General features: G+C 73.5%; 109 protein-coding genes, 1 pseudogene and 2 riboswitches (2 of these 112 running past the window's edge). Of the genes and pseudogenes, 46 read left to right on the top strand and 64 right to left on the bottom strand.

What is annotated here, in order from left to right; genetic code table 11:
• The 6 genes from ACFYU0_RS00550 to bioB form a co-directional block, all read right to left on the bottom strand.
• On the bottom strand, positions 1-840 hold the 5' portion of the coding sequence (locus ACFYU0_RS00550; RefSeq protein ID WP_389296767.1) for an ABC transporter permease. The gene continues 1,728 nt to the left of window position 1, outside the view; only the first 840 of its 2,568 coding nucleotides appear in the window; its start codon is at positions 838-840; its stop codon lies off the left edge, out of view.
• Positions 841-845: 5 nt separating this feature from the next.
• Positions 846-1,658, bottom strand: a complete 813-nt coding sequence (locus ACFYU0_RS00555) for an ABC transporter ATP-binding protein (RefSeq protein ID WP_351668656.1) — start codon at positions 1,656-1,658, stop codon at positions 846-848.
• Positions 1,659-1,838: 180 nt separating this feature from the next.
• A complete protein-coding gene (locus ACFYU0_RS00560) occupies positions 1,839-2,531 on the bottom strand; it encodes a class I SAM-dependent methyltransferase (protein ID WP_389296768.1) in 693 nt (230 codons plus the stop codon).
• A gap of 106 nt (positions 2,532-2,637) precedes the next feature.
• Entirely contained in the window at positions 2,638-3,354 is a 717-nt protein-coding gene (bioD, locus tag ACFYU0_RS00565; RefSeq protein ID WP_351668652.1) for a dethiobiotin synthase, read from the bottom strand.
• Between the two features lies 1 nt (position 3,355).
• Positions 3,356-4,645 carry an adenosylmethionine--8-amino-7-oxononanoate transaminase gene (locus ACFYU0_RS00570; protein ID WP_389296769.1) on the bottom strand — a complete coding sequence of 430 codons (1,290 nt, stop codon included), beginning with the start codon at positions 4,643-4,645 and terminating at the stop codon, positions 3,356-3,358.
• Positions 4,638-5,861: a biotin synthase BioB gene (gene bioB / locus ACFYU0_RS00575; RefSeq protein ID WP_351668648.1), complete on the bottom strand. Its 1,224-nt coding sequence runs from the start codon at positions 5,859-5,861 to the stop codon at positions 4,638-4,640. The genes ACFYU0_RS00570 and bioB overlap by 8 nt, the downstream gene beginning before the upstream one ends.
• Positions 5,862-6,008: 147 nt before the next feature.
• On the opposite strand from bioB, the gene ACFYU0_RS00580 reads away from it, so the two are divergent.
• Positions 6,009-7,136, top strand: coding sequence for an 8-amino-7-oxononanoate synthase (locus ACFYU0_RS00580; RefSeq protein WP_351668646.1), 1,128 nt, complete (start codon positions 6,009-6,011; stop codon positions 7,134-7,136).
• Positions 7,137-7,231: 95 nt separating this feature from the next.
• Here the strand turns inward: ACFYU0_RS00580 and ACFYU0_RS00585 are convergent, their stop codons facing one another.
• Both ACFYU0_RS00585 and ACFYU0_RS00590 read right to left on the bottom strand, forming a co-directional pair.
• On the bottom strand, positions 7,232-7,456 hold the full coding sequence (locus ACFYU0_RS00585; RefSeq protein ID WP_351668644.1) for a DUF397 domain-containing protein: 225 nt from the start codon (positions 7,454-7,456) through the stop codon (positions 7,232-7,234).
• A 9-nt stretch (positions 7,457-7,465) separates the two neighbouring features.
• Complete coding sequence (locus ACFYU0_RS00590; RefSeq protein ID WP_351668642.1) at positions 7,466-8,326, bottom strand: helix-turn-helix transcriptional regulator; 861 nt, start codon at positions 8,324-8,326, stop codon at positions 7,466-7,468.
• A gap of 211 nt (positions 8,327-8,537) precedes the next feature.
• On the opposite strand from ACFYU0_RS00590, the gene ACFYU0_RS00595 reads away from it, so the two are divergent.
• Positions 8,538-8,996 (top strand): ATP-binding protein, encoded by a 459-nt coding sequence (locus ACFYU0_RS00595; RefSeq protein WP_389296771.1) that lies wholly within the window; start codon positions 8,538-8,540, stop codon positions 8,994-8,996.
• A gap of 190 nt (positions 8,997-9,186) precedes the next feature.
• Here ACFYU0_RS00595 and ACFYU0_RS00600 read toward each other — a convergent pair whose 3' ends face one another.
• The 3 genes from ACFYU0_RS00600 to ACFYU0_RS00610 all read right to left on the bottom strand — a co-directional run bounded on the left by ACFYU0_RS00600 (position 9,187) and on the right by ACFYU0_RS00610 (position 11,182).
• The gene (locus tag ACFYU0_RS00600) at positions 9,187-9,660 is read right to left on the bottom strand and encodes a C40 family peptidase (protein ID WP_351668638.1); all 474 of its coding nucleotides are present in this window, start codon (positions 9,658-9,660) and stop codon (positions 9,187-9,189) included.
• A gap of 3 nt (positions 9,661-9,663) precedes the next feature.
• Positions 9,664-9,887, bottom strand: a riboswitch (cyclic di-AMP (ydaO/yuaA leader).
• Between the two features lie 341 nt (positions 9,888-10,228).
• The gene (locus tag ACFYU0_RS00605; RefSeq protein WP_351668636.1) at positions 10,229-10,537 is read right to left on the bottom strand and encodes a hypothetical protein; all 309 of its coding nucleotides are present in this window, start codon (positions 10,535-10,537) and stop codon (positions 10,229-10,231) included.
• A 6-nt stretch (positions 10,538-10,543) separates the two neighbouring features.
• A complete protein-coding gene (locus ACFYU0_RS00610) occupies positions 10,544-11,182 on the bottom strand; it encodes an ATP-dependent Clp protease proteolytic subunit (protein ID WP_351668634.1) in 639 nt (212 codons plus the stop codon).
• 86 nt (positions 11,183-11,268) lie between these two features.
• Between ACFYU0_RS00610 and ACFYU0_RS00615 the strand changes: the two genes are divergently transcribed.
• From ACFYU0_RS00615 to ACFYU0_RS00650, 8 genes are all read left to right on the top strand, one after another.
• Positions 11,269-11,547 (top strand): type II toxin-antitoxin system Phd/YefM family antitoxin, encoded by a 279-nt coding sequence (locus ACFYU0_RS00615; protein ID WP_389296773.1) that lies wholly within the window; start codon positions 11,269-11,271, stop codon positions 11,545-11,547.
• A 249-nt stretch (positions 11,548-11,796) separates the two neighbouring features.
• Positions 11,797-12,099 (top strand): urease subunit gamma, encoded by a 303-nt coding sequence (locus tag ACFYU0_RS00620; RefSeq protein ID WP_351668630.1) that lies wholly within the window; start codon positions 11,797-11,799, stop codon positions 12,097-12,099.
• A gap of 11 nt (positions 12,100-12,110) precedes the next feature.
• The gene (locus tag ACFYU0_RS00625; protein WP_389296775.1) at positions 12,111-12,422 is read left to right on the top strand and encodes an urease subunit beta; all 312 of its coding nucleotides are present in this window, start codon (positions 12,111-12,113) and stop codon (positions 12,420-12,422) included.
• Complete coding sequence (locus ACFYU0_RS00630; protein ID WP_389296777.1) at positions 12,415-14,136, top strand: urease subunit alpha; 1,722 nt, start codon at positions 12,415-12,417, stop codon at positions 14,134-14,136. Before ACFYU0_RS00625 ends, ACFYU0_RS00630 begins: the two co-directional genes overlap by 8 nt.
• Positions 14,136-14,810: an urease accessory UreF family protein gene (locus ACFYU0_RS00635; protein ID WP_351668625.1), complete on the top strand. Its 675-nt coding sequence runs from the start codon at positions 14,136-14,138 to the stop codon at positions 14,808-14,810. The genes ACFYU0_RS00630 and ACFYU0_RS00635 overlap by 1 nt, the downstream gene beginning before the upstream one ends.
• Before the next feature lie 156 nt (positions 14,811-14,966).
• Positions 14,967-15,644, top strand: coding sequence for an urease accessory protein UreG (ureG, locus tag ACFYU0_RS00640; RefSeq protein WP_389296778.1), 678 nt, complete (start codon positions 14,967-14,969; stop codon positions 15,642-15,644).
• Positions 15,632-16,411, top strand: a complete 780-nt coding sequence (locus ACFYU0_RS00645) for an urease accessory protein UreD (RefSeq protein WP_351668621.1) — start codon at positions 15,632-15,634, stop codon at positions 16,409-16,411. The genes ureG and ACFYU0_RS00645 overlap by 13 nt, the downstream gene beginning before the upstream one ends.
• A gap of 109 nt (positions 16,412-16,520) precedes the next feature.
• Entirely contained in the window at positions 16,521-18,128 is a 1,608-nt protein-coding gene (locus ACFYU0_RS00650) for an alpha/beta hydrolase (protein ID WP_389296779.1), read from the top strand.
• A gap of 52 nt (positions 18,129-18,180) precedes the next feature.
• Here the strand turns inward: ACFYU0_RS00650 and ACFYU0_RS00655 are convergent, their stop codons facing one another.
• The 4 genes from ACFYU0_RS00655 to ACFYU0_RS00670 all read right to left on the bottom strand — a co-directional run bounded on the left by ACFYU0_RS00655 (position 18,181) and on the right by ACFYU0_RS00670 (position 21,987).
• Entirely contained in the window at positions 18,181-19,209 is a 1,029-nt protein-coding gene (locus ACFYU0_RS00655; RefSeq protein WP_389296781.1) for an NAD-dependent epimerase/dehydratase family protein, read from the bottom strand.
• Positions 19,210-19,267: 58 nt separating this feature from the next.
• Positions 19,268-19,987: a lysophospholipid acyltransferase family protein gene (locus tag ACFYU0_RS00660; RefSeq protein ID WP_351668615.1), complete on the bottom strand. Its 720-nt coding sequence runs from the start codon at positions 19,985-19,987 to the stop codon at positions 19,268-19,270.
• Between the two features lie 246 nt (positions 19,988-20,233).
• Positions 20,234-21,337 carry a histidine kinase gene (locus ACFYU0_RS00665; protein ID WP_351668613.1) on the bottom strand — a complete coding sequence of 368 codons (1,104 nt, stop codon included), beginning with the start codon at positions 21,335-21,337 and terminating at the stop codon, positions 20,234-20,236.
• On the bottom strand, positions 21,334-21,987 hold the full coding sequence (locus ACFYU0_RS00670; protein WP_389296782.1) for a response regulator: 654 nt from the start codon (positions 21,985-21,987) through the stop codon (positions 21,334-21,336). The genes ACFYU0_RS00665 and ACFYU0_RS00670 overlap by 4 nt, the downstream gene beginning before the upstream one ends.
• A gap of 248 nt (positions 21,988-22,235) precedes the next feature.
• On the opposite strand from ACFYU0_RS00670, the gene ACFYU0_RS00675 reads away from it, so the two are divergent.
• The 3 genes from ACFYU0_RS00675 (at position 22,236) to ACFYU0_RS00685 (ending at position 24,135) form a co-directional block, all read left to right on the top strand.
• Positions 22,236-22,952 carry a histidine phosphatase family protein gene (locus ACFYU0_RS00675; RefSeq protein ID WP_389296784.1) on the top strand — a complete coding sequence of 239 codons (717 nt, stop codon included), beginning with the start codon at positions 22,236-22,238 and terminating at the stop codon, positions 22,950-22,952.
• Positions 22,953-23,036: 84 nt separating this feature from the next.
• Positions 23,037-23,432, top strand: a complete 396-nt coding sequence (locus ACFYU0_RS00680; protein ID WP_351668607.1) for a DUF6153 family protein — start codon at positions 23,037-23,039, stop codon at positions 23,430-23,432.
• A gap of 79 nt (positions 23,433-23,511) precedes the next feature.
• A complete protein-coding gene (locus ACFYU0_RS00685; RefSeq protein ID WP_389296786.1) occupies positions 23,512-24,135 on the top strand; it encodes a DUF305 domain-containing protein in 624 nt (207 codons plus the stop codon).
• A 41-nt stretch (positions 24,136-24,176) separates the two neighbouring features.
• On the opposite strand, the gene rocD is transcribed toward ACFYU0_RS00685, so the two are convergent.
• From rocD to ACFYU0_RS00725, 8 genes are all read right to left on the bottom strand, one after another.
• The gene (rocD, locus tag ACFYU0_RS00690) at positions 24,177-25,394 is read right to left on the bottom strand and encodes an ornithine--oxo-acid transaminase (protein ID WP_389296788.1); all 1,218 of its coding nucleotides are present in this window, start codon (positions 25,392-25,394) and stop codon (positions 24,177-24,179) included.
• A complete protein-coding gene (ddaH, locus tag ACFYU0_RS00695; RefSeq protein WP_351668601.1) occupies positions 25,394-26,203 on the bottom strand; it encodes a dimethylargininase in 810 nt (269 codons plus the stop codon). The genes rocD and ddaH overlap by 1 nt, the downstream gene beginning before the upstream one ends.
• A 175-nt stretch (positions 26,204-26,378) precedes the next feature.
• Positions 26,379-26,864 (bottom strand): Lrp/AsnC family transcriptional regulator, encoded by a 486-nt coding sequence (locus tag ACFYU0_RS00700; protein WP_351668599.1) that lies wholly within the window; start codon positions 26,862-26,864, stop codon positions 26,379-26,381.
• A gap of 35 nt (positions 26,865-26,899) precedes the next feature.
• A complete protein-coding gene (locus ACFYU0_RS00705) occupies positions 26,900-27,067 on the bottom strand; it encodes a hypothetical protein (RefSeq protein ID WP_351668597.1) in 168 nt (55 codons plus the stop codon).
• Between the two features lie 71 nt (positions 27,068-27,138).
• Positions 27,139-28,089 (bottom strand): cytochrome c oxidase assembly protein, encoded by a 951-nt coding sequence (locus ACFYU0_RS00710; RefSeq protein WP_389296791.1) that lies wholly within the window; start codon positions 28,087-28,089, stop codon positions 27,139-27,141.
• A gap of 105 nt (positions 28,090-28,194) precedes the next feature.
• Entirely contained in the window at positions 28,195-29,220 is a 1,026-nt protein-coding gene (locus ACFYU0_RS00715) for a 6-phosphofructokinase (protein ID WP_389296792.1), read from the bottom strand.
• Between the two features lie 201 nt (positions 29,221-29,421).
• Entirely contained in the window at positions 29,422-30,150 is a 729-nt protein-coding gene (locus ACFYU0_RS00720; RefSeq protein ID WP_351668591.1) for a glutamine amidotransferase, read from the bottom strand.
• Positions 30,151-30,171: 21 nt separating this feature from the next.
• Positions 30,172-31,410, bottom strand: coding sequence for a MurT ligase domain-containing protein (locus ACFYU0_RS00725; protein WP_351668589.1), 1,239 nt, complete (start codon positions 31,408-31,410; stop codon positions 30,172-30,174).
• A gap of 150 nt (positions 31,411-31,560) precedes the next feature.
• On the opposite strand from ACFYU0_RS00725, the gene def reads away from it, so the two are divergent.
• Positions 31,561-32,121, top strand: coding sequence for a peptide deformylase (gene def / locus ACFYU0_RS00730; protein ID WP_389296795.1), 561 nt, complete (start codon positions 31,561-31,563; stop codon positions 32,119-32,121).
• 9 nt (positions 32,122-32,130) lie between these two features.
• Here def and ACFYU0_RS00735 read toward each other — a convergent pair whose 3' ends face one another.
• Complete coding sequence (locus ACFYU0_RS00735) at positions 32,131-32,775, bottom strand: TetR family transcriptional regulator (protein WP_351660213.1); 645 nt, start codon at positions 32,773-32,775, stop codon at positions 32,131-32,133.
• A 183-nt stretch (positions 32,776-32,958) separates the two neighbouring features.
• Here ACFYU0_RS00735 and ACFYU0_RS00740 point away from each other — a divergent pair, with 183 nt between their 5' ends.
• Positions 32,959-34,185 carry an acyl-CoA dehydrogenase family protein gene (locus tag ACFYU0_RS00740; RefSeq protein ID WP_351660216.1) on the top strand — a complete coding sequence of 409 codons (1,227 nt, stop codon included), beginning with the start codon at positions 32,959-32,961 and terminating at the stop codon, positions 34,183-34,185.
• 61 nt (positions 34,186-34,246) lie between these two features.
• Here ACFYU0_RS00740 and ACFYU0_RS00745 read toward each other — a convergent pair whose 3' ends face one another.
• From ACFYU0_RS00745 to ACFYU0_RS00780, 8 genes are all read right to left on the bottom strand, one after another.
• Entirely contained in the window at positions 34,247-34,744 is a 498-nt protein-coding gene (locus ACFYU0_RS00745; protein WP_351661221.1) for a cupin domain-containing protein, read from the bottom strand.
• Between the two features lie 118 nt (positions 34,745-34,862).
• Positions 34,863-36,077: a cytochrome P450 gene (locus ACFYU0_RS00750; protein WP_389296797.1), complete on the bottom strand. Its 1,215-nt coding sequence runs from the start codon at positions 36,075-36,077 to the stop codon at positions 34,863-34,865.
• Positions 36,074-37,138, bottom strand: a complete 1,065-nt coding sequence (locus ACFYU0_RS00755; protein ID WP_389296799.1) for a type III polyketide synthase — start codon at positions 37,136-37,138, stop codon at positions 36,074-36,076. Before ACFYU0_RS00755 ends, ACFYU0_RS00750 begins: the two co-directional genes overlap by 4 nt.
• A 156-nt stretch (positions 37,139-37,294) precedes the next feature.
• Positions 37,295-37,525 carry a DUF6213 family protein gene (locus tag ACFYU0_RS00760; protein WP_199209628.1) on the bottom strand — a complete coding sequence of 77 codons (231 nt, stop codon included), beginning with the start codon at positions 37,523-37,525 and terminating at the stop codon, positions 37,295-37,297.
• 25 nt (positions 37,526-37,550) lie between these two features.
• Positions 37,551-38,936 carry an NADP-dependent succinic semialdehyde dehydrogenase gene (locus ACFYU0_RS00765; protein ID WP_351660226.1) on the bottom strand — a complete coding sequence of 462 codons (1,386 nt, stop codon included), beginning with the start codon at positions 38,934-38,936 and terminating at the stop codon, positions 37,551-37,553.
• A 75-nt stretch (positions 38,937-39,011) separates the two neighbouring features.
• Positions 39,012-39,485 carry an NUDIX domain-containing protein gene (locus ACFYU0_RS00770; RefSeq protein WP_351660229.1) on the bottom strand — a complete coding sequence of 158 codons (474 nt, stop codon included), beginning with the start codon at positions 39,483-39,485 and terminating at the stop codon, positions 39,012-39,014.
• Entirely contained in the window at positions 39,482-41,020 is a 1,539-nt protein-coding gene (locus tag ACFYU0_RS00775) for an ATP-dependent DNA ligase (protein ID WP_389296801.1), read from the bottom strand. Before ACFYU0_RS00775 ends, ACFYU0_RS00770 begins: the two co-directional genes overlap by 4 nt.
• A gap of 29 nt (positions 41,021-41,049) precedes the next feature.
• Complete coding sequence (locus ACFYU0_RS00780) at positions 41,050-41,994, bottom strand: NAD(P)/FAD-dependent oxidoreductase (RefSeq protein WP_351660235.1); 945 nt, start codon at positions 41,992-41,994, stop codon at positions 41,050-41,052.
• Positions 41,995-42,072: 78 nt separating this feature from the next.
• On the opposite strand from ACFYU0_RS00780, the gene ACFYU0_RS00785 reads away from it, so the two are divergent.
• The 5 genes from ACFYU0_RS00785 (at position 42,073) to ACFYU0_RS00805 (ending at position 46,378) form a co-directional block, all read left to right on the top strand.
• Positions 42,073-42,690 (top strand): helix-turn-helix domain-containing protein, encoded by a 618-nt coding sequence (locus ACFYU0_RS00785; RefSeq protein WP_389296803.1) that lies wholly within the window; start codon positions 42,073-42,075, stop codon positions 42,688-42,690.
• A gap of 87 nt (positions 42,691-42,777) precedes the next feature.
• Positions 42,778-43,749: an NADPH:quinone oxidoreductase family protein gene (locus ACFYU0_RS00790; protein ID WP_389296805.1), complete on the top strand. Its 972-nt coding sequence runs from the start codon at positions 42,778-42,780 to the stop codon at positions 43,747-43,749.
• A complete protein-coding gene (locus ACFYU0_RS00795) occupies positions 43,746-44,927 on the top strand; it encodes an acyl-CoA dehydrogenase family protein (RefSeq protein ID WP_389296807.1) in 1,182 nt (393 codons plus the stop codon). The genes ACFYU0_RS00790 and ACFYU0_RS00795 overlap by 4 nt, the downstream gene beginning before the upstream one ends.
• On the top strand, positions 44,924-46,006 hold the full coding sequence (locus tag ACFYU0_RS00800; RefSeq protein WP_389296810.1) for an acyl-CoA dehydrogenase family protein: 1,083 nt from the start codon (positions 44,924-44,926) through the stop codon (positions 46,004-46,006). Before ACFYU0_RS00795 ends, ACFYU0_RS00800 begins: the two co-directional genes overlap by 4 nt.
• A 177-nt stretch (positions 46,007-46,183) precedes the next feature.
• A complete protein-coding gene (locus ACFYU0_RS00805; protein WP_199209621.1) occupies positions 46,184-46,378 on the top strand; it encodes a hypothetical protein in 195 nt (64 codons plus the stop codon).
• 9 nt (positions 46,379-46,387) lie between these two features.
• Here ACFYU0_RS00805 and ACFYU0_RS00810 read toward each other — a convergent pair whose 3' ends face one another.
• The 3 genes from ACFYU0_RS00810 to ACFYU0_RS00820 form a co-directional block, all read right to left on the bottom strand.
• Positions 46,388-47,623, bottom strand: a complete 1,236-nt coding sequence (locus tag ACFYU0_RS00810) for a phosphodiester glycosidase family protein (RefSeq protein ID WP_389296812.1) — start codon at positions 47,621-47,623, stop codon at positions 46,388-46,390.
• A gap of 76 nt (positions 47,624-47,699) precedes the next feature.
• A complete protein-coding gene (locus ACFYU0_RS00815) occupies positions 47,700-48,059 on the bottom strand; it encodes a DUF779 domain-containing protein (RefSeq protein ID WP_351660253.1) in 360 nt (119 codons plus the stop codon).
• A gap of 98 nt (positions 48,060-48,157) precedes the next feature.
• Entirely contained in the window at positions 48,158-48,742 is a 585-nt protein-coding gene (locus tag ACFYU0_RS00820; protein ID WP_389296813.1) for a histidine phosphatase family protein, read from the bottom strand.
• A gap of 106 nt (positions 48,743-48,848) precedes the next feature.
• Positions 48,849-48,993: riboswitch (cobalamin riboswitch) on the top strand.
• Positions 48,994-49,028: 35 nt separating this feature from the next.
• Between ACFYU0_RS00820 and ACFYU0_RS00825 the strand changes: the two genes are divergently transcribed.
• Entirely contained in the window at positions 49,029-49,244 is a 216-nt protein-coding gene (locus ACFYU0_RS00825; protein WP_351660259.1) for a CbtB-domain containing protein, read from the top strand.
• Between the two features lie 24 nt (positions 49,245-49,268).
• On the top strand, positions 49,269-50,033 hold the full coding sequence (locus ACFYU0_RS00830; protein WP_389296814.1) for a CbtA family protein: 765 nt from the start codon (positions 49,269-49,271) through the stop codon (positions 50,031-50,033).
• Between the two features lie 104 nt (positions 50,034-50,137).
• On the opposite strand, the gene ACFYU0_RS00835 is transcribed toward ACFYU0_RS00830, so the two are convergent.
• The 3 genes from ACFYU0_RS00835 to ACFYU0_RS00845 all read right to left on the bottom strand — a co-directional run bounded on the left by ACFYU0_RS00835 (position 50,138) and on the right by ACFYU0_RS00845 (position 52,393).
• Positions 50,138-51,328, bottom strand: coding sequence for a spore photoproduct lyase family protein (locus ACFYU0_RS00835; RefSeq protein ID WP_389296815.1), 1,191 nt, complete (start codon positions 51,326-51,328; stop codon positions 50,138-50,140).
• 78 nt (positions 51,329-51,406) lie between these two features.
• Positions 51,407-51,913 (bottom strand): TspO/MBR family protein, encoded by a 507-nt coding sequence (locus ACFYU0_RS00840; RefSeq protein ID WP_389296817.1) that lies wholly within the window; start codon positions 51,911-51,913, stop codon positions 51,407-51,409.
• A gap of 42 nt (positions 51,914-51,955) precedes the next feature.
• Complete coding sequence (locus ACFYU0_RS00845) at positions 51,956-52,393, bottom strand: SsgA family sporulation/cell division regulator (protein WP_351660270.1); 438 nt, start codon at positions 52,391-52,393, stop codon at positions 51,956-51,958.
• Positions 52,394-52,640: 247 nt separating this feature from the next.
• On the opposite strand from ACFYU0_RS00845, the gene ACFYU0_RS00850 reads away from it, so the two are divergent.
• Positions 52,641-53,207: a DUF4383 domain-containing protein gene (locus ACFYU0_RS00850; RefSeq protein WP_389296819.1), complete on the top strand. Its 567-nt coding sequence runs from the start codon at positions 52,641-52,643 to the stop codon at positions 53,205-53,207.
• Positions 53,208-53,351: 144 nt separating this feature from the next.
• On the opposite strand, the gene ACFYU0_RS00855 is transcribed toward ACFYU0_RS00850, so the two are convergent.
• Entirely contained in the window at positions 53,352-53,531 is a 180-nt protein-coding gene (locus ACFYU0_RS00855) for a DUF6480 family protein (RefSeq protein ID WP_389296821.1), read from the bottom strand.
• Between the two features lie 182 nt (positions 53,532-53,713).
• Here ACFYU0_RS00855 and ACFYU0_RS00860 point away from each other — a divergent pair, with 182 nt between their 5' ends.
• Entirely contained in the window at positions 53,714-54,562 is an 849-nt protein-coding gene (locus ACFYU0_RS00860; protein WP_389296823.1) for an SDR family NAD(P)-dependent oxidoreductase, read from the top strand.
• A 49-nt stretch (positions 54,563-54,611) separates the two neighbouring features.
• On the opposite strand, the gene ACFYU0_RS00865 is transcribed toward ACFYU0_RS00860, so the two are convergent.
• The 3 genes from ACFYU0_RS00865 to ACFYU0_RS00875 all read right to left on the bottom strand — a co-directional run bounded on the left by ACFYU0_RS00865 (position 54,612) and on the right by ACFYU0_RS00875 (position 58,251).
• A complete protein-coding gene (locus ACFYU0_RS00865; protein ID WP_389296825.1) occupies positions 54,612-56,201 on the bottom strand; it encodes an FAD-dependent oxidoreductase in 1,590 nt (529 codons plus the stop codon).
• Positions 56,198-56,932 (bottom strand): methyltransferase domain-containing protein, encoded by a 735-nt coding sequence (locus ACFYU0_RS00870; RefSeq protein ID WP_351660283.1) that lies wholly within the window; start codon positions 56,930-56,932, stop codon positions 56,198-56,200. Before ACFYU0_RS00870 ends, ACFYU0_RS00865 begins: the two co-directional genes overlap by 4 nt.
• A 122-nt stretch (positions 56,933-57,054) precedes the next feature.
• Positions 57,055-58,251: a lycopene cyclase family protein gene (locus ACFYU0_RS00875; protein ID WP_389297938.1), complete on the bottom strand. Its 1,197-nt coding sequence runs from the start codon at positions 58,249-58,251 to the stop codon at positions 57,055-57,057.
• Positions 58,252-58,550: 299 nt separating this feature from the next.
• Between ACFYU0_RS00875 and ACFYU0_RS00880 the strand changes: the two genes are divergently transcribed.
• The 4 genes from ACFYU0_RS00880 to ACFYU0_RS00895 all read left to right on the top strand — a co-directional run bounded on the left by ACFYU0_RS00880 (position 58,551) and on the right by ACFYU0_RS00895 (position 63,577).
• Positions 58,551-59,822, top strand: a complete 1,272-nt coding sequence (locus ACFYU0_RS00880; RefSeq protein WP_351660288.1) for a polyprenyl synthetase family protein — start codon at positions 58,551-58,553, stop codon at positions 59,820-59,822.
• Positions 59,819-61,360, top strand: a complete 1,542-nt coding sequence (gene crtI, locus ACFYU0_RS00885) for a phytoene desaturase family protein (RefSeq protein WP_351660290.1) — start codon at positions 59,819-59,821, stop codon at positions 61,358-61,360. Before ACFYU0_RS00880 ends, crtI begins: the two co-directional genes overlap by 4 nt.
• A complete protein-coding gene (locus tag ACFYU0_RS00890) occupies positions 61,357-62,361 on the top strand; it encodes a phytoene/squalene synthase family protein (protein WP_351660293.1) in 1,005 nt (334 codons plus the stop codon). The genes crtI and ACFYU0_RS00890 overlap by 4 nt, the downstream gene beginning before the upstream one ends.
• A 208-nt stretch (positions 62,362-62,569) precedes the next feature.
• Positions 62,570-63,577 carry a DUF5914 domain-containing protein gene (locus ACFYU0_RS00895; RefSeq protein ID WP_389296827.1) on the top strand — a complete coding sequence of 336 codons (1,008 nt, stop codon included), beginning with the start codon at positions 62,570-62,572 and terminating at the stop codon, positions 63,575-63,577.
• Positions 63,578-63,911: 334 nt separating this feature from the next.
• Here the strand turns inward: ACFYU0_RS00895 and ACFYU0_RS00900 are convergent, their stop codons facing one another.
• Positions 63,912-64,952 (bottom strand): MerR family transcriptional regulator, encoded by a 1,041-nt coding sequence (locus ACFYU0_RS00900; protein ID WP_389296829.1) that lies wholly within the window; start codon positions 64,950-64,952, stop codon positions 63,912-63,914.
• Positions 64,953-65,191: 239 nt separating this feature from the next.
• Here ACFYU0_RS00900 and ACFYU0_RS00905 point away from each other — a divergent pair, with 239 nt between their 5' ends.
• Positions 65,192-65,827, top strand: coding sequence for an RNA polymerase sigma factor (locus ACFYU0_RS00905; RefSeq protein ID WP_389296831.1), 636 nt, complete (start codon positions 65,192-65,194; stop codon positions 65,825-65,827).
• Positions 65,828-65,948: 121 nt separating this feature from the next.
• Here the strand turns inward: ACFYU0_RS00905 and ACFYU0_RS00910 are convergent, their stop codons facing one another.
• The gene (locus tag ACFYU0_RS00910; protein ID WP_389296832.1) at positions 65,949-66,842 is read right to left on the bottom strand and encodes a DUF6424 family protein; all 894 of its coding nucleotides are present in this window, start codon (positions 66,840-66,842) and stop codon (positions 65,949-65,951) included.
• A gap of 461 nt (positions 66,843-67,303) precedes the next feature.
• Here ACFYU0_RS00910 and ACFYU0_RS00915 point away from each other — a divergent pair, with 461 nt between their 5' ends.
• Together ACFYU0_RS00915 and ACFYU0_RS00920 are read left to right on the top strand one after the other, a co-directional pair.
• Positions 67,304-67,927: a lasso peptide biosynthesis B2 protein gene (locus ACFYU0_RS00915; protein ID WP_389296835.1), complete on the top strand. Its 624-nt coding sequence runs from the start codon at positions 67,304-67,306 to the stop codon at positions 67,925-67,927.
• A gap of 1 nt (position 67,928) precedes the next feature.
• Positions 67,929-69,707 carry an asparagine synthase-related protein gene (locus tag ACFYU0_RS00920; RefSeq protein ID WP_389296837.1) on the top strand — a complete coding sequence of 593 codons (1,779 nt, stop codon included), beginning with the start codon at positions 67,929-67,931 and terminating at the stop codon, positions 69,705-69,707.
• Here the strand turns inward: ACFYU0_RS00920 and ACFYU0_RS00925 are convergent.
• From ACFYU0_RS00925 to xylB, 7 genes are all read right to left on the bottom strand, one after another.
• The gene (locus ACFYU0_RS00925) at positions 69,691-70,914 is read right to left on the bottom strand and encodes a hypothetical protein (protein ID WP_351660312.1); all 1,224 of its coding nucleotides are present in this window, start codon (positions 70,912-70,914) and stop codon (positions 69,691-69,693) included. The genes ACFYU0_RS00920 and ACFYU0_RS00925 overlap by 17 nt on opposite strands.
• Positions 70,915-71,255: 341 nt before the next feature.
• Positions 71,256-72,476 carry a metallophosphoesterase gene (locus ACFYU0_RS00930; protein WP_389296839.1) on the bottom strand — a complete coding sequence of 407 codons (1,221 nt, stop codon included), beginning with the start codon at positions 72,474-72,476 and terminating at the stop codon, positions 71,256-71,258.
• 111 nt (positions 72,477-72,587) lie between these two features.
• A complete protein-coding gene (adh, locus tag ACFYU0_RS00935) occupies positions 72,588-74,111 on the bottom strand; it encodes an aldehyde dehydrogenase (RefSeq protein ID WP_389296841.1) in 1,524 nt (507 codons plus the stop codon).
• Between the two features lie 56 nt (positions 74,112-74,167).
• Positions 74,168-75,487 (bottom strand): GAF domain-containing protein, encoded by a 1,320-nt coding sequence (locus ACFYU0_RS00940; protein ID WP_389296843.1) that lies wholly within the window; start codon positions 75,485-75,487, stop codon positions 74,168-74,170.
• A 78-nt stretch (positions 75,488-75,565) separates the two neighbouring features.
• Positions 75,566-76,162: an N-acetylmuramoyl-L-alanine amidase gene (locus ACFYU0_RS00945; RefSeq protein ID WP_389297940.1), complete on the bottom strand. Its 597-nt coding sequence runs from the start codon at positions 76,160-76,162 to the stop codon at positions 75,566-75,568.
• Positions 76,163-76,779: 617 nt separating this feature from the next.
• Positions 76,780-78,003 (bottom strand): ROK family protein, encoded by a 1,224-nt coding sequence (locus tag ACFYU0_RS00950; protein ID WP_389296845.1) that lies wholly within the window; start codon positions 78,001-78,003, stop codon positions 76,780-76,782.
• A gap of 85 nt (positions 78,004-78,088) precedes the next feature.
• On the bottom strand, positions 78,089-79,534 hold the full coding sequence (gene xylB / locus ACFYU0_RS00955; RefSeq protein ID WP_351660326.1) for a xylulokinase: 1,446 nt from the start codon (positions 79,532-79,534) through the stop codon (positions 78,089-78,091).
• Positions 79,535-79,719: 185 nt separating this feature from the next.
• Between xylB and xylA the strand changes: the two genes are divergently transcribed.
• Complete coding sequence (gene xylA, locus ACFYU0_RS00960; protein WP_389296848.1) at positions 79,720-80,886, top strand: xylose isomerase; 1,167 nt, start codon at positions 79,720-79,722, stop codon at positions 80,884-80,886.
• Positions 80,887-81,007: 121 nt separating this feature from the next.
• Here the strand turns inward: xylA and ACFYU0_RS00965 are convergent, their stop codons facing one another.
• Both ACFYU0_RS00965 and ACFYU0_RS00970 read right to left on the bottom strand, forming a co-directional pair.
• Positions 81,008-82,318, bottom strand: a complete 1,311-nt coding sequence (locus tag ACFYU0_RS00965; protein WP_389296850.1) for an SWF or SNF family helicase — start codon at positions 82,316-82,318, stop codon at positions 81,008-81,010.
• Complete coding sequence (locus tag ACFYU0_RS00970; RefSeq protein ID WP_389296851.1) at positions 82,315-85,077, bottom strand: DEAD/DEAH box helicase; 2,763 nt, start codon at positions 85,075-85,077, stop codon at positions 82,315-82,317. Before ACFYU0_RS00970 ends, ACFYU0_RS00965 begins: the two co-directional genes overlap by 4 nt.
• A 407-nt stretch (positions 85,078-85,484) precedes the next feature.
• Here ACFYU0_RS00970 and ACFYU0_RS00975 point away from each other — a divergent pair, with 407 nt between their 5' ends.
• Positions 85,485-85,667, top strand: coding sequence for a hypothetical protein (locus ACFYU0_RS00975; protein ID WP_389296853.1), 183 nt, complete (start codon positions 85,485-85,487; stop codon positions 85,665-85,667).
• Positions 85,668-85,812: 145 nt separating this feature from the next.
• Here the strand turns inward: ACFYU0_RS00975 and ACFYU0_RS00980 are convergent, their stop codons facing one another.
• Together ACFYU0_RS00980 and ACFYU0_RS00985 are read right to left on the bottom strand one after the other, a co-directional pair.
• Positions 85,813-86,655: a hypothetical protein gene (locus tag ACFYU0_RS00980; protein WP_351660340.1), complete on the bottom strand. Its 843-nt coding sequence runs from the start codon at positions 86,653-86,655 to the stop codon at positions 85,813-85,815.
• 159 nt (positions 86,656-86,814) lie between these two features.
• A complete protein-coding gene (locus ACFYU0_RS00985; RefSeq protein ID WP_351660341.1) occupies positions 86,815-87,111 on the bottom strand; it encodes a hypothetical protein in 297 nt (98 codons plus the stop codon).
• Positions 87,112-87,241: 130 nt separating this feature from the next.
• On the opposite strand from ACFYU0_RS00985, the gene ACFYU0_RS00990 reads away from it, so the two are divergent.
• The gene (locus ACFYU0_RS00990) at positions 87,242-88,111 is read left to right on the top strand and encodes an oxygenase MpaB family protein (RefSeq protein WP_389297942.1); all 870 of its coding nucleotides are present in this window, start codon (positions 87,242-87,244) and stop codon (positions 88,109-88,111) included.
• A gap of 9 nt (positions 88,112-88,120) precedes the next feature.
• A pseudogene (locus ACFYU0_RS00995) lies at positions 88,121-88,555 on the top strand (alpha/beta fold hydrolase); the annotation flags it as partial.
• Between the two features lie 12 nt (positions 88,556-88,567).
• On the opposite strand, the gene ACFYU0_RS01000 reads toward ACFYU0_RS00995, so the two are convergent.
• Entirely contained in the window at positions 88,568-89,167 is a 600-nt protein-coding gene (locus ACFYU0_RS01000; protein ID WP_389296856.1) for a methyltransferase domain-containing protein, read from the bottom strand.
• A 152-nt stretch (positions 89,168-89,319) separates the two neighbouring features.
• On the opposite strand from ACFYU0_RS01000, the gene ACFYU0_RS01005 reads away from it, so the two are divergent.
• From ACFYU0_RS01005 to ACFYU0_RS01025, 5 genes are read left to right on the top strand one after another with little or no spacing between them, the layout of a single operon-like run.
• Positions 89,320-90,093 (top strand): MHYT domain-containing protein, encoded by a 774-nt coding sequence (locus ACFYU0_RS01005; RefSeq protein ID WP_389296858.1) that lies wholly within the window; start codon positions 89,320-89,322, stop codon positions 90,091-90,093.
• A gap of 48 nt (positions 90,094-90,141) precedes the next feature.
• Positions 90,142-92,733: a nitrate- and nitrite sensing domain-containing protein gene (locus ACFYU0_RS01010; RefSeq protein ID WP_389296860.1), complete on the top strand. Its 2,592-nt coding sequence runs from the start codon at positions 90,142-90,144 to the stop codon at positions 92,731-92,733.
• The gene (locus ACFYU0_RS01015; RefSeq protein ID WP_389296862.1) at positions 92,730-93,167 is read left to right on the top strand and encodes a roadblock/LC7 domain-containing protein; all 438 of its coding nucleotides are present in this window, start codon (positions 92,730-92,732) and stop codon (positions 93,165-93,167) included. The genes ACFYU0_RS01010 and ACFYU0_RS01015 overlap by 4 nt, the downstream gene beginning before the upstream one ends.
• An 18-nt stretch (positions 93,168-93,185) precedes the next feature.
• Positions 93,186-93,599, top strand: coding sequence for a DUF742 domain-containing protein (locus ACFYU0_RS01020; RefSeq protein ID WP_351660353.1), 414 nt, complete (start codon positions 93,186-93,188; stop codon positions 93,597-93,599).
• A 43-nt stretch (positions 93,600-93,642) separates the two neighbouring features.
• Positions 93,643-94,245, top strand: coding sequence for an ATP/GTP-binding protein (locus ACFYU0_RS01025; RefSeq protein ID WP_351660354.1), 603 nt, complete (start codon positions 93,643-93,645; stop codon positions 94,243-94,245).
• Positions 94,246-94,255: 10 nt separating this feature from the next.
• Here the strand turns inward: ACFYU0_RS01025 and ACFYU0_RS01030 are convergent, their stop codons facing one another.
• Complete coding sequence (locus tag ACFYU0_RS01030; protein WP_389296865.1) at positions 94,256-94,684, bottom strand: PPOX class F420-dependent oxidoreductase; 429 nt, start codon at positions 94,682-94,684, stop codon at positions 94,256-94,258.
• Positions 94,685-94,776: 92 nt separating this feature from the next.
• Here ACFYU0_RS01030 and ACFYU0_RS01035 point away from each other — a divergent pair, with 92 nt between their 5' ends.
• Together ACFYU0_RS01035 and ACFYU0_RS01040 are read left to right on the top strand one after the other, a co-directional pair.
• The gene (locus ACFYU0_RS01035; protein WP_351660357.1) at positions 94,777-95,187 is read left to right on the top strand and encodes a roadblock/LC7 domain-containing protein; all 411 of its coding nucleotides are present in this window, start codon (positions 94,777-94,779) and stop codon (positions 95,185-95,187) included.
• A 126-nt stretch (positions 95,188-95,313) separates the two neighbouring features.
• Positions 95,314-96,417: a DUF6397 family protein gene (locus ACFYU0_RS01040; protein ID WP_389296866.1), complete on the top strand. Its 1,104-nt coding sequence runs from the start codon at positions 95,314-95,316 to the stop codon at positions 96,415-96,417.
• Here ACFYU0_RS01040 and ACFYU0_RS01045 read toward each other — a convergent pair.
• Both ACFYU0_RS01045 and ACFYU0_RS01050 read right to left on the bottom strand, forming a co-directional pair.
• Complete coding sequence (locus ACFYU0_RS01045) at positions 96,354-97,223, bottom strand: acyl-CoA thioesterase II (RefSeq protein WP_351660361.1); 870 nt, start codon at positions 97,221-97,223, stop codon at positions 96,354-96,356. The genes ACFYU0_RS01040 and ACFYU0_RS01045 overlap by 64 nt on opposite strands.
• Positions 97,224-97,242: 19 nt before the next feature.
• On the bottom strand, positions 97,243-99,756 hold the full coding sequence (locus tag ACFYU0_RS01050) for a DEAD/DEAH box helicase (RefSeq protein WP_389296869.1): 2,514 nt from the start codon (positions 99,754-99,756) through the stop codon (positions 97,243-97,245).
• Positions 99,757-99,901: 145 nt separating this feature from the next.
• On the opposite strand from ACFYU0_RS01050, the gene ACFYU0_RS01055 reads away from it, so the two are divergent.
• Entirely contained in the window at positions 99,902-100,696 is a 795-nt protein-coding gene (locus ACFYU0_RS01055) for a metal-dependent hydrolase (RefSeq protein WP_351660364.1), read from the top strand.
• Positions 100,697-100,710: 14 nt separating this feature from the next.
• Here ACFYU0_RS01055 and ACFYU0_RS01060 read toward each other — a convergent pair whose 3' ends face one another.
• The 4 genes from ACFYU0_RS01060 to ACFYU0_RS01075 all read right to left on the bottom strand — a co-directional run bounded on the left by ACFYU0_RS01060 (position 100,711) and on the right by ACFYU0_RS01075 (position 105,776).
• Positions 100,711-100,977 carry a type B 50S ribosomal protein L31 gene (locus ACFYU0_RS01060; RefSeq protein ID WP_389296871.1) on the bottom strand — a complete coding sequence of 89 codons (267 nt, stop codon included), beginning with the start codon at positions 100,975-100,977 and terminating at the stop codon, positions 100,711-100,713.
• 42 nt (positions 100,978-101,019) lie between these two features.
• Positions 101,020-101,490, bottom strand: a complete 471-nt coding sequence (locus ACFYU0_RS01065) for a DUF5709 domain-containing protein (RefSeq protein WP_389296873.1) — start codon at positions 101,488-101,490, stop codon at positions 101,020-101,022.
• A 687-nt stretch (positions 101,491-102,177) separates the two neighbouring features.
• Positions 102,178-103,959 carry an ABC transporter ATP-binding protein gene (locus ACFYU0_RS01070; RefSeq protein ID WP_389296875.1) on the bottom strand — a complete coding sequence of 594 codons (1,782 nt, stop codon included), beginning with the start codon at positions 103,957-103,959 and terminating at the stop codon, positions 102,178-102,180.
• A complete protein-coding gene (locus ACFYU0_RS01075) occupies positions 103,956-105,776 on the bottom strand; it encodes an ABC transporter ATP-binding protein (protein WP_389296877.1) in 1,821 nt (606 codons plus the stop codon). The genes ACFYU0_RS01070 and ACFYU0_RS01075 overlap by 4 nt, the downstream gene beginning before the upstream one ends.
• A gap of 215 nt (positions 105,777-105,991) precedes the next feature.
• Here ACFYU0_RS01075 and ACFYU0_RS01080 point away from each other — a divergent pair, with 215 nt between their 5' ends.
• The gene (locus ACFYU0_RS01080; protein ID WP_389297944.1) at positions 105,992-106,738 is read left to right on the top strand and encodes a L,D-transpeptidase family protein; all 747 of its coding nucleotides are present in this window, start codon (positions 105,992-105,994) and stop codon (positions 106,736-106,738) included.
• A 54-nt stretch (positions 106,739-106,792) separates the two neighbouring features.
• Positions 106,793-108,415: a peptide-N4-asparagine amidase gene (locus ACFYU0_RS01085; RefSeq protein ID WP_389296879.1), complete on the top strand. Its 1,623-nt coding sequence runs from the start codon at positions 106,793-106,795 to the stop codon at positions 108,413-108,415.
• Positions 108,416-108,488: 73 nt separating this feature from the next.
• On the opposite strand, the gene ACFYU0_RS01090 is transcribed toward ACFYU0_RS01085, so the two are convergent.
• The gene (locus ACFYU0_RS01090) at positions 108,489-108,938 is read right to left on the bottom strand and encodes a MarR family winged helix-turn-helix transcriptional regulator (RefSeq protein WP_389296881.1); all 450 of its coding nucleotides are present in this window, start codon (positions 108,936-108,938) and stop codon (positions 108,489-108,491) included.
• Between the two features lie 112 nt (positions 108,939-109,050).
• Between ACFYU0_RS01090 and ACFYU0_RS01095 the strand changes: the two genes are divergently transcribed.
• Positions 109,051-109,955, top strand: the 5' portion of a protein-coding gene (locus tag ACFYU0_RS01095) for an ABC transporter ATP-binding protein (protein WP_389296883.1). Its footprint extends 898 nt past the window's final position; only the first 905 of its 1,803 coding nucleotides appear in the window; its start codon is at positions 109,051-109,053; its stop codon lies off the right edge, out of view.

The raw sequence follows: 109,955 nt of genomic DNA on the forward strand, positions 1-109,955 counted from the left end.
GAAGACGCCGACGAGCACGGCGATCCCGGCGAAGCCGAGCATCACGTACTTGACGACGTCGAGAAAGCCGCCGAGGTCGGCCGCGGCCGACTTGGCCTGCTCGTCGGCGGTCCGCAGGTCGTAGGTCCCGGTGCCGACCGCCGCGCCGACCCGGTGCTTCAGCTCCGTGTCGGTCACGCCCTGCACCGCGTCCACCGAGACGCCGGTGGCCCGGTCCGCGGAGCCGAGCAGCACCCGGCCGGCCACCGCCGGGTCCAGGAACACCCGGGCGGCGCCGGGGTTGGTGGTGGTGAACGTGACGATGCCGACGACCCGGACCCGGAACGAACCCGGCTGCGCCTGCACCGTCAGCGGGTCGCCGATCCGCACGTGCCTCTTGCCGGCGGTGTCCGCGTCGAGCAGCGCCTCGTCCGCGCCGTGCGGCGCGTGACCGGAGGTCAGCCGCACCGGGCTGCGGCGGGTTGCGTACCAGGAGCCGGCGACGGTCGGGGCGCCGGTGACCGGCCCCACGGACCGGTCGTGGCGGTCGACGACCACCACGTTCCGCACCGAGACGTCCGCGTACACGGCGGCGACCCCGGCCACCTTCGCGATCCGCTCCGTCAGGCCCGCCGGGACGGTCCGGACCACGCCGCCGGGCACCGGGGACCTCAGGTCCTCCTTCGGTTCCACGGTCACGTCGGCGGCGGTGGAGGCGAAGAGCCGGTCGAAGGTGCGGCCGACGGTGTCGGAGAAGATCAGACTGCCCGCGACGAACGCCACGGACAGCACGACGGCCAGCGCGGACAGCGCCAGCCGGCCCTTGTGGGCGAGGAAACCGCGCAGGGTCGCCCGGAGCACCGGGGTCAGCCCTCCTGCGCGGTGACGTCGTCGCCGAGCCGCCCGCGCACGACGTCGAACGCCTTCATGCGCTCCAGCACGGCGTCGGCCGTCGGACGCGCCATCTCGTCCACGATCCGCCCGTCGGCGAGGAAGAGCACCAGGTCGGAGTGGGCCGCGGCGCCCGGGTCGTGGGTGACCATGACGACCGTCTGCCCGAGATCGTCGACGGCGCTGCGCAGGAAGCCCAGCACCTCGAGCCCCGCCCGCGAGTCCAGGTTGCCCGTCGGCTCGTCGGCGAAGATCAGCTCGGGCTGGGAGGCCAGCGCCCGCGCGCACGCCACCCGCTGCTGCTGACCGCCCGAGAGCTGCGCCGGCCGGTGGGACAGCCGCCCGCGCAGCCCGAGGGTGTCGATGACCTGGTCGAGCCAGGCCTGATCGGGTCTGCGGCCCGCGATGTCCATCGGCAGCGTGATGTTCTCCGCCGCGGTCAGCGTCGGGATCAGGTTGAACGACTGGAACATGAAGCCGACCCGGTCCCGCCGCAGCCGGGTCAGCTCCCGGTCCTTCATGCCGGTGATCTCGGTGTCGCCGAGCCAGACCTGACCGGCGGACACGTCGTCCAGGCCCGCGAGACAGTGCATCAGCGTGGACTTCCCCGAGCCCGAAGGGCCCATCACGGCGGTGAACCGGCCGCGGGCGATGTCCACGTCCACCGAGTCCAGGGCGAGCACCGCTGTCTCGCCCGAGCCGTACGCCTTGGTCAGCCCTCGCGCGCGGGCCGCGATCCCGCCGTCCGGCGTCAGGCCCGGTGCGTGCTCCGCTGCAGGTGTGGTCAAGACCGCCTCCCGGTCGTCGACTCCCTCGTCCCGACCGAGCCTAGTGTGACCGGCTGCACAGCCGGTATCCCTCCCGGGGCCGACGACACGCACACCGTGTAGGGGACACGGTCCCCGGTACGGCCCAGCGGGCCCGCCGCCGCGTGTGCCGGCGTCCGGTGCCGGGGCCGCCCGCGGCGGTCAGCGCCCGGCCGGTTCCCCGGGCCGCCAGGCCGTGCCCAGCGAGCAGTACGAGGTGGGCAGCCGCGGTCCCCGCTCGGGCAGCAGGATCCGCCGCTGCGGACCCAGTTCGAACCCGGCGTCCCGCAGCCCGGCGACCGGGTCGCGGGCCAGGTGACAGCCGCCGCTCAGCGCGGGCCAGACGGTGCGGTCCAGGGTGCGCTGGGTCAGCACCATCATCCGGCCGCCGCCCCGGCCGTGCTCGAAGAACCGCACCTCGCCACCCGGCCTGAGCACCCGCCGCACCTCGCCCAGCGCCCGTGCCACGTCCCGCACGCTGCACAGCACCAGTGACAGCACGGCCGCGTCGAAGGCCTCGCTCTTCACCGGCAGCGCCTCCGCGACCCCGGGCACCACGTCGACCGGCACCTGGACGCGCAGGGCCGACTCCAGGGCCAGCTTCCGCAGCAGCGGCTCGGGTTCGATCGCGACGACCTCCGCGACCGCCCCGGGATAGTGCCCGAAGTTCAGCCCGTTCCCGGCGCCGATCTCGATCACCCGCCCGGACAGTCCGGCCAGCAGCCGCTCGCGGATCGCGGCCATCCCGAGCCGGGTCTCGGCGCCCACGCTGAGCCGGGCGTAGGAACGGGCGAAGAACGGGTGGTGGACGGGGCTCCGCGCCACCGTGCCGGAACCGGCCGACGACAACCGCATGGCAACCTCCCGGGCAGGGCCTACCGGGATTCTCCCCCGGGGAGCCCCGGCACACCCCGCCGCGTCCATGGTCATGAGCGGCCGGCGAGGCGTGCGGGGCCGTCCCTCAGGGCGCCTGCCGGATGCGGAACGCCTCCGCGTCCCACGTCCCGTCCAGCCGCCCGGCCAGCCAGCCCGGCGCGGCGGCCCGGAAGGCGGCCGGCGGGAGCGCGCCCGCACCGGCCGGCAGCGCACCGAGCAGCGGGGCGCCCGCCACCTCCGGCAGGTCCGCCACGTTGCAGCGGCAGGCCAGATCCGGCTCGTCGGGCCAGCTCCCGATCACGATCCCGGCGAGATCCAGCTCGCGGGCCCGCAGTTCACGTGCCGTCAGCTCCGTGGTGTTGAGCGTGCCGAGCCCGGCCGAGGCGACGACCAGCACCGGCGCGTCCAGCAGCCGGGCCGTGTCCGCCAGGGTCCCGCCCGCCGCGTCGAACCGGACGAGCAGCCCGCCCGCCCCCTCGACCAGCACCAGATCGTGCTCGGTGGCCAGCTTCGCCGCGGCCTCGGCCACCTCGTGCGGATGCACCGGCGCCATCCCCGCCCGGCGGGCCGCCGTACCCGGCGCCAACGGTTCGGGGAAACGGGCCAGTTCGCCGGCCGTGACCGGTCCGGCCAGCCGGGCCACCTCGTCCGCGTCGCCGCGCTCGTCCGGCCGGACACCCGTCTGCGCGGCCTTCAGCACCGCCACCGAACGCCCGGCGGCGAGCGCCGTGGCGGCGACGGCCGCGGTCGTGACGGTCTTGCCGACCTCCGTGCCCGTCCCCGTGATCACCAGTACCGGCATGTCATCCCTCCCGCGCCGCGGCGCACACCGCGCGCGCGATCCGTGCCACGTCCTCGTCCGAGGTGACGTACGGCGGCATCGTGTAGACCAGGTCGCGGAACGGGCGCAGCCACACGCCCTCCCGCACGGCGGCCCGGGTGGCCGCCGCCATGTCGACCTCGTGGTCGAGCTGCACCACGCCGATGGCGCCCAGGACGCGGACGTCCTTCACGCCGGGCAGCGCGGCGGCGGGCGCCAGGCCCGCCCGCAGGCCCGCCTCGATCCGCCGGACCTCCGACCGCCAGTCCTGCCCGAGCAGCAGGCCGATCGAGGCGCAGGCCACGGCCGCCGCCAGCGGGTTGCCCATGAAGGTCGGGCCGTGGGCGAGGACGGGCACCTCGCCCCGCGAGATGCCGTCGGCCACCCGCGCGGTGCACAGCGTGGCCGCCATGGTGAGATAGCCGCCGGTCAGCGCCTTCCCCACGCACATCACGTCCGGGGTGACACCCGCGTGCTCCGCCGCGAACAGCTCGCCCGTGCGCCCGAATCCGGTGGCGATCTCGTCGAACACCAGCAGCACGCCGTGCTCGTCGCAGGCCTCGCGCAGCACCCGCAGGTACGCGGGGGAGTGGAACCGCATCCCGCCGGCCCCCTGCACCACCGGTTCCACGATCACCGCGGCCAGTTCGTCGGCGTGCCGCCCGATCAGCTCCCGCAACCGCAGCGCATACGACTCCTCGTACTCGGCCGGCGGGGCGTCCGCGAACACCTGGCGCGGCAGCACACCGGCCCACAGGCCGTGCATCCCGCCGTCGGGGTCGCACACCGACATCGGGTTCCAGGTGTCCCCGTGGTAGCCGCCGCGCCAGGTCAGCAGCCGCTGCTTGGCCGGGCGGCCGAGCGAACGCCAGTACTGCAGGCACATCTTCACCGCGACCTCGACCGACACCGAGCCGGAGTCGGCGAGGAACACGTGCTCGAGTCCCTCTGGAGACATGTCGACAAGGAGCTTCGCGAGCCGGACGGCGGGCTCGTGCGTGAGCCCGCCGAACATGACGTGGCTCATCCGCCCGAGCTGCTCACGGGCCGCCTCGTTGAGGACGGGGTGGTTGTAGCCGTGGATCGCCGACCACCAGGAGGACATGCCGTCGACCAGCTCGCCCGAACCGTCGGCCGGGCGCAGCCGGACCCCGCTCGCCGACTCCACGACGAGCGGTTCGCCGCGCCCGGGCATCGGACCGTACGGATGCCACACGTGCCGGCGGTCCAGCTCCAGCAGCTCGGGCACGCTCAGGCCGGGCAGGTCAGGCATTGGGCGCGAGATCCGTTCCGGCGCCCCGGCGGCGCACGGCGACGAGATCGGTGCGCGCCTCGTTCGCCGCCGGCTCCGGCGCGGGCGCCGTACCGCAGACGCCACCGCCCTCGTGCGAGCCGCAGCCGGCCTCCGCGTGCGAGCCGCAGCCGGCCTCCGCCCGCGATCCGCACCCGGCGCCCTCGTGGGAGCCGCAGCCGCCCGCGGCCGCCGCCCGGTGCTCGGGCAGGGTCACCTGCTCGGCGCCCTCCACCTCGAACCCGGCGTCCGCGATCATCTCCAGGTCGGCCTTGCCCGCCTGGCCCTCGCTGGTCAGGTAGTCGCCCAGGAAAATGGAGTTGGCCAGGTTCAGGGCCAGGGGCTGCATGGTGCGCAGATGGACCTCGCGGCCGCCCGCGATGCGCACCTCGGCGTCCGGGCAGACGAAGCGGACCATGGCGAGGATGCGCAGACAGCGCTGCGGGGTGAGGTTCCACTCCTTGGCGAGCGGGGTTCCCTCGAACGGGATCAGGAAGTTCACCGGAACGGAGTCGGGGTCGAGCTCGCGCAGCGAGAACACGACGTCCACCAGGTCCTCGTCGCTCTCACCCATACCGGCGATCAGCCCGGAGCAGGCGGACAGCCCGGCCGCGTGCGCCTTGTTCACCGTGTCCACCCGGTCGGCGTACGTGTGGGTGGTGGTGATGTCCCCGTACGTGGCCTCGGAGGTGTTCAGGTTGTGGTTGTAGGCGTCCGCGCCCGCCTCGCGCAGCCGCTCGGCCTGGCCGTCGGAGAGCAGGCCGAGACAGGCGCACACCTCGACGTTCTCGTGCTGGTCCTTGATGGTCCGGATGGTCTCGGAGACCCGGTCCACGTCCCGGTCCGTGGGGCCGCGCCCGGACGCCACCAGGCAGACCCGCTTGGCGCCGCCCGCCAGGCCCGCGGCGGCGGCCTCGGAGGCCTCGCCGGGCTTGAGCCAGGTGTACTTGAGGATGCCGGCGGTGGAGCCGAGCCGCTGGGAGCAGTAGGAGCAGTCCTCGGGGCACAGGCCGGACTTGAGGTTGACCAGATAGTTGAGTTTCACGCGCCGGCCGAACCAGTGCCGGCGCACCTTGCCGGCCGCGGCCACCACATCGAGCAGGTCGTCGTCGGAGGTGGCGAGCACGGCGAGAGCCTCGTCGCGGGTCGGCGTCTCGCGCCGAAGCCCCTTGTCCACCAGCGTGTTCAGCAGGTCCATGAGGCACGATCCTGTCCTACGGGACCGCCTCGGGCCAAGGAGAGTTTGCACAACGGAGACGGTTCACCGTGTGGGTATTGCCACACCATGGGCGGGCGGCCGTACGGCTAGTGTCTGTCCGCTACCTACAAAAGCCTCGGAGGACCCATGGCGTTCGGCTGGATCGACGAGCAGGCCGAGGCGCGCCGCCGCGCCGGACTCGTACGGACCCTGCGCCCGCGTCCGGCCGACTCGCCGCTGCTGGACCTGGCGAGCAACGACTACCTGGGTCTCGCCCACCATCCGGAGGTCGCCGAGGGGGCCGCCGCGGCCGCCCGCGTCTGGGGCGGCGGGGCCACCGGGTCCCGGCTGGTCACCGGCACCACCGAGCTGCACACCGAGCTGGAGCGGGAACTGGCCGACTTCTGCGGCTTCGAGGCGGCCCTGGTGTTCTCCTCCGGCTACGCCGCCAACCTGGCCGCGGTCACCGCGCTGGGCCCGCACGGGTCCCTGATCGTGTCCGACGCGGGCAACCACGCCTCGCTCATCGACGGCTGCCGGCTCGCCCGGGGCGCCACCCAGGTGGTCGGGCACGCCGATCCGCAGGCCGCGCGCAAGGCGCTCGGCACGCATCCCGGTCCGGCGATCGCCGTCTCCGACACGGTGTTCTCCGTCGACGGCGACGCGGCGCCGCTGGCCGCACTGGCCGAGGCGTGCCGCGAGCACGGCGCCGGGCTGGTCCTTGACGACGCGCACGGGCTCGGCGTGCTGGGCGACGGCGGCCGGGGCGCCCCGTACGCGGCCGGACTGGCGGGCGCCGACGACGTGGTCGTCACCGCCACGCTGTCGAAGTCGCTGGGCAGCCAGGGCGGTGTGGTCCTCGGCCCGGCCCGGGTCATCGCCCATCTGGTCAACGCGGCCCGCACCTTCATCTTCGACACGGGTCTGGCCCCCGCCGCCGTGGGCGCCGCGCTCGCGGCGCTGCGGCTGCTGCGGCGCGAGCCGGCGCGGGCGGAGCGGGCCCGCGCGGTCGCCGCCGAACTGCACGCACGGCTGACCGCCGCGGGTCTGGAGGCGGTGCGACCGGACGCCGCGGTGGTCTCCGTGCGGGCTCCGTCCCCGGAGCAGGCCGTGCGCTGGGCGGCCGACTGCCGTACGGCAGGCCTGGCCGTGGGCTGCTTCCGTCCTCCTTCCGTGCCCGACGGCATCTCACGGCTGCGGCTGACCGCCCGCGCGGACCTGTCCGGGGCCGAGATCGAACGCGCTGTACGTGTGATTCGCGAGGCGCGACCATGAGTCGGCGTGACACGGCCGCACATCTGGCGAAAGTGATCGGATCTGATCAGTAGGGGTCGGTCCGCCGGCCGGTTCTCAGGCCGGGTCCGGCCCGGTCACCGGAGCGCGGCCACGAAGCCCGCCCAGCTCCCGGGGGAGAAGAGCAGCGCGGGTCCCGCGGGGGCCTTGGAGTCGCGCACGGCGAGCAGTCCGGCGCACGGGCCGGAGTGCGGCCGGGCCGTCTCCACGCAGTTGTTCGCTCCGGTGCTGTAGCTGCTGCGCAGCCACCGCACGTCGTGCAGATCGGTACTGGCTGGGACGTTCCGAGGCAGAGCTGTCATGGTGCCTCCTTACGCGCCGTCACCTATCCCGGCGATGTAGTCCAACGATTCCTCGGGTGAAAGGGCGTGGAACTGAAGGGTGTCGAAGGCCTCGGCATAGGCCATGAGGTCTTCTTTCCGTTCCAGGTAGAGGCTACTCGTCAACTGGTCGAGAACAACTACGTCCAGATCAGAAGTGCTCGGAAATGAGAAGATAACGAAAGGCCCGGTGAGGCCGACATGCGCCCCCGCCGCGAACGGCAGTACCTGGAGCCGTACTTGGGGCAGCCGAGCGGCCTCCACCAGCCGTTCCAGTTGCCGCGCCATCACCTCGGGACCGCCCACCTCGCGCCGCAGCACCGCCTCGTCCAGCACCGCGGTCAGCTCCAGCGGCGGCTCGGACCGGAGCACGTCCTGCCTCGCCAGCCGCACCTCCACCAGCGCGTCCAGCCGCTCCTCGTCGACGCCCTCCACCGCCGCGCGGGTCACCGCGCGAGCGTATTCGGGCGTCTGCAGAAGGCCGGGAACCACCGTGGTCTCCAGGGTGCGCATCCCGCTCGCCTGCGACTCCAGGCTGATGAAGTCGCGGTAGGTGGGCGGCAGGACGCCCCGGTAGGCGTGCCACCAGCGGTTGCGGCCGCCCGCGTCCTCCGTGCCCGTCAGCATCAGCAGCATGTCGCGCAGTTGCCGGTCCCGCACCTCGTAGGCGTCGAGGAGTAACCGCACGTCGGCCGGTCTCACCCCGCTGGCGCCGGTCTCGATGCGGCTCACCTTCGACTGGTGCCAGCCCACCAGGAGGGCCGCCTCGCCACTGGTGAGCCCGGCCCCGGTGCGCAGCGCGCGCAGTTCGGCGCCCAGTTTGCGGCGGCGCACCGCGGGACCGTTCTGCATGGGAACTCCTTACTCCTTCCGGGCCGCCCGGATACGGTTGCGCGTCGCAGAGTTCACCGCTTCGGGCGACAGATATATGCATATCTTGGTGGATCGCTCCCCTGACCGGCCCGGTGGTGGCAGTCTGACGGCGAAGCACCAGTCCGGGACCGTACTCGAACCATCCGCTCCTCGTCGGACCGCGGTCCCGTGGGAAAGGGACGACGTCGCCATGGCAGACCACCTGGAAGCATCCGTCACTCTGCCGAGCGATCCCGCCTCGGTCTCCGCGGCCCGTTCCTACGTACTGAGCACCCTCGCGGAGTGGGGCCTGCCGTCGGACACCGAAGTGGCCGACACCGTGCGCCTCATCGTCTCCGAACTCGCCACCAACGCCGTGCAGCACACCTTCGGCCAGTCACCCACCTTCACGGTCGACATCGCGCTCGACCGTGACGAACGCCTGCGCATCGGCGTCACGGACAGTCATCCGCGCTTCCCCAAAAGACTGCCCGCCGCCGTCCAGCAGGACAACGGGCGGGGCATGGTCATCATCCGCTGGCTCACCGCCGAGTGCGGTGGCAGGCTCCGCGTCCGGCCCACCCGCGAGGGCGGCAAGACGGTGTCGATCGAACTGCCGTGGACCCACCAGGGGGAGCGGCTCACCGCGGCCGGACAGCAGGAACCCTGAGGAGCCTCCCTGAAAGCCGGCGAACCGGGGCCCGGTGCGCGGCCCCGGGGCCGTCCCGCGGTGCCGCACGGGCCCCGGACGCGGCTGCGCCGCCCCGGGGCCGCCCGCGTGCTTCAGGCGGACGCCGGGACGGCGCCGACGGTCAGGGGGAGCGGCCCCGCTGCTGGAGCCGTTCCGGGGCTGGGCGGGGTCAGCTGACCCGGCCGTACCAGACGCTGCGGGTCCAGATCTTCTCGAGCCGGACCACGGCCCCTGTCTTCGGGGCGTGCCAGATCTTGCCCTTCCCGGCGTAGATGCCGACGTGGTAAACGCTGGAACCGGAGTGGAAGAAGACCAGGTCGCCGGCCCGGCGGTGGCCGGCGGAGATATGGCGGGTCCTGTTGTACTGCTGGGCCGCCGTGCGCGGCAGCTTCTTGCCCGCCTTCTTGAACGAGTAGAGCGTCAGACCCGAGCAGTCGAACCGGCGCGGACCGGTTGCCCCGTACTGGTAAGGCGAGCCCTTCTTGGAGGCGGCGATGTGCAGGGCCTTCGTCGCCAGAGTGGCGGCCGAGGCCTCGTTGGCCAGGCCGGGCACTGCGATGGAGCCGCCCACCGCGGCAAGCGTAAGAGCCGAGGCCGTGCCGGCCCGGGCCATCATCGACGGGACACGATTCAGCGCAGTCATGCGCAACCCTTCGTCAGCCGCCTGTGAAGGATGACCTGTCGGATTCGGGCTGGCGAAGTGGCCCGGCCGCGTTGCCGCGGCTTCACCCCAAGGGCTGCTCGGCACGACCGTCCGTCTGCGACGAACGTCCGTCCCGGCGACCCGTCTTGCCTGGGTCCTCCACTCCTGCCGATCCACTCCTGTCGACCGGTCATCCGGGCGGCGGCAGGACTCGGCGTCCGCACGGATCGCCCCGCCGCGGTGGCGGGGGCTTGTCGTCAGACAGGGATCTTCACTCACAGGTGTCCGAAAATCCCAACGGAACCGGGGATTTGTGGCGTTACTCACCACTCACCCGTTCGGGTGGACACTGCTCTGTTCGAGTCGTCGTCAACTCCCGCGCGTAGCCCCGGACCTGGGACGAAGCACCTCCGGGCAGGTCCCCGAGCGGCCGATCGCGCAAGTCGGAGGGTCAGAAAAAAAGCCCGGAGATACTCCGGCCGGGGGTACGTCGTTCGGGCCGTTTCAACTCGACGCCGGGCGGACCGTCGACGACCGGGTCCACCCGGCGCGGGAACCGGCGTCCGGGTCAGCCCACGCCATCGGGCGGGAGCACGACGCGCGCGGTACGGCGCTCGCCGTCGAGCACCCTCAGCGCCCGTGCCAGCGTGTCCCCGTGCAGCTCCGTCTCGCCCCGCCGGTGCATCAGGGCGAGCGCGTCGCGCAGCTCGGCGGCCTTGCGCACCAGGGCCTGCGCCGCGCGCAGCCCGCTGTAGGTGTCTCCCGGTCGCGCCGGGTTGATCCGGCCGAGCAGGTCGGCCGCCTCCAGGTAACGGTCGATCAGCTCACCCTCGGCCCTGGTCAGCGCGGGCAGCGGCGGCAGCTCGGGCGGCAGCACGGCGGGTCACCTCGCCCGCTCCGCGCCGGGACCGGCCTTGCGGCTCGGCACGACGCCGTCCACCAGGCCGTACGCCAGCGCGCCCGGCGCGTCCAGCACCAGGTCGCGCTCCAGGTCCCGGCCGACCTGCTCCGGCGTGCGCCCGGTGTGCCGGACCAGCAGTTCCTCCAGCAGCGCCCGTGCCCGGGTCAGTTCCCCGGCCTGGATGAGGAGGTCGCTCGGCTGCCCGTGGGCCGGCTCGGCCAGCGCGGGCTGCTCCAGCACCACCCGCGCCCCCGGCAGGATGAAGCGCTTGCCCGGGGCGCCGGCCGCGAGCAGGACCGCGGCGACCGAGGCGGCCTGGCCCAGGCAGTAGGTCTCCACGTCGCAGTGGACGTAGCGCATCGTGTCGTAGACGGCGGTCATGGCGCCGAACGAGCCGCCCGGGCAGTTGAGGTACAGCGTGATGTCCCGGTCCGGCGCCGCGTGTTCGAGATGCATGAACTGGGTGATCACGTCGGTCGCGGCGGTGTCGTCGAGCGGGGTGCCGAGGAAGATCACCCGGCTCTCGAACAGCTTCGAGTAGGGATCGAGCGTGCGGTGCCCGCCCGTGCCGGTGCGCTCGGTGAACTCGGGCAGGACGTGGCGGGCGGACGGTCGAGCCATGGGCGTACCCCTCCTCACGACGGGACCTCCGGCGGTCCCGCGTCTGTACAGAATGTACAGGAAGTACGTGACGTTATGATGGGGGCATGGCCTATGAGATTCCGGTGACGCAAGCCAGGGCTGAGTTCGCCGACCTGATCAACCGGGTGGTGTACGGCGGTGAGCGCGTCGTCGTGACGCGGCACGGCAAGCCGCTCGTCGCGCTGGTCTCGGCCGTCGATCTGGAACGGCTGGAGGCGTCCGAGGAGCCGGCCGAGGAGGAGATCGTCAGCTCCGTGTCCAAGGTGCGCGAGGCGGCGCCCGCGGCCCGGGAGCGGCAGCGGTTCGGCATCGCGGCCGAGCACCGGGGGCCCGGCGTCTCCTAGCCCCGCGCGCCGAGGGCCGGTCACCGTCCGCGTATGGGGGAGTCCATCGAGTGGTCATGGGCCGGCCAAAGGCTGGTTAACGTCGCTGAAACTCCGGCGAACTAGCCTGCCGATCCACGCCACCAGGGGTTTTTCTGCCCGCGTTGATCACCATCGGGGCAATTTGTCTGTGTGTTACATCTGTCCCCGTCGCGGTGGCTGCGGCAACCGGACCCCGCACGGTCCGGAGCGAGGACTGTGAGGTGGGACGTGCAACTGACCCCGCACGAGCAAGAGCGGCTGCTGATCCATGTGGCCGCCGACGTGGCCGAGAGGCGCAGGGCCCGCGGACTGAAGCTCAACCACCCCGAGGCGGTCGCCCTCATCACCTCGCACATCCTCGAGGGCGCACGCGACGGCCGTACCGTCGCCGAGCTGATGGCGTCCGGCCGCAAGCTCCTCACCCGGGACGACGTCATGGACGGCATCCCGGAGATGATCCACGACGTCCAGGTCGAGGCCACCTTCCCGGACGGCACCAAGCTCGTCACCGTGCACGAGCCGATCGTCTGAGGGGGCCCGCGATGATTCCCGGAGAGATCCTGTTCGCGGGCGGCCCCGTCGTCTGCAACGAGGGCCGCGAGGTCACCCGCCTCACCGTCCTCAACGCCGCCGACCGGCCCGTCCAGGTCGGCTCCCACTACCACTTCGCCGAGGCCAACCCCGGCCTGGAGTTCGACCGCGCCGCCGCGCACGGCAAGCGGCTGAACGTCGCCGCCGGCACCGCCGTGCGCTTCGAGCCCGGCATTCCCGTCGCCGTGGAACTCGTGCCCCTGGCCGGCGCCCGGATCGTGCCCGGACTGCGCGGCGCCACCGGAGGTGCCCTCGATGCCTGAGATCTCCCGCGCCGCGTACGCCGACCTGTTCGGCCCGACCACCGGCGACCGCATCCGGCTGGCCGACACCGATCTGCTGATCGAGATCGAGGAGGACCGCTCCGGCGGGCCCGGACTCGCCGGGGACGAGGCGGTCTTCGGCGGCGGCAAGGTCATCCGCGAGTCCATGGGCCAGTCCCGGGCCACCCGCGCCGAGGGCACCCCCGACACCGTCATCACCGGAGTCGTCGTCGTCGACCACTGGGGCGTCGTCAAGGCCGACGTCGGCATCCGCGACGGCCGCGTCACCGGCATCGGCAAGGCCGGCAACCCGGACACCATGGACGGCGTCCACCCCGACCTGGTGATCGGCCCGGAGACCGAGATCATCGCGGGCAACGGGCGGATCCTCACCGCCGGCGCGATCGACGCCCATGTGCACTTCATCTGCCCGCAGGTCGCCGACGAGGCGCTGGCCGCCGGCATCACCACCCTGGTCGGCGGCGGCACCGGCCCCGCCGAGGGCTCCAAGGCGACCACCGTGACGCCCGGCCCCTGGCACCTGGCCCGGATGTTCGCCGCGATGGAGCAGTACCCGCTCAACATCGGCCTGCTGGGCAAGGGGAACACCGTCTCCCACGAGGCGATGCTCTCCCAGATCCGCGGCGGCGCCCTCGGGCTCAAACTGCACGAGGACTGGGGGTCCACCCCGGCCGTCATCGACGCCTCGCTGACCGTCGCCGACCGGACCGGCATCCAGGTCGCCATCCACACCGACACCCTCAACGAGGCCGGATTCGTGGGCGACACGCTCGCCGCGATCGCCGGGCGGGGCATCCACGCCTACCACACCGAGGGCGCGGGCGGCGGGCACGCGCCGGACATCATGACGGTCGTCTCCGAGCCGCACGTGCTGCCGAGTTCGACGAACCCGACCCGGCCCTTCACCGTCAACACCGCCGAGGAACACCTCGACATGCTGATGGTCTGCCACCACCTGAACCCGGCGGTCCCGGAGGACCTGGCCTTCGCCGAGTCCCGTATCCGGCCCTCCACCATCGGCGCCGAGGACGTCCTGCACGACCTCGGCGCGATCTCCATCATCTCCTCGGACTCGCAGGCCATGGGCCGGGTCGGCGAGGTCGTGCTGCGCACCTGGCAGACCGCCCACGTCATGAAGCGGCGGCGCGGCGCGCTGCCCGGCGACGGCCGGGCGGACAACCACCGGGTGCGGCGCTACGTCGCCAAGTACACGATCAACCCCGCGCTCGCCCAGGGACTCGCCCGGGAGATCGGGTCGGTGGAGACCGGCAAGCTCGCCGACCTGGTGCTGTGGGAGCCGGCGTTCTTCGGCGTCAAACCGCTCCTTGTCATCAAGGGCGGCCAGATCGCCTACGCGCAGATGGGCGACGCCAACGCCTCCATCCCCACCCCGCAGCCCGTCCTGCCCCGGCCGATGTACGGGGCGATCGGACGGGCGCCGGCCGGGAACTCGGTCAACTTCGTGGCGCCGCTCGCCATGGAGGACGGGCTGCCGGAGCGGCTCGGGCTCGGCAAGCGGTTCGCCGCCATCGACTCGACGCGGTCGGTCACCAAGGCCGACATGCGGGAGAACGACGCGCGGCCGCGGGTGCGGGTCGACCCGGACAGCTTCGCCGTGCACATCGACGGTGAGCTGGTCGAGGCGACTCCGGCCGCCGAACTGCCCATGGCCCAGCGTTACTTCCTCTTCTGATGTCCAGGGCAGCCCTGCTCGTCCTGGCCGACGGCCGGTTCCCCGCCGGAGGGCACGCGCACTCCGGCGGGGCGGAGGCCGCCGTGAAGGCGGGGCGGATCACCTCCGCCGCCGGCCTGGAGGACTTCTGCCGCGGACGTCTGCACACCGCCGGGCTGGTCGCGGGCGCGCTCGCGGCGGCCGCCGTCCTGGGCGTCGAGCCACGGGAACTGGACGCGGCCGCGGACGCCCGCACCCCCTCACCCGCGCTGCGGGCCGCCGCACGGCGGCTCGGACGGCAGCTGCTGCGGGCCGCCCGGGCCTGCTGGCCCTGCGACGAACTCGACGCACTGGCGGCGGAGTTCCCCAAGGGGGCGCACCAGCCGGTCGTGCTCGGCCTCGCCGCCCGCGCGGCCGGTCTCGAACCCGCGGACGCGGCGTACTGCGCGGCGTACGAGAGCGTCAGCGGCCCGGCGACGGCGACGGTCCGGCTGCTCAGCCTCGACCCGTTCGACGCGACCGGGGTGCTGGCGCGGCTGGCGCCGGAGCTGGACCGGGTCGTGGACCGGGCGGTGGCGGCGGCGCGGCGGGTCCCCGGCGGGGGAGCCGACGAGCTGCCGGCCGGGTCCGGACCGCTGCTGGAGGCCGGCGCCGAGTGGCACGCGGCCTGGCCCGTACGGCTGTTCGCGTCCTGAGGGACCGCGCCTCCCGCCACGCTCGACGCCCGTCACGCCGGGCCCCCACCACGCCCAACCTGGCCAGACCTGCCCGCCCCACGCCCGAGCCCACCACGCCCACCGCCCGCGAAGGGCGCCGCCCCTCGCCCGAGGCGTCCCAGACAGGAGCCGTACATGCACCTCGACCACTCGCCGCACGGTCCCTCCGCCGTGAGCGCCGACGCCCGACGGCCCGACGGGACCCGGCGCGCCCTGCGCATCGGGCTGGGCGGTCCGGTCGGATCCGGGAAGACCGCCACCGTCGCCGCGCTCTGCCGGGCCCTGCGGGACGAGCTCTCGCTGGCCGTCGTCACCAACGACATCTACACCCGCGAGGACGCCGAGTTCCTGCTCCGGGAGGCCGTGCTGCCGCCCGAGCGGATCACGGCCGTGGAGACCGGCGCCTGCCCGCACACCGCGATCCGCGACGACATCTCCGCCAACCTCGAGGCGGTGGAGGACCTGGAGGAGGCGGTCGGGCCGCTGGACCTGATCCTCGTGGAGTCCGGCGGGGACAACCTCACGGCCACGTTCTCCAAGGGCCTCGTCGACGCGCAGGTCTTCGTGATCGACGTGGCCGGCGGCGACGACATCCCGCGCAAGGGCGGCCCCGGCGTCACCACCGCCGACCTGCTCGTCGTCAACAAGACCGACCTGGCGCCGTACGTCGGCTCCGACCTCGCCCGGATGGCCGCCGACGCCAAGGCGCAGCGCGCCGAACTCCCCGTGGTCCTGCAGTCGTTGCGGGGCGGGGCCGGAGTGTCGGACGTGGCCGCGTGGGTGCGGGGACGGCTGGCCGCGTGGACGGCGTGACGGCGACCGGGGTCCGGGCCCGGGCGCGGATCGTCGCCCGCGGCGACGGGCGGGGCGGCACCGCGCTGCCCGTGCTGGAGGGCGCCGGCCCGCTCGCGCTGCGCCGGATCCGGGCGAGCGGTGACGAGGCGCGGGTGATGGTCGTCGGCGCGATGAGCGGCCCGCTCGGCGGCGACCGCTTCGCGCTGCGGGCGCGGGTGGCCGAGGGCGCCCGGCTGCACGTCGGCTCGGCGGCCGCCACCATCGCGCTGCCGGGCCAGCACAAGGGCGAGGCGCGGTACGACGTCCGACTCGACGTGGCCGGGGGAGCGGAGCTCGACTGGCTGCCGGAGCAGCTCATCTCGGCCGGCGGCAGCGACCTGCGCGTCACCACCCGGGCCGAACTCGGCGCCGGGGCACGGCTCGTGCTGCGCGAGGAGCAGGTGCTGGGGCGGGCCGGAGAGGAACCCGGACGGCTCACCAGTCGGCTCACCGTGCGGTATGCCGGCCGGACCCTGCTGGACCAGGAGCTGAGCTGCGGGCCCGGAGCACCGGGCGGCTGGGACGGCCCCGCCGTGCTCGGCGGCCACCGGTCCGTGGGGCAACTGGTCGTGGTGCGACCCGAGTTTGCGGACCGGCTCCCCGCGGCCCGGGCGCTGGGGGAGTGCGCGGCGCTGATGCCGCTCGCCGGTCCGGCGGTGCTCGTCAGCGCCGTGGCCCCCGACGCACTGAAACTGCGGGGGCTGCTCGACGAGGCGCTCGCCCTGCTCACCCAGGTGTCCCGCTGAGGAGACGCGTCGATCCGTTTATCGGATTGGTAAAGAAGGCTCGCCTCCCCTGTTCTCAGGTGGCTCACAGCCGCGAGGATCCCCGTCTGACCACTCGCAGCGATGTGCAATGGGAGCCCACTTGAGGGACAACAGACCGAAGAGCCGCCTCGTGGCGCTCAGTTCGGCCGGAGCGCTCGTCATGGCGACCCTGATAGCCGGCGCGATGTCGGCGCCCGCGGCCAGCGCCGACAGCCGCCACGGACGGGACCGCGAGGCCGTCGGCGCCGAGATCGCCGCAGCCCGCGCCGCCAAGGCCGGCATCGACTGGCGGGACTGCCCGGCCGACTGGGGCCTGGAGAAGCCCATCCAGTGCGGCTGGGTCTCCGTGCCGCTCGACTACAGCAAGCCCGACGGCAAGCAGATAGAGCTCGCCGTCGACCGCATCGGGAACACGGGAACCCCGAAGGAGCGCCAGGGCGCCCTCCTGTACAACCCGGGCGGTCCCGGTGGTTCCGGCCTGCGCTTCCCGCGCCGGGTCACCACCAAGAGCGCCGTGTGGGCGAACGTGGCGAAGGCCTACGACTTCGTGGGCTTCGACCCGCGCGGCGTCGGTCACTCGGCGCCCATCTCCTGCATCGACCCGCAGGAGTTCGTCAAGGCGCCCAAGGCCGACCCGGTGCCGGACACCGAGGCCGACAAGACCGCCCAGCGCAAGCTCGCCCGCGAGTACGCGGAGGGCTGCGCCGAGCGCAGCGGCACGATGCTGCCGCACATGACCACGCCGAACACCGCGCGCGACCTGGACGTCATCCGCGCCGCGCTCGGTGAGCGCAAGCTCAACTACCTCGGCGTCTCCTACGGCACCTACCTCGGCGCCGTCTACGGCACCCTCTTCCCGGGCCACCTGCGCCGCATGGTCGTGGACAGCGTGGTGAACCCGTCGAAGCGCAACATCTGGTACCAGGCCAACCTGGACCAGGACGTCGCCTTCGAGAGCCGCTGGAAGGACTGGCAGGACTGGGTCGCCGCCAACGACGCCGCCTTCCACCTGGGCACCACCCGCGCCGCCGTGCAGGCCAAGTGGCTCGAACTGCGCGCCACCGCCAAGAAGCACCCCCTCGGCGGCGTCGTCGGCCCGGCCGAGCTGATCTCCTTCTTCCAGAGCGCCCCGTACTACGACTCCTCGTGGGTTCCGGTCGCCTCGGTGTTCAGCAAGTACGTGGCCGGCGACACCCAGGCCCTGATCGACGCCGCCGCCCCCGACATGGCGGACAAGGCCGGCAACGCCGGCGCGGAGAACAGCAACGCGGTCTACACCGCGGTGGAGTGCGCCGACGCCAAGTGGCCCACCAGCTGGAGCAGGTGGGACCGGGACAACACCCGGCTCCACCGGGACCACCCGTTCATGACCTGGGCCAATGCCTGGATGAACCTTCCCTGCGCCACCTGGCCGGCCAAGCAGCGGACCCCCGTCGAGGTGGGCACCCACCGGGGTCTTCCGCAGGTGCTGATCGTCCAGTCGACGCGTGACGCGGCGACCCCCTACGCGGGCGCCGTCGAACTGCACAAGCGCTTCAAGGGCTCCCGTCTCATCACCGAGCGGGACGCCGGCTCGCACGGTGTGACGGGCCTGGTCAACCCCTGCATCAACGACCGGGTCGACGCCTATCTCCTCGGCGGCAAGCTGGACTCCGCCGACGTGACCTGCGCGCCGCACGCCACGCCCAAGCCGTAACCGGCTTCGGCACGGACCACAGGGGCGGCCGGGACTCCCGGCCGCCCCTTCGTCACACCCGCTCCCACCAGGCGTCCTCGGCCGCGTAGTCGAAGGAGCCGGGGTAGGCCCGCGCCATGACCGGGAAGCGTTCCCGCCAGTCGCCCTCGCGCAGCGCACCCGTCAGCCAGTCCACCGTCTCCGGCAGGCTGTCCGGGTACGACACCACCGGCCGGTAGCCCAGCTCCCGTTCGGCGGCGGACATGTCGACGACCACCGGCAGCGGCACCGACCACGGGCTCGCGCCCACCGTCCCGCCGGGCGGCGGGCCGTCCAGCGGCGCAGTCTCCGTCTCCACGCCCATGACCGTGTCGATCGCCGCCCCGATCTCCGCCGCCGTCGGCGCCTCGCCGTCGCAGGCGTTGAGCACCCGGGGCCCGGGCCGGGCCGCCGCCAGCCGCACCAGCTCGGCGACGTTCCGGGCGCTCGCCGGATGGAAGCGGCTCTCCCCGCGGTACGCGAGCACCCGGCGGCGCCTGCCGTCCAGGTTCCGCTTCACGAAGTACAGCTCGCGGGGGAGCGGGCTGTGCGGACCGTGCACCGCGCCCGCCCGCAGCACCGTGGTCGGCAACTCGTCGCCGGCGGACAGGAGTTCTCGCTCCAGAGCCGCCTTGCGGGTGGAGTAGGTCGCCGGGCCCGGTGCCACCGCCGGCTGGGACTCGGGCACCGGCACCGGATACACCGGGAAGCCGTCCGGCTCGCCGGCGGTGTCGAAGCCGCGCCCCGCGCCGTCCTCGTACACCGACACACTGGAGACCACGACCGCGGAGCCGATCCGTCCCGCGAGGGACGTCAACTGCCGTCCGTGCGCGGCGTCGTACGCCACCACGTCCACCACCAGGTCGCAGCCGTCGCCCACCACGGCGGCGAGCGCGCCGTCGTCGGACCGGTCCAGGCGTGCCACCCGCACGCCGCCGTCCCACGACCCGTCCCGGCCGCCGCCCCGCGAGGCGGCCGTCACCTCCCAGCCGTCCCGTGCCAGCGCCGCCACCACCGGACGGCCGATCTGCCCGCTCGCTCCGATCACCACTGCCCTCTTCATACGGCGAGCCTAGGCGCGGGACGCCGCCGGATCCGAGCCGTTCTGCCGAGGGCAGAGATCAACCGAGCTGCGTCCGGGGGGACTTGCGGTCCTTCTTCGCCTCCGCCTGCTCAGCCTTGACGTCGGCCGCGTACCGGTCGACGTACTCCTGGCCGGAGAGCGAGAGGATCGCGTACATGATCTCGTCGGTGACCGCCCGCAGCACGGCCTTCTCCTTCTCCATGCCGGCGTAGCGCGAGAAGTCCAGCGGCTCGCCGAAGCGGATCATGACGGGGCGGAGGTGCGGTACGACCCTGCCCGGCGGCTGCGCCTCGAAGGTGCCGATCATCGCGCAGGGCACGACGGGCACCCCGGCGCGCAACGCCATGACCGCGACCCCGACCTTGCCCTTGTACAGGCGGCCGTCGTGCGACCGGGTCCCCTCCGGGTAGATGCCGAGCAGCTCGCCCTTGCCGAGCACCCCGAGCCCCTCGCGGATCGCGGCCTGCCCCGCCTCCTTGCCCGAGCGGTCCACCGGGATCTGCCCGGCGCTGCGGAAGAAGAACGCCGTGAGGCGGCCCTTGACCCCCGGCCCGGTGAAGTACTCGGCCTTGGCGAGGAAGGTGATGCGCCGCTTCAGGATCGCCGGCATCAGGAAGTGGTCCGAGAAGGACAGATGGTTCCCCGCGACGATCGCCGGACCATCCGCCGGCACGTGCTCGAGCCCCTCGATCCGGGGCCGGAAGGCCAGCCTGAGCAGAGGGCCCAGAAGGACGTACTTGAGCAGGTAGTAGAACAACGGGTCGCTCCTCACTCCTGGCGGACTGGCTCAACCACCGCGTTCTTCCACGTCATTCGCCCTGTCGTGGGCTGTCAGTCTAGGTGCAGGCGCGGCCGTCCGGCACCGGTCCGGACCGTGTCGGGTCCGCTCCTCACCGGCTGCCCCGAACGGGTGCCGACCGAACTCCGGCGGCCGCCCGCGGCGCCCCGTCGCACATCGCGACCGGTGACCGATCCGGCGCCGGCCGGACTCCCCCCTGGCCGTTCAGGGCGCGCCCGTCGCCGGCAGTCGCAGGCGCAGCTCGTAGCCGCCCTCCGTGGTCGGTCCGGAGGTGATGGTGCCGCCGAGGAGCGAGGCGCGCTGGCCCAGGCTGACCAGGCCGTAGTGCGAGCTGGGCAGCGGGAGGCCGGGGCGCGTCGGCGCGGAGTTCGTGACCGTGACGAGCACGGTGCCGTCCTGGTGGCCGAGGCAGACGCTGGCCGCGGCGCCCGGGGCGTGCTTGCGGATGTTGGTCAGCGCCTCCTGGACGGTGCGGTAGACGGCGCGCTGCACGGTCGGCGGAAGGTCCTCCGGCAGGTCCATGCGCAGCTTGGTCTCGATGCCGCTGCCGGCGACGAGCTGCTGGAGGTCGGCCAGGGACGGCTGCGGGGTCAGCTCGGTCGGGCGCCCGCCGGAGGCCCGCAGGACGTTGACCATGTGCCGCAGCTCGTCCAGTGTCTGCACGCTCAGCCGCCGGATCGTGGCCGCCGCCTCCTTGGCCTCCGGGTCCCGGCTGCCCACCTGCAGGGCGCCCGCCCGTACCGCGATCAGGCTGACCTGGTGGGAGACCACGTCGTGCATCTCGCGGGCGAGCTGCGCGCGTTCCTTGGACAGCGCGGCCTGCGCGGTCAGCAGCTGCTCGTGGTCGCGCGCCTCGGAGATCTCGGCGAGCCGCAGCGACAGATCGCGCCGGGTCTGGACGAGCTGGCCGAGGAACACGGGGGCGGCGGCCATCGCCGCGGTGTAGGTCAGGGTGATCAGGGTCGAGGTGCCCAGCAGGTCTATCGCCGGGGACGGCCATCGGGTGACGTCACTGAGCGTGAACGTCAGAGCGCACAGCGCCAGCATGACCCGGCGGCGGGTGAGGGAGGCCAGGGTGTACAGCGCGGCCAGCGCGGCGAAGACGGCGTCCGAGAGCAGCACCGAGGGCAGGGTGAGCAGGAACGTCAGCAGCGGCAGGCGCCGTCGCATCAGCAGCGCGAGGGCGGCGGTCAGGGCGAAGGCCATGCGCAGCGGCTCGTCGCCGTCGAAGTGCACCCAGACGTCGAACAGCGAGCAGACGACGACGGCGGCGTCCAGCAGCGGCGCGGGCGGGCGGCGTGGTGTCATCCGTCCCCCTTCGTGAGGAGCCCGGCCCGTTGGGCGAGCAGGGCGGCCTGGACGCGGCCGCCCACCTCCAGCTTGGTCAGGATGGCGCTCACGTGGTCCTTGACCGTCCCGGTGCTCAGATGCATCCGGGTGGCGATGTCGCCGTTGGACAGCCCCTCCGCGACCAGGAGCAGCACATGGCGCTCACGCTCGGTCAACCGGTCGAGGGTGCGGGCGGCCGCCTCCTGGGAACCGGCGCCCAGGAATCCGTCCACGACCGTCCGGGTCACCTTGGACGACAGCACGGTCCCGCCCTCGGCGAGGGCCCGCACCAGGAACGGCAGCTCCTCGGGATCGGTGTCCTTGAGCAGGAAACCCGCCGCGCCCGAGCGCAGGGCCGTCTCCACGTACTCGTCCATGTCGAACGTGGTGAGCATGGCCACGACCGGCGGGCGCAGCAGCCGGCGCAGCTCCGCGAGGAGGGTCAGCCCGTCCACGTCCGGCATCCGGATGTCCAGCAGCACCACGTCCGGCTCCGTCTCCCGCACCGCGGTGAGCGCCTGGCCGCCGGGCACCGCCGCCGCGACCTCGATGTCGTCCGCCGCGTCGAGGATGTGCTGGAAGCCCGTGCGGATGAGGGCCTCGTCGTCGACCACCAAAACCCGGATCACGTGTGCTCCACTCGCTGCCGGTCTCCAGTCTGATCCGTACCGCGCCGAGCGGCGCGCCGTGCCCGCCCGCGGGCGGGTTCAGCCGGGCGGCGGGGCCGACCCAGCCGGTCGGCGGGGCGGTTCCGGACATCCGCCGGATGGTCCCGGCAGGTGGCGGCCACGGACCCTGGTACGCATGAGCGAGGAGCTCATCCGTGCCCGGACCCGCTGGTCGGGAGCCGTGCCGGTGTACCAAGGAGGTCAGTCGCATGACGATCCGCCTCACGTTCCTGAGCACGAGCGGCGGGGAACCCACCCCCGGCGCCCGCTTCGGTGACGCCCCGCCGACCGAACGCGAACTGGGCGAGGCGCGCGCGGCCCGAGCGGACCTCCCTCCCCACACCCGGGCCGTGCGCGCGCCGTCCCTGCGCTGCCGGCTGACCGCCGAGGCCCTGGGCCTGGCGGCGGCGGACGAGCCCGCGCTGCGCGATCTCGACGTCGGCGCGTGGCAGGGCCGTACCGTCGAGGAGGTCGCCGCCACGGACCCGCACGCCTTCACCGCGTGGCTGACCGACCCGGACGCCGCACCGCACGGAGGCGAGTCGGTACGCCGGTTCTGCCGGCGCACCGCCAACTGGCTCGACGCCGTCGCCGACGAGCCCGGCCACGTGCTGGCCGTCACCGGGCCGGCCGTCGTCCGGGCCGCGCTCGTGCACGCCCTGTCCGTGCCGGCGAGGGCGTTCTGGCGCCTCGACGTGCCGCCCCTGTCCCCGGTGTCCCTCACCTGGCAGCGCGGTCACTGGGACGTCAGTGTCGGCTCCGCCGCCTTCGAGGCGACCCGGCGGTTCACCGTGATCCACCGGAACCCCCGCCTGCACGCGGGCCGGGAGGCCGCCCACGCCTTCGTCCCGTCCGCCGGGACCTGCGACGGCCCCCTGCGATACCCCCGGGTGGACGGAGCCGACTACGCCACCACGCGCCCGTAGCGGCGCCTCCTGCCCGGCCACCGTCGCGGCCGTCGCGCGAGTCCTGTCGCCGCTCGCGCCGCCCGCCCCCGTACGATGTCCGCGATGCCCAGCAGACAGCAGCGCGCCCCCCGACCGCCTCGACGGCCTCGTCGTGCGCTGCTCGTGCTGGCGGTACTGGCCGGTCTGCTCGGCATGCACGCCCTGGCGCCCGGCGGCGGCACCGGGCACCCGTCGCGGGCCCACACCGGGTACCGCGCGGTCGCCGTCATGGCTCAGGACGCCTGTCCGGACGGCCACTGCGGCGGCGACCACCTGCACCACGCCGACGCGTCCTGCGCTTCCGGCGCCGTCAAGGACGGCCCCGGATCACCGGTTCCGGCCCCCGGCCCGGTGACCGCCCAGGCCGCGTCCGAAGCGTGCCCCTCCCTCGCCGGCACCGCGCCGGACGGCGCCCGCGCCCCGCCCACCCTGGCCGAACTGCAGCTCCTGCGGATCTAGAGGCACCGACGACCGCCCGCACGGCGGCCGTCCACCCACGCGTGCCCGAAGACACCCTCACGACAGCAGGAGTTCCAGCATGACCATCCGTACCCTGACGCGCCGCGCCGCCCTCCTGGCGGCCACCGCGACCGCCTCGCTGGCCCTCGCCGCCTGCGGCGGCGGCGACGGCGCGGCCCGCGCGGGACACGGCGGCCAGGCGTCGCCGTCCGCGTCCGCCACGGCCGGAGCGCACAACGCCCAGGACGTCTCCTTCGCCCAGGGCATGATCCCGCACCACCAGCAGGCCCTGGAGATGGCGAAGCTCGCCGACGGCCGGGCCTCCTCGGCCCGGGTGAAGGACCTCGCCGCCCGGATCGAGAAGGCGCAGGACCCGGAGATCCGCACCATGACCGGCTGGCTGACCGCCTGGGGCGAGCAGGTGCCCATGGCGGGCATGGACCACTCGGGCCACTCCGGCATGACCGGCATGGCCGGGATGATGAGCGACGACGACATGGCGGCCCTGAAGAAGGCCACCGGCGCGGACTTCGACAGCAGGTTCCTGTCCCTGATGGTGGAGCACCACCGGGGCGCCGTCGAGATGGCCGGCACCGAGAGGACCAAGGGCGCCTACGGCCCCGCCAGGACCATGGCTGGTGACATCGTCCGGGCGCAGAACGCCGAGATCCGGGAGATGGAGCGGCTCCTCGGCGGGAGCTGACGACGAGCGGGGGGCCGGCACCGCTCCGGCCCCCCGTCCGCTCAGCCCAGCACCTTCTCCAGGGAGCCCAGCGCCGAGCGCAGCTCCTCGGCCGTGACGGTCAGCGGGGGCGCCAGCCGGATCGTGGAGCCGTGGGTGTCCTTGACCAGGACACCCTCCCGCATGAGCCGCTCGCTGATCTCACGGCCGGTGCCGATCGCCGGGTCGACGTCGACGCCCGCCCACAGCCCGCGCGCCCGGAACCCGGTCACGCCCCTGCCGACCAGCTCGGTCAGGCCGTCGCGCAGGACCAGGCCCAGCTCGGCCGCCCGGCGCTGGTACTCGCCCGTCTCCAGCAGCCCGACGACCGCCGAGCCGACCGCCGCGGCCAGCGGGTTGCCGCCGAACGTGGACCCGTGCTCGCCCGGGTGCAGCACGCCCAGCACCTCGCGCCGGGCCACCACCGCCGACACCGGCACGATGCCGCCGCCCAGCGCCTTGCCCAGCAGCAGCACGTCGGGGACGACGTCCTCGTGCTCGACGGCGAGGGTGCGGCCGGTGCGGCCGAGGCCCGACTGGATCTCGTCCGCCACGAACAGGCAGCCCTTGCGGCGGGTCAGCTCACGGACACCGGCGAGATAGCGGTCGTCGGGGATGACGACCCCTGCCTCGCCCTGGATCGGCTCGATCAGCACCGCGGCCGTCGTCTCGTCGACGGCCGCCTCCAGCGCGGCCAGGTCGTTGTACGGAACGACCTTGAAGCCGGGCGTGAACGGGCCGAAACCCGCCCGGGCCGACTCGTCCGTGGAGAAGCTGACGATCGTCGTGGTGCGGCCGTGGAAGTTCTCGGCCGCGACCACGATCGTCGCCCGGTCGGCGGGGACGCCCTTCACGTCGTACGCCCACTTGCGGGCCACCTTGATGCCGCTCTCCACCGCCTCGGCGCCGGTGTTCATGGGCAGCACCATGTCGAGCCCGGTCAGCGCGGCGAGCCGCTCCGCGAACTCGGCGAGCCGGTCGTTGTGGAAGGCGCGCGAGGTGAGGGTCAGCCGGTCGAGCTGCCGGTGCGCGGCCTCGATCAGCTCCGGGTGCCGGTGCCCGAAGTTGAGGGCCGAGTAGCCGGCCAGCATGTCGAGGTAGCGGCGGCCCTCCACGTCCTCCACCCAGGCGCCCTCGGCCCGGGCCACGACCACGGGCAGCGGGTGGTAGTTGTGCGCGAGGACCGGCTCCTCCGCCCGGATCAGGTCCTCGGACGTACGGGTGCGCGCGGGTGCGGTCATCAGCGGATCTCCTGGGTGCAGCACTTGATGCCGCCGCCGGCCTTGTGGAACTCGGAAAGGTCGACGGGGACGGGGACGTAGCCGTGGCCGTCCAGGCGCTCGGCCAGCGCCTCGGCCTGGGGGGCGATGAAGACGTGCTTTCCGTCGGACACGGAGTTCAGGCCGAACGCCATGGCGTCGTCGCGGGTGGCGAGCACGGCGTCCGGGTACAGGCGCCGCAGCACCTCCCGGCTGCCCGGGGAGAACGCCTCCGGGTAGTAGACGATGTTGTCGTCGTCCAGGACGAACAGCGCCGTGTCCAGGTGGTAGAAGTACGGGTCCACCAGCGTCAGGCCGATCACCGGGTGGCCGAGGAACTCCTGGGCCTCGCGGTGCGCCTCGCGGGTGGTGCGGAAGCCGGTGCCGGCCAGCACGTAGCGGCCCGTCCACACCAGGTCGCCCTCACCTTCGGTGACCGACTCGGGGCGGTGGACGTCGAACCCGGCCGACTTGAACCAGGTGTCGTAGTGGACCGACTCGGGGCGCCGCTCCGGCGCGTGGAACAGGGACCCGAAGACCCGGCCGCCCACCACGATCGCGGCGTTGGCGGAGAAGACCATGTCGGGCAGGCCGGGGACCGGGTCGACCGCGTCCACGGTGTGGCCGTGGGCGCGGTAGGCGCCGATCAGGGCCTGCCACTGCTCCCGGGCCAGGTCCACGTCGACCGGCCGGTCGGGATGCATCCACGGATTGATCGCGTACTGCACGGCGAAGTGTCTGGGTTCGCAGACGAGAAAGCGCCGATGGCGCGGCACACGGCTGTCGGGCACAGAGGGTTCCCTCCGCTTTCCTGTGTGTCACTGAAGGATGACACCACGGTAGAAAGCGGGGCGGACGGACGACAAGAAACGAAGGCTGCGCGCCTGCGCAGCTTCGCTGCGTCCGTCTCGGCGCGGACGCATCATCGCTGCGCGGAAACGGGTTTGGAAGTGGCCGGGCGGTCGCTCACTGTGGCGCCGGCTGGGTCGCGCCCGCCTCCGGGCTCTCGGGGAGCAGGTGGGAGAGCACCATCACGCTGATCGTCTTCCGGATGAAGGGCTCGGCGCGAATGCGCTCCAGCACCTCCTCGAAGTGCTCCACGTCCCGCGCCCGCACGTGCAGCAGCGCGTCCGCCCCGCCGGTCACCGTCATGGCGGCCGCGATCTCCGGATGGTTGCGGACGACCTCCGCCAGGCGCCTGGGCGGGGCCGCGCCCTCGCAGTACACCTCGACGTACGCCTCCGTGCGCCAGCCCAGCGCGGAGGGCCGCACGGTCGCCGTGAACCCGGTGATCACCCCGGTCTCGCGCAGCCGGTCCACGCGCCGCTTGACCGCCGTGGACGACAGCCCGACCGCCGCGCCGATCTCGGCGAAGCTGGTCCTGGCGTTCGCCATCAGCGCGGTGATGATCTTCCGGTCGAGGTCGTCGAACGACGCGGTCCTGCTGTTCATGCGGGCACTGTAATCAGCCGTGCCCGCGGCGGGGCCTACGACTGGGTGACGACCATCGCGAGTGTCAGCAGCCCGAGGACCACCCAGCCGAACCACAGCCAGCCGTTGCTGCCGAGCGCGACGGTGTAGGCCGTCACGACGACGAGCGCGCCGGCCGTCATCGCCCCCATCGCCTTGGTGGAACCGTTCGTGGAACCGGGCATCGCGACACCCTCCTCATGGTCCGTCCAGAACCATGGTGCCCCGGTTTCCGCCCGGAAGGCATACCGCGTACTCAGCCCTCGCGCGCGCTGAGGGAGGCCAGATAGGCGTTGTACGCCTCCAGCTCCTTGTCACCGTCCCGGTCCGCGGCCCGGTCCTTGCGCCTGGCCTGCCGCTGCTCCGAGCCGTACCACTGGAACAGCAGCGCGATCAGCACCAGCACGGACGGGATCTCGCTGAACGCCCAGGCGATGCCGCCGGCCGCGTTCTGGTCGGAGAGCGCGTCGACGCCGAGCGAGGCGGGCGGGTTCCGGAAGGTCTCCACCATGGGCGTGGACCCCATCATCAGCGCGATGCCGAAGAAGGCGTGGAACGGCATGCCCGCGAACAGCTCCAGCATCCGCATCAGGTAGCCCGGCCGGTGCGGCCCGGGGTCCACGCCGATGATCGGCCAGAAGAACACGACGCCCACGGCGAGGAAGTGCACCATCATCGCGACGTGCCCGGTACGGGAGCCCATGAGGAAGTCGAACAGCGGGGTGAAGTACAGCGCGTACAGGCTCGCGATGAACAGCGGGATGGTGAACACCGGGTGCGTGATCACGCGCATGTAGCGGCTGTGCAGCAGCGCCAGCAGCAGTTCACGCGGACCCTTGCGGCCCCGGCCGGCGGTCGGCAGCGCGCGCAGCGCCAGGGTCACCGGGGCGCCCAGCAGGACCAGGATCGGCGACAGCATGCTGATCACCATGTGCTGCACCATGTGCACGCTGAACATGACCATGCCGTAGTCGTTCAGCCGGGTGCACATCATCAGGGCGATGGTGAGGACGCCGACGGTGTACGACACGGTGCGGGAAGCCGGCCAGGCGTCCCCGCGCCGCCGCAGCCGCACGACGCCCCACCCGTACAGCGCCAGTCCCGCGACGCAGGCGACGAGGAAGAAGGGGTCGGCCGACCAGTGCAGCCCCCGCGCCAGCGTGAACGGCGGCAGGTCCATCGTCATGCCGTGGCCGCTGTGATCCATCCGCCGGCTCCTGATTCGTGGGGGTTGTACGCGTCTGTCCGCCCACAAGAGTAGAACCGCCCCCGGTCGGCGCCGTGACCGGGGGCGGGTGGCTCGCGAAGCGGGCTACAGCACGCACTCCGCCTCGTCGTACCGCTCGCCGGGCACCGTCTTCAGGGTCTTCACGGCCTCCGCCAGCGACACCATCACGATGTCGGTGCCGCGCAGCGCCGTCATCCGCCCGAACTCGCCCCGGTGCACGGCCTCCACCGCGTGCCATCCGAAGCGCGTGGCCAGCACCCGGTCGTACGCCGTCGGCGTGCCGCCCCGCTGCACGTGCCCGAGGATGACCGGCCGCGCCTCCTTGCCGAGCCGGTGCTCCAGCTCGACCGAGAGCTGCCGCGCGATGCCCGCGAAGCGCTCGTGGCCGTAGACGTCCTTGCCGCCCTCGTCGAACTCCATGGAGCCGGGCCGCGGCTTGGCCCCCTCGGCGGCGACGACGATGGCGAACCGCTTGCCCGCCTCGAACCGCGCGCCCACCTTCCGCGTCAGCTCGTCGATGTCGAAGGGTCGTTCCGGCACGACGATGGCGTGGGCGCCGGCCGCCATGCCCGAGTGCAGCGCGATCCAGCCGGTGTGGCGGCCCATGACCTCCACGATCAGCACCCGCTGGTGGGACTCGGCGGTGGTCTTCAGCCGGTCCAGCGCCTCGGTCGCGACCCCGACCGCCGTGTCGAAGCCGAAGGTGACGTCCGTGACGGCGATGTCGTTGTCGATGGTCTTCGGCACGCCCACGATGGGCAGCCCGTTGTCCGACAGCAGCCGGGCCGCCTTCAGGGTGCCCTCACCGCCGATCGGGATGATCGCGTCCAGGCCCAGTTCCGCGACATGGCCCCGGGCCCGCTCCACGCCGTCGCGCAGATGCTCGGGGCGGACCCTGGAGGAACCGAGGATGGTGCCGCCGCGCGCCAGGATGCCGCCCACGGCGTCGAGGTCGAGCTTCGTGTAGTCGCATTCCAGGAGGCCCTTCCAGCCGTCCCGGAAACCGATGACCTCGTCACCGTGGTCGGCCACGGCACGGTGCACGACGGACCGGATGACGGCGTTCAGGCCGGGGCAGTCGCCGCCGGACGTGAGGACACCAATGCGCATAGCCCGAAATACCTTCTCAACGTGGGCCGGGATACCGGACCACGTCGTCCGGCGGGTTCCCGGCCACCCTACCGGCGTGAGGGGGTGGCTCCGTAGCGGGCGTCCGCCTGCTGGACGCGCCCGCACATGTGAGCGGACGAGCCGTCAGGCGGGCCCGTAACAAGCCTGCCGGAGAACGCTGAGAGGCCTCTGACGCGAGCCTTACGCGGGCGCCTGCGCGGCCGCGATGCGCTCGCCCCGCAGCGCCTCGTACCAGCGGTCGTCGACCGGCGGCAGCGCGTTGACGTCGAGCGCCAGCTTCAGCAGCAGGTCGGCGATCTGCGGGTTGCGGGCGAGGACCGGGCCGTGCATGTAGGTGCCGAAGACGGTCCCGTTGTACGCGCCCTCGGTGCCGTCTCCGGTGCCGTTGCCCCTGCCGATCCGGGTGCGGGCGAACGGGCGCGCACTGGCGCCGAGGTGGGTGACGCCCTGGTGGTTCTCGAAGCCCGTCAGCTGCGGCAGGCCGAGCTGCGGGTCGATGTCCGCGAGGACGTCGCCGACGCACCGCTCGCCCTCGCCGCGCACCGACGTCACGTCGAGCAGGCCGAGGCCCGGCTCCCGCTGGCCGAGGTCGTTGATGAACTCGTGGCCGAGGATCTGGTAGCCGGCGCACACCGAGAACACGATCGCGCCGTTCTCCACGGCCCGGTGCAGGTGCCCGTCGCGCCGCAGCCGCTCGGCCGCGAGCCGCTGCGGCCGGTCCTCGCCGCCGCCGATCAGGTAGATGTCACCGGACGTCGGGATCGGCTGGTCGCTGCGCACGTCCAGCCGGGCCACGTCCAGGCCGCGCTGGCGCGCCCGCCGCTCCACGACCAGCGCGTTGCCCTGGTCGCCGTAGGTGCTCAGCAGGTCGGGGTAGATCCACACCAGCCGCAGTTGGTTGTCGCTCATGAGGTGATCGCCCTTCGAAGATCAGTTGCCGACGCGGCGGCGCAGGTCCTGGAACGCGGTGTAGTTCGCGATGACCTCGATGCGTCCCGGCGGGGCCGCCTGGACGGCCTGGTCGAGGTTGTCGCACACCTGGAACTGCTGGTTCGCGACTTCGAGGCGGACGGCGAGGTCCAGCTTGCGGTCGCCGATCACGAAGATCGGGTGGCCGGTCAGCCGCGTGTAGTCGACGTCCCACAGCCAGGAGGTGTCGGTGCCGTCGGCTCCGCGCGCGTTCACGGAGAGGATCACCGGGGTGGGCGGCGGGTCGATCAGGGAGAACGTCTCCAGCCAGCCGGCCGGGTTCTTGGCCAGCAGCAGCCTGAGGTCGCGGTTCATGAACTGGACGACGTCGTACCGGCCGGCCACGGCCTGCACCTGGTACATCCGCTCCAGGGCGACCTGCGGGGGCACCCCGAAGACGGCGGCGACGGCCGCGGAGCTGGCCGCGTTCGCCTTGTTGGCGCGGCCCGGAAGCTGCAGGTGGATCGGCCAGGCGGAGCCGTGCGGGTCGAGGACGTGGTCCCCGGACAGCGCCCAGCTCGGCGTGGGCCGGCGGAAGCCGCACTCGCCGCAGAACCAGTCCTCGCCCGGACGCTGCATCACGCCGCCGCAGGACGGGCAGGACCAGGCGTCGTCCTTCCACATCTGCCCGGCCGCGACCCAGATCACATTGGGGGAGGAGGAGGCGGCCCACACCACCAGCGGGTCGTCGCAGTTGGCGACGACGACGGCCTTGGAGCCGGCCAGGCCCTCGCGCCAGTTCTCGGCGAGCATCCGGGTCTCGGCGGCGCGGTCGAGCTGGTCCCGGGAGAGGTTCAGCAGGGCGATGCACTTGGGGCCGGTGTCCCGGGCCACTCCGGCCAGGTACTTCTCGTCGACCTCGATGACGCCGAACTTCGCGTCCGAGCCGCCGGCCAGCGCCGAGGTGATGCCGGCGGGCATGTTGGCGCCGAGCGCGTTCGACACCACCGGCCCGGCGGCGCGCAGCGCCTCGGCGATCAGCCGGGTGGTCGTGGTCTTGCCGTTGGTGGCGGAGACCAGGATGACGTCCAGGTTCTGGGCCAGCCGTCCGAGGAGGTCGGGGTCGAGTTTCAGCGCGACCCGGCCACCGATCACCGACCCGCTGCCGCGTCCAGCGGCGCGCGATGCCGCAGCGACCGCCTTGCCCGCGGTCACGGCCAGCTTGGCCCGCGGCGAGAGCGGGTCCGAGTTGCCTGCCATCAGTTCTCGATCCTCCTTGCGTACGCGCCGCGCCTGGGGCCATCCGGCAGCGTGGTGTGGACCTCAGCCTATCGAGATCCATTCGCACACCCGAATCGCGGCCCACGCCTCGCGGCGGGCATGGGTCGAACGAACCGTACCCTTGCCGCCATGCGACACCGCCCGATCCCGGGCGCCCACGGGCGCGTCCGGCCCCTTTCCCTGCTCGGAGACCCCGTTCTGCACGGGCCCTGCGCGGACGTCACCGACTTCGGCCCCGAACTCGCCGGACTCGTGGAGGACTTGTTCGCGACCATGTACGCGGCCCAGGGGGTGGGCCTGGCCGCGAACCAGATCGGGGTCCCTTTGCGGGTGTTCGTATACGACTGTCCCGACGACGAGGACGTCCGCCACCTCGGCCACGTGGTGAACCCGCGCCTGGTGGAGACGGACGGCGTGACGATCCGGGGCCCGGAGGGCTGTCTGTCCCTGCCGGGCCTGGAGGCGGGGACGGAGCGGTACGACCACGCGGTGGTCGAGGGCTTCACGGCGGCCGGGGAACCGGTCACCGTCCACGGCACGGGATTCTTCGCCAGGTGCCTCCAGCACGAGTGCGACCACCTGGCGGGCACGGTCTACGCCGACCGCGTGACGGGGCTGCGCCGCCGGCGGCTGCGGCGGCGGATCGAACGGGCCGCCTGGCACCGGCCGGGCGGCCGCGCCGGGGACTGAGCCCCGGCGTCAGAACCCCGGGCCGCCGACCCGGTCACCGGCCGCGGCGAGCCTGCCCCACAGCAGGTCGGCGAGCGAGCGGACCAACTCGGCCCGGGAGCACGGCCGCTCGCCGAGCCACCAGTCGCCGGCCGCGTGCATCATCCCGACGATCCCGTGTCCCCAGACCCGGGCGAGCTGCTGGCTGCCCGGCCCGAGGTCCACCCGGTCCTCGATGACCTGGGCCAGCTCCTCGCCCATCCGGCGAAGGAGCGGGGCGCTGTGCTTGCCGACGTCGAACCCCTGGTCGCCGGCGGTGCTGCCCTCCGCCGGATGCATGAGGAACCGGTAGACCTGGGGCCGTGCCTCGATCGCCGCGAGATAGGTGTCCAGGGTGGACTCCACCCGCTCGCGCCGCTCGGCGGGCGCGTCCAGCGCGGCGCGCAGGGAGTCCAGCAGTGCGTCCGTGTGCCGCTTGGCCAGGGCCGCGTACAGGCCGCCCTTGTCGCCGAAGTGGCGGTAGAGGATCGGCTTCGTGATGCCGGCCTCGGCGGCGATCGCGTTCATCGACGCCTGCGGGCCGTCGCGCAGCACCACCCGGTCGGCGGCCTCCAGCAGCTCACGCCGTCGGCGGTCGGCGGACCGCTGCTGATCGGTCCGCTGTGTGGTGTCCATGTGGTCTCCCCACCCGTGCTGATTCGGTGACGCCTGCGCAAACTAACACTGCCCGCGCCCGCGGCATCGAACGGGATGCCGAGGCGTCATCAGGAGTTGACTTTTCCTACTGGTCGGTAACACACTCGCGTTACCGCTAGTAACATCACTGGTAAGACCGCACGTACCGCCGCTGGAGGGGACATGGCCGAGTTCACCATGGAGCTCAACGACGAACAGAAGGAGGTCCGGGAGTGGCTGCACGGCTTCGCGGCCGACGTCATCCGCCCCGCGGCCGCCGAATGGGACGAGCGTGAGGAGACTCCCTGGCCGGTCATCCAGGAGGCCGCGAAGGTCGGCATCTACTCCCTCGACTTCTACGCGCAGCAGTACTTCGACCCCACCGGTCTCGGTATCCCGATGGCCATGGAGGAGCTGTTCTGGGGCGACGCGGGCATCGCCCTCTCCATTGTGGGCACCGGTCTGGCCGCCGTGGGCGTCCTCGCCAACGGGACCGAGGAGCAGATCGGCACCTGGATCCCGCAGATGTACGGCGACCAGAACGACGTGAAGGTCGCCGCCTTCTGCTCCTCCGAGCCGGACGCCGGCTCCGACGTGGCCTCCATGCGCACGCGCGCGGTCTACGACGAGGCCAAGGACGAGTGGGTGATCAACGGCACGAAGACCTGGGCGACCAACGGCGGCATCGCCAACGTCCACGTCGTCGTCGCCGTCGTCGACCCGGAGCTGGGCTCCAAGGGGCACGCCTCCTTCATCGTCCCGGCCGGCACGCCGGGACTCGCCCAGGGCCAGAAGTTCAAGAAGCACGGCATCCGCGCCTCGCACACCGCCGAGGTCATCCTCGACAACGTCCGGGTCCCCGGCTCCTGCCTGCTCGGCGGCAAGGAGAAGCTGGACGAGCGGCTCGCCCGGGCCCGGGAGCGGGCCAAGGCGGGCGGCGAGCGGGTGAAGAACGCGGCCATGGCCACCTTCGAGGCCTCGCGTCCCGCCGTGGGCGCGATGGCGGTCGGCACCGCCCGGGCCGCCTACGAGGTCGCCCTCGACTACGCGAAGACCCGTGAGCAGTTCGGCCGGCCCATCATCGACAATCAGGGCGTGGCCTTCCAGCTCGCGGACATGCGCACGCAGATCGACGCCGCGCGGCTGCTGGTGTGGCGGGCGTCCTGGATGGCGGTCAACGGCAAGCCGTTCACGGCCGCCGAGGGCTCCATGTCCAAGCTCTTCGCCAGCGAGACGGCGAAGAAGGTGACCGCGCAGGCCATCCAGATCCTCGGCGGCAACGGCTACACCCGCGAGTACCCGGTGGAGCGGATGCACCGCGACAGCGCGATCTACACCATCTTCGAGGGCACGAGCGAGATCCAGCGCCTGGTCATCGCCCGCACCCTCGCCGGGATGCCGATCCGCTAGCGCCGAGGGGCGCGGGCGCCGGAACGGCCCCGCGCCCCCGGTGGCCGCCGGCGGGCGGAGATCATCTGTGCCGCAGCGGTGTGAGCTGCTCGATGTCGTAGCGCCGCCGCAGCCGCTCGATCGCCTCGCGGTCCGGCGGCCCGCCGTCGCGCAGGATCTCCAGCAGCTCCTCGAAGTAGCGCTCGTGGTCCGGCGGCGGGGACGCCTGGAAGAACATCCTCGCGGGCGTGTCCGTCGGATTGGCGAACGCGTGGGGGCAGCCGGGCGGTACGACGATGACCGTGCCCGGCGTCGCCCGGACCACCCGGCTCCCGGAACTCGACTCCCAACGCTGCCAGTTGTCGGGAGTCCGGATGCGCGGCTCGAAGGCGAGCACGTCCAGCTCGCCCTCGAGGACGTAGAACAGCTCCTCGCTGCGCGTGTGCACATGGGCGCCGACGTCGAACCCCGGCGGGACCTCCACCTCGAAGGTGGAGGCCGTCCGGGAGTGGGTGCCGGTGACCTTGAACGTCACCCGCTGGGCCGGTGTCTCCACGACCCGGCCCTCGCCCGGCGGCACCAGCAGCCCTTCGGCCGGTGCCGCCTCCTGGACCGGCGGATCCGCCTGGGCGGGCGCGACTCCCCGTGCCGCGGGCCCTTCGGGTACCGCCAGTCCCTCCGTGGTGGTCATCGCCGGCTCACCACGTCACCGGCAGGGCCGCGGGCCCGCGGATCAGCGCGCCCTTGCGGAAGGGCACCTGGGCCGGCGCCACGGCCAGCCGGAGGCCCGGCACCCGGTCCAGCAGGGCGTCCACCAGCAGCTCCGACTCCAGCCTGGCCAGCATGCCGCCGGGGCAGTAGTGCGGGCCGAAGCCGAACGCCACATGCGGATTCGGGCTGCGCGAGACGTCGATGGTCTCCGGGTCGGGGAAGACCTCCGGGTCGCGGTTGGCGGCCAGGTAGGAGACGTAGACCGCGTCGCCGGCCCGGATGCGGACGCCGTGGAGGTCCACGTCCTCCAGGGCGATCCGGGACAGCCCGACGGCGTTGCGGTGCGGGATGTACCGCAGCAGCTCGTCGATGGCCTTCGGCCTGATCTCCGGCTCGGAGCGCAGCCGCGCGGCCAGTTCGGGACGGGTCAGCAGCAGGTAGAACATCTGCCCGCTGTTGTTGGTGACCGCCTCGCCGCCGATCTGCAGCAGGACCGCGAGGCCGACGGCCTCCTCCAGGGTGACCTCCTGGCGGCCCACGGCGGCGCCGAGCAGCGAGGCCACGTCCTCGCCCGCGCTGTTCTCGCGCAGGGCGACGAGATCGGAGAAGTAGGCGCTCATCTCGCGTTTGGCCTTCTCGCTGAGCTCCTTGCCGTGTGCGGAGGACAGGATGAGCTGGGTCCAGGTGTGCATGCCGTGCCGGTCGGCGGCCGGCACGCCCATCAGCTCGCAGATCACCGCGATGGGGAAGGGGCTGAGCACCGCGCTGGTCAGGTCGGCGGGCGGCCCGTCCTGGAGCAGCTCGTCCACCAGCTCGTCGAGCATCGCGCGCGCCTTGTCGCGGATCCGCTCCACGCCCTTCGCGGTGAACGCGGCGGCCACCGAGCGACGCAGCCGGGTGTGGTCGGGCGGGTCGAGGAAGCCGACCGCGCCCCGGTCCGGGATGAAGTGCGGGGCGAGCCTCGTGACCTGCTTGTCCATCACGGCCTCGCGGCCGAAGCGCGGGTCGTTGGTCACCATGCGCACGTCGTCGTACCGGGTGACCAGCCAGGCCCAGCCCTCGCCGTTGGGGAGCTGGATGCGGGTGACCGGGCCCTCGCTCATCAGGTCGGCCAGCACCGGGTCGAAGTCCGTCCCGGTCAGGTCGGCCGCCGGCCAGTGCCGGACCGGGGGCAGGGTCTCGGTGAGGGTCTCTTCGGTCATCGTGTCTTCTCGCCGTCCTGGACCCAGCGGCCCACGGTCATCTCGGCGGTGATGCCGGGTCCGAAGCCGGCCAGCAGTCCGCGCGCCCGGTGCTCGGCACCGCCCTCGTCGAAGAGCCGGCGCAGCGCGTCCAGCACGACGGCGCTGGCGATGTTGCCGTACTCGGTGAGCGTCGACCGGCTGAACCGGAACGCGTGCGGTTCGACCTGCAGGAACTTGCTGAGATCGTCGAGTATTCGGGGGCCGCCGGCGTGGATGATGTAGAAGTCCAGGTCGGAGGCGTCCCAGCCGTGGTTGCCCGCGAGGTCCTGGAGCGCCGGGGCGAGCGGCTCCATGGTGGTCGGCACCCGCTTGTCCAGCAGGAAGTGGAAGCCGGTCGCCCGGACGTCGTACGCGATCCAGTCCTCGGTCTTCGGGATCAAGTACGAGCCGTTGCACTCCAGTTGGACGCCCGTGCCGCCGCGCCCGCGCACCACGGCGGCCGCGATGCCGTCGCCGAACAGGCCGTTGGAGAGCAGCGAGCCGACGCCGAGGTCGGTGGGCTGGTAGCACAGCGAGCAGAACTCGCAGGCGACGATGAGGGCGTTGGCCTCGGGGTAGGCCGAACAGAAGTCGTGCGCCCGGTTGATGGCCGCGCCGCCGGCCGCGCAGCCGAGCTGGGCGATGGGGAGCTGCCGGGTGGTGCTCGAGAAGTCCATCTCGTTGATCAGCCACGCGGTGAGCGAGGGCATCATGAAGCCCGTGCACGACACGTAGATGATGACATCGATGTCGGTCGTCAGAAGCTCGGCGTCGTCGAGCGCCCGCTGGATCACCGCGGGGACGCGGGCCTTGGCCTCCGCCTCGTAGAGCTTGTTGCGGTCCTCGAAGCCCGGGTGCTTCAGGGTTTCCTCGATGGGCTGCACGATGTGCCGGGTGCGGACGCCCGTGTTCTCGATCAGGCGGAGGGCCAGCGGGAGCTGGGGGTGGTCCGCGTGGTGCAGGCGCGCCAGCTCCAGCGTCTCCTCCATCGTGATCACATGCTCTGGTACGGACACCGAGGGTCTGCACAAAGTCGCCATGAGCCGTCCCTGCTTTCGCCGTCCGGCAGGCCTTCGCCCGCCGTCAGAAGGTGGTCCACCCAGGTTCACCCGACGGGGCGACGATCTCGCGTCGGACTACTCCGAACCGGTGACAAGCGGTCAGGGACGAACACGCTGCGGAACCGCCTGGAAGGGCTACGGCGCCCCGCTGCTGTGGGCGATGCACGCCACGTCGATACGGTCCGCGAGCTTCGCCAGTTCGATGGTCAACGCGGCCACCGTGTCCTCGTCCAGACGCTCCCCGGCCTCGACGAGATGCAGCCACCGCCCGCCCACGGTCCGCAACAACTTGCTCACGTCGGCCGCTGCCACCTGCAAGGTACCGCGGTCGTCGACGATCAGAGGCAGGGTCACTTCGCGGTTCACAATCGGGATGGTAGCCGCGCGGTCCTCACGCACCCTGCCAAACCGTGGTGATGTTGCAGAACTCCCGGATTCCGTGCCCGGACAGCTCACGCCCGTAGCCGGAGCGCTTCACGCCGCCGAAGGGGAACGCCGGATGGGAGGCCGTCATCCCGTTCACGTACACGGCGCCCGCCTCCAGGTCCCGGGCGAACCGCTCCACCTCGCGCTCGTCCCTGGTCCACACGTTCGAACTCAGGCCGAACGGGGAGTCGTTGGCGATGAGCACCGCCTCGTCCAGGTCGCCGGCCCGGTACAGCGTGGCGACCGGCCCGAAGGCCTCCTCGCGGTGGATGCGCATCTCCCGGGTGATACCCGCCAGCACGGTCGGCGGGTAGTACCAGCCGGGCCCGTCCGGACGCTCGCCGCCGCAGAGCACCTCGGCCCCGGACCGCCTCGCGTCGTCGACCAGTTCCTCGATGTCCTTGCGCCCCTGCTCGCTGGCAAGCGGTCCGACCTCGGTCTCCTCTTCCAGCGGGTCGCCCGTGCGCAGCGCCTGCATGCCCGCGACGAACCTCTCCGCGAAGGCGTCGTACACGTCGGCGTGCACGATGAACCGCTTGGCCGCGATGCAGGACTGCCCGTTGTTCTGGACGCGGGCGGTCACGGCGACGGAGGCCGCGCGGTCGAGGTCGGCGGAGGGCATGACGACGTACGGGTCGCTGCCGCCCAGCTCCAGCACCGTCTTCTTGATCATCTCGCCGGCGGTGGAGGCGACGGCCCGTCCGGCCGGTTCGCTGCCGGTCAGCGTCGCGGCCCTGACCCGCTCGTCGCGCAGGATGTCGTCCACCGCGGCCGAGCCGATCAGCAGCGTCTGGAAGCAGCCCTCCGTGAAGCCCGCCCGGTGGAAGAGGTCCTCCAGGTACAGCGCCGTCTGCGGGACGTTCGAGGCGTGCTTGAGCAGGCCCACGTTGCCGGCCATCAGCGCGGGCGCCGCGAAGCGGATCACCTGCCACAGCGGGAAGTTCCACGGCATCACGGCGAGCACCGGGCCGAGCGGCCGGTAGCGGACCCGGACCCGGGAGGCGCCGGAGTCCCGCACGTCCTGCTCGGGCGGCTCCTCGTCGGCGAGCAGTCCCTCCGCGCGCTCGGCGTACCAGCGCATCGCCTTGGCGCACTTGGCGGCCTCCGCGCGGGCCTGCTTGACCGGCTTGCCCATCTCGGTGGTCATCACCCGGCCGATCTCCTCCTGGTCCTCCTCCAGCAGGTCGGCGGCCCTGTTCATCATCCGTGCGCGTTCGGCGAACGTGGTCGTCCGGTACGTGCGGAACGTGGCCTCGGCGAGCTGGAGCCGGCGCTCCAGTTCCTCCTCGCCCATGGCCTCGTACGTCTTGAGCGTCTCGCCGTTCGCCGGGTTCACCGTCGCGATGGGCATGGCTGACCTCCCTGGGAGCGGGCTTGCTTCGACCTTCGCGCGCGACACCGCCCGTCGCAACGCGTACGCCGCTGTTCAGACCGAGTGCTCCGCCAGCCGGTCGAGAAACGCCGTCTGGGCCGAGACGATCACCTCGCGGGCCCGGTCGAGACCGAACCAGGCGACCCGGTCCAGCTCGGGGAACTCCTGGGCGCGGCCGGACCTCGGCGGCCACTCCATGGTGAAGGTGCCCGGCGCGACGGTCTCCGGGTCCAGGTCCGCTTCCACCGCCCACGCCGTGACGACCTTGCCGCCGCGCTGCACGACCTCGCCCAGCGGCACGGCGTCCCCCTCGGGCGGCGCCAGCCCCAGCTCCTCACGGAACTCCCGCCGGGCCGCCTCCCAGGCCGGCTCGCCCGCGTCGTACTCGCCCTTGACCACGGTCCACGCGCCGGCGTCCTTCTTCGCGAAGAACGGGCCGCCCATGTGGCCGAGCAGCACCTGGAGCCCGTCGTCGGCGCGCCGGAACAGCAGCAGTCCGGCGCTGCGCCTCGCCGCCCGGGCCGTCACGGCCTGACCTCCGGGTGGGCCGCCAGCAGGGCCTCGACGGTGTCGGCCTCCTCGGGCCGCTTGTCCTCGCGGTAGCGGATCACCCGGGCGAAGCGCAGGGTGACGCCGGCCGGGTAGCGGGAGGAGCGCTGCAGACCGTCGTAGGCGATCTCCACGACGAGTTCGGGACGCACCCTGACCCCCCAGCCGCCGTCCTCGACGGCCAGTTCCCGCAGCCTCTCCGTCTGCCAGGCGAGCATCGCGTCGGTCATGCCCTTGAAGGTCTTGCCGAGCATCGCGAAGCCGCCGTCCGCCGTGCGGGCGCCGAGGTGGAGGTTGGAGAGCCTGCCGGTGCGGCGGCCGTGCCCCCACTCGGCGGCGAGCACGACCAGGTCCAGGGTGTGCACCGGCTTGACCTTCAGCCAGGAGGCGCCGCGCCGGCCCGCGCTGTAGGCGGCGTTCAGCGCCTTGACCACCACGCCCTCGTGGCCGCGCGCGAGCGTGTCCGCGAGGAACCGTTCCGCGGCGCCGGCCTCCTCCGGCCCGGACACCACCGTCCGGCGCACCCGCATGGGCTCCGGCACCAGCCGGGCCAGCTCCGCGTGCCGCTCGGCGAACGGCAGGTCCAGCAGGTCGCGGCCGTCGACCGACAGGGCGTCGAAGAACACGGGGGAGACGGGGGTCTCGCCGGCCGCCCGCGCCACGTCCGTGCGCGAGCCGACCCGGCCGGCCGTCTCCTGGAAGGAGCGGGGCCGGCCGTCCGCGCCGAAGGAGATCACCTCGCCGTCCAGGATGAACCGCTCGCCCGCGAGGCCGAGCGCGGCGGCGGTCACCTCGGGGAGCCGGTCGGTGATGTCGTCCAGCGTGCGGGTGTGGATCCGGACGCTGTCGCCGTCCCGGTGGACCTGGACGCGGATGCCGTCCAGCTTTTCCTCCACCGCGCACGCGCCCAGCTTCTCCACCGCCTCGGCGACCGAGGAGGCGCTGTGCGCGAGCATCGGATGCACCGGGCGGCCCACGGTCAGCCGGAACCGCTCCAGTGCCCCGGGCCCCTCGGCCAGCAGCGTCTGCGCCACCGTCTGCAGAGATCCGGCGAGCATCACCGCCCGCCGGACGTCCGCCGGGTCCGCGCCGGTCGCCCGGGCGATCCCCTCCACCGCCACCGCGTCAAGGGCGCCCTGCCGGACCTCGCCGGTGAGCAGCCCGCGCAGGAAGCGCTGCTCGGCCTCGGTGGCCGCGCCCATCAGCTCGCCGACGAGCCGGACCCGCTCCGCCTGGGAGCCGGGCCCGGACACCTTGCCCAGCTCGCCGAGCCGGGCGTCGACCTCGCGCACCGTGAGGGACGGCGCGCCGGCCGGCGGGACCGGACGGCTCAGCACCTTCCAGCCGACGCCCAGCCGGCCCTGCGGGATCCGCCCGGCCAGGTAGGGGATGACGATCGGCACGTCGTCCGCCTCCGCCTCCCGGAACAGCTCCGCGAGCAGGGCGGTCTTGCGGGATCTGGCCGCCGTCGCGGCGACCTCCCCGGACACCTCGGCCAGCCGGGTCAGCAGCATGCAGTCATGGTGCACCGCGGGGGCGGAGTCTACACCTGCGCGACCGCGTCGAGGTCGGCGAGGAGCAGTTCCCCGTTGATCGCCGCCCCGGCCCGGTAGCCGCGGCCGGCCGCGTTCACGACCTGCTCGGCGAAGCCGCTCGCGTTGCCCGCCGCCCACAGCCCGGGCACGCTCGTGAGGCCCCGCTCGTCGATCACCGGGTAGCTGCCGAACGGCGTCTCCCGCAGCTCGGCGCCCAGCCGCACGAACAGCTCGTTCCGCGGGACGGCGCGCGGGGCGACGTAGAGCACCTCGCGCTCGTGGACCGCGCCTTCCGCGGAGCCGTCCCCGGTGAGCCGGACGCCGGTGAGCCGGTCGTCCTCGGTCAGCACCTCGGCCACCTCACCGGGCACGACCTCGACCCCGGCGGCGGCCAGCCGGCGCCGGTCGACGTCCGTCAGCTCCGCCTCCGGCACCTGGTGCAGGAAGAGCCGCACGTCCTTGGACCACTGGGTGACCATCAGCGCCTGGTGCACGCTGAGCGCGGTGGTGGCGAGCACGCCGGTCGCCAGGCCGCGGACCTCCCAGCCGTGGCAGTACGGGCAGTGGACCACGTCCCGGCCGAACCGCTCGGCGAGGCCCGGGACCGGCGGGAGCTCGTCCTTCAGCCCGGTCGCGATCACCAGGTGCCGGGCCCGGACGCTGCCGCCGCCCGCCGGCGTCAGGGTGAAGTCACCGTCCCGCGTCGCGTCCACCACCCGGTCCCGGACCAGCTCCACGCCGTACCGGGCGATCTCCTCGCGTCCGGTCGCCAGGAACTCCGCGGGGGACATCCCGTCCCGGGACAGATAGCCCTGCATGTGCGCGGACGGCGCGTTGCGCGGCTCGCCGGCGTCGACGACCAGCGTGCGCCGCCCGGCCCGGCCCAGCACCAGCGCCGCGGACAGCCCGGCGGCTCCGCCGCCGACCACGACGGCCTCGTAGCTCTCGGTCATGTGACCCACCTCCGCCGCCGACGGTCGCGCGGCCGGTGCCGTATTGACAAATCTCTTTGCCGATCCTGCAATGAGGACATGAACGGCGAACACGGCGGGACCGCCGGCGGCGAAGCGGGCGCCGAGGACACCGACGGCGTGCTGGCGGGCGTCGGGCCGAGGCTGCGGCGGATCCGCAAGGACCGGGAGGTGACCCTGGCGGCGCTGTCCGAGGCCACCGGCATCTCCGTCAGCACCCTGTCCCGGCTGGAGTCCGGCCTGCGCCGGCCCAGCCTGGAACTGCTGCTGCCCATCGCGCGGGCTCACCAGGTGGCGCTGGACGAGCTGGTCGGCGCCCCGCCGGTCGGCGACCCCGTGGTGCGGGCGAAGCCCGTCGAGCGGCACGGCCGGGTCTTCTGGCCGCTGACCCGCCAGCCCGGGGGACTGCAGGCCTTCAAGATCCTGGAGCCGCAGCGTCGGCAGGAGCCGGACCAGCGCACCCACGAGGGCTACGAGTGGCTGTACGTGCTGTCGGGGCGGCTGCGGCTGGTGCTCGGCGAGCACGACGTGGTGCTCTCGGCGGGCGAGGCGGCGGAGTTCGACACCCGGGTGCCGCACTGGTTCGGCTCGACGGGGGAGGGGCCGGTGGAGTTCCTCAGCCTGTTCGGGCCGCAGGGGGAGCGGATGCACGTCCGGGCGCGGCCCCGGCGCGAGTGACGCGGACTACTGTTCCCTGATCGGCAAGCGACCGCTTAGTATGCCGTCGGAACCCGGTCAGACGAAGCAGTCCCGTGGAGGCCCCGCATGCAGGCATGGCAAGTGCACGAGAACGGCGAGCCGCGCGAGGTGATGCGCCTGGCGGAGGTGGAGCGGCCCACGCCCGGTGACGGCCAGGTGCTGCTGCGGGTGCGGGCGGCCAACATCAACTTCCCGGACGCCCTGCTCTGCCGGGGCCAGTACCAGGTGCGGCCCCCGCTGCCGTTCACGCCCGGCGTGGAGATCTGCGCCGAGACCGAGGACGGCCGCCGGGTGATCGCCAACCCCGCCCTGCCGTACGGCGGTTTCGCCGAGTACGCCGTGGCCGACGCCCGCGCGCTGCTGCCCGCGCCGGACTCCCTGGACGACGCCGAGGCCGCCGCGCTGCACATCGGCTACCAGACGGGCTGGTTCGGCCTGCACCGCCGGGCCCGCCTGGAGGCGGGGGAGACCCTGCTGGTGCACGCCGCCGCCGGCGGGGTCGGCAGTGCGGCCGTACAGCTCGGCAAGGCCGCCGGCGCCACCGTGATCGGTGTGGTCGGCGGCGCGCGGAAGGCCGCCGTGGCCCGGGAACTGGGCTGTGACGTGGTCGTCGACCGGCATGCCGAGGACGTCGTCGCGGCCGTGAAGGAGGCCACCGGCGGCCGGGGTGCCGACGTGATCTACGACCCGGTCGGCGGCGAGGCCTACGCCCAGTCCGCCAAGGTCGTCGCCTTCGAGGGCCGGATCGTCGTCGTCGGGTTCGCCGGCGGCGCCATCCCGAGCCCAGCCCTCAACCACGCCCTGGTGAAGAACTACGCCATCCTCGGCCTGCACTGGGGCCTGTACAACACCAAGAACCCCGCGCTGGTCCTGCGCTGCCACGAGCGGCTCACCGAGCTGGCCGCGTCCGGCGCGATCAAGCCGCTGGTGAGCGAGCGGGTGCCGCTGGACGGCGCCGCCGACGCCGTGCAGCGGGTCGCCGACGGGGTGACCACCGGCCGGGTGGCCGTGGTCCTGGACAAGGGAGCCGTCGCATGACCGACACAGCGGAACTGCGCCGCCGTACACAGGAGTTGCTGGCCGCACACCCGCCGGCCGGGACCGACCGCCTGGAGTTCCTGCGGGCCCGGTTCGACGCGGGCCTCGCCTGGGTGCACTTCCCCGAGGGCCTCGGCGGACTGGACGCCCCGCGCTCGCTGCAGGCCGTCGTGGACGCCGAACTCGAGGCCGCCGGGGCCCCGGACAACGACCCCCGGCGCATCGGCATCGGCCTCGGCATGGCCGCCCCGACGATCCTCAAGTACGGCACGGACGAGCAGAAGCGGCGCTTCCTGCGGCCCCTGTGGACCGGGGAGGAGGTCTGGTGCCAGCTCTTCAGCGAGCCCGGCGCCGGCTCCGACCTGGCCGCGCTCGGCACCCGGGCCGTACGCGAAGGCGACACCTGGGTGGTCAACGGGCAGAAGGTGTGGACCTCCAGCGCCCACCTCGCCCGCTGGGCCATCCTCATCGCCCGCACCGACCCGGACCTGCCCAAGCACCGGGGCATCACCTACTTCCTCTGCGACATGACCGACCCCGGCGTCGAGGTGCGGCCGCTGCGCCAGATCACCGGCGAGGCCGAGTTCAACGAGGTCTTCCTGACGGACGTCCGCATCCCGGACAGCCGCCGCCTCGGTGAGACCGGCGACGGCTGGCGGGTCGCGCAGACCACGCTGAACAACGAGCGCGTCGCCATCGGCGGCATGCGGCTGCCCCGCGAGGGCGGCATGATCGGCCCGGTGTCCAGGACCTGGCGCGAGCGGCCGGAGCTGCGCACCCACGACCTGCACCAGCGGCTGCTGAAGCTCTGGGTCGAGGCCGAGGTCGCCCGCCTCACCGGCGAACGCCTGCGCCAGCAGCTCGTCGCGGGCCAGCCCGGCCCCGAGGGCGCCGGCATGAAGCTCGCCTTCGCCCGCCTCAACCAGGAGATCAGCGGCCTGGAGGTGGAACTCCGCGGCGAGGAGGGGCTGCTGTACGACGACTGGACCATGCGCCGCCCGGAACTGGTGGACTTCACCGGCCGCGACGCCGGCTACCGCTACCTGCGCTCCAAGGGCAACAGCATCGAGGGCGGGACCAGCGAGGTCCTGCTGAACATCGTCGCCGAGCGCGTCCTGGGCCTGCCGGCCGAGCCGCGCACCGACAAGGACGTCGCCTGGAAGGACCTGGCCCGATGAGCACCCAGCCGGATCTCCTCTACTCCGAGGAGGAAGAGGCGCTGCGCGCCGCGGTCCGCGACCTGCTCACGGACCACTGCGACGCGGCCGGCGTGATCGCCCGCACCGAGTCGGACGCCCCGCACGACCTCGCGCTGTTCAAGTCCCTCGCCGACGGCATGGGCCTGGCCGGACTGCTGGTGCCGGAGGCGCTGGGCGGCCAGGGCGCCACCCACCGCGAGGCCGCCGTCGTCCTGGAGGAGCTGGGGCGCGCCGTCGCCCCGGTGCCCTACCTCAGCAGCGCGGTCGTCGCCACCGAGGCCCTGCTCGCCTGCGGTGACGAGGAGCTGCTGGGCCGCCTGGCGTCCGGCCGGACCATCGGCGTCCTCGCCGTGGGCCTGCACACCGCTCCGGGTGCCGCCCATCGCAGCGTACGGCTGGAGGACGGCTCACTGCACGGTGAGCTGACCGGCGTGGCGGACGCCGCCGCGGCCGACGTCCTGCTCGTCCCGGCCGACGACGGCGGGCTGTACGCCGTGGCCGCCGAGGCGGCGACCGTCACCCCGCAGGTCTCCCTCGACCTGACCCGCCCGGTCGCCACCGTCACGCTCGACGGAGTGCCCGGACGCCGCGTCGGCGACGCGGAACCGGCCGTACGCCGGGCCCTGCGGGCCGGCGCCGGACTGCTCGCCTCCGAGCAACTGGGCGTGGCGGACTGGGCGTTGACCGAGACCGTGCGCTACCTGAAGGAGCGCAAGCAGTTCAACCGGCCGGTCGGCGGCTTCCAGGCGCTCAAGCACCGGCTGGCCCAGCTCTGGCTCGAGGTCGTCAGCCTCCGGGCCGCCGCCCGCGCCGCCGCCGACGCCCTCGCGACCGGCGCGGACACCGACGTCACCGTGACCGTCGCCCAGGCCTACGCCGGCCCGGTGGCCGTACGCGCCACCGAGGAGGCGGTGCAGCTGCACGGCGGCATCGGAATGACCTGGGAACACCCCGCCCACCTGCACCTCAAGCGGGCCAAGGCCGACTCGATCGCCTACGGCACCGCGGGCGCCCACCGCGAGGCGCTGGCCGCGCTGGTCGACCTCCGGGCGCCCTGACACCCGGCGCGTCAAGCCCGCCCCTCCCCGGGGGGCGGGCTTCGCCGCTGCCCTGACGCACACCCGTCCGCCTGACATCACACGATCGGAGGACACGTCAGCCACCCGGACAAACCCTCCGCTACGCCACACTTGCGGCCGAACGCCGCTCATGGCGCGTGGCGGAGGAGGTTGACGATGGCCATTTCCATCTCTGTGGTGCTGCTGCTCCTGATCCTGGCGGTGGTGTTCATCCGCAACGGCGCGCTGAAGATGTCGCACGCCCTGGTCTGCATGCTGCTCGGGTTCTACCTGGCCAGCACCAGCATGGCGCCCACCATCCACAGCGGGCTCACCGCGACGGCCGACCTGGTGAGCAGCCTGCGGCCGTGAGCGGCGAGGTCAGCCGGAGAAGACCCCGATGCCGTTGGGCACCGGGCGTTCGGCGCCGCCGCTCGGGTGGTTGCGGACCGTCACCCCGCTCGCGCCCACGTCGCGGGTGACCATCTCGCTCGAACCGCCGCCGTCGAGGTTGAACGCGTCGGAGGCGCCCAGCTCCCGCATGGTGGCGGCCTCCTCGGCGACCGTCAGGCCGGTGCGGGAGTCGTCGGCGCCGTCCAGCGCGAGCAGCAGCAGCCGCCGTCCGCCGTTCTTGAAGCCCGCGGCGGTGCGTACGGCGGAGACCGTGTCGTCGAGCCCGGACACCGGCCTGCCGTCGCGGAGCACCGGACAGCCGCCGATCGCGAACGCGTAGGGCGCCTTGGCGGTGGCCGCCACCAGATGGTGGGTGACGGTCACCGCGTCGCCCACGGCCAGCGCGCGCAGCTCCCGCGCCCCCTGCTCGCGGCCCACCAGGACGGTGGTGCCCGCGGGGATCGAACCGCTGCCCGGAGTGGCGGCGGCGCCGGCCACCCGGCCGCCGCGCACCTTCACCTCGTAGGTGTCGGTGGTGCAGGCCGCCGCCCGGTCGGTGTCGGTGCCGCAGACGGCGCGCACCCGGGAGGCCGCGCCCCACCGGGAGGTGAACGCGCCCACCGAGTTCTGCGGCAGCGCGTACTGGTTGAGGCCGCCCAGCGGGAACCTCCCCCGCGGTGTGGTCACCGAGCCGGTGAGCGAGAGGCGGTCGAGGCGGGCCCGCCGGTCGGCGCCCACCCCGAGCACCTCCCGCGTGGTGGTCCCGGGCGGCAGTGCCGGCCCGAACCGCTGGCCCACGGGCACCGCCGCCTTGAGCACCCGACCGTCCGCCACCGCCGGACCGACGGTCGCGCCGGTGGCCTCGACCCCCGGGTGCTGGGCCTCGGTGATGTCGAAGAAGTCGCCGTTGACCCCGGCGACCGCGCCGGCCGTGTCGGCCAGCCGGGACACGGTCGCCCGGGCCGCGACCGCGCCGGGGTACAGCAGGCCCGTCCGCACGTGCGGATCGCCCAGGTCGACGGTGAGCAGATGGGCGCGGGTCCGCCCGGCCGCCGCCGTGATGTCGAACTCCCGGTAGGTGACCCCCGGAGCGATCCGCTTGCCGGGTCTCTCCAGGGGGGCGGCACCGGCCGGCGCCGCCCCCGTCAGAGCCGCGCCGGCCAGGACGCCGAACGCCGTGAGAACCGATCTGCCTGCCGCCGTCCGCCGTCCGCCTCGCGTCATAGCGCCCCCTGATGCCTCGTCAACCGTCATCAGCACTCGGGGGAAGTGCACCAGACGACGGTGACGAGCGGGACGGCTAGGCGTCGACTACGCGAGAACGGGTGAGAAAACGTACTCCCTCGGGTGCCTCCAGCGAGAAACCGCTCCCTCTGCCGGGTACGACGTCCACGATGAGCCGGGTGTGGCTCCAGGCCTCGTACTGGCTCCGCGACATCCAGAAGGTCACGGGCTCCTCGACGCCGTCCACCGCCAGCTCGGCCAGCAGCACGTCCGAACCGCCGGTGCGGAACTCCCCGTCGGGGTAGCACATGGGCGCGCTGCCGTCACAGCAGCCGCCGGACTGGTGGAACATCAGCGGCCCGTGCTCGGCCCGCAGCCGGCGCACCAGTTCCGCGGCCTGCGGGGTGAGTTCGACGCGGGGCAGTTCCTCTTGCATGGTCACCGTCCTGGGGAGCCGGGGGCGTCGGACCCGGCCCAGTCTCACGGCCGGGCACAACGGCGTCCAGTGCGCGTCCGTAAGCGTCCTGAGGGGGTCTACGGGGTGCCGCTCGATCCGCCCAGCGCGGTGCCGGGCGTGAGGTTCCAGCGTCCCGCCCGGCCGGTGAACGAGGTGGCGGTCAGGGGCGGTACGTCGATCCGCCAGAAGGCCGTCTCCGGAGCGCCGAGCACCCGCACGGCCACGGCCCGCACGACCTCCGGCTCGACCACCGCCACCGTGCGGCCGGCGCACCGGGCGGCCTCCTCCAGCCAGTCCCCGACCCGGGCGCACAGAAGGCGCACCGACTCCCCGCCGTGCGGGGCAGCCGCCGGGTCGGCCAGCCACCGGGCCAGCGCCTCCGGCTCCCCGGCGCCGACCTCGTCGAGGGTCCGCCCCCGCCAGCGGCCCATGTCGAGGCCCGCCAGGGCGGGTTCGGCGCGTGCGTCGAGACCCAGCGCGGCCGCCGTCTCCCGGCAGCGGACGGTGGGGGAGACGAGGGCCGTCGCGGCGGTCCGCAGTTCGCCGGCGGCCGCGTGGGCGCGCGCGGCGCCGGCCGCGTCGAGCGAACACCCGTCGTCGAAGCGGGCCTCCCGCAGGGAGGGGTTCATCGCCGGTGAGACCAGCGTCACTCGGGTCGTCATGAGGTCGCCCGCATCGTCAACGGCCCTTTCGGCACAGGGGTTCCACAGCCTACGGCGGTCGCGGGGGCGCGCAGTCCCCGGCCCGTGCGCACTTGGCCGCACCCGCACTTCGCGGTACCTTCTCGGCGACAGAGACGACGGAACGCGGAAGCCGGTGGGAATCCGGCACGGTCGCGCCACTGTGAGCCCTGTACGCACCCATCCCGGTGCGGGCCGGGCAAGTCAGACCCGCCCGTCGTCCCGTGCACCACCGAGCAGGGACGCGAGTTCCCCAGGAGGTCCTGCCATGGCGCAGTCCGCCATTCAGCCCACCCCCACCGCCCTTCCCGCCAAGCTGCCGATCGGCGCCATCGTCCCCTGGGCGGTCTTCTTCGGCGTCCTGATGCTGGTCCTGCTGTACTTCGTCGGCGCCGAACAGGGCGCCACCTCCGTGACGTCCGGTGAGAACGTGCACGAGTGGGTGCACGACGCCCGGCATCTGCTCGGCTTCCCCTGCCACTGACCGGGCGAGGAAGCGCACGGGCTCATGAATTCGGCAACCGTCCGGAACCTGTTGGTGCGTGGCATGCTCGCGGGACTCACCGCGGGCCTGCTCGCCCTCGTCGTCGCCTACTTCCTCGGTGAGCCGCGTGTCGACGCGGCCATCGCCTACGAAGAGGCGCACTCCCACGAACACGGCGTGGAGGCGGTCTCCCGCACGATGCAGTCGACCGCCGGCCTGTCCACCGGCGTGCTCGTCTACGGCATCGCGTTCGGCGGCATCGCCGCCCTCGCCTACTGCTTCGCGCTGGGCCGCGTAGGCCGCTTCGGGCCCCGCGCGAGCGCGCTGCTCCTGGCGGCCGCGGGCCTCGTCGCCGTCTACGTCGTGCCGTTCCTGAAGTACCCGGCCAATCCGCCGTCCGTCGGCGACCCCGACACGATCGGCAGGCGCACCGCGCTGTACTTCCTGATGCTGGTCCTGAGCGTGCTGCTGGCGGTCGCCACGGTGATCCTCGGCAAGCGGCTCGCCCCCCGGCTGGGCAACTGGAACGCGACGGTGGCCGCGGGCGCGTTCTTCCTCCTGGCCGCCGGGCTCGCCTACGCGTTCCTGCCGGCCGTCGACGAGGTCCCCAAGGACTTCTCCCCGAGCCTGCTCTGGCAGTTCCGTCTGGCCGCGCTGGCCGTCCAGGCGACGCTGTGGACCTCGTTCGGACTGGTCTTCGGCGTCCTCGCGGAACGCGTGCTCGCCGCGGAACGCGGGCCGGGCGGATGCCGGGCCGCCGGTCTGGGCGCCCCGGCCGCGCATCACTGAGGCACCCCCCCCGGACGCGCGGCGCCGGCCCGCTCACGGGCCGGCGCCGCGCGTCGGCCGGAGGACCCCGCGGCCGTCGTCAGGAGCGGTCCGCGGGGCCCGGTTCAGAAGGCGTACCGGATGCGCAGCCAGGGGGCGTGCGCCGCGACGAGCCCGCGCAGCTCGTCCAGCGCCCTCGCCTTGACCACGTGGTCGTAGCGCACGTTCAGCGCCCCGTTCTCGGAGCGTTTGCCCTCCTGGACGCCGGGCTGCCAGAGCACGTCCTCGGCGCGCGGATGCCAGCCGAGGTTCACCTCGTGCAGTTCCCGGTTGTGGGTCAGCATGATCACTTCGGCGGCGGCCTGCCGTCTGACCCGGTCCGGGAGCACGTCGTCGAGCTGCCGGAGCAGCTCGGCCCAGGCCTCCTGCCATCCGGGGCGCAGCACGACGGGGGAGAGGTTGAAGTGCACCTCGTACCCCGCGTCCAGGAAGTCGGCCGCGGCGGCGATCCGCTCGGCCACCGGCGACGTCCGGATGTCCAGCAGCCGCGAGTCCTCGCCCGGCATGACCGAGAACCGGACGCGGGTGCGGCCCCGCGGGTCCAGCGCGAGCAGATCCGGGTTCACGAACTTCGTGGCGAAGGACGCCTTGGCGGTGGGCCACTGCCGGAATGCGTGCACGAGATCGGCGGTGTTGTCGCAGATCAGCGCGTCCACCGAGCAGTCGCCGTTCTCGCCGATGTCGTAGACCCACGCCCGGTCGTCGCACTGGTTGGGTTCCCGCTTGGGGCCCTGGCGCGCGATGTGCCGGCCCAGGTGGGCGATGATCCGCTCGATGTTGGTGAAGACGGTGACGGGATTGGCGTATCCCTTGCGGCGCGGCACGTAGCAGTACACGCAGGCCATGGCGCAGCCGTTGGACGGACCGGGGGCGATCCAGTCGGCCGACCGGCCGTTGGGCCGGGTGGTGAGCGTCTTGCGCTCGCCCAGCACCAGCGTCTCGCCCTTCACCCGCACCCAGCGCCCGACGTTCCCCTCGTCGCCGTGCAGCTGCGGGATGCGCCAGTGGGAGTCCACCTCGACGACCCGCGCGGCGGGGTGCCGGGCGAGGATCTGGCGGCCGCGGGGCGAGGCGGCGGCAGCGGGCTCGGCGTAGATCGTCCGCACGGGCAGCAGCCGCCGGGCGGCGTCGGAGTCGCGGAACAGCGGACCGGCGGCCGGCGGCCGGGCCGGCTCGCCCCCGGCGGGCCCGGCGCCGGGCAGGGCGTCGAGTCCGAACAGCGCGTCGTCGTCCGGCATGGCGGAGAAGTCCCTCATGTTCGGTTCGCTGTGTTTCTGGGCCGACGTCGCATACGCCCCACTGTACGCAGACGCAACAGGCCGGAGCGAAGTCCGTCAGCGGTTGAGCCGGACGATGGAGGCGTTCAGGGCGGCCGCGAAGGCGCACCAGCCGGCGTAGGGCGCGAGGGCCGCGGCCGCGGCCCGGTCGGTGCGGCCGATCCGCCGGATGAGCCGGGCGTTGCTGAGGTTGAGCAGCACGTTCCCGGCGAGCGCCGCCTCGGGGTCGCGGCGGGCGAAGAACAGCCGGCTCCACGAGGCGTTCAGCGCCAGGTTCGCGGCCAGCTCGGCGGCGATCCCGGCCCGCCGGCGCGGGTCGGGGGCGCGCCCGAGCGCGTGGCCCGCCGCGCAGGCGATCGACGCGTACAGCGGGGTCCACACCAGGCCGAACGCCCAGGACGGCGGCTGCCAGGACGGCTTGCACAGCGAGGCGTACCAGGTGCTGTCCGGATCGGTCGCCGTGGCGCCCACGGCGGCGGTGACGGCCACCGCCGCGGCGGTCGCGCCGTACCGCAGCCAGGGGCCGGGCCGCCGGGCGCCTGCCCGTTCGCTGATCACCTTCATGTCCTCACGTCTTCCCGGGCGTCGCCCGATGCCACCCGTCGGTCAGTCGCCGCGCAGCAGTTTCGCCAGGATGTCGTCCCAGACCAGGTGGGAGCTCTCCGAGCCCGCGGGCACCGCCTCGAACGTCTGGGCCAGCCAGCCCTCGAACGGGTCGGCCGGTATGTACAGCACGGCGGCCCCGCCCGGGCCGCGCAGCAGGATCCGCAGGGTGGTGGACCCGTGGCAGCGGCAGGGCGGCCAGACGCGTACGGAACCCTCCCCGGACGGCACCCGCAGTCCGGCGTCGAGCAGGTCGCGTGAGAACAGCCAGGGCGCGACGGTGTCGGGGCCGTCGCGGAAGTCCATGCGCACGGCGAACGGATCGGCCGACTCGTAGCTGAAGCGGACCTCGAGCCGGAGGGCCTCCGCGTCGCTGAGAACCAGACCGATGTCCAGGTCGGTGTGGAGACGCCTGGTCCGGTCGGGGTCGGTGGAGTGCATGACGCCTCCCGGATGAGGTGGATCGTGGGCCCCGCCCTGCGCGAAGCCCCGCACCCCCCACTTCCCCGCGGGGGCCCGAGGTGGATGCGGGCGGCCGGCGGCCGCCGCGAGGACGCGGGCGATCTCCGCGACCTCCGCGTGCAACCGTTTCGCACGCGCCGCCGGAAGAGACAGCGACGTGGGTGGCAGGGCGGTCCGAGCCGTCCCCACCCCTGGGGGGCCTGGCACGCATCGGAAAGGATGTGTCATGAGGCTTCGCGACGAATGGCCGGTCGACCACCGGCTGGCGACGGTCTACCGCTACGGCGCCGGACTCTGCGGCGGTGTCCTGCTGCTGTTCGGCTGTCTCGGCTTCGCCGACGAACTCAGCCCCTTCGGCACGGACGGCACCCGCATCGCGGGCATGTCGACGAACGGACTGCTGAGCCTGATCTCGGTGCTCTTCGGCCTGCTGCTGATCGGCGGCGCCGTGGTCGGGGGGAACTTCGCCTCCACGCTCAACATGGCCGTGGGGACGCTGTTCCTCGTCAGCGGTTTCGTGCACATCTTCGTCCTGGACCGGAGCGCCAACATCCTCGACTTCGGTCTGACGAACGTCTTCTTCACCTTCGTCATGGGCCTGCTCATCCTCACCTTCGGGATGTACGGCCGGGTCACCGGCGGGCTGCCGCACGACAACCCGTACTGGCGCCGCCGCCACCCGAGGGAGGCGGCACGGGAGTCCCTGGCCGCCCGGCGCAGGGAGCGGGCGCTCTCCCTGACCACGGCGCCGGACGCCCCGTCCCGGCTCCCGGCCACCCGGCCGCACGGCTGAACCCCCGCCCGCCGGCACACCGGCGCCCGGTGCGACGGACTCCCCGGCACGGTCGGACTCCCCGGCACGGCCCTCCGGCACGACAAGGGCGGCACCGCGATTCGCGGTGCCGCCCACGCTCGACGGGAGCCGTACCCCGAGGGCTCACAGATCGATCATCCGCACCACGAAGAACGCGGCGACGAGAAGGCAGCCGATCACGATGAGTGCCATCCAGACGCCAGGATGTTCCCAGATGCCGCCGTCGGGTCGCTCGGGGTGCGCTTCCGCCGTCGATCCCTCGACGGGCGGTGTCTCTCCGGGAGGGCGCAGGGAGTCGGTCATCGTTTCCACCTCCAGGGTCCGGGCGGTGGGAGCCGATCGCCGAGGCCGTGCGGCGCACGCCGGCGAACCGGTCCCTCTCGGACTCTTCCGAGCCGGCCGGACCACCGGATGCGGCGGATGCGCACCGCCGGGACGCACGGCTCGCCCGGTCCACGCGGCGTCCGCTCATCGGGAGGCATGACATGGAACTAGCCGGATCACGGGTACTGGTCGCCGGAGCCACCGGCGAGATCGGCTCCGCTCTCGCCCGCGAACTGCACCGGCGGGACGCCCGGGTCGCCGTCGCGGGCCGGGACCCGGACCGGCTCACAGGCGTGGCCCGGGACTGCGGCGACGCCCCGGCCTTCGGCATCGACGCCTACCGGCCCGACGTCTGCGCAGCGGCCGTGCGCGGCGCCGCGCGGCGGTGGGGCGGCCTGGACGCGGTGGCGGTCTGCGTCGGCGTCACCGCCTTCGGTCCCGCCGCCGAGGTGGACGACGCGGTGGCCGAACACCTCCTCAGCGTCAACGCGCTCGCGCCCATGGCCCTGCTCCGGGCCGCCGTACCCCTCGTGGGCCGAGGCGGGGTGCTGGCCGCGGTCACCGGTGTCGTCGTCGACACGCCCGTGCCGCGGATGGCCGACTACAGCGCGGCCAAGGCGGCGCTCGCCGCCTGGCTGCACGCGCTGCGCCGCGAACTGTGCCCGGCGGGCGTCCGGGTGGCGGACGTACGCCTGCCCCACGTCGCGACCGCTTTCGCCGGCCGCGCCGTGACCGGGTCCCCGCCCCGGCTGCCCCCGGGTCTGCCGCGGTCCGAGGCGATCCGCACGGTCACGGAGGCGCTGGTCCGAGGGGACGGAGTCGTCCGGCACACGGCGGCGGCACCGTCCGGCCGGGCGGACGGTGCCGACCTGGCGGCCGGGGCCGGCCGGGCGGATGGTGCAGACCTGGCGGCCGGGGTCGACCTGGCGGCCGGGGCCGGCCGGGCGGACGGTGCAGACCTGGCGGCCGGGGTGGGCGGTGCGGCCGGGGTGGAAGACGCCGACCGGTGACGCGGAGCCCGCCGCGGAAGCCCCGGCCCCGACCTCGCCGGGCGTCAGCTCACCCGCCGCCCGCCCTGGCCGCCGCCCAGCGCAGGGCGGCGAGGCGCCCCCGGCCCGGTACGGTCCACAACGCGTGCCCGCGCAGGCCCCAGCGCCCCAGCAGCGCGTTGGCCGCGAGGAAGCCGCTGGTCGCGGCCCGCTCCATCAGGGCCACCGGCAGACCGGTGCGGACCGTGTCGCCCGCCACGACCAGGCCCGGCGTGGAGGTGGTGACCGTCGGCCGGTCCGCGTGGCCGCCCACCGGGAACAGGGGGCAGTCGGCCCGCCACTCGTGACGGGCGTCCACCACCCGGGCCCGGGCCGTCTCGGGGTAGAGCCGGTGCAGTTCGCCGAGCAGCTCCTTCTGCGTGGTCTCCCGGTCGGCGTCCCCGGGCACGGCGTAGGCGTGCAGTTCGACGACCGAGCCGCCGGTGCGGCCGGCCCACCGGGCGGCCTCGCCCTCCCAGCCGCTGAGCACGCTGACGTTGTCCAGGGCCCCGAAGCCGCTGGTGCCGAGGAAGCCGGGCCGGTCCGCGCGCACGGGCCGGTCCAGCCACAGGCGGGACACCAGGAAGGGCGGGGCGGTGCGCAGCCGCGCCACCCGCTCGCGCCACCCGGCGTCCCCGAGACCGTCGCAGCGGCCCACCAGGGAGCGCAGGCCCCCCGGGTCCAGGGCCAGCACCACGGCGTCGTACGGCTCCTCGCCGCCGGCGGCGGTCACGGCGAAGCCGCCCGACGGCAGCGCGGAGACGCCCTCCACCGCGGTGCTGGTGCGCACGCGCGCGCGGAGCCGCTCCAGTCGTGCGGCGATCGGGTCCCACAGCGCCTGCGGGAACGGTTCCCGGGGCACGTCGAACAGCAGGCCCTCGGCCGAGCCGAGGAAGTAGATGTGGAACATCAGCGCCATCTCCGCCGCCGACAGCTTCCGCGGATCGGCGAAGAAGCTGCGGGAGAACACCTCGAAGGCCAGGTGCCGCGCCGCCGGCGGGAACCGGATGTTCTCCAGGAAGTCGTACGCGCTGACGCCGTCGAGCCGTTCGTACACCTCGGGCACCCGCACGTCCAGCAGCGGCAGGGCCGCGCTCGGGCGCATCCGGGCCAGGTCGCGCAGGGAGAACGACTCGCTCAGCGCCACGAACCCGAGCGCGCTCAGCGGCGGGGTGCGCGGCACGTGCCGGAAGCTGTCCTGCCGGCCGCTGCCGTGCCGCAGGGGGTAGTCCGGCAGGCCGGTGAGGCGGCTCAGGGCCGGATCGGTCCGGCGCAGCAGCGCGCGCAGGTTGTAGTACTGCCGGAAGAACGCGTGGAAGCCCCGGCTCATGGTCACCGTCGTGCCGTCGGCCAGCCGCGTGGACCACCCCGCCAGCCTGCCGCCGAGCTGCGCGTCGCGCTCGTACACGGTGACCCGCACCCCGCGCTCGGCCAGCGCGGTCGCCGCCGTCAGGCCGGCGATGCCGCCGCCCACGACCGCCACCCGCGGCGCTGTGGACTCCTCGGCACGACCGGCGCCGGGCGGCGCGGGCAGCAGCCGGGCCAGCCGGTCCCGGCCGGGGCGGGGCGGGCGGACACCGGATCCGGCGGGACGGCGCGGCCCGGCCGCCGGCCCGGTCATCGGCCCGTCTCCGAGCCGTCGGCGAACGGGCGGCGGGCGACGACGGTGTGGGTGATGCCGGTCTGCCAGCCGGGCAGCGGAAGTACCCGCACCCGTTCGAACCCCGCCCGCTCCACCCGGCGCGCGAGCTGCCCGGCGGTGTCGAAGGAGACGACGCTGCGCCACAGATGGCGGTAGAGCGGTCCGTCGCCGAGCAGCGTCGCGACCGGCAGGACGACCCCGCCGCACACCGCGTTCCACACCGCGCGGTGCGCCGTCCGCCCGCTCAGCGCGTACTCGTGCACCGCCAGCCGGCCGCCCGGCGCCAGCAGCCGGTAGGCCTGGGCGAGCACCGCGTCCGGGTCGGCGGTGTTGCGCAGCAGGTACGCGGCGAACACCGCGTCGAACGGGCCGCGCACCCCGGCCGCCGCCAGCCGCTCCACCGGCGCCTGCACGAAGCGCACCGGCCTCGGCCAGGGGCGCCGGGCCGCCCGTCGCAGCATCCCGGCCGACGCGTCCACGGCGGTGATGTCCGCGCCGGGCAGTGCCGCGGCCAGCGCCGCGGTCGAGGCGCCGGTACCGCAGCCGAGGTCCAGCACCCTCGGGGCCGCGACACCGCCGGGGAGGCCGAGGCGCCGGGCGGAGCGGCGCAGGTGGGCGTGGTAACCGGGATTCGCCGCCACGAGCGTGTCGTAGCTCCGGGCGGCGTGGTCGAACGCGGTCGCCAGCTCGGCGTCGCGCAGCACGGGCATGCCATCTCCGTGAGAGGTAGTGGGAACAGGTCCGGGGTCGTCAGGTGCGGGGTCGTCAGGTGCAGGGCCGGCGGGGGTCGTCGGTCACGCGGGTCGGGGACATGGACCGGGTGGTGAGGGGGTCAGGTCGCCGGGGCGCTGCGTCGCGGGGCGAACGGCAGGGAGAGCGCCGAGCCGAGCATCGCGGCGACGGGCACGTGCAGCCCGATGGAGAGGTCCTCCGCGAGGCCGGTGCGCCCGTCGAGGAAACGCAGCAGGCGGGGCGCGGGCACCCGGGTGAACAGGCGGGTGAAGAAGGCCGGACCGTCCACCCGGCCGTGGTCGAGGGCGTGCAGCAGGACCGCGTCCATGAGCCGGGAGCGGGCCGAGTGGGCGTGCGGCGGCACGGGGCGGCGCCCGGCGTGCAGGGCCGCGGCCACCGCGCCGGTCTGGCGCTGCACGGCGCTGAAGGTGTAGCCGGTCGCGGGCCGGGTGGCCCCGGCCGCGGCGCCGATGCGGAACACGGACGCCGCGGTCCGGCGGGGGAAGTCCGCGTCCGTCATCGGGATCACACCCTGCTCGCAGTCCAGCACCTCGTGGTCGCCCGCGCCCAGCACATCGCCGAGGTAGTGCCGCAGCGCGCGGTCGTAGGCGTCCCGGCCGAGCGGGCTGCGGGAGAACTCGGTGTACTCCACCAGCGCCTCCCGGGGGCCGGTCGGCAGGACGTAGCCGAAGGACAGGCCGTGCGCGGGCTGCGGGGTGCGGAAGTCCATCAGCTCCACGACGCCGGGATCGAACACCGGGCGGCGGGTGCGCACGAACCAGCCGCGGAAGTGCTGCAGCAGCGTCGTGCGGGCCGGTGGCAGCCGTTCGGGCGGCCGTGAATCGAACACCCAGCGGGCGCGCACCGTCACTTGGCCGCCGTCGGCCCGGCGCGCGTGCACCACCGCACCGCCGGGCGCGGACTCGACCCGCTCGGCGACGGCCTCCACGGTCGTCACCCACGGGCTCTCCGCGAGCGCCCGCCCGGCCAGTTCCTCCAGCGCGTCGGAGCGCAGCATCTTGTAGCGCAGCGGCGCGATGGCCGCGTCCACCGTCCGTCCGTCCCGGGACCGCACCCGCAGCCGCTGCCAGGAGGCCGTCAGCGCCTCGTCGTACGGCCCCGCGCCCGCCTCCCAGAAGCACCAGGTGCGCCGTGCCGCGCGGAACGGCCCCGGTGGCGCGGCCAGCAGCACCGCCGTCACCCGGCGCCCGTCCGCGGGCGGGCGGGCCAGCCGCAGCGCCAGCGACAGCCCTGCGGCCCCGGCGCCCACGACGGCGACGTCCGACTCCACCTCCACGGCGGCTCCCTCCACGGCGGCTCTCTCCGCAGCTCTCTCGGCGGACCGGCGGATCCGGCCAGTCTTCCCGCGCACCGGTCCCGGCGGATGCAGCCGGGAGCGTGTCGTGCGGGTGGTTACCCATGGCGCCGGCATGTCCACCGAATGGCGCATCCGGCGGGGCGACCCGCGCGGAATGTGTCACGACGACGTACCGGTCGCGACCGTGCCGGCACCCGACGCGACCGGTGCCGGCACAGCGCGACCCGGCCGGCCCGCCGACAGGCGGTCCGGCTCACCGACCGGCGAGAGGATCCGCGATGCGTTCCACCCAGGCGATCGGCCGTCTCACGGCAGACCCGCCGCGCAGGCCGCCCGCCGTGGCCGATTCCGACGACACCGGGGAAGGGGCCGCACCCGGCGGCGCCCGCGACGTCGACGAGGACGTGGCCGGCGCCGTCGGCCGGGAACTGCGCGAACTGCTCGCCGACCGCCTCGCGGGCTGCCACGGGCTCGACCCGGTGTTCGCGCGGGACGTCGCCGAGCGGACCGCCCGCTTCACCCGGCGCGGCGGCCGCCGCATCCGGCCCCGGCTCCTGTGGTGGTCGCTGCGCGCCTGCGGCGGCGGGGACCCGGCGCAGGTGCGGGTGGCGCTGCGCACGGCGGCGGCGCTGGAACTGCTCCAGACATGCGCCCTGGTCCACGACGACCTGATGGACCAGGCGCCCACCCGCCGCGGCGAACCGGCGATGCACGCCGACGTGGCCGAGCAGTACGCCGGTGCCGCGGCGGGTCCCGCCGCCCAGCGGCTCGGCGCGTCCACCGCGGTGCTCGCCGGCGACCTCGCCCTGGCCTGGGCGGACGACGTCCTGTCCGGGCTGCTGCTGGACCCCGGGCTGCCCCGCGACGCCGCGCACCGGCTGCACGAGGTGTGGCGGGCGCTGCGCACGGAGATGGTGGCGGGCCAGTACCTCGACGTGCGCGGCCAGGCCGTGTCGTCCGGCACCCCGGCCCGGTCGATCCGGGCCGCATGCCTCAAGAGCGCCCTCTACACGGTGGAACGGCCCCTGCACCTGGGCGCGGTGCTCGCCGGAGCCGACGACCTCACCGTCAGGACCCTGCGCCGCGCGGGACGCTGCGCGGGCCTCGCCTTCCAGCTGCGGGACGACCTCGACGACCTCTTCGCCGACCCCCGGATCACCGGCAAGCCGTCCGGCGGCGACGTGCGCGAGGGCACCCCGACCTACCCGCTGGCCGTGGCCCGGTCCCTCGCCGACGCGGCCGGCGACCGGCACGCGCTCGGCGTGCTCGAGCACGCGATGGGCCGCGCCGACCTCACCGACGGCGAACTGGCCGGCGTACGCGAGGTGCTCGTCGCCGTCGGAGCCCGCGACCACGTCGAGGCGCGGATCGCCCGGCTCACCCGGCGCTCCCTGCGCCACCTCGGCGAGGCCTCCCTGGAACCCGGCGCGACCGCCCGGCTGCGCGGCCTGCTTGCGGAGATCACCGGAACGGCCGGCCAGGTGCCCGAGCCCGCCGCGGCCCCGCGACCCGGCGCCCTGGCCGCCGCCGGAACGGAGGCGGGCCGGTGACGCGGAACATCGCTGGACCCACCGACCACGTGGTCGTCGTCGGCGCAGGCCTTGCCGGCCTGTCCACCGCGCTGCACCTGCTCGGCGCCGGCCGCCGCGTCACCGTCGTCGAACGCGACCCCCGGCCCGGCGGGCGCGCCGGCCGCATGGAGCTCGGCGACTACCTGATCGACACCGGGCCCACCGTGCTCACCATGCCGGAGATCGCCGACGAGGCGTTCGCCGCGGTCGGCACCTCGCTGCGCGACCGCGTCGAGCTGATCGAGCTCCATCCGGCCTACCGGGCGCGCTTCGCCGACGGCAGCACCCTCGACGTGCACACCGACGCCGAGGCGATGGAGGCGGAGATCGAGCGGTTCGCCGGCGGCGCCGAAGCGGCCGGCTACCGGCGGCTGCGCCACTGGCTGGGGCAGCTCTACCAGGCCGAGCGGGGCCGCTTCCTCGACGCCGACTTCGACTCGCCGCTGCAACTGCTCGGCCCCGACCTGGTCCGGCTCGCCGCACTGGGCGGCTTCGGCCGCTGGGAGGCGCAGATCGGCCGCCACGTACGCGACGAGCGGCTGCGCCGTGTCTTCTCCTTCCAGGCCCTGTACGCCGGCGTACCGCCGGAGCGGGCGATGGCCGCCTACGCGGTGATCGCCTACATGGACACCGTCGCCGGGGTGTACTTCCCGCGCGGCGGCATGTACGCCCTGCCGCGGGCCATGGCCGAGGCGGCGGCCGAGGCGGGGGCGACGTTCCACTACGGGCAGCGGGTGACCCGCCTGGAACGCTCAGGCGAGCGCGTCACCGCCGTGGTGACCGACGACCAGCGCATCCCCTGCGACGCCGTCGTCCTCACCCCCGACCTGCCGGTGACCTACCGCCTGCTCGGCCGCTCCCCGCGCCGCCCCGCACGCCTCAGGCACTCCCCGTCGGCGGTGATCCTGCACGCCGGCTGCGACCGCACCTGGCCCGAACTGGCCCACCACACCCTGTCCTTCGGCCACGCCTGGCGGCGCACCTTCCGCGAACTCACCCACACCGGTGAGCTGATGAGCGACCCCTCCCTGCTGATCACCCGGCCCACCGCGACCGACCCCGGCCTGGCCCCGCCCGGCCGCCATCTGCACTACGTCCTCGCCCCGTGCCCCAACACCGACATCGGTCCGGACGGCGCCGACTGGCCCGACCTCGGCGCGCGCTACCGCGACAGCCTGCTCGGCGAACTCGACCGCCGCGGCCTCACGGGCATCGCGTCCGCCATCGAGGAGGAGTGCCTGGTGACCCCCGCCGACTGGAGCTCGCAGGGACACGCCGCCGGCACACCGTTCTCCGCCGCGCACACCTTCGCCCAGACGGGCCCGTTCCGCCCGCGCAACCTGGTTCGCGGCACCGCCAACGCCGTCCTCGCCGGCTGCGGCACCACACCCGGCGTGGGCGTCCCGCCCGTCCTGCTGTCCGGGAAGCTGGCCGCGGCCCGCGTCACCGGCGGCGCCCGCATCCGCACCACCACCCGCCGGGACGCCCGGCGGACCGCCGAAGGAGTACGGCCATGACCACCCGCGAGCTGGACGCCGCTCGCATCACCGACCCCGGACTGCGCGCCGCCTACACCCGCTGCCGGGAACTGAACGCCCGGCACGGCCGCACCTACTTCCTCGCCACCCGCCTGCTGCCCCCCGACCGGCGGCCCGCCGTGCACGCCCTGTACGGCTTCGCCCGCTGGGCCGACGACATCGTCGACTCGCTCGCGGACGGCCCCGGCGCCCCCACCGGCGACGTGGCGGCGCGGCGGGCCGCCGCCCTGGACCGCCTGAGCGCCGACCTGATCCGGGGCCTGGCGGGCGGACACAGCACCGAGCCGGTGGTCACCGCCCTCGCCGACACCAGCGGCCGCTACGCCATCGACCCGCGCCACTTCACCGATTTCCTGGCCTCCATGCGCAGCGACCTGACGGTCACCGAGTACGCCGACTACGCGGCGCTGCGCGGCTACATGCACGGCTCGGCGGCGGTGATCGGCCTGCAGATGCTGCCCGTCCTCGGCACCGTCGTGCCACGCGAGGAGGCCGCCCCGTACGCGGCCGAACTGGGCGTCGCCTTCCAGCTCACGAACTTCCTCCGAGACGTCGGGGAGGACCTCGACCGCGGCCGGATCTACCTGCCCCAGGACCTGCTCGCCGCACACGGCGTCGACCGCGAGCTGCTGCGCCGCTGCCGGGACGACGGCCGCACCGACGGCCGGGTCACCGAGGCCCTGCGCGCCTTCGCCGACCTCACCCGCGCCGCCTACCGGCGAGCCGCGCCCGGCGTACCGATGCTCGACCCCGTCGCCCGCCCCTGCATCCGCACGGCGTTCGTGCTCTACGGCGGCATCCTGGACGCCGTGGCCGACACCGGCTGGGCGGCCCTGAACCGCCGCGCGGCGGTCCCCCGCAGACGCCGCGCCCTGGTCGCCGCGGACGGCCTGCTCCGCGTGGCCGCGGCCCGCCTGGCGGCCCGCCGCGAACCGGCCCGTGCCCCGCGCCCCTCCACACCGTGCGAGGAGGCCGCGTGATGCCGGGTCGTCGGCTCCGCCGAGCCGGTCTGCGTGTGTGTCCCGGCTGTGAGGCGGTCGCGTGTGGCGCCGCGCTGCCGTGCGGGCGCGGCGCGCTGGTCGCCGCGGACGGCCTGTCCCCGCTGCGGGTGGCGGCGGTCCGCCCGGGGGCCCGCCGTGGGTCCGCCCGCGCACTTCACCCGTCCGTACGCTGCGAGGAGGCCGCGTGATGCCCGATCGTCCGTTCCGACGAGCCCGCCTGCCCCTGCGCCTGCGGCGCGACCCCGTGGCGTGGGAACGCCAGCGGCCGACGTGGCGTGAGGCCCGGCCCGCGCTCATCGCCGACGCGCTCAAGCGGGCGCAGCAGCGGCCCAGCGGCAACTGGTTCGTCGTCGGCGCCTCCCGCGACCTGCCAAAGGACCGCCCGCTGGCCCGTTCCGTCGCCGGCCAGGAGGTCGTGCTCTGGCGCGACGTGCAGGACCGGCTCGTCGCCGGCCCCGGCGTCTGCCCGCACCTGGGCGCGCCGCTGCGGGACAGCCCGGTGCGGTGCGGCACCCTTGTCTGCCATTGGCACGGACTGGCCCTCAACGGCGCTCCGTTCGGCGGCTGGGAGCCCTGGCCGGCGTACGACGACGGGGTACTGCTGTGGGTGCGGCTGGACGACGTCGGGGGCGAGGAAGCCACCTCCCGGCCGCCGGTGCCGGAGCGGCCCGCCGTGGCCGGCGCGCTGACCGCCGTCTACACGGGGCAGGGCGTCTGCGAACCGGCCGACGTGGTCGCCAACCGACTCGACCCCTGGCACGGGGCCTGGTTCCACCCGTACTCCTTCGTCGACCTCACCGTCGTGGACGCCCCGGGGCGGGACGACGCCGAGGACGCGTTCACGGTCGACGTCTCCTTCAAGGTCGCCGGCCGCCTCGTCGTACCGGTCCGCGCCGTGTTCACCGCCCCCGGACCGCGCACGGTGGTCATGCGGATCACCGGCGGCGAGGGGGAGGGCTCCGTCGTGGAGACGCACGCGACACCGCTCGGCCCGGACAGCCAGGGCAGGCCGCGTACCGCGGTGGTGGAGGCGGTGCTGGCCACCTCCGAGCGCCCGGGCTTCGCCCTCGCCCGCCGCACCGCCCCGCTGCTCCGCCCCGTCATGCGTTTCGCGGCGGGCCGCCTCTGGCGCGACGACCTGGCCTACGCCGAACGACGCTGGGAACTGCGCTCCACGGGACGCTTCCCCGGGTGACCACAGGCCCGGGCCCGCTGCGCCACCCGGAACGCGCCACCCGTACCCGGCGTGACGAGCGACCCGGGCCCTGCGGCCCGGGACGAACGCCGTGTGCTCGTGCCCCGGGCGCCCCGTGCCCGGTCCGGGCTGCGTCGGCCGGCGGCCGTGGCGCGCGGCGGTCGTGACGCGTGGCATGAGCCGGGCCGGGGAGAACGGCGCCAACGGTCCGACGGCAAGTCCCTGGACACTTGGACGCGTGGAAGGGCGGCCGCGGGGCGTGCACGCGGGCCGCGATGAGGTCTCAGCCCAGCGGACCGTGACGCTCACCCCCCGGCCCGGCCGAACAAGTAGCTCACCCGCGCCGAGTGGACCGAGAAGCACCCTCCACGCAGTACAGGCCGCCCAGCGTCCGCACCGCGTCCCGCAGGCCGCCGCAGCGTGGGAAGTCTCCGGCCGCCCTGCGGTCCCAGCCCGGGCCCGCCGGCAGGACGAAGGGACGCCTGCGGGCGCCCGACGGGCCCCACTGAAGACCCGCCACGTGCCGGGCCAGCGGTCCCGACGCCGTCGAGCGGGTCTGCGCCCACAGCACGACGGCGACCGCGCCCGTGCGCCGGACACAGGCCAGCAGCGCCTCCACCGGCACGGCGGCGCCCAGCATGCGCGTCGGCACGCCCAGCTCGGCCAGCGCCGCGTCCAGCGCCTCCAGCGGCAGCGAGTGCTGCTCGCCGGGCGCGCAGGCCAGTACCACCGGCTCGGTGCCGGTGACATCGGCGGGGCGCGGCAGCACCAGCGGCGCGCGGCGCAGCGCGGTGGAGATCTGCCAGGACAGCAGGTGCTCCACCTCCACGTAACGGTCGCCCGACGACTCCCACTTGCGTCCCACCGCCCGCAGCGTCGGCACCATCACCTCCTCCCACGCCGTTGTCAGCCCGTGCTGCCTGACGGCGTCCAGCAGCCGGCTCTCCAGCTCCGGCGCGTCCAGCCGCACCGCGGCCCGGGCCAGCCCCCGGCACTCCTGGCGCACGTCACCGAGCGGCAGTCCGCCGCCGGCACCGCCGCGCCGGCCGGCCGTCTCGGGCGGCCGAACCGGCTCCGGGGCGGGGGCAGGGGCGGCCGGCACCGTCGCCGCGGGCGGGGCCCCCTCGCCGTGCGTGGAGCGGGCCACGCGTGCCGCCTCGGCGGGGGCCACGCCGGTCGCCGCCAGCCGGCACATCTCCTCGACCATCGCCACGTCCTGCGGGCTCCAGCGCCGGTGCCGCCCCTGCGACCGCGACGCCGGTCCCAGCCCGTAGCGCCGGTCCCAGGAGCGCAGCGTGGTGGGGGAGACACCCAGGCGCCGGGCCACCGCGCCCGTGGTCAGGCCGGCCGCCTCCGCCACGTCCACTTCACTCATGACCGTCAGCCCGTCGCTCCGAGGACCCGTAGGCCCGCCCGTCCCGCTTCCCGTTCGCGCGTCCCAGGGTACTCGATGCGATATCGATGCGAGTTGTGGGACCAGGGGTACCCCGCGCAGGGTGGAGACACGGACAGCGGAGGACGCGGGCACGGTGCAGAACCGGGCCGGGCCGCTGGCCGGAGGGGCGCCGCGGGACACCGACGACGCACACCGGGCTCACGAGGAGAGACGTGGTCATGGACCGTATCGCGGCTGTATCGGGCTCCGTAGTCACCGTCGGCCCCCGCGCCGCCGGCCTGCCGCCGGCGACGGGGGACGGCCCCACGCCCACCGCCGACGACGCGTCCTGGGCCGAGATCCACCGCCGGTGGGGCGGGTTGGTCCACGGACTGGCCCAGCGGGCGCTCGGCGACGCGAGGGACGCCGAGGACGTGGCCCAGCAGGTGTTCGCCGACGCCTGGCGCGGCCGGCACGGTTACACGCCGGAGCGCGGCACCCCGGCCGCCTGGCTGGTGGGCATCACCCGGCGGAAGGTGGCCGACGCGCTGGCCGCCCGTGCGCGGCGCGCGCGGCTCGTGGCGGCGGCCGCCGAGCAGCCCCCGGCCCAGAGCCGCGACGACACCGGCGAGCCCGAGGCCGCCCTTGACCGGATGGTCGTCGGGCGGGCCCTGCGCCAGCTCAGCACCCCGCAGCGCCAGGTGCTGCACCTGGCCTACTACGAGGACCTGACCCAGACGCAGATCGCCGACGTCACCGGCTGGCCGCTCGGCACCGTCAAGAGCCACACCCGGCGCGGACTCGACCGCCTCCGTCACTGCCTGGAGGACGAGGGCATCGCCAACCCTGAGCGCGCAGAAGCGATGCGAGTTTGAGTCATGCCATCCGAGTGATCGACGAGTGCGCCCCTGAACCGGCCGCCGACCGGACTCGCGCCGTGCCCGTCAAGCCGTCAGGCGGGCGCGTCGAACACGCCAGGCGGATACGTCGAGCCCGTCAGGCGGACGTGCGACTGCCATCCCGCCGGGCGCGCGGCGCCAGCGGACCGGAGGCCGTGCGCCGGCCCGGAGCGACCTGCAGGGCGAACGCCTGCATGGCCACGTCGCTGTTGGCCGGCAGGACCGCCATCAGCCCGCGTTCCTGGGCCTCCGCGACCGCCGGCGCGGCGACGCTTCCCTCGGGGACGAAGGCCAGCCGGACATGCCCGTCTCCCGAACCACGCCGGTCCACCGGCGCCACGGCGCCATGGGTGCCGTCGGGCAGCGTCACCCACAGCTGGAAGTCGTCGTATCGGACGAAGTCCGCGCCCTTGACCGGCCAGGGGTAATGGTGCTCGCCGGGCACGCTCGGGAGGATGCCCTGGTGGTTGCCGTGGCTCAGGGGCACGCAGGAGTTGAACAGCGAGTCGGTCCACGCCTCGACGGCGTCGGCGTCCTCGATGGGCGTGCGCAGCAGGTCCTCGGCCCGCTCGTAGCCCAGCTCCGCCAGGGCGGGCAGGGTGAGCGGGAAGGCGTCGACCAGTTCGGCGGCGTCCAGCCGCAGCCGGTCCACCTTCGCCGGGTCGGCGCAGAACTGCATGCTCCACTCGATGCCGACCCGCGCGCGGTACATGAGCCAGCCGCGCGCCCCCTTCACCCACAGGCTGCCGCCGTGGTGCATCTCCCACCGCTCGGAGTTCGCCGCCCCCGCCTCGGCCCCCCCATCGGCCGCCAGGGGCCGGGGTCCGTAGGGCAGGTCGGCGTCGTCCATGGTGTGGAGGATCTTCCGGGCCGTCGCCTTGGCGGCCCGGAAGTGTGACGATTCGAAGCGCTTCGGATGCTCGACGAGGCGGATCTTCCACGGATGGTTCTCCGATTCGATGCCGCCCAGCCGGATTTCAGGCTGACCCATCGCTGGTCTCCTCGGCCGGCCCCGCGGACGGCCCTCCGGCTCGCGGGGCGGAGCCCCCCTGATTCGTCCCCCCCCGCTCGCGTGCGTCCCCTGCGCACCCCTGTTTCCATCGTGCTCCGCGAACCGGCGGGTCGCGACCCCGGCAGTCGCCGAACGTAGGCGTATCTCAACCTCGCCCGGAATCGCAGCTGTTGACGACGCGTCGTCTCACTCTCCGCGCTGCCGAGCGGTCGCCCGTGATCCGGTTGCGGGGCATTGCGGGCGGAGTAGCGTGGAACTTGATCGGTCCTGCCTGATTCTGGAGGTGGGCGATGTTTCTCCGATTGCTGCGGCGTCGTAGGCCGCACCGGCTCGTCCTTCTCGGCGACGGCCGTCTCATCCGGGGCTTCAGTGGCGGAATGTACGACGGTCACGGTTACCAGCCCTGACACCGTTCGCGGTTGAATCCTGGAGGAAGTGCGGTGACAGAGGACACCCGGGCCCTGGCGGCCATGGCAAGGCTTCTGTCACCGCACTGCCGCGTCACCGCGATGTCCGACGGAGCCCTCATCGCGGACTGGAAGCGGACGCGTTTCATCGGCATGGCGGCGGCGGACGTCCGCAAGCTGACCGAGGGAAGCCCCGTGGAACGCGCCGAACTCATCGACGCCCTGAGACGCGCCGGGTGCGCGACGGACCGCCGGACGCCCCGGGCCGAAGCGGTCGTCGGGACCTGGTTGCGCGGGGTGCACCTGCTGATCCGGACCGCCGGATTCGGGCGCGTCCTCAGGATGATGTCCCTGGCCGCGCCCGGCTACGCCCGTGCGGACGCCCCCTCCGCCGACGAGGTAGCCCGGCTGAAGCAGGCGGTGCGGACGCACAGCAGGGACAGCTGGCTCGTCAACGGCGACTGCAAGTCCGAGGCGGTGACGGCCTTCGTCCTGTTGCGGCGCAGCGGCCTGGAGGCCGTCCTGCACGTCGGTGTGCGCGAGCACCCGTTCGCCATGCACGCCTGGACCGAGTCGGCGGGCGTGTGCATCCCCGACGCCGATCCGCGCGGGCACGCCTTCACATCGGTGCTCGCGATCGACTGCTGGGGCCGGTGACATGGACGCGCTGCGCCTCGAGTGGGCCGGGGGCGCGCCGAGACTGCGGACGGCCCGCGCCATGACCCGTCAGGGCCTCGTGACGACCGTCTCCTCACCGGCCGGGACCGCGGCCGTCGTCGGCTGGACCGGCTCGGCCCGCGACCGGGAGGCGGGCGCGCGCGATCTCCTCGACGCCTTCGGCCGGCCGGGAGCCGGCCCGCCGTTGCCGCCCGGCGACTACGCGGCCGTCCTGGTGTACGGCGACCGCGTCCTGCTGCTGCGCGACGAGCAGGCACGCGTACCGCTGTTCTTCAGCGAGTCCTCCGGCCGCGTGACCGCCGCCGGCACCGCGGCGCGCGGCCTCGGCAGCGCCGCCGCACTGGACCCGCGCTACTTCTGCCGCTACCTGACCGGCAACCTGGCACAACCGCACACGGACCTCACCCCCTTCACCGGCGTCCACCGCGTCCTCGGCGGAGAGGTCGTGGAGCTCTCCCGCACCGGCCGGATACGCGGCCGTACGCTGCGCCGCGTCCGCCGGGCCACCTGCCCGCCCCAGCCGGCAGCCGACGGACTCACCCGCGGGCAGGCCGCGAAGGAGCTGCGGCTGGCCCTGGAGAACGCGGTCGGCCGCCGTATGGGCACCGCGACGGCATGTCACGTGTCGGGCGGTACCGACTCCACCAGCGTCGCACTGCTCGCCGCACGCCTGCTGGCCGAGGAGCACGACGACCGCGGACAACTCGTCCTGCTCGCCGGGCGTTTCACCCAAGGCGAGCTGGCCGCGGAACGGCCCTACCTGGACCTGGCGATGCGAGGGATCCGCCGCTGCGCGCCCTCCGCCCGCCCGCTGGTCGTCGACGCCGACGACGTGGCCGACTTCGACGACTTCGAGCACCTCGCGGGAGACGCGGACGAGCCGCATCCGCACGCCTTCCGCGCTCCGTTCTGGAGCAGGCTCCACGCCGCGGCCGCCGGGCTGGGCTGTGACACCCTCCTCACCGGCTGCGGGGCCGACCCGGTCGCCGACGCCAACCCGTACCTCCTGCACCGGCTGGCCCGCACGGGCCGGTTGCGGCAGATGACCCGGCAGGCACGGGCCTGGGCCGCGGGCGGCGAGCGGGGTCTGCGGGACGTGGTCCACGCCTACGTGGTCCAGCCGGCCCTTCCGCTCGCGGCCGAGCGCGTCACCGCCCTGGCCGGCGGCGGCACGGTGCTCGGCGGCCTCGGCACCTTCAACCGCCCCGGATGGCTGCGGCCCGGCTTCGCGCGGGCACACGGCTACCGGCAGGCCGGTGCCGCCGAGAGCCGCTTCGTCTTCGGAAGAAGACCGGAACTGTCCCTGTACGACGCCGCCAACTACGCCGCCGCACCCGACCCGCTGTCCTGGCAGCGGGCGCCACGGGACGGGTTCCTCCTCTCGCACCCCTTCCTCGACCCGGACGTCATCGCCACGATGAGCGGCCTGCCCGCCTCGGTCACGTTCGAGCCCGGCCGCCCCAAAGCCGTTCTGCGCGCGGCGATGGCGGACCTGCTCCCCGCCCCGATCGCCGGCAGGACGTGCAAGGTCCCCTTCGACGACCTCTACGCCCGCGGCCTGCGGGCACACGGCGAGGAACTCATCGCCCTGTGCCGTTCCGCCCGGCATCCGCTGATCGCCGAGATGTTCGACGTGGAAACCCTGTGCCAAGCCGTACGCGAGGCCCAACTCGGCACCGGGGACTCCTACTCCTGGGACCGAGTGAACAGCTCCCTCGCCCTGGTCGCCTGGCTGGAGCGGCTCAACGCTGGCTCTTGATGTCCCAGAGGGTGCGCTCAACTGGGCCGGCAGCGATGTCGGTGAGGCCGTAGCGGCTTACCAGCTCCCTTTGCTCCTGCCCGGAGAGCTTGTTGCTCTCGTCCGCTCCCTCGCGAGTGACGCTCGTCTGCACGCCCGCACCGTGGCGGCCGAACGTCCAGTAGACGAAGACGAAACGAGGGTCTCTGGTGTTCTCGTCGATCGCGTTGTTCTCGTGCACCCGAGCTCGGTAGACGAGGGAGTCCTGGCCGCTCTTCTGCTGGTCCTTCACCCATGACGCGACATCGCGACCACCCCAGGAGGTCGTCACGAATTCGATCGGTGGGTCCAGCACGATCTGGTCCTTGCGCGCGAGTTTCGCGGTGGCGTAGAACGCAACCTGGTCGTAAGGGGTGTCCACGGGTACTTGGACCACCGCACGCGTGGTGAAGGCGTCACCCGATTCGATCCAGTCTCCCTGCGACATCCAAGGTTTCGCCTCCATCATCTCGCCGGGCTGGCGAATCTCCCTGCGGGAGAGCGGGTTGATCTCGCCTGAGGACCTGGCCCATTGCTGGGCGTCCCTTCGCCACTGTTCGCGGAGACGGTCCCTGGGGCTCAGCCGTACTCGTTCCCCCATGGCGTGAAATTCGGTGCCGAGCACGTAGAAGCCCACATCGGCGCGGTTCTGGATCGTGATGTCGACCGGAACCGCGAACGCCTTGCGGTCCTTGCTCGGCACCGCCTTCCCCACGGACAACGTGATCAGAGGCCTGGCCTGACGCCGGTTCGGCAAATAGAGGTTCTGGTAGCCGAAGTTGGCGACGGCGAGGACCGAGGAGACGACCAGGGCAGCGGCCACCCGTTTCGGCGCGGGGATCGTGACCGACGTCCGCCACACGGCGAAGACAGCCCACGCGGACCCCGCCACGAGTGCGCCGAACAGTGCCTGGAAGGTCACGGAATCGCCGCTCCGTAGTGTCCTGAGCAGGAGCATGGCGTTGGTCAGCAGCGCCGCGAACACGCCGACGAGCACGAGCAGGCCGGAGTACTGGAAGCTGTGCCGGATCCAGTAGTCCAGAACCGCGCCCGCGGCCAGGAGTGTGGTGAACGCGACCACGATGAGGACGGCGCCGGTGAGGCGACCGGGGAAGGTCAGGGCATGGGCGAAGTTGCCGATGCCGAACCAGCCCAGCAGTACCGTCGTCCCGAGAAGGACGAGCAGCATCACCACCACGCTCAGCCGGGACTGCCAGGTGTTCAGGCACGGCCGCTGCACCTTCGGCCGTAAGCTGACGTGATTCTTGGGAGGAGTCCGCACCCGATTACCTCCGGGGGTGGCCGTGCCGAGGGTTCGCCCTCATCGTCCGTGGCGAACGACCGGTGCGCCATCGGAACACCCCCGGACGTGGGATGTCCCCGCCACCGCAGCCGGCTCGGGCCTCGGGATGGCGCGGCCGCACGTGGCGAGTGGGACGTTCCAGGGCCAGGTCGCGCACGTGGTCGACAGCGGCGGCCGGACACGAATCCCGCCGCCGCGGTGGAGTGACCGGCGCGGCGGAGGCCGAGCTACGTCGGGTGGGACACCTGCGGGGAGCGCAGTACGAGCAGGGTGATCTCGCTGGGCGCGAAGACGCGGAACGGCGGGCCCCAGAAGCCGGTGCCGCGGCTGGTGTAGAGGAGGGTGCGGGGGCCGTGGTGGCTGAGGCCGGCGAGGGCGGGCTGGTCGATGCGGACGAGGTGGTGGAAGGGCCATATTTGGCCGCCGTGCGTGTGGCCGGAGAGCTGGAGGTCGATGCCGGCGGCCGCCGCACGGTCGATGAACTTGGGCTGGTGTGCCAGGAGCAGGACCGGCAGGTCCGGGTCGGCGCCGTCCAGGGCTCCGTCGAGGTGGGCGCGGTGGCCCGCCAGGCCGGAGGACTCGGCGGTGACGTCGTCCACGCCGGCGACCACGAGGGTGTCGCCGCCGCGTTCGAGCAGCAGATGGCGGTTGCGCAGCGGCTCCCAGCCCAGCTCGTCCATCAGGTCGACCCAGCCCTGGGCCTCGCTGTAGTACTCGTGGTTGCCGGTGACGTACACACGGGCCCGGGTGGCGCGCACAGTGCCGAGTGGGGCGGCCTGGGCGCGGCGGCGTTCGGCCGTGCCGTCCGCGATGTCGCCGGTGTGGCAGACCAGGTCGGCTTCCAGGCTGTTCACCGTCTCGCAGACCCGTGCCGACCAGCGGGCGCGATCGAGTGGGCCGTAGTGGGTGTCGGTGATGAGGGCGACGCGGAGGCCGTCCAGTCCGGCTCCGAGCCGTGGGAGCTGTACGTCGAGTCTGCGCACCCGTGGCACGCGGCGGGCCTCGGCGTACCCCCAGGCCAACAGCACGGCGGTTACGCCGAGTACGGCCCAGGTGACGGTTCGAGCCCGGTCCTGGCTCTCGCCGACGGCGGCCAGGACCAGGGCGAGCCGCAGGAAGACGCCGAGCAGAACGGACCAGGTGAACAGGACCCAGCTCGCGCCCAGCAGGGTGGCGCCGATGATCGCCGCCCCGTCCTGCTGGCGCCGGCCGTGCCCGCGCATCATCGCGAGCGGCATCCCGCCGAGGCCGAGGACGAACAGGGCGGTGCCGACCAGCGTGACGGACAGCGGCCAGTGCTGGCCGGCGTAGAGGAGCACCCAGCAGGGCACGGTCCACAGAAGTACGGGCGCGATCAGGGGGATGAAGCGCATCAGGCGGTGCAGACGGCTCTTCCGCGGAGCCTGCGCTTCGCCGTCGGCGGGTCGGGTGTTGCTGGTGTCGGTCACGCTTCCCCTCTCTGACCAGGCTGCCGTCCAGGGTCTCACGCGGCACCGACAACGGGTTGCCCGGAGCACCAGCACGTCTCCGGGCAACCCGACTCCAGGACTCCGCGGGCCCTAGAAGAAGCCCAGCTTCTTCGGCGAGTACGACACCAGCAGGTTCTTCGTCTGCTGGTAGTGGTCGAGCATCATCCGGTGCGTCTCGCGGCCGATCCCGGACTGCTTGTAACCGCCGAACGCGGCATGCGCCGGGTAGGCGTGGTAGCAGTTCGTCCAGACCCGGCCCGCCTGGATCGCCCGGCCCGCGCGGTAGGCGGTGTTGACGTCACGCGTCCACACCCCGGCGCCCAGGCCGTACAGGGTGTCGTTCGCGATCTTGACGGCGTCGTCGAAGTCGTCGAAGGAGGCCACCGAGACGACCGGTCCGAAGATCTCCTCCTGGAAGATCCGCATGCGGTTGTCGCCCTCGAAGATGGTCGGCTGGACGTAGTAGCCGCCCTTCAACTCGCCGTCGTACTCGACGCGCTCGCCACCGGTGAGGACCTTGGCGCCCTCCTGCCGGCCGATGTCCAGGTAGGAGAGGATCTTCTCCAGCTGGTCGTTGGAGGCCTGCGCGCCGATCATCGTGTCGGTGTCGAGCGGGTGCCCCGGCTTGATCAGCCGGGTACGGGCCACCGCCGCCTCCAGGAACTCGGCGTAATGGCCCCTTTGGACGAGCGCCCGCGAGGGGCAGGTGCACACCTCTCCCTGGTTGAGCGCGAACATCGTGAAGCCCTCGAGAGCCTTGTCCCGGAAGTCGTCGTCGTGCGCCCAGACGTCGTCGAAGAAGATGTTCGGCGACTTGCCGCCGAGTTCCAGCGTGACGGGCTTGATGTTCTCCGAGGCGTACTGCATGATCAGCCGCCCGGTCGTGGTCTCCCCGGTGAACGCCACCTTCGCCACCCGGGGACTGGAGGCCAGCGGCTTGCCCGCCTCCGCGCCGAAGCCGTTGACGATGTTGAGCACACCCGGCGGCAGCAGGTCGGCGATCAGGCTCACCCAGTAGTGGATGGACGCCGGGGTCTGCTCGGCCGGCTTGAGGACGACCGCGTTGCCCGCGGCGAGCGCCGGCGCGAGCTTCCAGGTGGCCATCAGGATCGGGAAGTTCCACGGGATGATCTGCGCCACCACGCCGAGCGGCTCGTGGAAGTGGTACGCCACCGTGTCGTCGTCGATCTCGCTGAGCGAGCCCTCCTGTGCGCGGATGGCGCCCGCGAAGTAGCGGAAGTGGTCGATGGCGAGCGGGATGTCGGCCGCCAGCGTCTCGCGCACCGGCTTGCCGTTCTCCCAGGTCTCGGCCACCGCGAGGGCCTCGAGGTTCGCCTGCATGCGGTCGGCGATCCGCAGCAGGATGTCGGACCGCTCCGTCACCGACGTACGGGCCCAGCCGGGCGCCGCCTTGTGCGCCGCGTCCAGCGCCCGCTCGACGTCCTCCGCGGTGCCGCGCGCGACCTCGGTGAACGGCTGCCCGTTGACCGGTGACGGGTTCTCGAAGTACTGCCCGCGCACCGGCGGCACGTACTCGCCGCCGATGAAGTGGTCGTAGCGCGCCTGGTAGGAGACGATCGCGCCCTCGGTGCCGGGCGCCGCGTAACGGGTCATGCTGGTCTGCCTCCCGGTGAAGCGCTGCCCGCCGTCGGGCAGCTCTCGGCGCGAGGCTAGGCGCGCGGACGTTGCGAGTACGTTGCGCCGCGGCCCGGCGGCGCGGGCGCCCGGCAGGGCGGCGGTACCGGCAGAGCCAGCTCGCCCTCCAGTGCCGCGAGCCGTGCCCGTACCGACGCCGACGGCCGCACCGCCGCCAGAGCCCGCCACACCTCCAGGTCGTCCTCGCCCCATGGGGCGCGCGCCCAGCCGGCGAGCAGGTCGGGGTCGCGGTGGGCGATGAGCGCCGACCGCATCCCCTCGGCGAGGCGCCGCCGCAGCCGCACCACCGCCGGGGCCTGGGAACCCGGCAGCAGCGGACCGGTGTACGCCGTCACCGCCCCGGTCAGCGCGCCCGCCTCCAGCCGCCGCTCCACCACGGTGGCGTCGCACTCCACCGCGACCGACAGCCGGTACGGCCGCGAGACGAGCAGTCCCGGGCCGATCAGGCGGCGCAGTCGTGCCAGCTCGGCACGCAGCGTCACCGGCGTCACCGCCTCGTCCTCGTACAGCGCGCACAGCAGTTCGTCTCCGGTCAGCCCCTCCGGATGGCGGGCCAGCAGCACGAGGATCTCACTGTGCCGGCGCCCGAGCCGGACCCGCCGTCCGCCCAGGCGGAGTTCGGCCTCGTCCCGGCCCAGCGCGCTGAGCAGGGCCGTGTCCTCGGCGTGCCGGGGCGGCGCCAGCAGTGCGAGCTGTGACTCGGCGGCCCGGGCCACCGCCTGGACGAAGCCCAGGCTGTGCGGGTGCGCCAGCCCGTCGCCGCCGGTGATGTCGACGGCGCCCAGGACCCGCCCGGTGTGCGGGTCGTGCACCGGCGCGGCCGCGCAGGTCCAGGGCTGCACCCGCCGTATGAAGTGCTCCGCCGCGAACACCTGCACCGGCCGGTCGAGTGCCACGGCCGTCCCCGGCGCGTTGGTGCCGACCGCCGCCTCGGACCAGAGCGCGCCCGGCACGAAGTTCATCCGGTCGGCCAGGCGCCGGGTCGCCGGGTGCCCCTCGACCCAGAGCAGCCTGCCGTGCGCGTCGCACACCGCCAGCAGGTGCTCGCCGTCGGCGGCGAACGAGCCCATCAGCTCCCGGAACAGCGGCATCACCTGGGCCAGTGGGTGCTCGGCCCGATGGGCGCCGAGATCGCCGTCGGTCAGCTCCACGTTGGCCGTGCCGTCCGGCCCCACGCCGGCCCGCGCACTGCGCCGCCAGGACTCCGCCACCACCGAGCGCACCGGCCGCGGCACCGTGCCCGCCGTGGTGAACGTCTCGTGTGCCCGGCGCAATGCCCGGACGCGCTCGGCGGGATCGGCCCCCGGTTCCAGGGCCACCCAGGGATCGGTCAACTGGCCCTCCCGGACGGTGAAACGGCTGGCACCATCGTCACTCGACGTGTTGGTGGGGACAACCGGTTCGACAGCCGCCTAGGCGAAATTGACCAGTCTGATGTAGCGCACCCAGTCCCACAGCGGTCCGGGATCGGAGTGATCGCTGCCCGGCACCTCGTAGTGGCCGATGATGTGCTGTCTGTCCTTGGGGACGCCGTAGTGGGCGCAGATCGCGGCCGTCAGCTTCGCCGACTGCTCGTAGAGGGCGTCGGTGAGGTAGGCCGGCTGGTCCACCCAGCCTTCGTGCTCGATGCCGACGCTGCGGGTGTTGTAGTCCCAGTTGCCCGCGTGCCAGGCGACGTTCGCCTCGCGCACGCACTGCGCCACGTGACCGTCCGCCGAGCGGACCACGTAGTGGGCGGACACCTTCTTGTCGGGGTCGCGGAAGATGGCCAGGGTGTCGCTGTACGTCTCCTGCGTGATGTGGATGATCACGCGGTCGATCGTGTAGCTGCCGGGGCGGTTCGACGCCGTGTAGTTCGTGGAGACCGCCGGCTGCCACTCGGCCGAGGGGTAGTCCACGGCTGCCTGCGCACCCGCGCGGGCGTCGGTGAGCAGCGCGGAAGGGGCCGCGGCGAGTGCCGCGCCCATCAGGATCCGTCGCCTGCTGAGCTGGAGTCCGGGCCGGTTCATGTCCATCGTCGGCTGCCTTTCGGGGAGCGGGTGGGGGAGGATGGGGGGGCCGTGCCATGGGTGGCTGAATGGCTGACGTGGCGTCAGGGATCGAGAGGCGGTTGCGGTCTCGCGCGGCCGCGTGTGCGTGCCGCGTGCCAGCCACCGCACCAGGTCAAGCTGCGGTATCAGCCACGCGTCCTCCAGCGGACGCGCCGACCCGGCCGAGATCGGCCGCGTGTCTGACTCCAACCGGGTCCAGGGGGTGACGACGGGCTTGGGGTGACCGACGCTCGTCACGCCGGTCAGTGCGCACTCCACGGCCACCCCTTCCCCCTGGATGTCGGCGCCTCCCACGACGGGTGCGCCGGCCGGCCTCACGCGGTGCGGGCGTTTCCTTCTCGCGCGAGACACCGCCGTGAGGCAGCCGGCGGGCTCGCCCGGCGGCTGTGTCTCGTGCGAATTACGTTACGGCGTGGGGGAGTTGGGCAGAAGGGTGCGCCGCGTATCTGTGGACACGGCGAGCTGTGTGGAGAACTCGGCCACCTGAACGGGCTACGCCTAGGCGTTCGTGGTGGGCCGTCAGGTTCGGCTTCCCGGGGGTGGGCCGTCAGATTCGGCCTGCGGGGGGCGGTCCGTCAGCCCCGCTCCGCCACGGGCCGTTCCGCGACCGTCGCCGGATCGTCGAGCACCGCGCGGACGACATAGTGGGCGGCGCCCAGCAGCGGGCCCTCAGGGCCGAGCGTGGACACGGCCACCGGGCAGGCCGGACCGGCCGTACGGCCCGCCAGCTCCGCGGCCAGCGAAGGCAGCAGCCAGGGGGAGAGGCCCGCGAGTGCCCCGCCCAGGACGACCGTCTCGGGGTCGAGCAGATTGACGGCCCCGGTCAGGGCTATCCCGAGGGCCGTTCCGGCGTCCCGCAGGGCCCGGCGTACGGCCTCGTCGCCCTCTTCGGCGCGCTCCGCGAGCAGTCCGGCCAGGTCCTCGCGCGGTTCGAGGCCGGCCGCGCGCAGCACCGCCTCCTCGCCGGCGTACTGCTCCAGGCAGCCGCGCCCGCCGCAGGGGCAGGCGGGGCCGTCGGGCCGGACGGGCACATGGCCCAGCTCGCCCGCGAAACCGCGGGTGCCGCGCAGCACCTGCCCCTCCACGACGACCGCGGCGCCGATACCGATCTCGGCCGAGACGTGCAGGAAGTCGCGCGGTGTGCCGGCGCCGAGCCACAGCTCGGCCAGAGCACCGAAGTTGGCCTCGTTGTCCACGGTCAGCGGCAGGCCGCCGGGCAACAGGGAACCGAGGTCCACATCGTGCCAGTCGAGGTTCGGGGCGCGCACGACGGTGCGGCCGTCGCTCGCCACGAGTCCCGGTACGGCGACCGCGAGCCCGGCGGGCCACAGCCCCTCCCGTTCGGCCTCCGCCAGGACCCGGCCGACCAGTTCCGTCAGCTCCTCCAGTACGGGCTTCGGGGCCCGGCCGCGGTTGGCGCCGTACCGCACGGCACGCGCGCGGACGGTGCCGCGCAGGTCGGCCGCGCACACCGCGAGATGGTCGACGCCGATCTCCGCTCCGATGCCGGCCGGGCCGCGTCCGCTCACCGCGAGAGCCGATCCGGGGCGGCCCACCCGGCCCGGCCGCTCCGGGCCCAGCTCCTCCAGCAGTCCCCAGCGGACCAGGTCGTCCACGAGGGTCGACACCGCGGCCCGGGTCAGTCCGATGTGCGAGGCGACCGCCGCCCGGGACAGCGGGCCCGCCGCGCTGACGGCGTGCATCACCCGGGCGAGGTTGCGCCGGCGCATGCCCTGCTGGGTGTCCGGCAGGGAGCGTCCGGTGCCGCGCGAGCGGCCCTCGTGCAGTGGTGCGGTCATGCCCGTCGTCAATCCTCGGTGTCTGCGGCCGGACCCCGTGCCCGTACCCGGAATCCGGACCTTGCGCGCGTGCCCGGGCTGGGACTTACCGCGATTCCGTCCCCCGCTCCAGCAGCGGGGCCGCGTCGGAGAGTACCCCGCTGATCCGCGCCAGCGTCGCCTCGTCCCGCTCGACGGCGTCCAGCACCGGGCCGGCGGCCGTGTTCCAGCGGCGTGCCACCGCGCCCGGATCCTCGCCGGTCAGCAGCCCTGCGGCCTGTGCGGCGGCCCCCAGGGCGACCAGTTCCGCGGCCCTGGGGATCTGGACCGGCCGGCCCGACAGCCGCCGTACGGTCTGCTGCCAGGCGGTGCCCCGGGCTCCGCCGCCGATCAGCAGCAGTGGCGTGCTGCGGTCCGCGTCCTCGTCCAGGACCAGTTCGAGCGCGCCGAGCAGGGCGTGCACCGCGCCGTCGTAGGCCGCCTGCAGCAACTGGCCGGCCGTCGTGTCGTGGCGCAGCCCGGTCAGCAGTCCGGCGGCGTTGGGGAGGTTCGGGGTGCGCTCGCCGTCCAGGTACGGCAGCAGGGTGACGGAGGTGCCGGGCTCCACGGCCTCCCGGTCCAGGCCCAGCAGCGCCGCGACCCGGTCCACGGCGAGGGTGCAGTTCAGCGTGCACGCGAGCGGCAGCCAGTCCCCGTGGGCGTCCGCGAAACCGGCCACCGTGCCCGTCGGATCGGCGGGCCGGCGCCTGGCGACCGCGTACACGGTGCCGGACGTGCCGAGGCTCAGCACCGGCGTGCCCGGCCGGAGCCCGAGGCCCAGCGCGGCGGCGGCGTTGTCACCGGTGCCCGGCGCCACCAGGGTGCCCTTGGAGAACGGCAGGTCGTGGCCGTCGCGCACGGTGCCGGCCACCTCGCCGGGCCGCACCACCCGGGGCAGCAGCGCCGGGTCGAGCCCCACATGCGCCAGCGTCTCCTCGTCGTACGCCTCCGTGCCGGCGGCCCACCAGCCCGTGCCGGACGCGTCGCCGCGGTCGGTCGTGCCCTGTCCGGTCAGCCGCTCGGTGAGGTAGTCGTGGGGGAGCCGTACCGCCCTGGTGGCGCGGACGGCCTCCGGCTCGTGCTCGGCCAGCCAGGCCCACTTCGTCACCGTGAACGACGCCCCGGGCACGCTGCCGGTCCGCTCCGCCCACGCCTTCGGGCCGCCCAGCTCCTCCACGAGCCGGCGTGCCTGCGGTGCGGAGCGGACGTCGTTCCAGAGCAGTGCCGGGCGCACCGGCTCACCCCGCTCGTCCAGCGTGACCAGGCCGTGCTGCTGGCCGCCGATCGACACCGCGGCGGCCTCGCGCGCCGGTTCGCCGCACTGGCGCAGCGCCTCGCGCAACGCGTCCCACCACTGGCGCGGATCGCTCTCCCGGCCCGCCCCGGAGGACACGGTGTGCGGCGCCTGCCCGCTCGCCACCACCTCGCCGGTGGCCGAGTCGACGACCAGTGCCTTCGTGGACTGCGTGGAGGTGTCCACGCCCACGACGAGCGGACCCTCGGCTGCTGACATCGGGCTCTCCCTCTTTCCGCGGCTCCGCGGGGTGTGCCGTGACCCGGCAGGACATCGGTCCGCGGCGGCGGTGGAATGGATCCTCCGCCGACGAGGACACACCTTGTGTCTTCCCAGAGGTGCGTGTGCATACTAATTTGTAAACGGCCATGACGAAATAGTCGTACCAAGCAAGGAGCCGCGGCATGAGCTACCAGCCCACCCCCGAGGACAGGTTCACCTTCGGCCTGTGGACCGTTGGCTGGCAGGGCAGGGACCCGTTCGGCGACGCCACCCGCCGCGCCCTCGACCCGGTCGAGACGGTGCGGCGCCTGGCGGAGCTCGGCGCCCACGGAGTGACCTTCCACGACGACGACCTGATCCCGTTCGGGTCGTCGGACACCGAGCGCGAGTCCCACATCAAGCGCTTCCGCCAGGCCCTGGACGCCACCGGCATGAGCGTGCCGATGGCCACCACCAACCTCTTCACGCACCCCGTCTTCAAGGACGGCGCGTTCACCGCCAACGACCGCGACGTCCGGCGCTACGCCCTGCGCAAGACGATCCGCAACATCGACCTCGCCGCCGAACTGGGCGCGAAGACGTACGTCGCCTGGGGCGGTCGCGAGGGCGCCGAGTCCGGCGCCGCCAAGGACGTCCGCGTCGCCCTGGACCGTATGAAGGAGGCCTTCGACCTCCTGGGTGAGTACGTCACCTCCCAGGGCTACGACCTCCGGTTCGCCATCGAGCCCAAGCCCAACGAGCCGCGCGGCGACATCCTGCTGCCCACGGTCGGCCACGCGCTGGCCTTCATCGAGCGCCTGGAGCGTCCCGAGCTGTACGGCGTGAACCCCGAGGTGGGGCACGAGCAGATGGCCGGGCTGAACTTCCCGCACGGCATCGCGCAGGCCCTGTGGGCCGGCAAGCTCTTCCACATCGACCTCAACGGCCAGTCCGGCATCAAGTACGACCAGGACCTGCGGTTCGGCGCCGGTGACCTGCGGGCCGCTTTCTGGCTCGTCGACCTGCTGGAGACCGCGGGTTACGAAGGGCCCCGGCACTTCGACTTCAAGCCGCCGCGGACCGAGGACCTCGACGGCGTGTGGGCGTCGGCGGCCGGCTGCATGCGCAACTACCTCATCCTGAAGGAGCGTGCCGCCGCGTTCCGTGCCGACCCGGAGGTCCAGGACGCGCTGCGTGCCTCGCGGCTCGACGAACTCGCCCAGCCGACCGCGGCGGACGGCCTGCAGGGCCTGCTCGACGACCGCGCCGCCTTCGAGGACTTCGACGTGGAGGCGGCCGCCGCGCGCGGGATGGCCTTCGAGCGGCTCGACCAGCTGGCCATGGACCACCTGCTGGGCGCCCGGGGCTGAGCACCGCCGGGGGCATTCCGAAGTCGCCGGGCGGTTTCGGAATGCCCCCGGTCGGTCCTGCCGGCGAGCACCGTTCGCGCACGTCCTGTTCCCGCCGGCCGGCGAGCCGCCCCGCCGGCCGTCAGACGCCTCGGGGTGTCCGGCCCTCCGGGGTCGTCAGCCGTCCCGTCGCCAGCGCTGTCGCCGGGTTGCGGTCCGGGGCGCCCGCCGGAAGCCGGCGCTCCTCCTCGGCGCGGTACGGCCACCAGCGGCCGTCCGGTCCGAGCCGCAGTTCCAACCCTTCGTCGGGGACCGCCCACCGGTTGCCGCTCCGCCGGAACGACGGCCGTTCGTCCGCCTCCCAGGCCGCGTCCAGAGCGGCACGCGCGCGTGCTAGGGCACCTCCCTCGACCTGCCACTCCTCATCGAGGACGGTCAGCGCTGCCGGTCCTCCCAGCCGCCAGGCCAGGACGGCCGTCGCCAGCCCCTCGCGGCCCCGCCCCGACCCCTCGGCGAGCCGCTCCGCCACGGCACCGGGCACCGCGCCGTCGGCGAGCCGTACGACGTCCTCGGCCGCGGTCAGCGTCCGCTCATCCCGTTTCTCGGCACCCCGGTCGCCGAGGGCCTGCGCCAGCAGTCGGTGAGCCTCCTGGGCGCTCTTCCCGGCCAGATACCGCAGGGCCGCGGGGTCGACGGCCGGCGTCGGTGCCGTCTCGGCATCGTAGGACGGTGGTTCGCCGGCCTCCTCCGGGACGTCGGGCAGCGTGGGGAGCCCGGGCAGGATGTCCGCGGCCGCCCACGCCTCCGCGGCGTCCACGCCCTCGGCCCCGTACGGCTCGCCCGGCTCCGACGGCTCGTCCGGGGCCGACGTGCTCCGCTGGTGCAGTTCCCGCAGGAACGTGCTCTCTCCCCGGCCGCGCATCAGCAGCAGCACGAACGGATCCTCGTCCAGCAGCCGTGCCACCTGATGGCACAGGGCCGCGGTGTGCCCGCAGTGGTCCCAGGCGCCGCAGTCGCACTCGGGTTCCAGCTCGCCGAGACCGGGCAGCAGCTCGATCCCCCTGATCGCCGCGTCCTCGATCAGGTGGGACGGCAGGTCCCCGTCGAGGAGCGCGGCCAGGTGTCCCGCCTGTTCGACGGCCAGGTCCTCGAAGCGCGCCCACTCCCGCTCGGACAGCTCGGGCACCAGGACGTCGGCCCGGTGCGCCCCGCCCTTAGGCTCCCGTACGACGGCGGTGACCCGGCCCGGCCGTACGGTCACCGCGCCGACCTCGCCCGCGCGCGCGAGCCGGCGCCCCGCCTTCACCGCGGTGGCCTCAAGCGCCGCGTCCTCCAGCGCCGCGAGCCAGGCGCGGCCCCACCAGGTCCGCGCGAACGCCTTCCCGCGCGCGGGCGGCAAGGCGGCGAACGTGCGCTCCGGGCCGCCTTCGTGCTCGTGCTCGTAGCGGCTCATCGCGCCTCCCCGCGCAGTGCCACCAGCGCGGCGAGTTCCGCGTCCGTCAACTCCGTCAGTTCCGCCGGCGCGGCGCCGCCGGTGCCCAGCACGGCGTCCGCGAGCGCGCGCTTGCGCCCGAGCATCTCCGCGATGCGGTCCTCGACGGTTCCCTCGGCGATCAGCCGGTGCACCTGCACGGGGCGGGTCTGTCCGATCCGGTACGCCCGGTCGGTGGCCTGGGCCTCGACCGCCGGGTTCCACCAGCGGTCGTAGTGCACCACGTGATCGGCCCGGGTGAGGTTGAGGCCCGTCCCCGCGGCCTTCAACGACAGGAGGAACACCGGCACCTCACCGTCCTGGAAGCGGCGCACCAGCGACTCGCGCTCGGCGACGGGAGTGCCGCCGTGCAGCAGCTGGGAGGGGACCCCACGGGCCGTCAGGTGCCGTTCGAGGAGACGGGCCATGCGCACGTACTGCGTGAAGACGAGCACTCCCGAGCGCTGCGTCAGGATGGTGTCGAGGAGTTCGTCCAGCAGCTCCAGCTTGCCGGAGCGTCCCGCGGTTTCCGGATGGTCCTCCTTGAGGAACTGCGCCGGGTGGTTGCAGATCTGCTTCAGCCCGGTCAGCAGCTTCACGATGAGACCCCGGCGGGCCATGCCGTCGGCGTCCGCGATCCGGCCGAGGGTCTCGCGGACGAGTGCCTCGTAGAGGCCGGTCTGCTCGTGCGTGAGCCCCACGGGGTGGTCGGTCTCGGTCTTCGGCGGCAGTTCCGGCGCGATGCCCGGGTCCGACTTGCGGCGCCGCAGCAGGAACGGCCGCACGAGACGCGCCAGACGCTCCGCCGCGGCCGGGTCCCCGCCGCCCTCGACGGGCCGCGCGTACAGAGCGCGGAAGGCGCTGAGGCGGCCGAGCAGCCCCGGGGTGGCCCAGTCGAGGATCGCCCACAGTTCCGTCAGGTCGTTCTCCACCGGTGTGCCGGTGAGCGCCACGCGTGCGCGTGCGTCGACGGAACGCAGTGCGCGTGCGGTCGCCGCGTAGGGGTTCTTCACATGCTGTGCCTCGTCGGCGACGACCATCCCCCAGGGCACTCCGGCGAGCCGTTCGGCGTCCAGGCGCATCGTGCCGTAGGTGGTGAGCACGAACTCGCCGTCCGCCAAGGACTCGAGGCCGCGCGCGGGGCCGTGGAACCGGCGCACCGGGACACCGGGCGCGAACCTCTCGATCTCGCGCTGCCAGTTGCCGAGCAGGGAGGCGGGGCAGACCACCAGCGTGGCGCCGGCCGACACGGGATCCGCCTGCCGGTGCAGATGGAGGGCGATCAGAGTGACCGTCTTCCCCAGCCCCATGTCGTCGGCCAGACAACAGCCCAGTCCGAGGGCCGTCGTCCGGGCGAGCCAGCCAAGGCCGCGCAGCTGGTAGTCGCGCAGGGTTGCGGTGAGCTCCGGCGGCGGTCCCACCGGTTCGGCGGCTTCCGGGTCGGCGAGCCGTTCCCGGAGCCGCTCCAGCCACCCCGTGGGCCGTACGTCGACACGGAGGCCGTCGGCGTCGGCCGAGCCCGTCAGGGCGGCCGCCAGGGCCTCGACCGGGGTGATGGAACGGTCCTCGCGGCCCCGCGCCTGCTCCGCTTCCCGGGGGTCGACGAGCACCCAGCGGTCGCGCAGCCGGACCAGGGGGCGCTTGGCCTCCGCCAGCAGATCCAGTTCCTCCCGCGACAGCTCGCGCCCGCCCAGCGCGAACGACCACCGGAAGGCCGGCCCGGCGTCGGCGGAGCGGAACGAGGGCCGCGGTTCGTCCTGCCCGTCCGGCGGGCCGATGGACGCGTACGTGGTCAGTCCGCGTGACAGCTCCTTCGGCCAGTGCACGTCGACACCGGCCGCGGCCAGGGCCCGGGCACCCTCGCCCAGGAGGTCGGCGATCTCGTCGTCGGCCAGGTGCACTGCGTCGGGAATGGTGGCGGTGAGCAGCGGCGTGAGCGGCGGCCACGCCCGGACCGCGCGGCGCAGAGCCAGCAGCGTGTCCGCCCGCGCGCGCGGCCCGAACGCGTCTCGCGCGGCCGCCGGACCGGACCAGAGCCCGGCGGCGTCCGCGGTCTCCGCCGCCCCACTGATGCCGTGCACTTGGAGCACCGCACGGAACCGCACGGAGGCCTGATCCTCGCCGGCGGGGTCGTGGAGGCCGGTCGCCTCCACCCGCAACGACAGCCGGAGGCCCGTGTCGTGATCGGCGGCGAGGTCGTCGGCCCACCCGCGGAGACCGGGCAGGCACTGCGGCTCCGATGCGGCGAACGCGGCGCCGCCCGTCACCAGAGCGGCGGCGGGGGAGCGCGGGAGGGCGTCGGCGACCGCGTCCAGGAAGGAGCGCAACAGCCGTTCCGGGTCCGGCAGGCGCGGGCGTCCGTCCACCGCGAGGGGCGTGGCGTGTGCCTCCGGGGGCATGGCGGCGGCGAGTTCGCGGACCAGCTCAGCGTCGCGCGCGGACAGCGGTCCCACCCGCCATGCGTCGTGATCGGCCGGCGACAGGCCGGGCAGGAGCAGACCGCGCGCCAGGAACCGCAGGGCGAGCAGACCGGCAGTACCCCAGAACTCGACTGCTCGGTGCCGCCCGTCCCGCCCCGGCCGGGTGAGCAGCGGCAGGGCCGCCCGGACCGGCAGGAGAACGGCGGGCAGCCGCACCCGCTCCACGTCGCCGTCCGGCGCGGGCAGCACCAGGTCCAGCTCGGCGGTGGATCCCTGGGCGACGGCCGGGAGAGCCGCGCCGTCCGGCCGCCAGAAGGCCATCCTGCCGGCGCGCGGCGGGTCGGAGGGGAGGAAGACGGCGCGGCAGCCGTCCAGCCGGGACAGGACGGACGGCTCGTACGGGTCGGACGGGGTGGAGGCGTCAGACGGCTCGGACCGTTCGGACGGTTGGGTCGCGTCAGAAGGTAAGGGCTGTTCGGAATGTTCGTTGGGCGGTGCGGTGGAGATCCTCTGCACGATTCGGCCCGCGCTCCTCAAATTTGACTAATGGCTCGGAGCCGCCGAGGGTACAGCACGTCGAGGCGCGGGCCGAGGGGCGTGCGTGTAATGCAAGCCACTAGGGGATAGGTATGGGGGAAGTCTCAGGGGCGGGCCTCGGAACCGCGGGAAGCGTGCGCCCGTTCTCAGGACAGAGAGCGGCAAGGGCTGCCGCGGAGGAGGCGACGCTCATGTCCAAGAACGCGAAGATCGCCGCAGGGGGCGTGGCGGTCGGTCTGCTCCTGCTGATCTGGCTGCCCTGGTGGGTGGCGTTCCTCATCGTGGTGGGAATCCCGGTCGCCGCCTACCTGGCCCTGGACCCCGCACAGCGGCGCAGACTCCGTCGTGTGACGCGCAAGGAACTGGGCCGCTGAGGGTTCGCTGCACGGGTCCCGCTGAGAGCCGTTGCCCGGTCCCGAAACGCGCGCACGAGCACAGCACGGACAGGGGCGGGGCCCCCGGAGGGTCCTGAGCCGGTCGGGAGCCGTGCCGCTCCGCGCGCGGCACGGCTCCACAGGATCACAAGGGGCGTACGGCCAGCTTGTCGAGTGCTTCCAGCAGGCCGGGCAGCTCGGGGCCCCGGCCCACCGGCAGTACCTCACCCGGCTCCTCGTCCAGCAGGACGAACGCGATGTCGTCGGTGCGCGCCACGATCGACCAGCCCGGGCCGTCGGCCCGCAGCGTACGGGCGTCGCCCGGGGCGAAGGAGGAGCGGACCCGGCCGAGCGGCGGCGGCGAGTCGAGGTAGGCGCGTGCCTCCGCCAGCACGCGCCGGACGCCGCGGTGCCCGGACTTGGGCGCATCGCCCGCGTCGTCCGCCGACGGCTGCGCCGCTTCGGCGGGCGCGCCGGGGGAGGGCGTGAAGACGTCGCCGATCTGCTCCCGCCAGACGGCCCATTGCAGCGCGATCTCGTCGGCGCCCAGGCGGCGCTGGGCCGGCCCCCAGGAGCTGGTGTCCGGCGGGGTCAGCGCGGGCCCGTCCGCGGCGTCCGGGGTGGGATCGTGCGGTGCGGGCACCCCCGGGGCGGCTACGGCGACGGCCAGCGGCCAGCCCGGCAGGGCGGCGACCACCGTGTTCTCGTCCGGAGACAGTTCGTACTCCATGCCGCAGTCCCAGGACGCGATCGCCACGGCGACCAGGGACACGTCGTCGATGGCGACCGTCCAGCGGGCGCCGTCACCGTCCTGCCCCAGCACCAGGCCGTACCCGTCGGCGCACGGCGCCAGACCCAGCGCCGCGCACGCTTCGGGATAGTCGTCGCCCAGCACGCTCGGGAACTGTGCGGGCGTCAGCAGCACCGCCGTGAGCACATACAGCGCCTCGTCCGCGGCGGCGACGGCCTGCTCGTCCGTCCCGGCCATCACAGCCCTCCCAGTGGTTCGTCCATCGGCGCGCACCCTAGTGCGAGTGGGAGGTGCTTGTCACGACTCCACACACCACGCGGAGCTGCAGGTTTCCACCTGGACGGGGGCGAAACGGCCGCCGTCCGAAGCCCGTGATCCGCGTCGGCACGGGCCGGCTCAGGCGGCCGGCAGGCCGAGGAGGTCGCGGGCCACCGTCCGGGGCGACTGGTCGCGTTCCCGGGCCAGGGCGACGACCGCCCGGCACGCCAGTTCGTTCACCCCGAACGACAGCGCCTCCGGGGACACCCACGCCGACGCCTCGTCGATGCCGTCCTGGTCGTCCTCCGTGCGGGCCGCCACATAGGCCGCCGCGGCCTCGAACAAGTTGTGTGGACGCCGTTCCCGGCTGACCGTCGTCTCCGCGCGCGGAGACGTACGGAACCTGGCGGCGTACTTGCGTATCGCGTCGAACACCTGACCCGCCTTCCTCTGAACGGGGTCGTCACCGACCACCCATCCGGCACTGCTCAACGTAGAGTTGAAGCTCCGGCGGTAAAAGGGGGCAGTGACGGTGCGCTTCGACCGGCTCAGGCGGATCCAGCGGATGGACCCGGTGACGGACGCTCACCAGATCTACCGGCTCAGCACGGCGTTCGAATTTCCGTGGGACTACACACGGGCCCTGGAACTGGCTCTGTACCGCACCTACGCCATCCCCTCCATCGGGCGGCTGCTCGCACGGACGGGAGAGCTCACCGAGCGCACGCAGAAGAGGTACGACGACACCGCGCTTCTCCTCGACACCGTCGTGGAGCACGGATTCGACGCCCCCGAGGGCCGCACCGCGATCCGCCGGATCAACCAGATGCACCGCAGCTACGACATCAGCGACGACGACATGCGGTACGTGCTGTCCACGTTCGTGGTGGTGCCCCGGCGCTGGATCGACACCTACGGCTGGCGCCGCCTGTCCCGGCACGAGATCGTCGCCGCCACCGAGTACTACCGCACCCTCGGCCGGCACATGGGCATCCCCGGGATCCCGGAGACCTACGAGGAGTTCGAGGCGCTGCTCGACGCGTACGAGCAGGCCCACTTCGCCTGGGACGAGCAGGCCCGGCGGGTCTCCGACGCCACGCTCGACCTGATGGCGTCCTGGTATCCGCGCCCGCTGGCGCCCCTGCTGCGCACGGCCACGCTCGCCCTGCTCGACGAACCGCTGCTGCGCGCGTTCCACTACGGGCCGCCGGGCCCCGTCTCCGTCGCACTCGTACGCCGCGCGGTCCGGGCGCGCGGCCGGCTGGTCCGCCTGCTCCCGCCCCGCCGCGCACCGCACTTCGCGCGGCAGAACCGGGAGATCAGGAGCTACCCGAACGGCTACCGTCCGGCCGACCTGGGCACCCGCCCGGTCCCGGGGGCGGGCGGGTGCCCGGTGCGCCACCTGGACGTCTCAGCGGGCGACGTCCCCGAGTGAGTTCAGGGTGTCGCGCACCGGCGGCCCGACCTGGTCTCACAGCTGGTCCTCACCGAGGCCAACCTCGACGCCTTCCCGCCGGCCACGGCCGGCAGCAGCTCGATCGCCACGTACGGGGGGACCAGTTCGTCGAGAGTCAGTACGCGCGCGTGCTGGACGCCGTCGGTCCTTTGCGGGCCGCCACGATGCGGCTGGCCGGCCCCCGGGCGCTGCACCGCAGCGCCGTCGGCCTCCGCCGCGGCTCGGATCCCGTCATGCGCACGATCCTCGAAGGCCTGGAGGCCGACCGCGTCTACCTCCATGGCGAGCACAGCGGCGAAGTCCCGGGCCGGCGGAGCCTGGAGGCCGCGGGGCGTCCGCGTTCTCACGGTGCCGGGCGCCGGGCACAACGTCATGTTCGACAACCCCGACGCCTTCGTGGCGGCCGTGGCCGGACAGGGCTGACGCGACCCGCGGTCAGTCCTCGCGGGTCGCCAGCGCGAGGAAGCGGGCCTCCTCGTCGGCGTACGAGGTCATGCGCCAGCCCGCGCGCTCCAGCAGCGGACGGAGATTGGCCTCGGCGCGGAGATCGTCCGGAGTGATCCGCCGCCCCTGACGTGCCGCCAGGGCGGCCCGACCGATGGGATGGAACAGCGCGAGCCTGCCGCCCGGGCGCACCACACGGGCCAGTTCCCGCAGGTTCGCCACCGGCTCCGGCAGGTGCGCGATCAGGCCTGCCGCGAAGACCGCGTCCAGAGCGCCCCGGCACAGCGGCAGCGCGGCCACGTCCGCGAGCAGCAGACGGCCCGCCCGGTCCCGGCCGGCCCGGACGGCGGCCTGGAGCATCGCGGGAGTCAGATCGACGCCGACCACCACCCCGGCAGGTCCGACCGCGGCTCGCAGCGGCGGCAGGGCGCGGCCCGTGCCGCATCCGGCGTCGAGCACGCGGTCGCCCGGACGCAGTCCCATCTCCGCCACGGCGGCCGCGAAGGCGGGACCGTCATCGGGGAACTTGCTGTCCCACCCGGCCGCACGGGCGGCGAAGAACTCCTGGACGTGTGTGTGGTCGTCGCTCATGTCCGGCATGATTCCTCACCGCCACGAGGGACACTCCTGTGCGCACGTTCGAGCGCGACCCGATCGTTCCGCCACCTCTCTGCGTCATATTCCAACACCTTTCGAAATGCGCCCCCTTCGTGCGCCCCTGACCCGGCTAGCGTCCCGGGGCCATGGGACACCTGGACCACGCCGCCTTCGGCTGGCTGACCCCCGTGCTGTCGTATCTGATGGCCTGCACGGGCGCCGCACTGGGACTGCGCTGCACCGTCCGCGCACTCGCCGCCACCGGGCGGTCGCGCCGCAACTGGCTCCTCACCGCGGCCTCCGCGATCGGCACGGGCATCTGGACCATGCACTTCGTGGCCATGCTCGGCTTCCGCGTCAGCGGCACCGACATCCGCTACGACGTACCGCTGACCATCCTCAGCCTGGTCGTCGCCATGGCCGTCGTCTGCGCCGGCGTCTTCGCCGTCGGCTACAGCCGGGACCGCAACCGCGCGCTCCTGCTCGGCGGCCTCACCACCGGGCTGGGCGTCGCCAGCATGCACTACCTGGGCATGGCGGCCGTACGGCTGCACGGCGACGTGACCTACCGGCCCCTCCTCGTCGGCCTCTCGGTGCTGATCGCCGTCGTGGCGGCGACCGCGGCGCTGTGGGCGGGGCTCAACATCAAGTCGCCCCTCGCGGTCACCCTCGCCTCCCTGGTCATGGGAGCGGCCGTCAGCAGCATGCACTACACCGGAATGCTCGCCGTGCGGGTGCGCGTCGCCCCCTCCGGCGAAGTCCTGCCCGGGGCCACGGCGATGCAGTTCATCTTCCCCCTCGCCGTCGGCCTCGGGTCGTACCTGTTCCTCACGTCGGCGTTCGTCGCCCTCTCGCCCACGGCCGGCGAGCGTGAGGCGTCCGCCTCCGCTCAGCGGCCCGTCCAGAGCGCCGCCCGCTAGCGGGACCCCGTCCCCGGACCCTTGTCCCACGTCCCGAGCGAGGAGGCCATGCGCCCACCCCGAGACACCCCGCAGGCCGGCTCACCCGGACAGATCCCGCCCCCGCCGCGCGGCCGCCGTGCGCACGCCGGACCGCCGGCCGACGAAGGCATGGATCAGCCCCTCGGCCTTCCCGCCTACGACCCGCCCGCGCGCGCGGGCCGCCGGCGCCTGCGCCCCCGCACGGTGCGCGCCAAGGTGATCTGCCTGCTGATGGTGCCCGTCGTCTCCCTGCTCGCCCTGTGGGCGTACGCCACCGTCAGCACCGCTCAGGACATCGCCCGGCTCCGCCAGTCCCAGCGCGTCGACACCGAACTGCGCGCCCCGGTGGCCGCCGCCGTGACGGCACTGCAGAATGAGCGGGCCGCGGCCGTCCGCTACGCCGCCGAGCCCGGCGCGGCGCGCGCCGACGACCTGCGGTCCACGGCCACCCGTACCGACCGCGCGCTGACGGCGCTGCGACTCGGCGACGACAGCACGGTCGCCGACAGCCAGGAGCTCCCGGGACGCGTCGCCGAGCGGCTGGACGCGTTCGTCACCGGCGCCGAGCGCCTGCGCGCGCTGCGGACCGCCGTACTCGACCGCAGGACCGGCTGGGGTCAGGCCTACGACCAGTACACGAAGACCATCGGTACGGCCTTCACCGTGGACGGCGCCCTCACCGGCATCCAGCAGGCGGACGTCGGCTCGGACGCGCGCGTGCTGCTCGAATTCTCCCGCGCCGCCGAGGCACTGGCCCAGGAGGACGCCGTCCTCGGCGGGACGCGCCCGGGCGCCCATCCGCAGGGGGAGCGGTTGCGGCTGTTCGCCGCCGCCGTCGCCACGCGCCGCGCGCTCACCGAGGCCGCCGTCGCCGACCTCCCCGGCGCCCAGCGCGCCGCCTGGCACGACCTCGCAGGCAGCGGTCCCTACACCGCCCTAACCGCCGTCGAGGACGGGATCCTCGCCGCCGGACCCGGCGACAAGGCGGCCGGCACGGCACCGGGGGAGGCCTGGAACAGTGCCCACGCGCGCGTACGGGACGGCATGCGGACCGTGGCCGCGGACACCGGACGTGCCGTGGCGGGCCGGTCCGACCCCTACAGGCGCGGACTGCTGAGTCCGGCGGGTGCCGCCGTGCTGTTCGGCCTCGTCGCCGTCGCGACCTCGCTCGTCATCTCCGTCCGCATCGGCCGGGCCCTCGTGATCGAACTGGTCAGCCTGCGCAACGACGCCCTGGAGATCGCCCGCCGCAAACTCCCCGCGGCGATGCGGAAACTGCGCAGCGGCGAGGAGATCGACGTCGATGCCGAGGCGCCCGCGGGGCAGCCGGCGGAGGACGAGACCGGCCAGGTGGCCGAGGCCCTGACCGTCGTGCACCGCGCGGCTCTGCGCGCGGCGGCGGAGCGCGCCGAACTCGCCGGCGGCATCTCCGGGGTCTTCGTCAACCTGGCCCGGCGCAGCCAGGTGCTGGTCCACCGTCAGCTCAGCCTCCTGGACAGTATGGAACGGCGCTCCGACGACCCGGACGAGCTGAGCGACCTGTTCCGGCTCGACCACCTCACCACCCGGATGCGGCGGCACGCCGAGAGTCTGATCATCCTTTCCGGAGCGGCGCCGGGCCGGGCCTGGCGCACTCCGGTGGCCCTGACGAACGTCGTACGCGCGGCGGTGTCCGAGGTCGAGGACTACGCGCGCGTGGAGGTGCGCGGGCTCCCGGCGGTGGCCGTCGTCGGAGCGGCCGTCGCCGACCTCACCCATCTGCTGGCCGAACTCGTCGAGAACGCCGCCCAGTTCTCGCCACCGCACACGCGCGTGCGGGTCACCGGCGAGCCCGTCGGCAACGGCTACGTGCTGGAGGTCGAGGACCGGGGTCTCGGCATGGGGTCCGAGGTCCTCGCGGAGGCGAACCGGCGGATCGAGCAGTCCGAGGCCCTCGATCTGTTCGACAGCGACCGGCTCGGCCTCTTCGTGGTCAGCAGACTCGCCTCCCGGCACGACATCAAGGTGCACCTGCGCACCTCCCCCTACGGAGGCACCACCGCGGTCGTCCTGCTGCCCACCGCCCTTCTGCACACCGGCTCCCCGGCACACCCCGCGGTGGAGGAGGCGCCGACGGCCCCGCCGCACCGGCCCGAGTACGCGCGCGTACCGGACGAGCCCCCCGTTCCTCCCGAGGTCACCGCCCGGGCCGGCCGCCCCGCCCTTGCGGCCACCGCCCCCGCACACCGGCCCCCGGCCCCCGAAGGCCGGCCCTCGCCCCCCGCACACCAGGCGCCGCCCCCCGCGCCGGCGCCCTCGGCTCCCGCGCACGAACCGCCGCCTCCCGGAGTCACCGCCCTGAGGCCGCACCGCCCGCCGCAGGATTCCGAGTCCTCCGACGTCCTCCCGCGCCGCGTGCGCCAGGCGAACCTCGCTCCACAACTCCGCCGGCAGTCCCCCGAGGAGCCGGCACCGGAAACCGCCCCGCAAGGGGACGAGGGGCGTACCCCGGAAGTCGTACGGGACCGCATGGCGGCCTACCGCGACGGCTGGGTGCGGGGCGGTGGGCGACAGGCCGGTCACGGCACCGGCCCCGGAACAGCGACAGGCAGTGCGAGCAGTGAAGGAGACCCGGCATGATCCAGGACCCGAACACGAGGGCCGCCCAGCGGTCCGGCGAACTCGACTGGCTGCTGGACGACCTGGTGACGCGGGTGAGCGAGGTACGGCACGCCGTCGTGCTGTCCAACGACGGCCTGGCGGTGGGCGCCTCCAGCGGTCTGAGACGGGACGACGCCGAGCATCTGGCCGCCGTGGCCTCCGGTTTCAACAGCCTCGCCAAGGGCGCCGGCCGCCACTTCGGAGCGGGCGGCGTACGCCAGACCATGGTGGAGATGGACGATGCCTTCCTCTTCGTCGCGGCCGCCGGAGAAGGCTCCTGCCTCACCGTGCTCACCGCCGTCACCGCGGACATCGGCCTGGTCGCCTACGAGATGGCACGACTGGTCAGGCGCGTGGGCGAGCACCTGTACACCGCGCCGCGGATCACCGCCCGGCCGCCCGCCGCCGGATGAGCGGGAAGAGCGGCAGCCATGACCGACATCCCGACCGGCGGCCCGAGCACACCGGGCATCCAGTGGTACGACGGCGAGGCCGGCCCCCTCGTCCGCCCCTACGCCATGACGGGCGGACGAACCCAGCCGGGCCCCTCCGGAGTGAGCTTCGACCTGATCGCCCTCGTCACCCTCGACCCGGCCGCACCGGCGATGGACGACGACAGCGCCCTCGGCCCCGAACACCGGGCGCTGATCGGCCTGTGCCGCCTGGAGACGCAGTCCGTCGCCGAACTCGCGGCCGGTGCGGACCTGCCGGTGGGCGTGGTCAGAGTGCTCCTGGGCGACCTGCTCGAACTGGGCCATGTCACCGTCAGCCGTCCGGTGCCGCCGGCCCACCTGCCGGACGAACGCGTTCTGCGCGAAGTCATCGAAGGGCTGCGGGCGCTGTAGATGAACCCTGTGGAACCCCCACCTCACGCCGAGAGAAGTGATCATGGTCTCCGAGCACTCCGACGCAGCAGCCGACTCCACCGCCCTGGCGCTGAAGATCCTGGTCGCCGGCGGCTTCGGGGTCGGCAAGACGACCCTCGTCGGCGCCGTCAGCGAGATCCGTCCGCTGCGCACCGAGGAACTGCTCAGTGAAGCCGGTCAGTCGGTGGACGACACCGACGGCGTGGACCACAAGGTCACCACGACCGTCGCCATGGACTTCGGGCGCATCACCATACGTTCGGGCCTCTCCCTGTACCTCTTCGGGACGCCGGGGCAGGACCGCTTCTGGTTCCTGTGGGACGAGCTGTCCCAAGGAGCGCTCGGCGCCGTGGTCCTCGCCGACACCCGTCGCCTGGAGGACTGCTTCCCGGCGGTCGACTACTTCGAGCACCGGCGCATTCCGTTCGTAGTGGCCGTCAACTGCTTTCCCGGAGCACGCGGCTACGGCGCCGACGACGTCTCCCGGGCACTCGACCTGGACCAGGGGACACCGGTCGTCCTGTGCGACGCGCGCGAGCGGGACTCCGGCAAGGAGGTGCTGATCCGGCTCGTCGAGTACGCCGGGCGGATGCACACCGCCCGGCTCCTCGACTCCGTGAGCTGAACGCGTCCGCTCAGGCGGCCAGGTCCTTGACCGCCACCACCTTGTCGACGGTGACCCGGACCAGCAGCTCGCCCGGGACGCCGTTGCGGGCACCGTACTCCTCGGCGCGCTCCTCTCCCATGTACCGGGCGGCGATGCGGGTGGCCCACAGCCGGACGTCGTCCAGTTCCTCCGACAACCGGGCCCGGCCGCTCACCACCACGAAGTGAAAGGGCGGCCGGTCGTCGTCCACGCACAGGGCGATCCGTCCGTCACGGGCGAGATTGCGCCCTTTCACGGTTCCCTTGCCGGTGTTGAACACCAGCTCGTCGCCGTCCAGCAGGAACCAGATCGGGGCCACATGTGGGCTCCCATCGGCGCTGACGGTGGACAACTTGCCGGTTCGGGTGCCGTTCGAGACGAACGCCCGCCATTCCTCATCGGTCATCTTCTGTGCCATACGCCCATCCTGCTTGCCCGGACGCGGGTCGTGGGGAAGGCTGGCGGACAGATCCTCCGGCCGGGAGGAGACGTCACACGGGGAGACGGAACATGGCGCAGAACCAGGGACTCGGCTGGCTCCTGGACGACCTGACCCAGCGAGTGGACCACGTGCGGCACGCGCTGGTCCTGTCCAACGACGGTCTGGTCACCGGCGCGAGCACCGGGCTGCGCCGTGAGGACGCCGAACACCTGGCCGCGGTCGCCTCCGGGTTGCACAGCCTGGCGAAGGGTTCCGGGCGCCACTTCGGCGCGGGCACGGTCCGCCAGACGATGATCGAGTACGACGACGCCGTGCTGTTCGTGACCGCGGCCGGCACCGGCAGCTGTCTGTGCGTGCTCAGCGGCGCCGAAGTCGACATCGGCCAGATCGCCTATGAGATGACCCTGCTCGTCAACCGCGTCGGCGAACACCTCGGTGTGGACGCCCGGCAGCCCGACCGGCCCGTGACGGACCTCTGACCCGCCTGATCTCCATACCCCGCGGAGTTGTCCACAGGGTCGCCGCACCTCGACCGCTTTTGGCTACGGTGTGTGCACGGGCAACGCACAGGGCGTGAGCCGATCACTCCACGGGGGAGTACCACCATGCCGGACAGCACCCTTGTCAGCGCCGTCCCCGCGGCCTGCTCGCCGAGCCGGGCGGCTCGGGAACTGGGCCTCAAACGCGCGGAGTTCGACCTCGCCGTCCATCTCGGCCGGATCCGGACGGTGGCCGACGAAGGCGGAGGCGGAGGCCGCAGGGTGGAGCAGGTCGAGATCGACCGGCTGCGGACCCAGTACGGCTTTCCCAGCACCCTCCGTGACCATGTGCGGTTGGTGGGCACGGCGGACGGCGCCGCGCTCATGGGGATTCCCGCGGGCAGGTTCACCCGGCTCGCCCGGCTGGGCCTGCTGGTTCCGGTCCGGTTCTATCTGAACCGCTACCGCGCCGTGGTCTGGCTGTATCTGGCCGAGGAGCTCGAGCAGTTCGCGGCCGGCGCGGGGAACGCCCGCCTGCTGAAGGGCCGTACGCCGGAGACCCTCAGGGGTCAGTTGGCGACCGGGGTCGACCTGCGAGCCCGTAACTGGCGGGGCCGGCACTTCGGTTTCCTGATGCGGCAGGCCGGGAGCCCCTGGGCGCGAGCGGCGGCGGTGGCCGCGTTCCTGGCGCCCACAGAAGTCGCCGAAGTCGTCCGGGACCTCCACGAGCGCGCCCTGCTGGAGCGGCTCCGGCCCGCCCCGCCCGCCCACGGCGCACCGGGCTCCTCCTTCGCCCACCTCGCCGAGCACCTCATGACCGCGCAGGACCAAGACGAAGTCGGCTGGCTGCGTGCTGAGCTGGCGCAGGCGATCCAGGAGGCGCGCGCCCAATCGCCTGTCGCGAGCCCACCGGTCCGGCTCCCGGAGACCGCGGAGCCCACTGCGGGGAACGAGCATGCCGCGGGACCTGTGCCGGCAAGTCCCGGCGCGGCGAGTGACAGCGGGTCCGCACGGCGGGGCCGGGCGGCGGCGCACGCCGAGGCACCGCCGAACCCTGCGGCGCAGCGCCGGCCCCGAGACACCCGTCCAGCGGTGCACCGGCCGGCCCGGGCCCTCCGGGCGTGGCTGTCCCGCGCGAACTCCCGGTCCGGGGGAGCGCTGCCGCGTCACAAGGCCCGGAACAGACCTTCCTGCACGACGGAGACGAGCAGCCGGCCGCGCACGTCGTAGATGCGGCCGCGGGCCAGCCCGCGCCCGCCGGTCGCGACCGGGGACTCCTGGTCGTACAGGAACCACTCGTCAGCGCGGAACGGCCGGTGGAACCACATGGCGTGATCCAGCGAGGCCATGTCGAAGTTCCGCGGGCCCCAGAGGGGTTCGACCGGAATGCGGACCGCGTCCAGCAGGGTCATGTCACTGGCGTAGGTCAGTGCGCAGGTGTGCACCAGCGGGTCGTCCCCCAGCGGACCGACCGCGCGCATCCACACGGCGCTGCGCGGCTCGGCCCCCTGGATCTCCTCCGTGTTCCAGCGCAGCCGGTCCACGTAGCGGATGTCGAACGGCTGGCGCCGTGCCATCCGCTCCAACTGCTCAGGCAGCGCGCCCAGATGCTTGCGGATCTCCTCGGACACCGTCGGCAGGGACTCCGGGTCCGGCACCTCCCGGGCGGGCGGCAGCTGGTGCTCGAAGGGGCCTTCCTCAGGCTTGTGAAAGGAGGCGGTGAGATTGAAGATCGTGCGGCCCTGCTGCACGGCCGTCACCCGTCGGGTGGTGAACGACCGGCCGTCACGCACCCGTTCCACCTGGTACACGATGGGCACACCCGGCCGGCCCGGGCGCAGGAAGTACGCGTGCAGCGAGTGGACCGGGCGCTCGCCGTCGGTGGTGCGGCCGGCGGCGACCAGCGCCTGGCCCGCCACCTGGCCGCCGAAGACCCGCTGCAGGGACTCCTGCGGGCTCCGGCCGCGGAAGATGTTGACCTCGATCTGCTCCAGGTCGAGCAGGTCGACCAGCCTCTCGGCGGGGTTCGTCGTCATTGGTGGAGTTCTCCCGTGCTCACAGCTGGCCGACATCGGTGACGCGTACGACCGCACGGCCCTCGGCGTCGGACGCGGCGAGGTCGATCTCCGCGCTGATGCCCCAGTCGTGGTCGCCGTTCGGGTCGTCGAAGATCTGCCGGACCCGCCACAGGCCGTTCTCCGGCTCCTCCTTGATGACCAGCAGCTTGGGGCCGCGGGCGTCCGGTCCGGTGCCGAGGTCCTCGTACTCGTCCCAGTACTTGTCCATCGCCTCGCCCCACGCCTCGGCGTCCCAGCCGGACTCGGCGTCCAGCTCGCCCAGGTCCCCGACCTGGTCGAGAGCGGCGAGCTCCACCCGGCGGAACATGGCGTTGCGGACCAGGACCCGGAAGGCGCGCGCGTTGGCGGTGACCGGCTTGACCTCGTCGGCCTTCTCCTGTGCCTCCTCGGCGGTCATCTCCTCCGGGTTGGCCAGCTGCTCCCACTCGTCCAGCAGGCTGGAGTCCACCTGGCGCACCATCTCGCCGAGCCACTCGATCAGGTCCTGGAGGTCCTCGGACTTCAGGTCGTCCGGGATCGTGTGGTCCAGGGTCTTGTAGGCGCTGGCGAGGTAGCGCAGCACGATGCCCTCGGTGCGGGCGAGCTCGTAGAAGGACACCAGTTCCGTGAACGACAGCGCGCGTTCGTACATGTCGCGGATCACGGACTTCGGCGACAGCGGGTGGTCGCCGACCCACGGGTGGCTCTTGCGGTACGTGTCGTAAGCGTGGAAGAGCAGCTCCTCCAGCGGCTTCGGGTACGTGACGTCCTGGAGGCGCTCCATGCGCTCCTCGTACTCGACGCCGTCCGCCTTCATGGCGGCGACCGCCTCGCCTCGGGCCTTGTTCTGCTGGGCGACGAGGATCTGCCGGGGGTCGTCCAGCGTGGACTCGACGACGGACACCATGTCGAGCGCGTAGGAGGGCGACTCGGGGTCGAGGAGCTCGAACGCGGCGAGCGCGAACGTCGACAGCGGCTGGTTAAGCGCGAAGTCCTGCTGCAGGTCGACCGTGAGCCGGACGATGCGGCCCTCGGCGTCCGGCTTGTCGAGCTTCTCCACGATCCCGCCGTCCAGCAGCGAACGGTAGATCGCGATGGCCCTGCGGATGTGCCTGAGCTGCTGCCGGCGCGGCTCGTGGTTGTCCTCGAGGAGATGGCGCATCGCCTCGAACGCGTTGCCGGGCCGGGCGGAGACCGACAGCAGCATCGTGTGCGTCACCCGGAAGCGCGAGGTCAGCGGCTCGGGTTCGGAGGTGATCAGCTTCTCGAAGGTGTTCTCCGTCCAGGCGACGAAGCCCTCCGGAGCCTTCTTGCGCACCACCTTGCGGCGCTTCTTGGGATCGTCGCCCGCCTTGGCGAGGGCCTTCTCGTTCTCGATGACGTGCTCGGGCGCCTGGGCCACCACGAGCCCGGCGGTGTCGAAACCGGCCCGGCCGGCGCGGCCCGCGATCTGGTGGAACTCGCGGGCGCGCAGGGTACGCACCCGGGTGCCGTCGTACTTGGTGAGCGCCGTGAACAGCACGGTGCGGATGGGCACGTTGACACCCACGCCCAGCGTGTCCGTACCGCAGATGACCTTCAGCAGGCCGGCCTGCGCGAGCTTCTCCACCAGGCGCCGGTACTTGGGCAGCATGCCGGCGTGGTGGACGCCGATGCCGTGCCGGACGTAACGGGAGAGGTTGCGGCCGAACTTGGTGGTGAAGCGGAAGTTGCCGATCAGCTCGGCGATCCGGTCCTTCTCCTCGCGCGTGCACATGTTGATGCTCATCAGCGCCTGCGCCCGCTCCACGGCTTGCGCCTGGGTGAAGTGCACGATGTACACCGGCGCCTGCTTGCTCGCCAGCAGCTCGGTGAGCGTCTCGGTGAGCGGGGTGAGCTCGTACTCGTAGGAGAGGGGCACCGGGCGGGTGGCCGAGCGGACCACCGAGGTCGGACGGCCGGTGCGGCGGGTGAGATCCTTCTCGAAGAAGGACACATCACCCAAAGTGGCGGACATCAGAATGAACTGGGCCTGCGGGAGCTCCAGCAGCGGGATCTGCCACGCCCAGCCGCGGTCGCCCTCCGCGTAGAAGTGGAACTCGTCCATGACGACCTGGCCGACATCGGCGTTCCTGCCGTCGCGCAGCGCGATGGAGGCCAGCACCTCTGCGGTGCAGCAGATCACCGGCGCGTCGGAGTTCACGGAGGCGTCGCCGGTCAGCATGCCGACGTTCTCGGTGCCGAACAGCTTGCACAGCTCGAAGAACTTCTCCGACACCAGCGCCTTGATCGGGGCGGTGTAGAAGGTGACCTCGTCCCGGGCCAGCGCGGCGAAGTGGGCGCCCGCGGCGATCATGCTCTTGCCGGAGCCGGTGGGCGTCGAGACGATCACGTTCGCCCCGGACACCACCTCGATCAGCGCCTCCTCCTGGTGGGGGTACAGGGTGAGGCCGCGCTCCTGCGCCCACGACTCGAAGGCTTCGTACAGGGCGTCGGGGTCGGCGGTCGGCGGGAGCTGATCGATGAGGGTCACGCCCCCATCTTGCCTGGCCTTGGGCCCGAGGGGGGAATCGGCTGCGGGTACGAAGATCACTGCCGCTACGCTGTGTCGCCGACGGCGCGTCAGCGCTCCAGGTCAACTGCACAGCGGCACAAGAGGAACGGGGCGGGAAGCGGCCATGATGGGACCAGCACACTCACTGTCGGGGGCCGCGGCCTGGCTGGGCGTCGGAGCGGCCGCCGCCGCGGCCGGACACCCGATGCCCTGGCCCGTCCTTCTCGTCGGAGCCCTGATCTGCGCCGGTGCCGCACTCGCCCCCGACCTGGACCACAAGGCCGCCACCATCTCCCGGGCCTTCGGCCCGATCTCCCGGTGGATCTGCGAGATCGTCGACAAGCTCTCCTACGCCGTCTACAAGGCGACCAGGATGAAGGGCGACGCCCGCCGCTCGGGCGGCCACCGCACCCTCACCCACACCTGGCTGTGGGCGGTACTCATCGGTGCGGGGAGCTCCGGCGCGGCGATCGCCGGAGGCCGCTGGGCGGTGCTGGCGATCCTCTTCGTGCACATGGTGCTGGCGATCGAGGGACTGCTGTGGCGCGCGGCCCGCGGTTCGAGCAGCGACGTCCTGGTCTGGCTGCTCGCGGCGACCAGCGCCTGGATCCTCGCGGGGATACTGGACAAGCCGGGCAACGGCTCCGACTGGCTGTTCACCGAGCCCGGGCAGGAGTACCTGTGGCTGGGGCTGCCGATAGTCCTGGGCGCCCTGGTCCACGACATCGGGGACGCGCTGACGGTGTCCGGCTGCCCGATCCTGTGGCCGATCCCGGTGGGCCGCAAGCGCTGGTACCCGCTGGGGCCGCCGAAGGCGCTGCGCTTCCGGGCGGGCAGCTGGGTCGAGCTGAGGGTGCTGATGCCCTTGTTCATGCTGCTGGGCGGAGCGGGCTGTGCGGCGGCGCTCAACGTGATCTGACGCGCCGCGGCCTCTCAGGCCTCCCCGCCACCGGCCTCGCCTCCGCCGTAGCGGCGCTCGAACCGGGCGATGCGGCCCTCCGTGTCCACCGTGCGGGCCTTGCCCGTGTAGAAGGGGTGGCTCTCGGAGGAGATCTCCACGTCGATCACCGGGTAGGTCTCACCGTCGTCCCACTCGATGGTCTGCTCGCTGTTCGCGGTGGACCGGGTCAGGAACGCGTACCCGGCGGCGCGGTCCCGGAAGACCACGGAGTGGTAGTCGGGGTGCTTGTCCTGCTGCATGGCGGCTCCTCGCGCGGGGCGGTCGGGCAGGGGGCGTCCGGGTCAGCCGGAGGAAGCGTCCTCGTCGACAATGTGCATCGCGGCCTCCTCGGCGGAGGCGGCGGCGCCGTCGATGCCGACGTCGGTGGCCACGAGGGCGCTCTCGTCGTCCTCGTGCGCACCCTCGTCCGGGGCGACCAGGCGGCCGGAGCGGGAAGCGCCGACCTCGTTGTCGAGGAGTTCCCCGTCGGTGCCTTCGCAGTCACCGATGCCGTCTCCGTCGGGGGCGGGGGAGTCGGGCAGCTCCTCGGCGAGCCGCTGGTCCAGGGTCTCCCCGGTCAGGCGTTCGCCGGCCGTCACGCCGGTGTGCTCCACCGCCCACGGGCGCTCGGGAGGGGACCAGCCGCGGTCGAGAGGATCGTCGACACCGTCGAGTTCCAGGGTGTCCTCGGCGTCGAGGACACCCGAGTCCTCCCGGATCTCCGAGGGATCGGGCTGGTAGACGTCATCCCCCCATCCGTCGGCGCTGTCCACGGGTACCTCCATGTGGTGAGGACGGCCTTGTGCCCCCAGGAGGGGCAGTGCGCCGTCGGCACGCCCGGCACCGGTCGCGTACGCCGGGACCCGACGGGTTCCCGGCCGTCCCCCGAACCGATGCCGCTATCCAGCCTTCCACCCCTGTTCGCCCGCGCGCAACGGCACGGGTGGTGGCCTGGGGTCGCGTACCCCGGCCGGACCGCACGGAACCGCCGCCCCCGGCCGTCCTCGTGCGCCCGCCGCAACGCCATCGCGCGCCCGGCCACCGCGCGGCGCGACCGGGCGGTCGCGCCCGCAGGTCCGGCGGCGCTCGCCCGTCCAGGCACGCCCGGGCGTCCTGCCACGGCCGCGAGTCGCATCGTTTCCTCGGGCCCGGGGCTGTTCGCGAGCCTGTACGGCGCCTGGCCCGGCCGCCAGGGCACAGCCGGGCCCGCCCGTCCGGCCTCCGACCGGCCCGCCCGTCCGGCCTCCGACCGGTCCGGCCGCGCGGCGCCGCGCGACCGGACAGACGATCTCATCGCGGCGAAGTCCTCGGGGCTCCCGGAGTCGCCGAAGCTCGCGGAGTCGCTGCAGCCCTTCGAGCCGCCGAAGCTCCCGGAGTCGCCGCAGCCCCCAAGGCCGCCCGAGCCCGCAGGCTCGCCCGGGTCGCCCCCGCGCCGGGCGTTCCGCCACGGCGTCCCCGGCTCACCCGTGCCACGAGCGCCACAGCGCCGCGTACGCGCCGTCCGCGGCGACCAGCTCCGCATGGCTGCCCAGCTCGCTGATCCGGCCGTTCTCCACGACGGCGATCACGTCGGCGTCGTGGGCGGTGTGCAGCCGGTGGGCGATCGCGACCACCGTGCGCCCGTCCAGCACACGGGCCAGCGAGCGTTCCAGGTGCCGGGCCGCGCGCGGGTCGAGCAGCGAGGTCGCCTCGTCCAGGACCAGCGTGTGCGGGTCGGCCAGCACCAGCCGGGCCAGCGCGATCTGCTGGGCCTGCGCCGGGGTCAGGGCCAGCCCGCCGGACCCGACCTCGGTGTCCAGCCCGTCGTCCAGCGCCCGGGCCCAGCCGTCCGCGTCGACCGCGCCCAACGCCGCCCAGAGCTCGGCGTCGGCGGCGTCGGTGCGGGCGAGCAGCAGGTTGTCCCGCAGGGAACCCACGAAGACGTGGTGTTCCTGGTTGACCAGAGCGACGTGCGAGCGGACGCGTTCCGCCGGCATCCGGGACAGTTCGGCACCGCCCAGGGTGACGCGGCCGTCCCGGGGCGCGTAGATCCCGGCGAGCAGCCTGCCCAGCGTGGACTTGCCCGCGCCGGACGGACCGACCAGGGCCAGCCGGGTGCCCGGGGCTACCTCCAGGGACACCTGGCGCAGCACGTCGACGCCCTCCCGGTAGCCGAAGTGCACCCGGTCCGCGTGCACGTCCCGACCGCCCGGGGCCAGGGAGGCGTCCCCGGCGGCCGGCTCGATGTCCCGGACGCCGACCAGCCGGGCCAGCGACACCTGGGCCACCTGCACCTCGTCGTACCAGCGAAGGATCAGGTTCACGGGATCGACGAGCATCTGCGCGACGAGCGCGCCCGTCGTCAGCTGTCCGACCCCGATCCACCCCCGCAGCACGAAGAAGCCGCCCACCATCAGCACCGAGCCGAGCACGATGACATGGACGGCGTTGATGACGGGGAAGAGCACGGACCGCAGCCAGAGGGTGTAGCGCTCCCAGGCCGTCCACTCCTTGATCCGCCGCTCGGACAGGGCGATGCGCCGCTCGCCCAGCCGGTGCGCCTCGACGGTGCGGCCCGCGTCCACGGTCTCGGCGAGCGCGGCGGCGACGGCGGCGTACCCGGCCGCCTCCGAGCGGTAGCCGGAGGGCGCCCGTCTGAAGTACCAGCGGCACCCCACCACCAGCACGGGCACCGCGAGCAGCACGGCGGCCGCGAGCGGTGGGGCCGTCGCCACCAGGCCGCCGAGCAGCAGCAGGGCCCACACCACGCCGATGGCGAGCTGCGGCACCGCCTCCCGCATGGCGTTGGCGAGGCGGTCGATGTCGGTGGTGATGCGGGACAGCAGGTCACCGGTGCCCGCCCGCTCCAGCACGCCCGGCGGCAGTCCGACCGACCGGACGAGGAAGTCCTCGCGCAGGTCGGCCAGCATCCGCTCGCCGAGCATCGCGCCCCGCAGCCGCACCTGCCGCACGAAGACGGCCTGTACGAGCAGCGCGAGCACGAACGACCCGGTGGTCAGGCCCAGATGCAGTTCCCGCGCTCCGTCCGACACCCGCTCGACGAGGCCGCCGAGGAGGTACGGGCCCACCATGGACGCGATCACGGCCACGGTGTTGACGGCGACCAGGAGGAGGAAGGACCGGCGGTGTCGGCGGAACAGTTCGGCCACGTAGGCGCGCACGGTCGCGGCCGCGCCGACGGGGAGGGTGGTGGCGGTCGTCGGGGCCGCCGGGTCGTACGCTGGTGGCGCAACGCCGATCATGCGCTCTCCTCGATCTCGTCCAGCGTGCCGAACGCGCCGAGGAGGGCGCCCCGTGCGGGCAGGTCTGCCTCGGCCTCGGCCCGCTCGTCGTCGGTCTCCCGGGTCACCACGGCCCGGTACAGCGGCTCCGCGTCGACCAGTTCACGGTGCACGCCGACCGCCGTGACCTCGCCGTCGTGGACGAGGACGACCCGGTCCGCGTGGTCGAGCAGCAGGGGGGAGGACGTGAACACCACGGTCGTCCGTCCCGAGCGCAGCCGCCGCAGACCCTGCGCGATCCACGCCTCGGTGTGCGAGTCGACGGCGGACGTCGGCTCGTCCAAAACGAGTACTTCGGGATCGGTGATGAGCGACCGGGCCAGGGCGAGCCGCTGTCGCTGGCCGCCCGAGAGGGAGCGGCCCCGCTCGGTGATCCGGGAGTCCAGCGGGTCGACGGCGTCCAGCGACCCCTGCACGAGCGCGTCCAGCACGTCCTCGCACCGGGCGGCCGCCAGCGCGTCCTCGGGCCGTACGGCACCGGACGCGGGCACGTCGAGCAGCTCGCGCAGCGTTCCGGACAGCAGCACCGGGTCCTTGTCCTGGACGAGGACGGCCGTGCGGGCGCTGTCGAGCGGGAGCTCGTCGAGGGGTACGCCGCCGAGCAGCACCGGCGTACCCGCCTCTGCGGGGTGCCCGCCCAGGCGTTCCGCCAGCCGTCCGGCCGCGTCGGGGTCGCCGCACACCACCGCGGTGAGCAGACCGGCCGGCGCGAGCAGGCCGGTGTCCGGGTCGTACAGGTCGCCGCCCGGCACCTCCGCCCCGCGCGCCCCACCGGCGTCCGTGGACCGCTGCAGCGACAGCACGCGCGCGGCCCGCCTGGCCGAGGGGCGCGAGAAGGAGTAGGCCATCGCGATCTCCTCGAAGTGCCGCAAGGGGTAGTTGAGCACCATCACCGCGCTGTAGACGGTGACGAGTTCGCCGACCGTGATCCGGCCCTGGCGGGCCAGGTGGGTGCCGTGCCAGACCACCGCGATCAGCAGCAGTCCCGGGAGCAGCACCTGGATCGCGGAGATCAGCGACCACATGCGGGCGCTGCGCACGGCCGCGTGCCGTACCTCCTGGGAGGCGCGGCGGTAGCGGTCGAGGAAGAGCTCCTCGCCGCCGATCCCGCGCAGCACCCGCAGGCCGGCCACCGTGTCGGAGGCCAGCTCGGTGGCCCGCCCGGCCTTCTCGCGCTGCTCGTCGGCCCGCCGGGTGGCCCTGGGCAGCAGGGGGAGCACGGCGAGCGCGACGACCGGCAGGCCCACGGCGACGACCACGCCGAGCGCGGGCTGGTAGACGACCAGGCCGACGCAGACCACGACGACGGTGAGCGCGGCGGCGGTGAACCGGGAGACGGCCTCGACGAACCAGCCGATCTTCTCCACGTCCCCGGTGGACACGGACACCACTTCGCCGGCCGCTACCCGCCGGGTCAGCGCGGAGCCCAGCCGGGCCGCCTTGCGGGCCAGCAGCTGCTGGATCCGGGCGGCCGCGGTGATCCAGTTGGTGACGGCGGACCGGTGCAGGAAGGTGTCGCCGACCGCGATCGCCGTGCCGCACAACGCCATCAGGCCCCCCGTCAGGGCCAGTCGGCTGCCGGAGCGGTCCACCACGGCCTGGACGGCGAGACCGACGCAGAAGGGCAGCGCGGAGACGGCCACGAAGTGCAGCAGGCCCCAGGCCAGCGCCTTGAGCTGGCCGCCCAGCTGGTTGCGCCAGAGCCACCACAGGAGGTGAGGACCCGAACGCGCGTCCGGTACGCCCGGATCGGGATACGGAAGGTCTTGGATTCGCATGACGTCCCAGTGGCTCGTGTCAGGGAGGGTGGGGGAGCGGCAACAAACCGTGAAAGGGTCGCGTCGCGGGCCGGGGAATTTCAACCGGTTTTCCCCCGACGGTCCGCGCGGTTCGCCGTGTTCCGGCCAGGTGTGGGGCGGCGGCGGGCGGCTGCCGTAGCCCGGCCGGGTGAAAGTCCGTGAGACCGCACGGCGCACCGGCGGCCGATGCCAGCATGGGCGGCGTGCGGAGCGACAGAGCGCGGTGTACGGCGTGGGCGGTGACGGCCGCCGGGACCCTGCTCGCGGCCCTGGCGGCCTGCGGTTCCTCGGACAGTGGCAGCGGAGCCCCGGAACCGGACGGCCGGGCCGGGCGGTCCGGCGCGGACGGGCGCGACCCGCATCGCGTCCCGGGCATCGGCCCTGCGATGCTGCGGCGAATCCCGGCCGGTTCCGGGCAGGTGGTCGCCGTCTACGGCGACGGCAGGAACTCGGCCGATTCCACGGTCGTGCTCTACACCAGGCACGACGGGGCGTGGCGGCACGTCCGCGACTGGCCGGCGCACAACGGCGGGAACGGGTGGAGCAGAAACCACCGCTCCGGCGACCGGCGCAGTCCCGTCGGCGTGTTCACCCTCACCGACGCGGGCGGCGTACTGGGCGATCCGGGCACCGAACTGCCGTACACGCAGGACCGGTCCTTCGCCGCCCCTCGCTGGTGGGCGAAGCCCTACTGGCACGACTTCGACTACGTCATCGCCATCGACTACAACCGGGTCCGGGGCGTCCCGCCGAACGACCCGAGGCGGCCGGAAGGCGAGGGGAAGGGCGGGAGCATCTGGCTGCACATGGACCACGGCAGCGGCACCTCGGGCTGCGTCAGCATGTCCAGGCAGGCCATGGAGTTCCTGCTGCGCGAGCTCGATCCGGACCGGCGTCCCGTCGTGGTGATGGGGGACAGGGCGGACCTGACGGGCGGGTGAGGATGCGCCACGCCTCATTGCGGGCGGGGCCCGACCGCCCGTAGAACCGGGCCCATGAGAAGACGGATAGTCATGTCCATGCTCGCCGGGGCGACCCTCCTGGCGAGCACGCTCTTCGGTACCGGCGCGGCTGCCGCCGGGACGGCGCCCCGATCCGCGGGCGCTCCCGCCGAGTTCGGCACCGACTGGCACGATCCGGTGACCGCCGTCCCGCCCGTCACCCGGCCGCACACCAAGTCCTGCCAGGTCACCCTGGCCGAGAACCAGTTCCGTGACTTCACTCCCTACCGGGGCGCGTACACACCGCCACGGGGCTGCGGCGACCGCTGGAGCAAGGTCGTGCTGCGGCTCGACGGCGAGGTCAAGGGCCGTCAGTTCGACCGCCTCGGCTACCTGCACGTCGGCGGCGCCGAGATCCTGCGCACCTCGACACCGGAGCCGTCGCCCGACGGCATCGAGTGGCACGTGGAGAAGGACGTCACCCGGTACAGCGACGTCCTCCGCGGACCGCAGGACGTCGAGATGCTCATCGGGAACGTAGTGGACGACACCTACACCGGCGTCATCGACGTCAAGGTGACGCTCACCTTCTACCGGGGCCGCCCCGACGCGCCGGCGCCCGACCGCGTCCTCACCCTCGACGGTGCGCCGGACGCGACCACCCTCACCACACCGCGCAACAGCGAGCGCATCGTCGCGGAGGTGTACGCCACCGGATCCGGCGGCGGCTGCGAGGAGTTCTGGTACCTGACCGTGGCCGATCCGGCCGCCTACTCCTGCAAGGCCGACCACGGTCCGTACCGCGAGGTGCAGATCAAGGTCGACGGGCGGCTCGCCGGGATCGCCGCACCGTTCCCCCATGTGTGGACCGGCGGCTGGTCCAACCCCTTCCTCTGGTACGTCCTCCCGGCGCCACGCGCCTTCGACGTGCGGCCCGTCGAGTACGACCTCACGCCGTTCGCCGGGCTCCTCAACGACGGCCGCCCGCACCGCGTCGAGGTCTCCGTGGTCGGCGTGCCCGCCGGGCAGTCCGGGTGGAGCACCCCCGTGAACGTGCTGGTGTGGCAGGACGCGCACCGGGCCCACGTCACCGGGGCGCTCACCCGTTCCGAGGCGACCGATGTCGCCGACTCCTCGGTCTACACGCCGGGCGCGGAGAACCGGGTCGACACCGAGGCCGGGCACCGGCTCACCGTCTCCGGCTACCTGAACACCTCGCACGGCCGCGTGACCACCACCGTCACCCGCGCCCTCGCCAACACCTCCGCGCACCGCTGGACCGACGGCGAGAACACCGACGGACTCGACGCGGCCTGGACGGACGACGAGACCGTCGCCGTGGCGGAGGCGGGCGCGGCACGCACGACGCACACCCACCGGACGTACACGATGAACGGCGCGACCACCCTCGGCACGGACGACCGGCTGCGCACCGTGCTCACCCTGGGCGACCGGGCCACGCTCGTGCGGCACGAGGGCGGCCGGCGCACGGCGTGGTCGCGACTCGACGACACCTACAGCGGCGACGCCGCGTACACGCTCGGCGTCCCGCGCGACCAGCGGCACGCGGTCGGCACGTCCAGTGAGCGCTACCGCGTGGACGGCTCGGCGGGGTGCTACGACCGCACGCTGAGCACGGCGCAGGGCGCGCTCACGGAGGACCGCCGACGCTGCTGAGGCCGGCCGGCGCCCCCACCCCCGCTCCCGCGCCCGCGCCACGCGAGGGAGCGGGAGCGGGGAACGCCCGGGTTCAGCAGTGTCTGACGGTCTCCGAGTCGACCAGCGTGTCCAGGAGCACGCCGAGCACCGCGCGCTCCTTCTCCGTCAGCGGGGCGAGTATCTCCTCGGCGGCCGACCGGCGCGCCCCGCGCACCTCGCGCAGGGTCTCGCGGCCCTCGTCCGTCAGCTCGATCCGGGTCACCCGCCGGTTCGACGGGTCCGGGACCCGGCGCACCTTGCCGCTCGCCTCGAGGCCGTCGACCAGCGTCGTCACCGCGCGCGGCACCACTTCGAGGCGCTCGGCGAGGTCGGCCATGCGCGGGGGCGAGCCGTAGTGCGCGAGGGTGCGCAGCAGCCGGGACTGGGCCGGGGTGACGCCCAGTTCCCGCCGCTCCAGATGGCGTTTCTGGATGCGGTGGACCCGGCGGGTGAGCCGCAGCAACTGCTCGGCGAGCAGGCCGTCGGGATCGGGGGAGGTCATGCGGGAACAATATCAGGATGCCGTTCATTGTGAGTATAGGTAACAATGAGCTACGATCCATAAGTCGCCGGCGTCCGGTCCCGGCCGCCGCCCGCCACCTCCGTAGGAGCCCATGCATCCCGAACGAGAACCCTCCTGGACCCCGCCTGCCGACACCGGCGAACAGCCTCGGCAGGTGCGCCGCATCCTGAAGCTGTTCCGCCCCTACCGCGGGCGCCTCGCGATCGTCGGCCTGCTGGTCGGCGCCTCGTCGCTGGTCTCGGTGGCCACGCCGTTCCTTCTCAAGGAGATCCTCGACGTGGCGCTCCCCGAGCGTCGCACCGGCCTGCTGAGCCTGCTCGCGCTCGGCATGATCCTGAGCGCGGTCCTCTCCAGCGTCTTCGGCGTCCTGCAGACCCTGATCTCGACCACCGTCGGCCAGCGCGTCATGCACGACCTGCGCACGGCCGTCTACGGCCGCCTGCAGCGCATGTCGCTCGCCTTCTTCACCCGCACCCGCACCGGCGAGGTGCAGTCCCGTATCGCCAACGACATCGGCGGCATGCAGGCCACCGTCACCTCCACCGCGACCTCGCTGGTCTCCAACGTCACCAGTGTCGTCGCCACGATCGTCGCCATGGTGGCCCTCGACTGGCGGCTCACCGTCGTCTCGCTGCTCCTGCTTCCGGTGTTCGTGTGGATCAGCCGCCGCGTCGGCAACGAGCGCAAGAAGATCACCACCCAGCGCCAGAAGCAGATGGCCGCGATGGCCGCCACGGTCACCGAGTCGCTCTCCGTCAGCGGCATCCTGCTCGGGCGCACCATGGGGCGCTCCGACTCGCTCACCGCGTCCTTCGCCGCGGAGTCCGAGCAACTGGTTGACCTCGAGGTGAGGTCCAACATGGCCGGCCGCTGGCGGATGGCCGTGATCACGATCGTCATGGCCGCCATGCCCGCCGTCATCTACTGGACCGCGGGGCTCGCCCTCCAGCTCGGCGGCCCGCAGGTCTCGCTCGGCACCATCGTCGCCTTCGTCTC

This window comes from Streptomyces sp. NPDC003720 (assembly GCF_042875075.1).
Classification (GTDB): domain Bacteria; phylum Actinomycetota; class Actinomycetes; order Streptomycetales; family Streptomycetaceae; genus Streptomyces.

Coding starts and splice junctions, on each gene's coding strand:
- ACFYU0_RS00900 (WP_389296829.1), bottom strand. CDS start 64,952: ATGAGTGAAGTGGACGTGGCGGAGGCGGCCGGCCTGACCACGGGCGCG.
- ACFYU0_RS00855 (WP_389296821.1), bottom strand. CDS start 53,531: ATGACCGACTCCCTGCGCCCTCCCGGAGAGACACCGCCCGTCGAGGGA.
- ACFYU0_RS00685 (WP_389296786.1), top strand. CDS start 23,512: ATGACCATCCGTACCCTGACGCGCCGCGCCGCCCTCCTGGCGGCCACC.
- ACFYU0_RS01030 (WP_389296865.1), bottom strand. CDS start 94,684: ATGGCACAGAAGATGACCGATGAGGAATGGCGGGCGTTCGTCTCGAAC.
- ACFYU0_RS01015 (WP_389296862.1), top strand. CDS start 92,730: ATGATCCAGGACCCGAACACGAGGGCCGCCCAGCGGTCCGGCGAACTC.
- ACFYU0_RS01055 (WP_351660364.1), top strand. CDS start 99,902: ATGATGGGACCAGCACACTCACTGTCGGGGGCCGCGGCCTGGCTGGGC.
- ACFYU0_RS00560 (WP_389296768.1), bottom strand. CDS start 2,531: ATGCGGTTGTCGTCGGCCGGTTCCGGCACGGTGGCGCGGAGCCCCGTC.
- ACFYU0_RS00800 (WP_389296810.1), top strand. CDS start 44,924: ATGAGCACCCAGCCGGATCTCCTCTACTCCGAGGAGGAAGAGGCGCTG.
- ACFYU0_RS00715 (WP_389296792.1), bottom strand. CDS start 29,220: ATGCGCATTGGTGTCCTCACGTCCGGCGGCGACTGCCCCGGCCTGAAC.
- ACFYU0_RS00920 (WP_389296837.1), top strand. CDS start 67,929: ATGGACGCGCTGCGCCTCGAGTGGGCCGGGGGCGCGCCGAGACTGCGG.
- ACFYU0_RS00895 (WP_389296827.1), top strand. CDS start 62,570: ATGCCCGATCGTCCGTTCCGACGAGCCCGCCTGCCCCTGCGCCTGCGG.
- ACFYU0_RS00865 (WP_389296825.1), bottom strand. CDS start 56,201: ATGACCGGGCCGGCGGCCGGGCCGCGCCGTCCCGCCGGATCCGGTGTC.
- ACFYU0_RS00785 (WP_389296803.1), top strand. CDS start 42,073: ATGAACGGCGAACACGGCGGGACCGCCGGCGGCGAAGCGGGCGCCGAG.
- xylA (WP_389296848.1), top strand. CDS start 79,720: ATGAGCTACCAGCCCACCCCCGAGGACAGGTTCACCTTCGGCCTGTGG.
- ACFYU0_RS00905 (WP_389296831.1), top strand. CDS start 65,192: ATGGACCGTATCGCGGCTGTATCGGGCTCCGTAGTCACCGTCGGCCCC.
- ACFYU0_RS01075 (WP_389296877.1), bottom strand. CDS start 105,776: ATGCGAATCCAAGACCTTCCGTATCCCGATCCGGGCGTACCGGACGCG.
- ACFYU0_RS00615 (WP_389296773.1), top strand. CDS start 11,269: ATGGCCTATGAGATTCCGGTGACGCAAGCCAGGGCTGAGTTCGCCGAC.
- ACFYU0_RS00675 (WP_389296784.1), top strand. CDS start 22,236: ATGACGATCCGCCTCACGTTCCTGAGCACGAGCGGCGGGGAACCCACC.
- ACFYU0_RS01090 (WP_389296881.1), bottom strand. CDS start 108,938: ATGACCTCCCCCGATCCCGACGGCCTGCTCGCCGAGCAGTTGCTGCGG.
- ACFYU0_RS01070 (WP_389296875.1), bottom strand. CDS start 103,959: ATGATCGGCGTTGCGCCACCAGCGTACGACCCGGCGGCCCCGACGACC.
- ACFYU0_RS00830 (WP_389296814.1), top strand. CDS start 49,269: ATGAATTCGGCAACCGTCCGGAACCTGTTGGTGCGTGGCATGCTCGCG.
- ACFYU0_RS00570 (WP_389296769.1), bottom strand. CDS start 4,645: ATGCCTGACCTGCCCGGCCTGAGCGTGCCCGAGCTGCTGGAGCTGGAC.
- ACFYU0_RS01035 (WP_351660357.1), top strand. CDS start 94,777: ATGGCGCAGAACCAGGGACTCGGCTGGCTCCTGGACGACCTGACCCAG.
- xylB (WP_351660326.1), bottom strand. CDS start 79,534: ATGTCAGCAGCCGAGGGTCCGCTCGTCGTGGGCGTGGACACCTCCACG.
- bioB (WP_351668648.1), bottom strand. CDS start 5,861: ATGGACCTGCTGAACACGCTGGTGGACAAGGGGCTTCGGCGCGAGACG.
- ACFYU0_RS00840 (WP_389296817.1), bottom strand. CDS start 51,913: ATGAAGGTGATCAGCGAACGGGCAGGCGCCCGGCGGCCCGGCCCCTGG.
- ACFYU0_RS00980 (WP_351660340.1), bottom strand. CDS start 86,655: ATGGCCGGGACGGACGAGCAGGCCGTCGCCGCCGCGGACGAGGCGCTG.
- ACFYU0_RS00750 (WP_389296797.1), bottom strand. CDS start 36,077: ATGACCGAAGAGACCCTCACCGAGACCCTGCCCCCGGTCCGGCACTGG.
- ACFYU0_RS00860 (WP_389296823.1), top strand. CDS start 53,714: ATGGAACTAGCCGGATCACGGGTACTGGTCGCCGGAGCCACCGGCGAG.
- ACFYU0_RS00795 (WP_389296807.1), top strand. CDS start 43,746: ATGACCGACACAGCGGAACTGCGCCGCCGTACACAGGAGTTGCTGGCC.
- ACFYU0_RS00585 (WP_351668644.1), bottom strand. CDS start 7,456: ATGACAGCTCTGCCTCGGAACGTCCCAGCCAGTACCGATCTGCACGAC.
- ACFYU0_RS00710 (WP_389296791.1), bottom strand. CDS start 28,089: ATGGATCACAGCGGCCACGGCATGACGATGGACCTGCCGCCGTTCACG.
- ACFYU0_RS00720 (WP_351668591.1), bottom strand. CDS start 30,150: ATGAGCGACAACCAACTGCGGCTGGTGTGGATCTACCCCGACCTGCTG.
- ACFYU0_RS00870 (WP_351660283.1), bottom strand. CDS start 56,932: ATGCCCGTGCTGCGCGACGCCGAGCTGGCGACCGCGTTCGACCACGCC.
- ACFYU0_RS00775 (WP_389296801.1), bottom strand. CDS start 41,020: ATGCTGCTGACCCGGCTGGCCGAGGTGTCCGGGGAGGTCGCCGCGACG.
- ACFYU0_RS00595 (WP_389296771.1), top strand. CDS start 8,538: ATGGCAGACCACCTGGAAGCATCCGTCACTCTGCCGAGCGATCCCGCC.
- rocD (WP_389296788.1), bottom strand. CDS start 25,394: ATGACCGCACCCGCGCGCACCCGTACGTCCGAGGACCTGATCCGGGCG.
- ACFYU0_RS00810 (WP_389296812.1), bottom strand. CDS start 47,623: ATGACGCGAGGCGGACGGCGGACGGCGGCAGGCAGATCGGTTCTCACG.
- ACFYU0_RS00970 (WP_389296851.1), bottom strand. CDS start 85,077: ATGGCCTTCTGGCGGCCGGACGGCGCGGCTCTCCCGGCCGTCGCCCAG.
- ACFYU0_RS00890 (WP_351660293.1), top strand. CDS start 61,357: ATGACCACCCGCGAGCTGGACGCCGCTCGCATCACCGACCCCGGACTG.
- adh (WP_389296841.1), bottom strand. CDS start 74,111: ATGACCCGTTACGCGGCGCCCGGCACCGAGGGCGCGATCGTCTCCTAC.
- ACFYU0_RS00705 (WP_351668597.1), bottom strand. CDS start 27,067: ATGCCCGGTTCCACGAACGGTTCCACCAAGGCGATGGGGGCGATGACG.
- ACFYU0_RS01060 (WP_389296871.1), bottom strand. CDS start 100,977: ATGCAGCAGGACAAGCACCCCGACTACCACTCCGTGGTCTTCCGGGAC.
- ACFYU0_RS00965 (WP_389296850.1), bottom strand. CDS start 82,318: ATGAGCCGCTACGAGCACGAGCACGAAGGCGGCCCGGAGCGCACGTTC.
- def (WP_389296795.1), top strand. CDS start 31,561: ATGCGACACCGCCCGATCCCGGGCGCCCACGGGCGCGTCCGGCCCCTT.
- ACFYU0_RS00590 (WP_351668642.1), bottom strand. CDS start 8,326: ATGCAGAACGGTCCCGCGGTGCGCCGCCGCAAACTGGGCGCCGAACTG.
- ACFYU0_RS01010 (WP_389296860.1), top strand. CDS start 90,142: ATGCGCCCACCCCGAGACACCCCGCAGGCCGGCTCACCCGGACAGATC.
- ACFYU0_RS01000 (WP_389296856.1), bottom strand. CDS start 89,167: ATGAGCGACGACCACACACACGTCCAGGAGTTCTTCGCCGCCCGTGCG.
- ACFYU0_RS00600 (WP_351668638.1), bottom strand. CDS start 9,660: ATGACTGCGCTGAATCGTGTCCCGTCGATGATGGCCCGGGCCGGCACG.
- ACFYU0_RS00680 (WP_351668607.1), top strand. CDS start 23,037: ATGCCCAGCAGACAGCAGCGCGCCCCCCGACCGCCTCGACGGCCTCGT.
- ACFYU0_RS00625 (WP_389296775.1), top strand. CDS start 12,111: ATGATTCCCGGAGAGATCCTGTTCGCGGGCGGCCCCGTCGTCTGCAAC.
- ACFYU0_RS00945 (WP_389297940.1), bottom strand. CDS start 76,162: ATGAACCGGCCCGGACTCCAGCTCAGCAGGCGACGGATCCTGATGGGC.
- ACFYU0_RS00805 (WP_199209621.1), top strand. CDS start 46,184: ATGGCCATTTCCATCTCTGTGGTGCTGCTGCTCCTGATCCTGGCGGTG.
- ACFYU0_RS00665 (WP_351668613.1), bottom strand. CDS start 21,337: ATGACACCACGCCGCCCGCCCGCGCCGCTGCTGGACGCCGCCGTCGTC.
- ACFYU0_RS00740 (WP_351660216.1), top strand. CDS start 32,959: ATGGCCGAGTTCACCATGGAGCTCAACGACGAACAGAAGGAGGTCCGG.
- ACFYU0_RS01025 (WP_351660354.1), top strand. CDS start 93,643: ATGGTCTCCGAGCACTCCGACGCAGCAGCCGACTCCACCGCCCTGGCG.
- ACFYU0_RS00610 (WP_351668634.1), bottom strand. CDS start 11,182: ATGGCTCGACCGTCCGCCCGCCACGTCCTGCCCGAGTTCACCGAGCGC.
- ACFYU0_RS00815 (WP_351660253.1), bottom strand. CDS start 48,059: ATGCAAGAGGAACTGCCCCGCGTCGAACTCACCCCGCAGGCCGCGGAA.
- ACFYU0_RS00950 (WP_389296845.1), bottom strand. CDS start 78,003: ATGACCGCACCACTGCACGAGGGCCGCTCGCGCGGCACCGGACGCTCC.
- ACFYU0_RS01085 (WP_389296879.1), top strand. CDS start 106,793: ATGAGAAGACGGATAGTCATGTCCATGCTCGCCGGGGCGACCCTCCTG.
- ACFYU0_RS00630 (WP_389296777.1), top strand. CDS start 12,415: ATGCCTGAGATCTCCCGCGCCGCGTACGCCGACCTGTTCGGCCCGACC.
- ACFYU0_RS00975 (WP_389296853.1), top strand. CDS start 85,485: ATGTCCAAGAACGCGAAGATCGCCGCAGGGGGCGTGGCGGTCGGTCTG.
- ACFYU0_RS00735 (WP_351660213.1), bottom strand. CDS start 32,775: ATGGACACCACACAGCGGACCGATCAGCAGCGGTCCGCCGACCGCCGA.
- ACFYU0_RS01080 (WP_389297944.1), top strand. CDS start 105,992: ATGGGCGGCGTGCGGAGCGACAGAGCGCGGTGTACGGCGTGGGCGGTG.
- ACFYU0_RS00925 (WP_351660312.1), bottom strand. CDS start 70,914: ATGCTGCTCGTCCTTCTCGGGACGACGGTACTGCTGGGCTGGTTCGGC.
- bioD (WP_351668652.1), bottom strand. CDS start 3,354: ATGCCGGTACTGGTGATCACGGGGACGGGCACGGAGGTCGGCAAGACC.
- ACFYU0_RS00765 (WP_351660226.1), bottom strand. CDS start 38,936: ATGCCCATCGCGACGGTGAACCCGGCGAACGGCGAGACGCTCAAGACG.
- ACFYU0_RS00700 (WP_351668599.1), bottom strand. CDS start 26,864: ATGAACAGCAGGACCGCGTCGTTCGACGACCTCGACCGGAAGATCATC.
- ACFYU0_RS00725 (WP_351668589.1), bottom strand. CDS start 31,410: ATGGCAGGCAACTCGGACCCGCTCTCGCCGCGGGCCAAGCTGGCCGTG.
- ACFYU0_RS00990 (WP_389297942.1), top strand. CDS start 87,242: ATGGACCCGGTGACGGACGCTCACCAGATCTACCGGCTCAGCACGGCG.
- ACFYU0_RS00850 (WP_389296819.1), top strand. CDS start 52,641: ATGAGGCTTCGCGACGAATGGCCGGTCGACCACCGGCTGGCGACGGTC.
- ACFYU0_RS00635 (WP_351668625.1), top strand. CDS start 14,136: ATGTCCAGGGCAGCCCTGCTCGTCCTGGCCGACGGCCGGTTCCCCGCC.
- ACFYU0_RS00790 (WP_389296805.1), top strand. CDS start 42,778: ATGCAGGCATGGCAAGTGCACGAGAACGGCGAGCCGCGCGAGGTGATG.
- ACFYU0_RS01045 (WP_351660361.1), bottom strand. CDS start 97,223: ATGACGACGAACCCCGCCGAGAGGCTGGTCGACCTGCTCGACCTGGAG.
- ACFYU0_RS00825 (WP_351660259.1), top strand. CDS start 49,029: ATGGCGCAGTCCGCCATTCAGCCCACCCCCACCGCCCTTCCCGCCAAG.
- ACFYU0_RS00880 (WP_351660288.1), top strand. CDS start 58,551: ATGCGTTCCACCCAGGCGATCGGCCGTCTCACGGCAGACCCGCCGCGC.
- ACFYU0_RS00835 (WP_389296815.1), bottom strand. CDS start 51,328: ATGAGGGACTTCTCCGCCATGCCGGACGACGACGCGCTGTTCGGACTC.
- ACFYU0_RS00650 (WP_389296779.1), top strand. CDS start 16,521: ATGGGAGCCCACTTGAGGGACAACAGACCGAAGAGCCGCCTCGTGGCG.
- ACFYU0_RS00780 (WP_351660235.1), bottom strand. CDS start 41,994: ATGACCGAGAGCTACGAGGCCGTCGTGGTCGGCGGCGGAGCCGCCGGG.
- ACFYU0_RS01040 (WP_389296866.1), top strand. CDS start 95,314: ATGCCGGACAGCACCCTTGTCAGCGCCGTCCCCGCGGCCTGCTCGCCG.
- ACFYU0_RS00845 (WP_351660270.1), bottom strand. CDS start 52,393: ATGCACTCCACCGACCCCGACCGGACCAGGCGTCTCCACACCGACCTG.
- ACFYU0_RS00655 (WP_389296781.1), bottom strand. CDS start 19,209: ATGAAGAGGGCAGTGGTGATCGGAGCGAGCGGGCAGATCGGCCGTCCG.
- ACFYU0_RS00580 (WP_351668646.1), top strand. CDS start 6,009: ATGGCGTTCGGCTGGATCGACGAGCAGGCCGAGGCGCGCCGCCGCGCC.
- ureG (WP_389296778.1), top strand. CDS start 14,967: ATGCACCTCGACCACTCGCCGCACGGTCCCTCCGCCGTGAGCGCCGAC.
- ACFYU0_RS01005 (WP_389296858.1), top strand. CDS start 89,320: ATGGGACACCTGGACCACGCCGCCTTCGGCTGGCTGACCCCCGTGCTG.
- ACFYU0_RS00755 (WP_389296799.1), bottom strand. CDS start 37,138: ATGGCGACTTTGTGCAGACCCTCGGTGTCCGTACCAGAGCATGTGATC.
- ACFYU0_RS00820 (WP_389296813.1), bottom strand. CDS start 48,742: ATGACGACCCGAGTGACGCTGGTCTCACCGGCGATGAACCCCTCCCTG.
- ACFYU0_RS00910 (WP_389296832.1), bottom strand. CDS start 66,842: ATGGGTCAGCCTGAAATCCGGCTGGGCGGCATCGAATCGGAGAACCAT.
- ACFYU0_RS01020 (WP_351660353.1), top strand. CDS start 93,186: ATGACCGACATCCCGACCGGCGGCCCGAGCACACCGGGCATCCAGTGG.